General features: G+C 73.4%; 99 protein-coding genes, 1 other RNA gene, 1 pseudogene and 1 riboswitch (2 of these 102 running past the window's edge). Of the genes and pseudogenes, 55 read left to right on the top strand and 46 right to left on the bottom strand.

Features of this window, described 5'->3' with window-relative positions:
• From D7231_RS08515 to D7231_RS08540, 6 genes are all read left to right on the top strand, one after another.
• Positions 1-727, top strand: the 3' portion of a protein-coding gene (locus tag D7231_RS08515; RefSeq protein WP_120754329.1) for an extracellular solute-binding protein. Its footprint begins 575 nt before the window's first position; the window shows 727 of its 1,302 coding nt (coding positions 576-1,302); its start codon lies beyond the left edge, outside the window; it ends in the stop codon at positions 725-727.
• Between the two features lie 6 nt (positions 728-733).
• On the top strand, positions 734-1,675 hold the full coding sequence (locus D7231_RS08520) for a carbohydrate ABC transporter permease (RefSeq protein ID WP_120754330.1): 942 nt from the start codon (positions 734-736) through the stop codon (positions 1,673-1,675).
• Entirely contained in the window at positions 1,672-2,553 is an 882-nt protein-coding gene (locus tag D7231_RS08525) for a sugar ABC transporter permease (RefSeq protein WP_120754331.1), read from the top strand. The genes D7231_RS08520 and D7231_RS08525 overlap by 4 nt, the downstream gene beginning before the upstream one ends.
• Before the next feature lie 86 nt (positions 2,554-2,639).
• Entirely contained in the window at positions 2,640-4,283 is a 1,644-nt protein-coding gene (locus tag D7231_RS08530; protein ID WP_120754332.1) for a glycoside hydrolase family 13 protein, read from the top strand.
• 25 nt (positions 4,284-4,308) lie between these two features.
• A complete protein-coding gene (locus tag D7231_RS08535) occupies positions 4,309-5,361 on the top strand; it encodes a LacI family DNA-binding transcriptional regulator (RefSeq protein WP_277875561.1) in 1,053 nt (350 codons plus the stop codon).
• Positions 5,362-5,397: 36 nt separating this feature from the next.
• Complete coding sequence (locus tag D7231_RS08540) at positions 5,398-6,246, top strand: phosphatase PAP2 family protein (RefSeq protein WP_120754334.1); 849 nt, start codon at positions 5,398-5,400, stop codon at positions 6,244-6,246.
• A 46-nt stretch (positions 6,247-6,292) separates the two neighbouring features.
• Here D7231_RS08540 and D7231_RS08545 read toward each other — a convergent pair whose 3' ends face one another.
• From D7231_RS08545 to gadC, 4 genes are all read right to left on the bottom strand, one after another.
• A complete protein-coding gene (locus D7231_RS08545) occupies positions 6,293-9,373 on the bottom strand; it encodes a bifunctional [glutamine synthetase] adenylyltransferase/[glutamine synthetase]-adenylyl-L-tyrosine phosphorylase (protein WP_120754335.1) in 3,081 nt (1,026 codons plus the stop codon).
• A gap of 53 nt (positions 9,374-9,426) precedes the next feature.
• Positions 9,427-10,788, bottom strand: a complete 1,362-nt coding sequence (gene glnA, locus D7231_RS08550; protein ID WP_120754336.1) for a type I glutamate--ammonia ligase — start codon at positions 10,786-10,788, stop codon at positions 9,427-9,429.
• A gap of 206 nt (positions 10,789-10,994) precedes the next feature.
• On the bottom strand, positions 10,995-11,837 hold the full coding sequence (locus D7231_RS08555) for an alpha/beta fold hydrolase (RefSeq protein WP_120754608.1): 843 nt from the start codon (positions 11,835-11,837) through the stop codon (positions 10,995-10,997).
• 148 nt (positions 11,838-11,985) lie between these two features.
• Positions 11,986-13,449: a glutamate/gamma-aminobutyrate antiporter GadC gene (gadC, locus tag D7231_RS08560; protein WP_120754337.1), complete on the bottom strand. Its 1,464-nt coding sequence runs from the start codon at positions 13,447-13,449 to the stop codon at positions 11,986-11,988.
• Between the two features lie 120 nt (positions 13,450-13,569).
• Here gadC and D7231_RS08565 point away from each other — a divergent pair, with 120 nt between their 5' ends.
• From D7231_RS08565 to D7231_RS08590, 6 genes are all read left to right on the top strand, one after another.
• Positions 13,570-13,998: a DUF6153 family protein gene (locus D7231_RS08565; RefSeq protein ID WP_277875562.1), complete on the top strand. Its 429-nt coding sequence runs from the start codon at positions 13,570-13,572 to the stop codon at positions 13,996-13,998.
• 60 nt (positions 13,999-14,058) lie between these two features.
• Complete coding sequence (locus D7231_RS08570; RefSeq protein WP_120754338.1) at positions 14,059-15,648, top strand: multicopper oxidase family protein; 1,590 nt, start codon at positions 14,059-14,061, stop codon at positions 15,646-15,648.
• 71 nt (positions 15,649-15,719) lie between these two features.
• Positions 15,720-17,474 carry an NAD+ synthase gene (locus tag D7231_RS08575; RefSeq protein ID WP_120754610.1) on the top strand — a complete coding sequence of 585 codons (1,755 nt, stop codon included), beginning with the start codon at positions 15,720-15,722 and terminating at the stop codon, positions 17,472-17,474.
• 165 nt (positions 17,475-17,639) lie between these two features.
• Positions 17,640-18,131 (top strand): hypothetical protein, encoded by a 492-nt coding sequence (locus D7231_RS08580; RefSeq protein WP_241999618.1) that lies wholly within the window; start codon positions 17,640-17,642, stop codon positions 18,129-18,131.
• A gap of 45 nt (positions 18,132-18,176) precedes the next feature.
• The gene (locus D7231_RS08585) at positions 18,177-19,757 is read left to right on the top strand and encodes a S1 family peptidase (RefSeq protein WP_120754339.1); all 1,581 of its coding nucleotides are present in this window, start codon (positions 18,177-18,179) and stop codon (positions 19,755-19,757) included.
• Between the two features lie 67 nt (positions 19,758-19,824).
• Positions 19,825-20,541 (top strand): DsbA family oxidoreductase, encoded by a 717-nt coding sequence (locus D7231_RS08590; RefSeq protein ID WP_120754340.1) that lies wholly within the window; start codon positions 19,825-19,827, stop codon positions 20,539-20,541.
• 29 nt (positions 20,542-20,570) lie between these two features.
• On the opposite strand, the gene D7231_RS08595 is transcribed toward D7231_RS08590, so the two are convergent.
• A complete protein-coding gene (locus D7231_RS08595) occupies positions 20,571-20,789 on the bottom strand; it encodes a DUF2277 domain-containing protein (RefSeq protein WP_106676258.1) in 219 nt (72 codons plus the stop codon).
• Positions 20,790-20,852: 63 nt separating this feature from the next.
• Between D7231_RS08595 and npdG the strand changes: the two genes are divergently transcribed.
• Together npdG and D7231_RS08605 are read left to right on the top strand one after the other, a co-directional pair.
• Positions 20,853-21,566 (top strand): NADPH-dependent F420 reductase, encoded by a 714-nt coding sequence (gene npdG / locus D7231_RS08600; RefSeq protein ID WP_120754341.1) that lies wholly within the window; start codon positions 20,853-20,855, stop codon positions 21,564-21,566.
• Between the two features lie 132 nt (positions 21,567-21,698).
• A complete protein-coding gene (locus D7231_RS08605; protein ID WP_120754342.1) occupies positions 21,699-21,893 on the top strand; it encodes a hypothetical protein in 195 nt (64 codons plus the stop codon).
• 55 nt (positions 21,894-21,948) lie between these two features.
• On the opposite strand, the gene D7231_RS08610 is transcribed toward D7231_RS08605, so the two are convergent.
• A complete protein-coding gene (locus D7231_RS08610) occupies positions 21,949-23,346 on the bottom strand; it encodes a helix-turn-helix domain-containing protein (RefSeq protein WP_120754343.1) in 1,398 nt (465 codons plus the stop codon).
• Between the two features lie 194 nt (positions 23,347-23,540).
• On the opposite strand from D7231_RS08610, the gene D7231_RS08615 reads away from it, so the two are divergent.
• Positions 23,541-24,287, top strand: a complete 747-nt coding sequence (locus D7231_RS08615) for a DUF4232 domain-containing protein (protein WP_120754344.1) — start codon at positions 23,541-23,543, stop codon at positions 24,285-24,287.
• Positions 24,288-24,376: 89 nt separating this feature from the next.
• Entirely contained in the window at positions 24,377-25,588 is a 1,212-nt protein-coding gene (locus tag D7231_RS08620) for a cytochrome P450 (protein ID WP_120754345.1), read from the top strand.
• 108 nt (positions 25,589-25,696) lie between these two features.
• On the opposite strand, the gene D7231_RS08625 is transcribed toward D7231_RS08620, so the two are convergent.
• Entirely contained in the window at positions 25,697-26,500 is an 804-nt protein-coding gene (locus D7231_RS08625) for a site-2 protease family protein (protein WP_120754346.1), read from the bottom strand.
• A gap of 113 nt (positions 26,501-26,613) precedes the next feature.
• Here D7231_RS08625 and D7231_RS08630 point away from each other — a divergent pair, with 113 nt between their 5' ends.
• Positions 26,614-30,237 (top strand): AfsR/SARP family transcriptional regulator, encoded by a 3,624-nt coding sequence (locus tag D7231_RS08630; protein ID WP_120754347.1) that lies wholly within the window; start codon positions 26,614-26,616, stop codon positions 30,235-30,237.
• Positions 30,238-30,267: 30 nt separating this feature from the next.
• Here D7231_RS08630 and D7231_RS08635 read toward each other — a convergent pair whose 3' ends face one another.
• From D7231_RS08635 to panB, 3 genes are all read right to left on the bottom strand, one after another.
• On the bottom strand, positions 30,268-31,092 hold the full coding sequence (locus tag D7231_RS08635) for an ABC transporter permease (RefSeq protein ID WP_120754348.1): 825 nt from the start codon (positions 31,090-31,092) through the stop codon (positions 30,268-30,270).
• Positions 31,089-32,123 carry an ATP-binding cassette domain-containing protein gene (locus D7231_RS08640; RefSeq protein WP_120754349.1) on the bottom strand — a complete coding sequence of 345 codons (1,035 nt, stop codon included), beginning with the start codon at positions 32,121-32,123 and terminating at the stop codon, positions 31,089-31,091. The genes D7231_RS08635 and D7231_RS08640 overlap by 4 nt, the downstream gene beginning before the upstream one ends.
• Positions 32,124-32,426: 303 nt before the next feature.
• Complete coding sequence (gene panB / locus D7231_RS08645; RefSeq protein ID WP_120754350.1) at positions 32,427-33,308, bottom strand: 3-methyl-2-oxobutanoate hydroxymethyltransferase; 882 nt, start codon at positions 33,306-33,308, stop codon at positions 32,427-32,429.
• 203 nt (positions 33,309-33,511) lie between these two features.
• Between panB and D7231_RS08650 the strand changes: the two genes are divergently transcribed.
• From D7231_RS08650 to D7231_RS08685, 8 genes are all read left to right on the top strand, one after another.
• On the top strand, positions 33,512-35,143 hold the full coding sequence (locus D7231_RS08650) for an MFS transporter (RefSeq protein WP_120754351.1): 1,632 nt from the start codon (positions 33,512-33,514) through the stop codon (positions 35,141-35,143).
• Positions 35,140-35,799, top strand: coding sequence for a TetR/AcrR family transcriptional regulator (locus D7231_RS08655; protein WP_120754352.1), 660 nt, complete (start codon positions 35,140-35,142; stop codon positions 35,797-35,799). The genes D7231_RS08650 and D7231_RS08655 overlap by 4 nt, the downstream gene beginning before the upstream one ends.
• A 323-nt stretch (positions 35,800-36,122) precedes the next feature.
• Positions 36,123-37,058: an endonuclease/exonuclease/phosphatase family protein gene (locus D7231_RS08660; RefSeq protein ID WP_422396692.1), complete on the top strand. Its 936-nt coding sequence runs from the start codon at positions 36,123-36,125 to the stop codon at positions 37,056-37,058.
• A 109-nt stretch (positions 37,059-37,167) separates the two neighbouring features.
• Positions 37,168-38,385, top strand: a complete 1,218-nt coding sequence (locus D7231_RS08665; protein WP_120754354.1) for an MFS transporter — start codon at positions 37,168-37,170, stop codon at positions 38,383-38,385.
• 85 nt (positions 38,386-38,470) lie between these two features.
• Positions 38,471-38,821, top strand: coding sequence for a DUF6247 family protein (locus tag D7231_RS08670; RefSeq protein ID WP_120754355.1), 351 nt, complete (start codon positions 38,471-38,473; stop codon positions 38,819-38,821).
• The gene (locus D7231_RS08675; protein WP_241999619.1) at positions 38,818-39,120 is read left to right on the top strand and encodes a hypothetical protein; all 303 of its coding nucleotides are present in this window, start codon (positions 38,818-38,820) and stop codon (positions 39,118-39,120) included. Before D7231_RS08670 ends, D7231_RS08675 begins: the two co-directional genes overlap by 4 nt.
• A gap of 145 nt (positions 39,121-39,265) precedes the next feature.
• Positions 39,266-39,901 carry a ClpP family protease gene (locus D7231_RS08680; protein ID WP_120754356.1) on the top strand — a complete coding sequence of 212 codons (636 nt, stop codon included), beginning with the start codon at positions 39,266-39,268 and terminating at the stop codon, positions 39,899-39,901.
• A 20-nt stretch (positions 39,902-39,921) separates the two neighbouring features.
• On the top strand, positions 39,922-40,527 hold the full coding sequence (locus D7231_RS08685) for a ClpP family protease (protein ID WP_120754357.1): 606 nt from the start codon (positions 39,922-39,924) through the stop codon (positions 40,525-40,527).
• Positions 40,528-40,618: 91 nt separating this feature from the next.
• Here D7231_RS08685 and D7231_RS08690 read toward each other — a convergent pair whose 3' ends face one another.
• The 4 genes from D7231_RS08690 to D7231_RS08705 form a co-directional block, all read right to left on the bottom strand.
• Positions 40,619-41,026: a helix-turn-helix domain-containing protein gene (locus D7231_RS08690; protein ID WP_120754358.1), complete on the bottom strand. Its 408-nt coding sequence runs from the start codon at positions 41,024-41,026 to the stop codon at positions 40,619-40,621.
• Between the two features lie 226 nt (positions 41,027-41,252).
• A complete protein-coding gene (locus tag D7231_RS08695) occupies positions 41,253-41,495 on the bottom strand; it encodes a DUF397 domain-containing protein (protein ID WP_120754359.1) in 243 nt (80 codons plus the stop codon).
• Positions 41,492-42,304, bottom strand: a complete 813-nt coding sequence (locus tag D7231_RS08700; protein WP_324197037.1) for a helix-turn-helix domain-containing protein — start codon at positions 42,302-42,304, stop codon at positions 41,492-41,494. The genes D7231_RS08695 and D7231_RS08700 overlap by 4 nt, the downstream gene beginning before the upstream one ends.
• A gap of 115 nt (positions 42,305-42,419) precedes the next feature.
• Positions 42,420-43,133 (bottom strand): TetR/AcrR family transcriptional regulator, encoded by a 714-nt coding sequence (locus tag D7231_RS08705; RefSeq protein WP_120754361.1) that lies wholly within the window; start codon positions 43,131-43,133, stop codon positions 42,420-42,422.
• Between the two features lie 115 nt (positions 43,134-43,248).
• Between D7231_RS08705 and D7231_RS08710 the strand changes: the two genes are divergently transcribed.
• From D7231_RS08710 to D7231_RS08720, 3 genes are all read left to right on the top strand, one after another.
• Entirely contained in the window at positions 43,249-43,950 is a 702-nt protein-coding gene (locus tag D7231_RS08710; RefSeq protein ID WP_120754362.1) for an NAD(P)-dependent oxidoreductase, read from the top strand.
• A gap of 83 nt (positions 43,951-44,033) precedes the next feature.
• Positions 44,034-44,669, top strand: coding sequence for a hypothetical protein (locus D7231_RS08715; RefSeq protein ID WP_120754363.1), 636 nt, complete (start codon positions 44,034-44,036; stop codon positions 44,667-44,669).
• A gap of 79 nt (positions 44,670-44,748) precedes the next feature.
• On the top strand, positions 44,749-46,074 hold the full coding sequence (locus D7231_RS08720) for an MFS transporter (protein WP_277875563.1): 1,326 nt from the start codon (positions 44,749-44,751) through the stop codon (positions 46,072-46,074).
• Positions 46,075-46,229: 155 nt separating this feature from the next.
• Here the strand turns inward: D7231_RS08720 and D7231_RS08725 are convergent, their stop codons facing one another.
• Positions 46,230-46,469: a hypothetical protein gene (locus tag D7231_RS08725; RefSeq protein WP_120754364.1), complete on the bottom strand. Its 240-nt coding sequence runs from the start codon at positions 46,467-46,469 to the stop codon at positions 46,230-46,232.
• A gap of 68 nt (positions 46,470-46,537) precedes the next feature.
• Here D7231_RS08725 and map point away from each other — a divergent pair, with 68 nt between their 5' ends.
• Both map and D7231_RS08735 read left to right on the top strand, forming a co-directional pair.
• Entirely contained in the window at positions 46,538-47,395 is an 858-nt protein-coding gene (gene map / locus D7231_RS08730; protein ID WP_120754365.1) for a type I methionyl aminopeptidase, read from the top strand.
• Between the two features lie 134 nt (positions 47,396-47,529).
• A complete protein-coding gene (locus tag D7231_RS08735; protein WP_120754366.1) occupies positions 47,530-48,204 on the top strand; it encodes a biliverdin-producing heme oxygenase in 675 nt (224 codons plus the stop codon).
• Positions 48,205-48,214: 10 nt separating this feature from the next.
• On the opposite strand, the gene D7231_RS08740 is transcribed toward D7231_RS08735, so the two are convergent.
• The 4 genes from D7231_RS08740 to D7231_RS08755 all read right to left on the bottom strand — a co-directional run bounded on the left by D7231_RS08740 (position 48,215) and on the right by D7231_RS08755 (position 56,449).
• On the bottom strand, positions 48,215-52,729 hold the full coding sequence (locus tag D7231_RS08740; RefSeq protein ID WP_147449693.1) for a caspase, EACC1-associated type: 4,515 nt from the start codon (positions 52,727-52,729) through the stop codon (positions 48,215-48,217).
• 20 nt (positions 52,730-52,749) lie between these two features.
• On the bottom strand, positions 52,750-53,160 hold the full coding sequence (locus tag D7231_RS08745; RefSeq protein ID WP_120754368.1) for an effector-associated constant component EACC1: 411 nt from the start codon (positions 53,158-53,160) through the stop codon (positions 52,750-52,752).
• 170 nt (positions 53,161-53,330) lie between these two features.
• Positions 53,331-54,938: an HtaA domain-containing protein gene (locus D7231_RS08750; RefSeq protein WP_120754369.1), complete on the bottom strand. Its 1,608-nt coding sequence runs from the start codon at positions 54,936-54,938 to the stop codon at positions 53,331-53,333.
• Between the two features lie 71 nt (positions 54,939-55,009).
• Positions 55,010-56,449, bottom strand: coding sequence for an HtaA domain-containing protein (locus tag D7231_RS08755; protein WP_120754370.1), 1,440 nt, complete (start codon positions 56,447-56,449; stop codon positions 55,010-55,012).
• A gap of 150 nt (positions 56,450-56,599) precedes the next feature.
• Here D7231_RS08755 and D7231_RS08760 point away from each other — a divergent pair, with 150 nt between their 5' ends.
• The 7 genes from D7231_RS08760 (at position 56,600) to D7231_RS08790 (ending at position 64,212) form a co-directional block, all read left to right on the top strand.
• Complete coding sequence (locus tag D7231_RS08760; protein WP_422396693.1) at positions 56,600-57,625, top strand: heme/hemin ABC transporter substrate-binding protein; 1,026 nt, start codon at positions 56,600-56,602, stop codon at positions 57,623-57,625.
• Between the two features lie 10 nt (positions 57,626-57,635).
• Entirely contained in the window at positions 57,636-58,736 is a 1,101-nt protein-coding gene (locus tag D7231_RS08765; protein ID WP_120754614.1) for a FecCD family ABC transporter permease, read from the top strand.
• A 112-nt stretch (positions 58,737-58,848) separates the two neighbouring features.
• Entirely contained in the window at positions 58,849-59,703 is an 855-nt protein-coding gene (locus tag D7231_RS08770) for a heme ABC transporter ATP-binding protein (RefSeq protein ID WP_120754372.1), read from the top strand.
• Between the two features lie 144 nt (positions 59,704-59,847).
• A complete protein-coding gene (gene efeO / locus D7231_RS08775) occupies positions 59,848-60,981 on the top strand; it encodes an iron uptake system protein EfeO (RefSeq protein ID WP_120754373.1) in 1,134 nt (377 codons plus the stop codon).
• Positions 60,982-60,994: 13 nt separating this feature from the next.
• Positions 60,995-62,305: an iron uptake transporter deferrochelatase/peroxidase subunit gene (efeB, locus tag D7231_RS08780; RefSeq protein WP_120754374.1), complete on the top strand. Its 1,311-nt coding sequence runs from the start codon at positions 60,995-60,997 to the stop codon at positions 62,303-62,305.
• A gap of 64 nt (positions 62,306-62,369) precedes the next feature.
• Positions 62,370-63,350: an iron uptake transporter permease EfeU gene (gene efeU / locus D7231_RS08785; RefSeq protein ID WP_120754375.1), complete on the top strand. Its 981-nt coding sequence runs from the start codon at positions 62,370-62,372 to the stop codon at positions 63,348-63,350.
• Positions 63,262-64,212, top strand: coding sequence for an SCO2278 family lipoprotein (locus D7231_RS08790; protein WP_479685688.1), 951 nt, complete (start codon positions 63,262-63,264; stop codon positions 64,210-64,212). The genes efeU and D7231_RS08790 overlap by 89 nt, the downstream gene beginning before the upstream one ends.
• A 79-nt stretch (positions 64,213-64,291) precedes the next feature.
• Here D7231_RS08790 and D7231_RS08795 read toward each other — a convergent pair whose 3' ends face one another.
• Positions 64,292-65,014 (bottom strand): bifunctional DNA primase/polymerase, encoded by a 723-nt coding sequence (locus tag D7231_RS08795; RefSeq protein WP_120754377.1) that lies wholly within the window; start codon positions 65,012-65,014, stop codon positions 64,292-64,294.
• Positions 65,015-65,210: 196 nt separating this feature from the next.
• Positions 65,211-65,822, bottom strand: coding sequence for a TetR/AcrR family transcriptional regulator (locus D7231_RS08800; protein ID WP_120754378.1), 612 nt, complete (start codon positions 65,820-65,822; stop codon positions 65,211-65,213).
• Positions 65,823-65,940: 118 nt separating this feature from the next.
• Here D7231_RS08800 and D7231_RS08805 point away from each other — a divergent pair, with 118 nt between their 5' ends.
• Both D7231_RS08805 and ddaH read left to right on the top strand, forming a co-directional pair.
• Positions 65,941-66,123: a DUF6243 family protein gene (locus D7231_RS08805; RefSeq protein ID WP_120754379.1), complete on the top strand. Its 183-nt coding sequence runs from the start codon at positions 65,941-65,943 to the stop codon at positions 66,121-66,123.
• 114 nt (positions 66,124-66,237) lie between these two features.
• A complete protein-coding gene (ddaH, locus tag D7231_RS08810) occupies positions 66,238-67,068 on the top strand; it encodes a dimethylargininase (RefSeq protein ID WP_338419827.1) in 831 nt (276 codons plus the stop codon).
• Between the two features lie 53 nt (positions 67,069-67,121).
• On the opposite strand, the gene D7231_RS08815 is transcribed toward ddaH, so the two are convergent.
• From D7231_RS08815 to yaaA, 5 genes are all read right to left on the bottom strand, one after another.
• Positions 67,122-68,141: a small ribosomal subunit Rsm22 family protein gene (locus D7231_RS08815; protein WP_120754381.1), complete on the bottom strand. Its 1,020-nt coding sequence runs from the start codon at positions 68,139-68,141 to the stop codon at positions 67,122-67,124.
• A gap of 310 nt (positions 68,142-68,451) precedes the next feature.
• The gene (locus tag D7231_RS08820; RefSeq protein ID WP_120754382.1) at positions 68,452-69,744 is read right to left on the bottom strand and encodes a multidrug effflux MFS transporter; all 1,293 of its coding nucleotides are present in this window, start codon (positions 69,742-69,744) and stop codon (positions 68,452-68,454) included.
• Between the two features lie 106 nt (positions 69,745-69,850).
• Positions 69,851-71,329, bottom strand: coding sequence for an alkaline phosphatase D family protein (locus D7231_RS08825; RefSeq protein ID WP_228775097.1), 1,479 nt, complete (start codon positions 71,327-71,329; stop codon positions 69,851-69,853).
• 50 nt (positions 71,330-71,379) lie between these two features.
• Positions 71,380-72,015: a bifunctional 4-hydroxy-2-oxoglutarate aldolase/2-dehydro-3-deoxy-phosphogluconate aldolase gene (eda, locus tag D7231_RS08830; RefSeq protein WP_277875564.1), complete on the bottom strand. Its 636-nt coding sequence runs from the start codon at positions 72,013-72,015 to the stop codon at positions 71,380-71,382.
• 89 nt (positions 72,016-72,104) lie between these two features.
• On the bottom strand, positions 72,105-72,911 hold the full coding sequence (yaaA, locus tag D7231_RS08835) for a peroxide stress protein YaaA (RefSeq protein ID WP_120754615.1): 807 nt from the start codon (positions 72,909-72,911) through the stop codon (positions 72,105-72,107).
• 546 nt (positions 72,912-73,457) lie between these two features.
• Between yaaA and D7231_RS08840 the strand changes: the two genes are divergently transcribed.
• On the top strand, positions 73,458-74,687 hold the full coding sequence (locus D7231_RS08840) for an IS110 family RNA-guided transposase (RefSeq protein ID WP_120754385.1): 1,230 nt from the start codon (positions 73,458-73,460) through the stop codon (positions 74,685-74,687).
• A gap of 21 nt (positions 74,688-74,708) precedes the next feature.
• On the opposite strand, the gene D7231_RS08845 is transcribed toward D7231_RS08840, so the two are convergent.
• A complete protein-coding gene (locus tag D7231_RS08845) occupies positions 74,709-75,299 on the bottom strand; it encodes a hypothetical protein (protein ID WP_120754386.1) in 591 nt (196 codons plus the stop codon).
• A complete protein-coding gene (locus D7231_RS08850) occupies positions 75,296-76,096 on the bottom strand; it encodes a MerR family transcriptional regulator (protein ID WP_120754387.1) in 801 nt (266 codons plus the stop codon). Before D7231_RS08850 ends, D7231_RS08845 begins: the two co-directional genes overlap by 4 nt.
• Before the next feature lie 141 nt (positions 76,097-76,237).
• On the opposite strand from D7231_RS08850, the gene rnpB reads away from it, so the two are divergent.
• An RNA gene (gene rnpB / locus D7231_RS08855) (RNase P RNA component class A) lies at positions 76,238-76,640 on the top strand.
• A 126-nt stretch (positions 76,641-76,766) separates the two neighbouring features.
• Here the strand turns inward: rnpB and D7231_RS08860 are convergent.
• Both D7231_RS08860 and D7231_RS08865 read right to left on the bottom strand, forming a co-directional pair.
• Positions 76,767-77,372 carry a response regulator transcription factor gene (locus D7231_RS08860; RefSeq protein ID WP_120754388.1) on the bottom strand — a complete coding sequence of 202 codons (606 nt, stop codon included), beginning with the start codon at positions 77,370-77,372 and terminating at the stop codon, positions 76,767-76,769.
• Positions 77,369-78,577 carry a sensor histidine kinase gene (locus tag D7231_RS08865; RefSeq protein ID WP_120754389.1) on the bottom strand — a complete coding sequence of 403 codons (1,209 nt, stop codon included), beginning with the start codon at positions 78,575-78,577 and terminating at the stop codon, positions 77,369-77,371. Before D7231_RS08865 ends, D7231_RS08860 begins: the two co-directional genes overlap by 4 nt.
• Positions 78,578-78,711: 134 nt before the next feature.
• Between D7231_RS08865 and D7231_RS08870 the strand changes: the two genes are divergently transcribed.
• From D7231_RS08870 to D7231_RS08880, 3 genes are all read left to right on the top strand, one after another.
• Complete coding sequence (locus D7231_RS08870; protein WP_120754390.1) at positions 78,712-79,575, top strand: MaoC/PaaZ C-terminal domain-containing protein; 864 nt, start codon at positions 78,712-78,714, stop codon at positions 79,573-79,575.
• Positions 79,576-79,636: 61 nt separating this feature from the next.
• Entirely contained in the window at positions 79,637-80,722 is a 1,086-nt protein-coding gene (locus D7231_RS08875) for a zinc-binding dehydrogenase (protein ID WP_120754391.1), read from the top strand.
• A gap of 29 nt (positions 80,723-80,751) precedes the next feature.
• Positions 80,752-81,693 (top strand): 3-oxoacyl-ACP reductase, encoded by a 942-nt coding sequence (locus tag D7231_RS08880; RefSeq protein ID WP_120754392.1) that lies wholly within the window; start codon positions 80,752-80,754, stop codon positions 81,691-81,693.
• A gap of 110 nt (positions 81,694-81,803) precedes the next feature.
• On the opposite strand, the gene D7231_RS36970 is transcribed toward D7231_RS08880, so the two are convergent.
• Both D7231_RS36970 and D7231_RS38300 read right to left on the bottom strand, forming a co-directional pair.
• The gene (locus tag D7231_RS36970; protein ID WP_194961762.1) at positions 81,804-81,962 is read right to left on the bottom strand and encodes a hypothetical protein; all 159 of its coding nucleotides are present in this window, start codon (positions 81,960-81,962) and stop codon (positions 81,804-81,806) included.
• Between the two features lie 252 nt (positions 81,963-82,214).
• Complete coding sequence (locus D7231_RS38300; RefSeq protein ID WP_338419828.1) at positions 82,215-84,662, bottom strand: hypothetical protein; 2,448 nt, start codon at positions 84,660-84,662, stop codon at positions 82,215-82,217.
• A gap of 247 nt (positions 84,663-84,909) precedes the next feature.
• Here D7231_RS38300 and D7231_RS08900 point away from each other — a divergent pair, with 247 nt between their 5' ends.
• The 4 genes from D7231_RS08900 to D7231_RS08915 are packed head-to-tail and all read left to right on the top strand — an operon-like array spanning position 84,910 to position 88,767.
• Positions 84,910-85,938, top strand: coding sequence for an ABC transporter substrate-binding protein (locus D7231_RS08900; RefSeq protein ID WP_120754394.1), 1,029 nt, complete (start codon positions 84,910-84,912; stop codon positions 85,936-85,938).
• A 55-nt stretch (positions 85,939-85,993) separates the two neighbouring features.
• Entirely contained in the window at positions 85,994-86,833 is an 840-nt protein-coding gene (locus D7231_RS08905) for a Nif3-like dinuclear metal center hexameric protein (RefSeq protein WP_120754395.1), read from the top strand.
• A 15-nt stretch (positions 86,834-86,848) separates the two neighbouring features.
• Positions 86,849-87,592: a zinc ribbon domain-containing protein gene (locus D7231_RS38305; RefSeq protein WP_120754396.1), complete on the top strand. Its 744-nt coding sequence runs from the start codon at positions 86,849-86,851 to the stop codon at positions 87,590-87,592.
• A gap of 5 nt (positions 87,593-87,597) precedes the next feature.
• Positions 87,598-88,767, top strand: a complete 1,170-nt coding sequence (locus D7231_RS08915) for a bifunctional RNase H/acid phosphatase (RefSeq protein ID WP_120754397.1) — start codon at positions 87,598-87,600, stop codon at positions 88,765-88,767.
• A 152-nt stretch (positions 88,768-88,919) separates the two neighbouring features.
• Here the strand turns inward: D7231_RS08915 and D7231_RS37410 are convergent, their stop codons facing one another.
• Together D7231_RS37410 and D7231_RS08925 are read right to left on the bottom strand one after the other, a co-directional pair.
• Entirely contained in the window at positions 88,920-89,360 is a 441-nt protein-coding gene (locus D7231_RS37410; RefSeq protein WP_228775094.1) for a hypothetical protein, read from the bottom strand.
• Between the two features lie 137 nt (positions 89,361-89,497).
• A complete protein-coding gene (locus D7231_RS08925) occupies positions 89,498-90,046 on the bottom strand; it encodes a superoxide dismutase family protein (RefSeq protein WP_120754398.1) in 549 nt (182 codons plus the stop codon).
• A 163-nt stretch (positions 90,047-90,209) separates the two neighbouring features.
• Between D7231_RS08925 and D7231_RS08930 the strand changes: the two genes are divergently transcribed.
• The 4 genes from D7231_RS08930 (at position 90,210) to D7231_RS08945 (ending at position 94,146) form a co-directional block, all read left to right on the top strand.
• Entirely contained in the window at positions 90,210-90,848 is a 639-nt protein-coding gene (locus tag D7231_RS08930; protein WP_120754399.1) for a class I SAM-dependent methyltransferase, read from the top strand.
• A 38-nt stretch (positions 90,849-90,886) separates the two neighbouring features.
• Positions 90,887-91,909, top strand: a complete 1,023-nt coding sequence (locus D7231_RS08935) for an N-acetylmuramoyl-L-alanine amidase (RefSeq protein ID WP_120754400.1) — start codon at positions 90,887-90,889, stop codon at positions 91,907-91,909.
• Positions 91,910-92,115: 206 nt separating this feature from the next.
• The gene (locus tag D7231_RS08940; RefSeq protein WP_120754401.1) at positions 92,116-92,967 is read left to right on the top strand and encodes a DUF5336 domain-containing protein; all 852 of its coding nucleotides are present in this window, start codon (positions 92,116-92,118) and stop codon (positions 92,965-92,967) included.
• A 171-nt stretch (positions 92,968-93,138) separates the two neighbouring features.
• Positions 93,139-94,146: an LLM class F420-dependent oxidoreductase gene (locus tag D7231_RS08945; RefSeq protein WP_120754402.1), complete on the top strand. Its 1,008-nt coding sequence runs from the start codon at positions 93,139-93,141 to the stop codon at positions 94,144-94,146.
• Between the two features lie 52 nt (positions 94,147-94,198).
• On the opposite strand, the gene D7231_RS08950 is transcribed toward D7231_RS08945, so the two are convergent.
• From D7231_RS08950 to D7231_RS08975, 6 genes are all read right to left on the bottom strand, one after another.
• Positions 94,199-95,614, bottom strand: a complete 1,416-nt coding sequence (locus D7231_RS08950; RefSeq protein ID WP_120754403.1) for a M1 family metallopeptidase — start codon at positions 95,612-95,614, stop codon at positions 94,199-94,201.
• Positions 95,615-95,646: 32 nt separating this feature from the next.
• Positions 95,647-96,459, bottom strand: coding sequence for a maleylpyruvate isomerase family mycothiol-dependent enzyme (locus D7231_RS08955; RefSeq protein WP_120754404.1), 813 nt, complete (start codon positions 96,457-96,459; stop codon positions 95,647-95,649).
• A gap of 96 nt (positions 96,460-96,555) precedes the next feature.
• Positions 96,556-97,128, bottom strand: coding sequence for a hypothetical protein (locus D7231_RS08960; protein ID WP_120754405.1), 573 nt, complete (start codon positions 97,126-97,128; stop codon positions 96,556-96,558).
• A 205-nt stretch (positions 97,129-97,333) separates the two neighbouring features.
• On the bottom strand, positions 97,334-98,416 hold the full coding sequence (locus D7231_RS08965) for a prenyltransferase/squalene oxidase repeat-containing protein (protein ID WP_120754406.1): 1,083 nt from the start codon (positions 98,414-98,416) through the stop codon (positions 97,334-97,336).
• On the bottom strand, positions 98,413-99,156 hold the full coding sequence (locus tag D7231_RS08970) for a class I SAM-dependent methyltransferase (protein WP_120754407.1): 744 nt from the start codon (positions 99,154-99,156) through the stop codon (positions 98,413-98,415). Before D7231_RS08970 ends, D7231_RS08965 begins: the two co-directional genes overlap by 4 nt.
• A 442-nt stretch (positions 99,157-99,598) precedes the next feature.
• The gene (locus tag D7231_RS08975; protein WP_391473268.1) at positions 99,599-100,978 is read right to left on the bottom strand and encodes a glycosyltransferase family 4 protein; all 1,380 of its coding nucleotides are present in this window, start codon (positions 100,976-100,978) and stop codon (positions 99,599-99,601) included.
• Between the two features lie 220 nt (positions 100,979-101,198).
• Here D7231_RS08975 and D7231_RS08980 point away from each other — a divergent pair, with 220 nt between their 5' ends.
• Together D7231_RS08980 and D7231_RS37415 are read left to right on the top strand one after the other, a co-directional pair.
• Positions 101,199-101,837 (top strand): TetR family transcriptional regulator, encoded by a 639-nt coding sequence (locus D7231_RS08980; protein ID WP_120754408.1) that lies wholly within the window; start codon positions 101,199-101,201, stop codon positions 101,835-101,837.
• Positions 101,838-102,035: 198 nt separating this feature from the next.
• Positions 102,036-102,722: a response regulator transcription factor gene (locus tag D7231_RS37415; protein WP_422396685.1), complete on the top strand. Its 687-nt coding sequence runs from the start codon at positions 102,036-102,038 to the stop codon at positions 102,720-102,722.
• Positions 102,723-103,037: 315 nt separating this feature from the next.
• Here D7231_RS37415 and D7231_RS08990 read toward each other — a convergent pair.
• The 6 genes and pseudogenes from D7231_RS08990 to D7231_RS09015 all read right to left on the bottom strand — a co-directional run.
• A pseudogene (locus tag D7231_RS08990) lies at positions 103,038-104,801 on the bottom strand (ATP-binding cassette domain-containing protein); the annotation flags it as partial.
• 204 nt (positions 104,802-105,005) lie between these two features.
• Positions 105,006-106,697, bottom strand: a complete 1,692-nt coding sequence (locus D7231_RS08995; protein WP_120754409.1) for an ABC transporter transmembrane domain-containing protein — start codon at positions 106,695-106,697, stop codon at positions 105,006-105,008.
• 118 nt (positions 106,698-106,815) lie between these two features.
• A complete protein-coding gene (locus D7231_RS09000; protein WP_030364498.1) occupies positions 106,816-106,938 on the bottom strand; it encodes a SapB/AmfS family lanthipeptide in 123 nt (40 codons plus the stop codon).
• A gap of 47 nt (positions 106,939-106,985) precedes the next feature.
• Positions 106,986-109,769, bottom strand: coding sequence for a class III lanthionine synthetase LanKC (gene lanKC, locus D7231_RS09005; RefSeq protein ID WP_120754410.1), 2,784 nt, complete (start codon positions 109,767-109,769; stop codon positions 106,986-106,988).
• 124 nt (positions 109,770-109,893) lie between these two features.
• The gene (locus D7231_RS09010) at positions 109,894-110,166 is read right to left on the bottom strand and encodes a ferredoxin (protein ID WP_228775093.1); all 273 of its coding nucleotides are present in this window, start codon (positions 110,164-110,166) and stop codon (positions 109,894-109,896) included.
• 16 nt (positions 110,167-110,182) lie between these two features.
• The gene (locus D7231_RS09015; protein ID WP_120754411.1) at positions 110,183-111,676 is read right to left on the bottom strand and encodes an aldehyde dehydrogenase; all 1,494 of its coding nucleotides are present in this window, start codon (positions 111,674-111,676) and stop codon (positions 110,183-110,185) included.
• A 169-nt stretch (positions 111,677-111,845) separates the two neighbouring features.
• Positions 111,846-112,002, top strand: a riboswitch (cobalamin riboswitch).
• A gap of 183 nt (positions 112,003-112,185) precedes the next feature.
• On the opposite strand from D7231_RS09015, the gene D7231_RS09020 reads away from it, so the two are divergent.
• Positions 112,186-113,420: the 5' portion of an SCO2321 family membrane protein gene (locus D7231_RS09020; protein WP_120754412.1), read on the top strand. Its footprint extends 40 nt past the window's final position; the window shows 1,235 of its 1,275 coding nt (coding positions 1-1,235); it begins with the start codon at positions 112,186-112,188; its stop codon lies beyond the right edge, outside the window.

The raw sequence follows: 113,420 nt of genomic DNA on the forward strand, positions 1-113,420 counted from the left end.
CAAGACGGGCGCCGAGGGCATCGGCCTGAGCCCGGACAGCTACTACTCGCTGCCCTTCCTCTACGGCGAGAACAGCGACATGGTCGACGTCGCCAAGAAGAAGATCACCATCTCCTCGGCCGCGTCCCGCAAGGGCATCGAGACGGCCGTCGACCTGGTGAAGTCCGGCGCCGCGCCCAAGCCGGCCGGCACCGACGGCTACAACGCCCTCAAGACGGACTTCAAGAACGGCAAGCTGTCGATGCTCATCGACGGCCCCTGGGCCACGAAGGAGATCTTCGGCGGCGACGCGTACAAGTCCAAGGACAACCTGGGCATCGCGGCCATTCCGGCCGGTTCCACGGGCACCGCGGGCGCGCCGGTCGGCGGCCACAACCTGGTGGTCTACGCGGGCTCGAAGAACTTCGACGCCTCCTACCTCTTCACGCGCTTCATGACGGAAGCCGCGCAGCAGGAGCAGGCCTCGACGAGCGTGGGCGTGCTGCCGACGCGCAAGTCCGCCTACACCGAGAAGGTGCTGGCCGACCCGGTGCGCAGCGCGTACTACCAGGCGCTGTCGAAGGCCCACGCGCGGCCCGCGATCCCGCAGGGCGGCGACCTGTTCACCGACTGGCTCAAGCACTACACGCAGATCCTCACGCTCAAGGAGGAGCCGAAGGACGGGCTGGACGCCACGGCGAAGGCCTGGCAGTCCGCGCTCCTCAAGGACTACGGCATCGAGGAGTAGGGCCTGATGGCCACAGTCGTCACCACGGTCAGGCGCTCCTTCAGCACCCACTGGTACGCGTGGGCGATGGTGCTGCCCGTCGTCATCGTCCTGGCGGTCCTCGTGGGGTATCCGCTGGGCAAGGGCATCTACCTGTCCTTCACCGACGCCAACGAGGCGAACGTCGCGCGCACGATCGGTGTCAACCACATCGAGGCGACGTACAAGTCCGTCGGCCTGGACAACTACTGGAAGGTGCTGTCCGGGCAGGAGGGGCACTTCTACTCGCGCCTCGGCTGGACGGTCGTGTGGACCGCGTCGTGCGTGTTCCTGCACTACACGATCGGTCTCGGGCTCGCCCTCCTGCTCAACCGGCCGATGCGCTTCCGGGCGCTGTACCGGGTGCTGCTGATCCTGCCGTGGGCGGTGCCGGCCTTCGTCGCCACCTTCTCGTGGCGGCTGATGTTCAACGAGAAGTACGGCGTGCTCAACGCCCTCCTCACCAAGCTCGGCGTGGGCTCCGTGGACTGGCTGGGCGACGCGACGCTGCAAAAGGTGTCGGCGGTCGCGGTCAACGTGTGGCTGGGCGTGCCGTTCATGATGGTGGCAATCCTCGGCGGGCTCCAGTCGATCCCGCGGGAGCTGCACGAGGCCGCGGAGATGGACGGCGCGACGCCCTGGCAGCGCTTCGTGCACGTGACGCTGCCGGGCCTGCGCTCGGTGAGCGGGACGGTGATCCTGCTCGGCGTGATCTGGACGTTCAACATGTTCCAGGTGATCTACCTGCTGATCGGGCAGGGCGCGGGCTCGGAGAGCGAGATCCTGGTGACGTACGCCTACCGGCTGGCGTTCCAGGGGATCCGTGACTACGCGGGCTCGGCCACGTACGGCATCCTCATCCTCTCGCTGCTGCTGGTCTTCGCCGTCTTCTACCGCCGGATGCTCTCCCGACAGGAGGCCGTGCGATGAGCGCAGCCCGGACCGTACGACCCCGCGGGCAGCGCCCGCGCGGGCAGCGTTCGCGCGGGCAGCGTTCGCGCACGGCGTCGGCCGCGCTGCACACGGCGCTGGTCGCCGCGAGCGCGGTGTCCGTCTTCCCCGTCCTGTTCATCGTCTACGTGTCGCTGCGCGGCCGGGACGGCTGGCAGGAGCCCACGCGGTGGACCGGCCTGGACGTCTCGAACTACACCCACATCCTGGGCGAGACGAAGTTCCTGACCTGGTTCGGCAATTCGGTGATCGTGGCGCTGGGCGCGACCGTGCTCGGCGTGCTCATCGCGGCGACGGCCGGCTACGCCGTCTCGCGGATGCGCTTTCCCGGCCACCGGCCGCTGATGTGGACCTTCCTCGTCGTGCAGATGTTCCCGATGGCGGTGCTCATCGTGCCGCTGTACAACATCCTCGGTGAACTGGAACTCCTGGACTCCTACGCCGGGCTGATCGTGACGTACTGCTCGGTCTCCGTCCCGTTCTGCGCCTGGATGCTCAAGGGGTACTTCGACACCATCCCCGCCGAGATCGACGAGGCGGGCCGGGTGGACGGGCTGAGCCCCTTCGGCACGTTCTGGCGGCTCGTGGTGCCGCTCGCCCGGCCGGGCCTGGCGGTGACCGGCTTCTACTCGTTCATCACCGCGTGGGGCGAGGTCGCCTTCGCCAGCCAGTTCATGAGCTCCGAGGAGCACTACACCCTCGCCGTGGGCCTCCAGACGTTCGTCGGCCAGCAGAAGGCGGAGTGGGGTCTGATGACGGCCGCCGCCGTGCTGATCACCGTTCCCGCGGCCGCGGTGTTCTTCCTCGCCCAGCGGCACCTGGTGGCCGGTCTGACCGCGGGCGGCACCAAGGGCTGACCTTGTCCGCCCGCCGTCGTTGACCGTGTTGACCGCTTGCGCACCACCGCTTCCGACTCCGTCACCCGCTATCGAACAGGACGTACATGACCCAGGACCTCGCGCCCTCCGTCCGCCCGGCCGCCGCTTCCCCCTCCGAGCCCGTATCCGGGACCGGGGGATGGTGGCGCAGCGCCGTCATCTACCAGGTGTACGTGCGCTCGTTCGCGGACAGCGACGGTGACGGCATCGGCGACCTGCGGGGGATCCGCGAGCGCCTGCCGTACCTGGCGGAGCTGGGCGTGGACGCGGTGTGGCTCACGCCGTTCTTCGCCTCGCCGCAGGCGGACGGCGGCTACGACGTGGCGGACTACCGGGCCGTGGACCCGCTGTTCGGGGACCTGTCGGACGCGGACGACCTGGTGCGGGAGGCGCACCGGCTGGGCCTGCGGGTGATCGTCGACATCGTGCCGAACCACACCTCCGACCAGCACGCCTGGTTCCGGGCGGCCCTCGCCGGCAGAGAGGGCGGCCCGGAGCGGGAGCGCTACCACTTCCGGCCGGGCCGCGGCGCGGCCGGGGAACTGCCGCCGAACGACTGGGAGTCCGTCTTCGGCGGCCCGGCGTGGACGCGGACGGCGCGCGCGGACGGCACGCCCGGCGAGTGGTACCTGCACCTGTTCGCGCCGGAGCAGCCGGACCTCAACTGGGAGAACCAGGAGGTGCGCGAGGAGTTCGAGTCGGTGCTGCGGTTCTGGCTGGACCTGGGCGTGGACGGGTTCCGCATCGATGTCGCGCACGGCATGGTCAAGGCGGCGGGCCTGCCCGACATCGGGCTGAGCGAGCAGGCGAAGCTCATCGGGGCGCAGGTGCTGCCGTTCTTCGACCAGGACGGGGTGCACGAGATCCACCGCGCCTGGCGCCGGCTGCTGGACTCCTACCCCGGCGAGCGGGTCGGCGTGGCGGAGGCGTGGGCGCCGACCTCGGAGCGGCTCGCGCTGTACGTGCGGCCGGACGAGCTGCACCAGGCGTTCAACTTCCAGTTCCTGACGTGCGACTGGGGCGCGGCCGCGATGCGGACGGTCATCGACGAGTCGCTGGCCGCGACGCGGTCGGTGGGCGCGCCGACGACGTGGGTGCTGTCCAACCACGACGTGGTGCGGCACACCACGCGCTACGGCGGCGGCGAGCGGGGGCTGGCGCGGGCCCGGGCGGCGGCGCTGCTGATGCTGGCCCTGCCGGGTTCGGCGTACGTCTACCAGGGCGAGGAGCTGGGCCTGCCGGAGGTCGTGGACCTGCCGGACGAGGTGCGCCAGGACCCGGCGTTCTTCCGCGGCGACGGGCAGGACGGCACGCGCGACGGCTGCCGGGTGCCGATCCCGTGGTCGGGCGAGGAGGCCCCGTACGGCTTCGGGCCGGGCGGCAGCTGGCTGCCGCAGCCGGAGGGGTGGGCGGAGCTGTCGGTGGCGGCGCAGTCGGGGGACCCGCGCTCGACGCTGGAGCTCTACCGCTCGGCGCTCGCGCTGCGGCACGAGCTGCCGGGCCTGGGCGACGGGGAGATGACGTGGCTGGAGGCGCCCGAGGGGGTGCTCGCGTTCTCCCGGCCGGGCCTGGTGTGCACGCTGAACACGCGGGGCGAGGAGGTGGGGATGCCGGTGCCGGGCCGTCCGGTGCTGGCCACGTCCGCCCTGGAATTCACCGGTGGTACGGTCCGTATCCCCGTCGATTCCTGTGTTTGGTGGGCAGTCTGAAATGCGACCGGTAAGGTCCAGTCCTGTGACCGCACGGCTGGCCGATATCGCAGCCCAAGCGGGTGTCAGCGAAGCAACCGTCAGCCGGGTACTCAACGGGAAGCCGGGGGTCGCCGCCTCCACCCGCGAGTCCGTGCTGGCCGCGCTCGACGTCCTGGGCTACGAGCGCCCCGTGCGGCTGCGGCAGCGCAGCGCGGGCCTGGTGGGGCTCATCACGCCCGGGCTGGACAACCCGATATTCCCGGCCTTCGCCCAGGTGATAGGCCAGGCCCTGACGCGCCAGGGCTACACCCCGGTGCTGGCCACGCAGACGCCCGGTGGCTCTACGGAGGACGAGCTGACGGAGATGCTCGTGGACCGCGGGGTCTCCGGCATCATTTTCGTCTCCGGGCTGCACGCCGACACCTCGGCGGACATGGAGCGCTACGAGCGGCTGCGCGCGCAGGGCGTTCCGTTCGTGCTGATCAACGGTTTTTCGCCGAAAGTACGGGCTCCTTTCGTCTCGCCGGACGACCGGGCGGCGGTCAGGCTGGCCGTCACCCATTTGGCCGCACTGGGGCACCGCAGGATCGGTCTCGCGCTGGGTCCGCGCCGCTACGTTCCGGTGCAGCGGAAGATCGAGGGGTTCCTGCGCAGCATGCGCGAGGAGCTGGGCCTGGCGGAGGCCGAGGCCGGGCAGTTGGTGCAGCACTCGCTGTTCTCGCTGGAGGGCGGGCAGGCCGCGGCCACGGCGCTCATCGAGCGGGGCTGCACGGCCGTGGTGTGCGCGAGCGACATGATGGCGCTGGGCGTCGTCCGGGCAGCCCGTCAGCAGGGTCTGGAAGTGCCGCGGGACGTCTCGGTCGTCGGCTTCGACGACTCGCCGCTCATCGCCTTCACGGACCCGCCGCTGACCACGATCCGGCAGCCGGTGCAGTCGATGGGGCAGGCGGCGGTGCGGGCGCTGCTGGAGGAGATCGGCGGGACTCCGGCGCCCCACAGCGAGTTCGTGTTCCTCCCCGAGCTGGTGGTCCGCGGTTCAACTGCATCGGTGCCGGGTACCCGGCCGAAAGCGGACGAAGACCAGACTTGGGGATGATCTGCGGCAGGCCGGTTTCTGGCAGACTGTTTCCCTATGGGTGAAGCGACGGCAAGGACACTGGAAGGCCGGACGGCCGCCCCGCCACCCAGCGAGGAGCGAGCGGACCGGCCGCCGGCCGAGGGTGCCGCAGCACGGAAGGCGGGCCTGCGAGGGCTCCGCTCTCCGCGCAGGCCCCGGCTGTGGTTCGAGGTGCTGCTGATCGCGGTGAGTTACTGGGTGTATTCCCTGGTGCGCAATGCCGTGCCCGAGCAGCGCGCGGCCGCGCTCCGCAACGCCGACTGGATATGGCGGGCCGAGCACACGCTCCACATCGCCGTGGAGAGCAGCATCAACCACGCCGTGAATTCGGTGACGTGGCTGATCGTGGGGATGAACTACTACTACGCCACCTTGCACTTCGTCCTGACGATCGGGGTGCTGGTGTGGCTCTACCGCTGGCATCCGGGGCGTTATGCCGCCGGCCGGCTGGCCCTCTTCGCCACCACGGGCGTCGCCCTGCTCGGCTATTACCTCTTCCCCCTCGCTCCGCCGCGCCTGATGTCCGGCGAGCACTTCGTCGACACCGTCGTCGTGCACCACACGTGGGGCTCGATGGCCTCCGGCAACCTCGCCGACATGTCGAATCAGTACGCGGCGATGCCGTCCATGCACATCGGGTGGTCGACCTGGTGCGGCGTCATCATCGCGATGGTGGCGCGGCCGGTGTGGGCCAAGGTGCTGGGCCTGCTGTATCCGCTGGCGACGCTGGTGGTCATCGTGGCGACGGCGAACCACTTCTGGCTGGACGCCGTGGGCGGCCTGCTGTGCCTGTCGTTCGGCTTCGCGGTCTCGTTCCTGTGGTTCAGGGCGACGCCGGGGCGGCTGGAACGGCACGTGGCGTAGGGACCGCGGCTCACGCCCTGCGTCCCGCTCCGCATCGCGCCCCGCGTCACGCCCCGTAGAACAGCTCGTCCACCACCGCGCGGGCGCGCCGCGTCGTCCGCCGGTAGTCGTCGAGCATGTCCCCCACGTGGCCCGGCTCGTAGCCGAGATAGCGGCCCACCGCCCCGAGTTCCCGCGGCTCCGTGGGGAAGGTGTCGCCGGACCGGCCGCGGACGAGCATGACCGCGTTGCGCACGCTCGTCGCGAGAACCCACGCGTCGTCCAGTATGGCCGCGGCCTCCGTGCTCAGCAGCCCGGCGGCGCGGGCGGCCGCGAGGGCCTCGCGGGTGCGGGTCGTGCGCAGCCCGGGCTCCGCCCAGGCGTGCCGCAGCTGGAGCAGCTGGACGGTCCACTCCACGTCCGACAGGCCGCCGCGCCCGAGCTTGGTGTGGGTCGTCGGGTCCGCGCCGCGCGGCAGCCGCTCGCCCTCCATGCGGGCCTTGAGCCGCCGGATCTCGCGCACCGCGTCCTCGCCGAGGCCCTCCATGGGATACCGCAGCGGGTCGATGAGGTCGATGAACCGCCTCCCCAGCTCGGCGTCGCCCGCGACCGGGCGGGCGCGCAGCAGCGCCTGGCTCTCCCACACCAGCGACCAGCGCCGGTAGTAGGCGGCGTACGAGGCGAGGCTGCGCACCATGGGCCCGGACTTGCCTTCGGGCCGCAGGTCGGCGTCGATGTGCAGGGGCGGGTCGGTCGTGGGAAGTTGGAGGAGCCTGCGCATCTCCCCGGCGACGGCGGAGGCGGCCTTGGCGGCCTCCTCGTCGGGGACGCCCTCGCGCGGCTCGTGCACGAACAGCACGTCGGCGTCGGAGCCGTAGCCCTGCTCGTGGCCGCCGAAGCGGCCCATGCCGATGACGGCGAAGCGCGTGGGCAGGGTGTCGCCCCACTCGGCGCGCACGGCGGCGCGCAGGGCGCCCGCGACGGCCGCGGCGTTGACCTCGGATACGGCGTCGCCGACGGTGTCGACGCGGACGTGCGGGTCGCGCTCGCCGTTGGACTCTCCCGGGCCGTGCGAGCCGTTGCGGCCGAAGGAGCCGTTGCGGCCGTACGCCCCGATGATGTCGGCGGCGGCGGTGCGGAACAGCTCGCGGCGGCGGACGCCGCGGACGGCGACGATCGCGGCCTCGGCGCCCTCGGAGCGGTTGACGGCGGCCAGGGTCTCCTGTTCGAGGGCCTCCAGGCCGCGCGGGCGCAGGCCCTCGGGGTCGCCGAGCAGGGCGACGGCCTCGGGGGCGCGCAGCAGCAGGTCGGGGGCGAGGCGGCCGGCGGACAGGACGCGGGCGAGGTTCTCGGCGGCGGCGCCCTCGTCGCGCAGCAGGCGCAGGTACCAGGGGGTGCGGCCGAGGGCGTCGGAGACCTTGTGGAAGTTGAGCAGGCCGGCGTCGGGGTCGGCGGAGTCGGCGAACCAGCCGAGCAGGACGGGCAGCAGGGTGCGCTGGATGGCGGCCTTGCGGGTCACGCCCGAGGCGAGCGCCTCCAGGTGGCGCAGGGCGGCGGCGGGGTCGGCGTAGCCCAGGGCCTGGAGGCGGTTTCCGGCCTCCTTGGCGCTGAGCCGGATCTCGCCGGGCTCCAGCTGGGCGACGGCGTCCAGCAGCGGCCGGTAGAAGAGCTTCTCGTGCAGCCGGCGCACTTCGCGCGCGTGCCGCTTCCACTCGCGGCCGAGCCCGTCGACGGGCTCCGTGCCCGGCGGCCATTGCAGGACGCGGGCCAGGGAGCGGCCGAGGCGGCGCTGGTCGGCCTCGGCCTCCGGCATCAGGTGCGTGCGGCGCAGGCGGTGGAGCTGGATGTGGTGCTCCATGGTGCGCAGGAAGCGGTAGGCGGCGTCGAGGGCGGCGGCGTCGGAGCGGCCCACGTAGCCGCCCGCGGCGAGCGCGGTCAGGGCGTCGAGGGTGCCGGAGGCGCGCAGCGTGGCGTCGCCGCGGCCGTGGACGAGCTGGAGCAGCTGGACGGCGAACTCGACGTCGCGCAGCCCGCCCGGGCCGAGCTTGAGCTCGCGGTCGACCTGGCCGGCGGGGATGGAGGCGATGACGCGGCGGCGCATCTGCTGCACGTCGGGCACGAAGTTCTCGCGCTCGGCGGCCTGCCACACCAGCGGGGCGACGGCGTCGGCGTAGGCCCGGCCGAGGCCGAGGTCGCCGGCGACCGGGCGGGCCTTGAGGAGGGCCTGGAACTCCCAGGTCTTGGCCCAGCGCTGGTAGTAGGCGAGGTGGCTGGAGAGGGTGCGCACGAGGGGGCCGTTGCGGCCCTCGGGCCGCAGGTTGGCGTCCACGGGCCAGATGGTGCCCTCGGGGGTGACGTCGGAGCAGACGCGCATCATCCGGGAGGCGAGGCGGGTGGCGGCCTGGAGGGCGGGGCCCTCGGCGGTCCCTTCCTTCGCCTCGGCCACGAAGACGACGTCGACGTCGGAGACGTAATTGAGCTCCTGGCCGCCGCACTTGCCCATGCCGATGACGGCGAGCCGGCAGGCCGCGGCGTCCGCGGGCTGCTCGTCGGCGGCGATGGCGAGGGCGGCGCGCAGGGTGACCGTGGCCAGGTCGGCGAGCTCGGCGGCGGTCTGGGCGACGTCCGTGGTGCCGCACACGTCGCGCGCGGCGATGGTCAGCAGGCAGCGGCGGTAGGCGGCGCGCAGGGCGTCGGCGGCGCCCAGGCCGGCCTCGCGTCCGGCGCGCGCGCCGTCGGCCAGCGCCTTCTCGAACTCCGGGACGCCCGGGTTGAGATCGGCCGCCTCGTACGTGACGAGGGCGTGCCAGTCGCCGGGGTGGCGGGCCAGGTGGTCGCCGAGGGCCTCGGAGGCGCCGAGCACGCCGAGCAGCCGGTCGCGCAGCGGCTTGGCCGTCACGAGCGTGTCCAGCAGGGCCTGCCGGTCGCCGCCGGGCCGGGCGTCCAGCGCCTCGGCGAGCCGGACCAGGCCGTGCAGGGCCAGGTCCGGGTCCGCGGTGGCGCCGAGGGCGTCGAGCAGGACGGGGTCGCCGCGTCTCGCCGCGAGCACCGGGACCTCCAGCCGCCGCTCTGCGGCGGCCGGATCGGTGAAGCCGTACTTCAGCAGCCGGGTGTACGAGCTGCTGCGACGCCCCTCGGGCAGTGTCATCGGCACCCCTCGCTCCGCGCTGCCGGCCGGCTCGCCGCCATGATAGGCACCTGCTAGAGCACGGGCAGCATCTTGCGGAGCTCGAACGCGGTGACCTCCGAACGGTACTCCTCCCACTCCTGCTTCTTGTTGCGCAGGAAGAAGTCGAAGACGTGCTCGCCGAGGGTCTCGGCCACCAGCTCGCTGCGCTCCATCAGCGCGATGGCCTCGCCCAGGTTCTGCGGCAGGGGCTCGATGCCCATGGCGCGGCGCTCGGCGTCGGACAGCGCCCACACGTCGTCGTCGGCGCCGGCCGGGAGCTCGTAGCCCTCTTCGATGCCCTTCAGGCCCGCGGCCAGCAGGACCGCGTAGGTCAGGTAGGGGTTGGCGCCGGAGTCGATGGAGCGGACCTCGACGCGGGCGGAGCCGGTCTTGCCGGGCTTGTACATGGGCACGCGGATGAGCGCGGAGCGGTTGTTGTGGCCCCAGCAGATGTACGAGGGGGCCTCGCCGCCCGCCCCGGCGCTGCGGGCCGAGCCGCCCCAGATGCGCTTGTAGGAGTTGACCCACTGGTTGGTCACGGCCGAGATCTCGGCGGCGTGCTTGAGCAGGCCGGCGATGAAGGACCGGCCGACCTTGGACAGCTGGTACTCGGCGCCGGACTCGTAGAAGGCGTTGCGGTCGCCCTCGAAGAGGGAGAGGTGGGTGTGCATGCCCGAGCCGGGGTACTCGGAGAACGGCTTGGGCATGAACGTGGCCTGCACGCCCTGCTCCAGCGCGACCTGCTTCATCACGAGCCGGAACGTCATGATGTTGTCGGCGGTGGAGAGCGCGTCGGCGTAGCGCAGGTCGATCTCCTGCTGGCCGGGGGCGCCCTCGTGGTGGCTGAACTCGACCGAGATGCCCATGGATTCGAGCATGGTGATGGCCTGGCGGCGGAAGTCCATGCCCACGTTCTGCGGGGTGTGGTCGAAGTAGCCGGAGGAGTCGGCGGGCACCGGGCGGGTGCCGTCCACCGGCTTGTCCTTGAGCAGGAAGAACTCGATCTCGGGGTGGGTGTAGAAGGTGAAGCCGAGGTCGGAGGTCTTGGCGAGGATGCGCTTGAGGACGTAGCGCGGGTCGGCGTAGGAGGGCGAGCCGTCCGGCATGAGGATGTCGCAGAACATCCGGGCGGTGCCGGGGGCCTCCGCGCGCCAGGGCAGGATCTGGAACGTGCCCGGGTCCGGCTTGGCGATCATGTCGGACTCGTAGACCCGCGCGAAGCCCTCGATCGCGGAGCCGTCGAAGCCGATGCCCTCGTCGAAGGCCTGCTCCAGCTCGGCGGGGGCGACGGCCACGGACTTCAGATAGCCGAGCACGTCGGTGAACCACAGCCGCACGAAGCGGATGTCGCGCTCTTCCAGGGTGCGGAGCACGAACTCCTGCTGCTTATCCATAGCTACCCATCCTCGCTGGTCAGGCCGCCCCTTCCCAAGACTCGGGGCACATCTGGGGCGTAGAGCATCCCACCACATGATGTCGGGTGCGTTGCAGACGTGGGTCCGAACGTTCCCTTTCGCGTGCGTGTACGGCTCTCCCCCCATACTGCCTGCTCGGGGGCGGTGCCCGCACCGGCGGGGCAGGGGCTTCCCGCAGGGGTGCCTCAGCGGGCCGCGGGGCCCGTCGCCAGGACCGCCGCCGCGATCGCCTGCGGGCGGTCGTACATCAGGAGGTGGCCCGCCGGGGCCACCGCCTCGAAGCGGCCGTCGAGCCGCTCGGCGAGCGCCCGCTGGCGTTCCAGCCAGCGCCGCTCCAGCCAGGACCCCGTGCCCGGGGAGGCCGCCAGGACGCTCACCGGCACGGGCGGCATGGGCCGGCTCTCGCGCAGGGCGCCGAGCTCCGCGGCCACGTCGCGGTAGCGGGCGTTCTCCATGAGGAGGGCCCGCGCCACCCGCCCCGTGCCGTACGTGCGCCGCACGAGGTCCGCGGGCGCCGGGTCCTGGCGGCTGACGGAGGAGGCGCGGACGGTGAGCCGGCGCAGGGCGGGGCCGAGCGCCCGCGGCAGGCCCGCCGCGGCGAGGACGCGGCCGCGGGCGTGGGCGGCGCTGGTGCGCAGCTCGCGGGCGGGCGCGGGCCGCGGGTCCTCCTCGACGCTGCCGTCGACGAGGACGATGCCGGCCGTGCGCTGCGGGTGCAGCCGGGCGAACGCCTCGGCGTGGAAGCCGGCCAGGGAGTGGCCGACGACCGTCGCGGGTTCGCCCAGCCCGAGGGCGTCGAGGACGCCGGCTATCCGGTCGGCCTCGCCCGCCGCGGTGGGCGGTTCGAGGGGCGGGGCGCTGAAGCCGAGGCCGGGCCGGTCGAAGCGGACGACGGTGCGGTGCGGGGTGAGCAGCGGCACGACGGGCTCCCAGTCGAACCAGCCCATGCCGAGCCCGGCGCTGAGCACGCACACCGGCCCGGAGCCCTCGCGCACCACGTGCAGCGGCACTCCGCCGACGCGGAGCATGCGCCCCGGGGGCCGCTGCGTGCCGGTCTCGGCCGGCGGCCGCACCGTGCCGTTGACGCCGCTGCCGCCGTTGACACCACCGCCGCCGTTCACGCCGCTGCCGCCGTTCGCGCTGATCATGGGCTCCCCCTCGTCGCTCTCCGACAAGCTAACGGACGGGGCTCTCCCGGTGCTCCGGCGCCACCCAGTGCGGCTTGCGGAACTTCAGGAGGGCGAGCGGGGTGAGGAACCCGAGGACGAACAGCCCGCCGCCGACCGTGAGCAGGTAGCGCCAGAGGGGGCCGCCGCCGAACTGCTCGGGCGGGACGAAGCCGATGCACATGGCCGCGAGGGAGGCCGCGAAGCCGGTGCCCGCGACGAGGTGCAGGGCGGGCACCCGGAAGCCCCGCGGCCGGTCCGGCTGAGTGCGCCGCAGGCGGACGGCGGCGGCGAACATCAGCAGATAGACGACGAGGTAGATCTGCGTGGTGATCACGGAGAAGATCCAGTACGCGCTGGAGACGTCCGGGATGAACGCGTAGAGGAGCGCGATGACGGTGGTCAGCGCGCCCTGGGCGACCATGATGTTGCGCTGGACGCCGTTCTTGTTGAGCTTCTGGAGCGCGGGCGGCAGGTAGCCCTCCTGCCGGGCGACCATCAGCAGGCCCTTGGAGGGTCCGGCCAGCCACGCGAGCATGCCGCCGAGCGCGGCGGCGACGAGCAGCACGCCGACGACCTTGGTCAGCCAGCCCACGTGGAAGTGGTCGAAGAAGCCCTGGAAGGCCTGCATCACGCCGGCCGTGAGGCTGAGGTCCTCGCCCGGCATGACCCAGCTGATGGCCAGCGCCGGCAGGATGAAGATCAGCAGGACGAGGCCGGTGGCCGCGAACACCGAGCGCGGGAACTGCTTGCCGGGCTCGCGCAGCGAGGAGACGTGGACGCCGTTCATCTCCATGCCCGCGTACGACAGGAAGTTGCCGACGATCAGCACGAGGCTGGCGAGGCCGGTCCACGGCGGCAGGAGGTGCCCGCTGTCCATGGGCGCGGCGGAGGCGTTGCCCTGGCCGAGGAAGACCAGGCCGAGGACGACGAGGACGACGCCCGGGATCAGGGTGCCGGCGACGAGCCCGATGCTCGACAGGCCGGCCACGGCCTTCGTGCCGCGGGAGGAGATCAGCACGCCGGCCCAGTAGACGACGATGATGACGACGGCGACGTAGAGGCCGTTGTCGGCGAGGCGCGGGTCGATGACGTAGGCGAAGGTGCTCGCCACGTAGGCCAGCAGGCTCGGGTAGTAGGCGATCGTCATCGCGAACTGGCACCACACGGCCAGGAAGCCCAGCGGCTTGGAGAGCCCCTCGCTGACCCAGCGGTAGATGCCGCCGGTCCAGCCGGAGGCCAGCTCGGCCGAGACGAGGGCGGTCGGCAGCAGGAAGACCACGGCCGGGAGGAGGTAGAGGAAGACGGCGGCCAGTCCGTAGAGCGCCATGGAGGGCGCGGGCCGCAGGTTGGCCACGGAGGCCGTGGTCATCATCGCGAGGGTGACCCACGAGATGAGCTGGGGCTGCGGGGTCTTCGGTGGTGCGGGGACGGCGGCGGGACGGTCGTCCCTCACCTGGTCCGTGATGGTCATGGGAGGGGGAGCGTCCTTCAGGCCGTGCGTGGAGCGTGCGTGGAGCGTCAAACGTTTCGCCCCATAATCCCATTTCCGGGGCCGTGGAGCGGGCATACCCCGTAGGGGTAGGGTGCGAGGGTGATCGTCAACGGACAGCAGGGGACGGCGGGCGCGTGGTGCGGCCGGCTGTTGCTGCTCTCCGCCCTGCTGCTGGGCATCGTCACGATGCACACGCTGGGGCATCCGACGGGACATGCGGGTACGGGGCACAAGGCCGGTACGCATGCGGCGGCCGGGATGCACGCGCAGGCGCATTCCGCCCCTCCGACCCCCGGACCCACCGCCGACGACCCCCTCACCGCCCCCGGCATGGATCCCATGTCCGTCTGCCTGGCCGTCCTCGGCGCCGCCTTGCTGGCGCTCGTCCTGCTGCTCGTCACCGCGGCCCTGCGCCGCCCCGCCGCCGCCCTGGCCGCGGCCCGGGCGCGGTTGCTGCGGCCGCTGTGGCCGATCCCGCCGCCTCCGCGGCACAAGTCCCTCGCGCGGCTGTCGGTGCTGCGGGTGTAGGAGCGCGCTTCCGCGCGTCCCCACCCCTTCTTCACCGACCCCTCAGAGGTGCACTCACCCATGCGTACGCACAACCGCACACACACCCGCCGCGCCGTCCTCGGCGCCGGTCTCGCCGCTGCCGGCGGCGGGCTGCTCGCCGCCTGCTCCGACGGCGCGGGCGGCTCCTCGTCCCCGTCGGCCGCGCCCGCCGCCTTCGTCGCGCCGGACGGCGCGGAGGTCGCCGCGGCCGAGGCGAAGCGCGGGAGCGGCCCGGTCCGTAGCGTCCGGCTGACGGCGACCCGCACGCGGATCGACCTGGGCGGCCGTACGGTCGACACCTGGGCGTACGGCGACCGGCTGCCCGGCAAGGAGGTCCGGGTCACCGCGGGCGACACCCTCGCCCTGACCCTCGCCAACCACCTGCCCGAGGCCACGTCCATGCACTGGCACGGGCTCGCGCTCCGCAACGACATGGACGGCGTTCCGGGCGTCACCCAGCGCCCCGTCCCGGCGGGCGCGTCCTTCGACTACCGCTTCGCGGTCACGCACCCCGGCACGTACTGGTTCCACCCCCACTCGGGCGTCCAGCAGGACCGCGGGCTGTACGCGCCTCTGATCGTGGAGGACCCCAAGGAGCCGTTGCAGTACGACAAGGAGTGGGTCGTCGTCCTCGACGACTGGGTCGACGGGGTGGACGGCAGCACGCCGGACGCGGTGCTGGCGGAGCTGTCGAAGGGCATGGGCGGCATGGACCACGGCGGTGGCGGTATGGATCACGGTGGTGGCGGCATGCACCACATGTCGATGACCGCCGCCAAGGCCGCCGGGGAGGGCAAGTCCCCCTCCCGCATGCTGATGGGCGCCACCAGCCCCCTCCTCGGCGGCGACGCGGGCGACGTCGCCTACCCGCACTACCTGGTCAACGGGCGTACCGCGGCCGGTCCCGAGACGTTCACCGCCCGCCCCGGCGACCGCGTCCGGATCCGCTTCATCAACGCGGGCGGGGACACCGCCTTCCGCGTGGCCCTCGGCGACCACAAGATGACGGTCACGCACACGGACGGCTTCCCCGTCGAGCACGCGGAGACGGACGCCCTGCTGCTGGGCATGGGCGAGCGCTACGACGTGCTCGTCGAGGCGAAGGACGGCGTCTTCCCGCTGACGGCGCTGGCCGAGGGCAAGAAGGAGGCCGCGCTGGCGCTGCTGCGAACGGGTGGCGGGTCGGCTCCCGGCGCGTCGGCGCGCCCGCGCGAGCTGGAGGGGAAGCTGCTCACCGCCGACCGGCTCAAGGCGGGCGAGGCCGTACGCCTGCGGGACCGCTCCCCCGACCGGACGGTCACGCTCCGGCTGACCGGGTCGATGGCGAAGTACGACTGGGCGATCAACGGGGAGCGGTACGCGCCGTCGCGGCGGCTGCCCGTGGCGGCGGGTGAGCGGGTGCGGCTCTCGTTCGTCAACGCGACGACGATGTGGCACCCCATGCACCTGCACGGCCACACGTTCGGCCTGGCGGGCGGGGGCGCGCGCAAGGACACGGCGATCGTGCTGCCGGGCAAGCGGCTGGACGTGGACTTCGACGCGGACAACCCGGGCCTGTGGATGCTCCACTGCCACAACGTCTACCACGCGGAGTCGGGGATGATGACGCTGCTCGGCTACCGGAAGTAAGCGCCGCCGTCCCCGTGAGGCGCAACTCGCCGCTCAGAGATCGCGTCAGATAGACGAGTACTGTGGGCGGCGTGCCTCAACTTCGCCTCGCTCTGAACCAGATCGACTCCTGCGTCGGGGATCTCGCCGGGAACGCCGAGTCGATCGTCCACTGGACCCGGCACTCCGCCGGGCAGGGCGCCCACCTCGTGGCGTTCCCCGAGATGGCGCTGACCGGCTACCCGGTCGAGGACCTGGCCCTGCGGCCCTCCTTCGTGGAGGCGTCGCGGGCCGCGCTGGACGCCCTCGCCGCGCGCCTGGCCGCCGAGGGCCTCGGCGAGCTGCCGGTGGTCGTCGGCTACCTGGACCGCAGCGAGGAGGCGCGGCCGCGCCTGGGCCGCCCCGCGGGCGCGCCGCGCAACGCCGCGGCCGTGCTGCACCGCGGCGCGGTCGCGCTGTCCTTCGCCAAGCACCACCTGCCGAACTACGGCGTCTTCGACGAGTTCCGGTACTTCGTGCCCGGCGACACCATGCCGGTGGTCCGGGTGCACGGCGTGGACGTGGCCCTCGCCATCTGCGAGGACCTGTGGCAGGAGGGAGGCCGGGTGCCCGCCGCGCGCTCGGCCGGCGCCGGGCTGCTGCTGTCGGTCAACGCCTCCCCGTACGAGCGGGAGAAGGACGACACCCGCCTGGAGCTGGTGCGCAAGCGCGCCCAGGAGGCCGGCTGCACGACCGCGTACCTGGCCATGACCGGCGGCCAGGACGAGCTGGTCTTCGACGGCGACACGATCGTCGTCGACCGCGACGGGCGGGTGATCGCCCGGGCCCCGCAGTTCGAGGAGGGCTGCGTCCTGCTCGACCTCGACCTGCCGGCCGCCGCCCCCGGGGCGCCGTCCGGGACCGTGGACGACGGCCTGCGCATCGACCATGTCGTCCTCTCCGCGGATCCGCTCCCGGCCTACGAGCCGGAGACGCCGGGCGGCGCGGCACCGCACTTGAGCGACGACGCCGAGGTCTACCAGGCGCTGGTCACGGGCCTGCGCGCGTACGTCGTCAAGAACGGCTTCCGCAGCGTCCTCATCGGCCTGTCCGGCGGCATCGACTCCGCGCTCGTCGCCGCGCTCGCGTGCGACGCGATCGGCGCGGAGAACGTGTACGGCGTGGCCATGCCGTCGCGCTACTCCTCCGCGCACTCGATCGCCGACGCCGAGGAGCTCGCGCGGCGCACCGGGCTGCGGTTGCGCACCGTCCCGATCGCGCCGATGTTCGACGCGTACATGGGGGCGCTGGGCCTGACCGGCCTCGCCGAGGAGAACCTCCAGTCGCGGCTGCGCGGCACGATGCTGATGGCCATCAGCAACCAGGAAGGCCACATCGTCCTCGCGCCGGGCAACAAGTCCGAGCTCGCGTGCGGTTACTCCACGCTCTACGGCGACTCCGTCGGCGCGTACGGGCCGATCAAGGACGTCTACAAGACCTGGATCTTCCGCCTCGCCGAGTGGCGCAACGCGGACGCCGCATCCCGCGGCGAGACCCCGCCCATCCCGGAGAACTCCATCACCAAGCCCCCGAGCGCCGAACTGCGCCCGGGCCAGGTGGACACGGACTCCCTCCCGGACTACGAGGTCCTCGACCGCATCCTGGAGCTGTACGTCGACCGCGACCGCGGCCACGCGGAAATCGTCGCCGAGGGCTTCGACGCGGAGCTGGTCACGCGGATCCTGCGGATGGTCGACACGGCGGAATACAAGCGGCGCCAGTACCCGCCGGGCACGAAGATCTCCGCGAAGGGCTTCGGGAAGGACCGGCGGCTGCCGATCACCAATCGGTGGCGCGAGACGGGGTGAACGGGGGCGGCACGGCCGCCGCGCAGCAGAGCCGGTGGGGACCGCGGATCAGCGGTCCCCACCGGCTTTCTGCTGCTGCGCCGGCTTGGCTATATCCGGACGCTCAAGATCGTACCGAGTGGTAGGTTGCGGATCTGACTTTTTCCGAATCCGGGGGGATTCCACATGTTTTCTCGTGCTTGCAAACTTCTGATCGGTGGGGCCGGCGCGGCGGCCATCGTCCTGGGCGCCGCCACGCCCGGCATCGCGGCGGGCGACGACACCACCCTGCCGTCCGCAGTGGAGACCTTCGAGTACCCGGGGGCCGCGAAGATCCTCAAGGAGCGAGGCATCCGGCTCGACCGGGGCGACGGGCACATCCTGCTGGCCGACTGCAAAGCCTCCAAGGACATCATGATCCTGGCCCGGACGACCACCGACACGAGCGAGGACAGGGGCCGGTACTGCTTCCGGGTCACCGGGAACGGGAAGAAGGGCTACCTCGCCCTGGAGATCCCCAAGGCCTTCATGATCATGACCGGCAAGGACACCACGGTCTGGGCCACCGTTTCAGGGGACGGACGCGGCATGGTCCAGGTGCCCAAGGACGGCGGGGAGGCCATCGGCGAAGGCGCCTTCCGCCCCGACGCCACTGTGCTGGCCCTCACCATCGGCTGACGCCGGCCTCATCATCCACACCGTTTCCAGGGGGAACACCACATCATGACTGCCACACGTCCGCGCGCCGCATGGATGACGGGGGTCCTCGCCTCCGCCGTCACGGCGGGCCTGCTGACCGCCGTTCCGGCTCACGCCGTCGCCGGCGAGCCGGTCGCCGACGGCGAGTACGCCTTCACGGCGAAGCTCGACATCAACGAGGGCTCGCGCAGCTGCTCCGCCACGCTCGTCCAGCAGGAGTGGCTGATCACCGCCGCCAGTTGCTTCGCCGAGGACCCGGCGAAGGGCTTCAAGGTGGCCCCCGGCGCCCCGAAGTGGAAGACGACCGCCACCATCGGCCGTACCGACCTCGCCCGTGAGGACAACGGCACGGTCGTCGACGTCGTCGAGCTCGTCCCGCGCGAGGACCGCGACCTGGTGATGGCCCGGCTGGCGAAGCCGGTCACCGGCGTCAAGCCCGTCAACGGGATCACGACCTACCCCTCGCAGAAGGGCGACACCCTGCGGGCGGCCGGGTACGGCCGGACCAAGGACGAGTGGGTTCCCGACCGCCTGCACGCCGCCCGCTTCACCGTCGACTCGACCGACGCCACCACGCTGCGCGTCACCGGCGAGTCCCCGGATGCCGCCGTGTGCCAGGGCGACACGGGCGGCCCGCTCTTCGACCAGGTCAGCACGTTCCGCGTGCTGGCCGGCGTGCACAGCACCTCCGGCCAGGCGGGCTGCTTCGGCGCGGACGAGTCGGAGAAGCGCCGGACCGCGTCCGAGACCCGTGTGGACGACATCGCGGGCTGGATCAAGGCCGTCGCCGCCCGCACCGTCCTCCCCCGGGTGAACTGGAAGGACGCCGTCCAGGTCGTTCCGGGCCACTTCGTCGCGCACAACGGCAACGAGCGCTCTGACCTGTTCGTCGTCTTCGCCGACGGCTCGGCCAGCCTCTTCGAGGGCTCCGGCCAGGCCGACCCGAAGCTTCCCTTCTGGAAGGAGCACAAGCTCGCGGCCGCGGGGAGCTACTGGAAGGACGCGGAGGCCGTCACCTCCATCGGCGTGGGCTTCAACGACACGGACGGGGTCGCCGTCCGCTGGAAGAGCGGCAAGCTCTCGACCTTCGAGGCGGTCAACGAGTTCGGCTTCGCCCGCGAGAAGACCCTGGTCTACCGCGACAGCTGGAAGAACGCCCGGTCCATCGCGGCCGGCAGCCACACCGACGAGTACCGGCGGGACGACCTGGTCGTCCTGTGGGCCGACGGCTCCACCTCGATGTACCCCGGCACCTCTGACAACGGCATCTCCAAGGAGATCCAGCTGACCCGCGCCGACAAGTCCCGGGAAGGCGCCCAGATCACCTCCGGCCGGTTCACCGGTCAGAAGGTGAACGACCTGGTCGTGCGCCTGAAGAACGGCAAGACGGACCTCTTCCCCGGCTTCGGCGCGAGCGGCTTCCGCGACGGCGTCGCCCTGCGCGGCGAGGGCTCGGCCTGGAAGTACGCCCAGCCGCTGGTGGCGGGCTCCTTCGGCGGCGGCAAGCGGGAGGCCCTCCTGGCGCGCTGGTCCGACGGCAACCTGAGCTACTACGCCGACGTGGACGCCTCCGGCGCCCGCAACGAGGTTCAGCTCGTCGGCTGACGAGCCGCCCCGCTCACGCGTTAGCATTGCTTGATTATTCAAGCAATGCTGATGGAGTGAGTCTGCCGTGAAGGTCGAGATCTACAGCGACATCGCCTGCCCGTGGTGCCACGTAGGCAAGCGCCGCTTCGAGCAGGCGCTGGCCGCGTTCCCCGGTGCGGGCGATGTCGAGGTCGTCTACCGGCCCTTCCAGCTCGACCCGCACGCCCCCGAAGAGCCGCTCCCCCACCGCGAGGTGCTGGCCGCCAAGTACGGGCCGCAGTCCGTCGCCATGGACGACCACATCACGCGGCTGGGGGCGGACGAGGGGCTCACCTTCGACTTCGACACCGTCGTCGAGAACAACTCCCTGCTGGCCCACCGCCTGCTGCGCTTCGTCCTGGAGCGGTACGGGCGGGAGGCCCAGGCCCGCCTCAAGGGCCGGCTCCTGGAGGCCCACTTCGGCGAGGGCCTCGACATCGGCGACCGCGAGCACCTCACGGACGCCGCCGTCACCGTGGGCCTGGACCGCGACCCCGTCGCCGCCTTCCTCGACGGCGGCGACCTGCACGACGAGGTCCTGGACGAGATCGAGGAGGCGCGGCAGCGCGGCGTCACGGCCGTCCCGACGTTCGTCTTCGAGGGGCAGTGGGCGGTGCAGGGCGGCCAGGAACCGGCCACCTTCCTGAAGATCCTCCAGCAGGTCGCGGCGGAGACGGAGGCCGGGGCGGGAGCCGCCGAGGCCGGGACCGAGGCCGGCTCCGGCTCCGGCGAGGCCTGCGCGGACGGCGCCTGCGCGGTCTGAGCCCGGCGCGGTCCGGGCCCGGCCCGGCGCTAGCCCTTCGCCGCGCCCCGCACCTCCAGCCCGTCGAGCAGCCGCTTCGTGGCCGCCGCCACGGCGGTCACGGCCTCCTCGAACACGGCCTGGTTGTGCGCGGCGGGGTGGTGGAACCCGGACACCTTCCGTACGTACTGCAAGGCGGCCGCCCGGATGTCCTCGTCCTCGACGGAGGGCGTCATCGGCGGGCGCAGGGTCTTGATGCTGCGGCACATGAGTCCAGTGTGCCGCCGGCTCCCTCGTCCGTGCGCGAACGGCAGCGTGACAGTATCGCTGTCATGACTACTTCTGATGACGCGCAGACCGTGAAGAAGGCCCCGGCGAAGGACCCTTGGGAGCTGCCCGACGTCTCCGGCCTCGTGGTCGGCGTGCTCGGCGGCACCGGTGACCAGGGCCGCGGCCTCGCCTACCGGCTGGCCAAGGCCGGCCAGCGGGTGATCATCGGCTCGCGCGCGGCCGAGCGGGCGCAGGCGGCCGCCGGCGAGCTGGGCCTCGGCGTCGAGGGCGCCGACAACGCCGAGTGCGCGCGGCGCAGCGACATCGTGATCGTCGCGGTGCCGTGGGACGGCCACGCCAAGACCCTCGAGGGGCTGCGCGAGGAGCTCGCCGGCAAGCTCGTCGTCGACTGCGTCAACCCGCTCGGCTTCGACAAGCAGGGCGCGTACGCCCTCAAGCCGGAGGAGGGCAGCGCCGCCGAGCAGGCCGCCGCCCTGCTGCCGGACTCGCGCGTCACCGCCGCCTTCCACCACCTGTCGGCCGTGCTGCTCCAGGACCCGGAGATCGACGCGATCGACACCGACGTGATGGTGCTGGGCGAGGCGCGCGCCGACACCGACGTCGTGCAGGCCCTGGCGGGCCGCATCCCCGGCATGCGCGGCGTCTTCGCCGGCCGGCTGCGCAACGCGCACCAGGTGGAGTCGCTGGTCGCCAACCTGATCTCGGTGAACCGCCGCTACAAGGCGCACGCCGGGCTGCGCGTCACCGACGTCTGACGGGCGGAGGGCGGGCACCCGGCGGCCCGGGGCGGCCGCCGCGGTGACGGGGCGGGGGGACGCGGGCGCGGCGCCTGAGCGACAATGGCCGGGATCGTGACCGTATGCGCCCCCGGACAGGAGCCGTCCCCCATGCCCCGCCTCGCCCTCTACGCCCTCGCCGTCTGTGTCCTCTCGGTCGCGGCGGCCGTCGTCTCCTTCGCGCGGGGCAGCTGGCTCGGCATCGTCTGGATCCTGCTGCTCGGCGTCTCGTCCAACATCGCCTGGTACTACGTGCGCAAGGCGAAGAACGACAAGGCCGCGGCCGCCGCCGACAAGGCCTCCTGACGGCGGCCCCGGCCCGCCGGCCGCCGTCTTCCGGACCGGCCCGGCCGGCCCGGCTTCAGCCCTCCTGCGGCGCCGGCTCCCAGCGCGGCGAGCCCGGCGGCCACTGGTACGAGGGCCTGCCCGCGGCGCCGCTGGTGCGGAAGGGCCTGCCCTGGTCGTCGATCCGCAGGACCCCGCGCCGGCCGCCGCTGGACCACTGCACCTCCAGGTACCAGGTGACGTCCTGGCGCTGGGCGGCCGCCTTGACGTAGAAGACCTCGGGGTCGGTCTCGCTCACCTTGTACGGGAAGTCGCGCTGCCCGGCCCTGGGCGCGGCGACCGGGCGGGCGGAGTCGAGGTCGACGCCGAAGGAGCGCGTCGCGACGTCGCCGCCGCAGCCGACGCCCGTCCTGTACTCGTTCCAGGCGAGCGGCGGCTTGGTGTCCTGCACCCGGACCTGGAGCCCTTCGAGGACGACGGTCTCCTTGCCGGTGCCCTGCAAGGTGATCTTGATGAACTGCTCGCCGGCCGGGACGGCGCCGAGCTCGGCCACCCAGCCGGGCGCGTCCGGCTCCCCGGGAGGCACCGGGACGGTGCCGGGCGACCGGTCGACCAGGAAGTGCTGCGTGCAGGGGTCTTCGTAGGCGTACGGCCGGACGTGGGCGGTCAGGGGAACGCCGGTGTTCTTGTCCGGGCCCGTTCCGCCGCCGGTCTCCGGCTCCGGGCTGCCGCCGGGGGACGCGGACGCGCCGGGCCTTCCGCTCTCCCCGCCCAGGCTCGGTGAGGGGGACGGCTCGGCGGACGGGCTGCTGCTGCCTTCCGTGCCCGGCTTCCCCGGCTCGGGCGCCCGCCCCTTCGCCGACGGGGCGGCTCCCACGATCCGGCCCTTCCCGTCGTCGCCGGGGCCGGAGCCGCCGCCCTTGCCGTCACCGCCGCCGAGCGTGACGGCGAGCGCCGCGGAGCCCAGGACGGTGACGGCCGCGGCGGCGGCGAGCGCCGCGAGGAGGGTCTTGCGGGACAGCCGCCGACGCTGTGGCGCCGTCGGCTCGTCCGATGGAGCCACAGATGGCGCCACCGGCACCTCGGGCTCCTTCCGCGCCTCGGCGGCGTCCTGCGCTACGGGCTCCCCCGCCGCCGGCTCCACCTTCGCCGCGGAGTCTTTCGCCGCGGAGTCCTCCGCCGCCCCTTCCGCCTTCGCCGCAGGCTCCGCCTGCTGCTTGCGGCCGCGCGTCGCGTCCGCCACGATCCACCGCCGGTGGACCTCCATCAGCTCTTCCGGCGTGGCCTTGCACAGGCGGGCCAGCCGCTCGACCGGCGCGAACTCCGCCGGTACGGCAGTCCCGCTGCAATACCGGTGCAGCGTCGACGTACTGACATGCAGTCGCTTGGCCAGCACGCCGTAACTCAGGCCCGACCGCTCCTTCAGCGCCCGCAGCAGTTCAGCGAGATCGCCCGCCCCCACGTCACTCCCCATCCCAGCCCCCCGTTCCAGGGAACGGCTGTTTTCCCAGGTCAAAGCCTATGCGGGCATTCCCGCGTCCCGAACTCCGCCGTATCGCTGGTCTCCGGGACGCCGTACCGCACAAGCTTTCGCCATCCAAGCACGCCGCTCCCCGCATCCGGTTGAACGGCGCCCCGCCGCACCGCCCGTGAAGAAAGAGACCAGCCATGCGCGCCTCCACCCGCCGAGTCCTCCCCCGCTCCCGCCCGTTCGCCACCGCGGGCCTGACGGCCGTCGCGCTCGCCACGCTCTCGCTCGCGGCGTGCAGCGGAAGCGGGAAGGGCGAGGGCGTACGTCAGGAGGGGGCCGCCTCCTCGCAGCCTTCCCAGCAGGGCCCGGGCGCCCTGCCCTCGGAGTCCTCGGGGTCGTCGGGGTCCCCGCAGGGCGGGCACACGTCCCAGGGCAAGCCGGCCGGGGAGAAGAACGGGGACAAGAACCGGCCGTCCGGCGCCACTCCCCACGGCACGCAGCGGGCCGGCACGACGCACGACCCGTACGCCCCGGAGAACCGCGTGCCCTGCACCGCGTCCAACACCGAGGTCACCGCTGCGCCCGTCCCCCGCCCGCTCAACCACATGCTGCTCACCATCACCAACACGGGTTCGAAGATGTGCGACTTGACGGGCTACCCCGTCGTGAAGTTCGAGGGCGCCCAGTCCGTCCCGCCGGTCATGGAGAACACCAAGCCGCAGGCGGTCACGTCCCTGCCGCCGGGCGGGAAGGGCTACGCAGGCGTGATCCTGTCCGCGGGCGACGGCAGCGGCGGCGAGGGCTACACGGCGCAGAGCCTCGAAATCGGCTTCCAGGGCAGCGACAAGATGGCCGAGGCCGCCCTTCAGGCGAAGGGCGTGCACATCGACAACTCCCTGCGCGTCACGTACTGGGTGACGGACTCCGGGGACGCACTCTCCTGACCACCCTCCTCACCTCACCGTCTTGCATATGGCGCCATAACGGTGCCACCATGACGTCACCGTACGCCACACCGCGACCGGAGGACTCCATGGAACGCGCACTGCCCGCCCAGGCCGAGGCGACGCTGCCGACGGCCCGTCCCACGGGCTGCCCCTTCGACCCGCCCGCCGAGCTGGCCGGGCTGCGCGAGCAGCAGCCGCTGACGCGGATGCGCTACCCGGACGGCCACCTGGGCCGGCTCGCCACCGGCTACGCCACGGTCCGCGCGATCATGGCCGACCCCCGCTTCAGCGCGCGCTACGAGCTCATGCACTACCCGCTCCCCGGAGGGCCCGAGGGCACCCTGCCGTCCGCGCCGGTCGGGGACATGACCGGGATCGACGCCCCCGAGCACACCCGCTACCGCAGGCTGCTCGCCGGGAAGTTCACCGTCCGCCGGATGGACGCGCTCACCGCGCGCCTGGAGGAGATCACCGCGGCGCAGCTGGACGCCATGGAGCGGCGGGGAGGCCCGCTCGACCTGGTCGAGGCGTTCGCGCAGCCCGTGCCCGCACTGATGATCTGCGAGCTCCTGGGGGTGCCGTACGCGGACCGGGAGGTCTTCCAGCGGCACGCGGCGACGCTGATGGACCAGGACCGCTCCGTGGAGGAGATGCACGCGGCGATGACCGGGCTGCACGCGTACATCGAGACGCTGGTGGCCGCCAAGCGCGCCGCGCCCACCGACGATCTGCTCAGCGACCTGACCGCGACCGACCTCACGGATGAGGAGCTCACCGGCCTCGGCGCCTTCCTGCTGGGCGCCGGCCTCGACACCACCGCGAACATGCTCGCGCACGGCACCTTCGCCCTGCTGGGCAACCCGGACCAGCTCGCCGCCCTGCGCGCCGACCCCGGCCTCGCCGACGGCGCCGTCGAGGAGCTGATGCGCTACCTCACCGTCGCCCACACCACCGTGCGGTCGGCGCTGGAGGACGTCGAGGTGAACGGCCTGCTGATCAGGGCGGGCGAAACGGTCACCCTCTCCCTCCAGGCCGCCAACCGCGACCCGGAGCGCTTCCCCGGCCCCGACGCCCTCGACCTGAGCCGCAGGGCGATAGGACAGCTGGGCTTCGGCCACGGCGTCCACCAGTGCCTGGGCCAGCAGCTGGCCCGCGTCGAGATGCGGGTCGCCTTCCCGGCGCTCTTCGCCCGCTTCCCGTCGCTGCGGCTGGCCGTCCCGGCCGAGCAGGTGCCGCTGCGCACCCACTCGAACATCTACGGCGTGCACAGCCTCCCGGTCACGTGGGACGCGGCGTGAAGCGCGGCGTGGCCGCGGCATGAAGCGGCCCCGGGCCCGCACGGGGGGGGCGGGCCCGGGGCTTTCACCTACCGCGGCTCAGAAGGCTCAGGGAGCTCATCGGAAGGCTCAGAAGACGATGCCCGTCAGCGGCGGGATGTCCGGCGTCCCCTGCCAGAAGCGGAACAGCTCCCGGCCCCAGTACGTGTCCCACGGCGTGACGTCGACGGACCGCAGCACCGCGTCGATCATGTCGAAGAACGCGTGGTTGACCTCGGGGATCCACAGGAAGCCGAAGACGGCCAGTATCCCGAACGGGGCGAACGGCTCCACCTGGCGCCGCACCTTGTACGACAGCCACGGCTCGACGACCCCGTAGCCGTCCAGGCCGGGCACGGGCAGGAAGTTGAGGATCGCGGCCGTCACCTGGAGCTGGGCCATGAAGCCGAGGGCGTAGCGGAAGTTGTCCGGCACGCCGTCCATGGCGCCCAGCCAGAAGGGGGCCGTGACGACCACGGCGAACGCGGCGTTCGTCAGCGGGCCCGCGGCCGAGATCAGGCTGTGCTTGAGGCGGCCGCGGATGCGGTGGCGCTCGATGAAGACCGCGCCGCCGGGCAGGCCGATCCCGCCCATGATCACGAAGATGACCGGCAGCACGATGCTCAGCACGGCGTGCGTGTACTTCAGCGGATTCAGCGTCAGGTAGCCCTTGGCGCCGACCGTGAGGTCGCCGCCGTGCAGGGCCGTGCGCGCGTGCGCGTACTCGTGCAGGCACAGCGACACGATCCAGCCCGACACGACGAACAGGAAGACGGCGAAGCCCGGGCTCGCCGAGTAGTCCGTCCACACCGCCCATATGGAGACCGCCATGATGGCGACGAGGGCGAGGAAGACGGGGCTCACGCGCCGTTCGCCGCGGGTCGCTGTCGACATACCTGTGCTCCTGTGAGTGGGGCCGTGACGTACCGGGAGGTACCGGGGTGACGGTACTTGCTCCACCCCTCCTGCCCGTAACCCGGCCGGGCGGGGCGGGAGAGAATGGGCGGGTGCGCTACTGCATCCTCGGCACCACCCAGGCCCACTCCGGCGACGGCCGGGCAGCCGCCCTAGGCGGCGCCCGGCTGCGCGCCCTCCTCGCCGCGCTCGCGCTCCACCCGGGGCGCGTCCGCACCGCCGAGGCGCTGATCGACGCCGTCTGGGAGGACGAGCCGCCCGCCGACGCGCCGGGCGCGCTCCAGGCCCTCGTCGGCCGGCTCCGCCGCGCCATCGGGCACGACGCCGTGGCCTCGGCCGCCGGCGGCTACCGGCTCTGCGCCGGGCCCGAGGACGTCGACCTGCACCGCTTCCTGCGACTGGCCGAGGAGGGGGCCCGGGCCCTGGCCGGCGGCGACCCCGCCAAGGCCGCCGACCTGCTGGACACCGGGCTGGCCCTGTGGCGCGGGCCCGTCCTCGCCGACCTGCCGGGCCGGGCGGCGCCGGCCGTACGGTACGAGGCCCGCCGCCTGGACGCACGGCGCACGCGGCTCGCGGCCGCGGTCGCCCTCGGCGATGCGGAGCAGATACTTCCGGAGCTTGCGGCGCTGTGCGACGAGCATCCGCTGGACGAGCCGCTGCACGCCGTCCGGCTGCGCGCCCTGCGCGCGGCGGGCCGCCCGGCGGAAGCCCTCGCCGCCTACGTCGGCCTCGCCCGCGACCTGGCCGACCGCCTCGGTACGGACCCGGGCCCGGAGCTCCGGGCGCTCCACGCGGAGCTGCTGTCGCCCGAGCCGCTGCCCGCGCCGGGGGCGGCGCCCGGCGCCCCGGGGTCGTACGGCACTCCGTACGGTGCCGGCGCGGGACCGCGCCCGGGGGTCGCCGGCCTTCGCGGCGCCCCGGCTCCGCACGGCGCTTCGCCTGCGGCGGGAGCCCCCTTCACGCCAGGCGCCACAGGCGCGGACGGTGCCTCCGCAGGCGACGGCCTCGCGCCCGCCCCCGGCAGCGGTGCGCTTCCCGTCGCACCCGCCCCGCACGGTGCGGCCTCCCGCGGGCCCGCGCCCCTGTCCGGAGGCGGCCCCGCCTCCCCCGGCGGCACGCCCGCCCACCCCGGCAACCTCCGGGCCCGGCTGACCTCCTTCGTCGGGCGGGAGGACGACATCGCGTCCATCGGCGCCGACCTGCGGGCGCAGCGCCTGGTCACCCTCCTCGGCCCCGGCGGGGCCGGGAAGACGCGGCTGTCGCAGGAGGCCGCCGAGGCCGCCGCCGCGGGCGGGGACGGGGACGGGTGGCCGGACGGGGTGTGGCTCGCCGAGCTCGCGCCCGTCGACGACCCGGCCACCGTGCCCGAGGCCGTGCTGACCGCGCTCGGCGGCCGCGAGACCCTGGTGCGGACCACCGCCGACGGGCTGCGGGCCGCGAGCGACGCCTCCGCGAGCGACCCGCTGGCGCGGCTCGCCGAGCACTGCGCGCAGCGCCGCATGCTGCTCGTCCTCGACAACTGCGAGCACGTGATCGACGCCGCCGCCCGCGTCGCCGAGACGCTCCTCGCGCACTGCCCGGCCGTCACGGTGCTCGCCACCAGCCGCGAGCCGCTGGGCGTGCCCGGCGAGGCGGTGCGGCCCGTGGAGCCGCTGCCCGACACCGTGGCCCTGCGGCTGCTGGCCGACCGCGGCGCCGCGGCCCGCCCGGGCTTCCGCGTCGAGGACGACCCGGAGGCGTGCGCCGAGATCTGCCGCCGGCTGGACGGGCTCCCGCTGGCGATCGAGCTCGCGGCCGCCCGGCTGCGGATGCTCAGCCCGCGCACCCTCGCCGATCGCCTGGACGACCGCTTCCGGCTGCTGACCTCCGGCAGCCGCACCGTGCTGCCGCGCCAGCAGACGCTGCGCGCGGTCGTCGACTGGTCCTGGGACCTGCTGGCCGGCCCGGAGAAGGCCGTCCTGCGCCGCCTGTCCGTCTTCTCCGGTGGCTGCGACCTGGCCGCCGCGGAGGAGGTCTGCTCGGACGGCCCGGACGGCGCCCCGGCGGGGCCGGACGCCGCCCCGGCCCGCGACGTCGCCGCCCTCCTCGGCTCGCTCGTCGACAAGTCGCTGGTGGTCGCCGCGCCCGCGGCCGGTGGCGAGATGCGCTACCGGCTGCTGGAGACCGTCGGGGAGTACGCCACCGAGCGCCTGGACGAGGCGGGCGAGCGCGCCGCCACCGAGCACCGCCACCTCGTGGCGTACCGCGAGCTGGCCCGCACCGCCGACCCGCTCCTGCGCGGCCCCGCCCAGGGCATGTGGCTGGAGCGCCTGGAGCTGGAGCACGACAACCTTCGCACCGCCCTGCGCCGCGCCGTCGCGGCGCGGGACGAGCAGGAGGCGCTGTGCCTGGTGCTGTCCCTGGGCTGGTTCTGGCAGCTGCGGGACCACCGGGCGGACGCCATGCACTGGGTGGAGGTGGTGGGCGCGCTGGGCCCCGACCCCTTCGCCGAGCCGGCGGCCCCGGCCCCGCCGCTGTACGTGTCGTGCATCGAGCAGCCGCCGCCGATGCCGCCCGAACTGCTGATGGAGGCCCGGCGCGGCATCCATCTGATGCGCCTGATCAGCATCAACGACATGGCCGAGATGCGCGTGCCGGAGACGCAGGAGCGGATGCGCGCCATCGTCGCCGCCTACGCCGGCAACCCGCCGCAGGTCTGCCGCGCTCCGGGGTACATCGTCTTCTACGCGACGATCATGACCGGTGACTTCGGGGCGCTGCACCGGACCCTGGACGGCATCGTGGAGCGCTGCCGCGAGCTCGGCTACGACTGGGAGCTCGCGCACGCCCTGCAACTGCGTTCGAAGATAATCAACGACCACCCCAACAGCCTGGACCGGGCCACGGCGGACGCGGAGGAGGGCATCCGGATCTTCCGGCGGCTCGGGGACGCCTGGGGCGTGGCGGAGGGGCTGACGTGTCTGGGCGAGGTGCACGAGCGGCGCGGGCAGTTCGCGCTGGCGGCCGAGGACTACCGGGAGGCCGCCGAGCAGGTGCGCGAGCTGGGCTCGACCGGCCAGCTGCCGGCGCTGCGGGCGCGGCTCGCGGGGGCCCTGGTCGAGGCGGGCGCGGTCGGCGACGACGAGGGCGAGCAGATGCTGCGCGACGCCATCGCCGAGGCGGAGGCGGGCAACACGGACTCCGCGATCTTCGGCCGGCTCCAGCTCGGCATCCGGGTCGCCCGCACCGGCCGGACGGCCGAGGCCCGGGAGATCTTCGAGGAGCTGGTGGACGACTTCGGCATCCGCTCGGTGGTGATGTTCGAGAACCTGATGTCCGGCCAGATGGCCTGGCTGGACACGCTGGAGGGCAAGCCCGCGGACGCCCTGCCGAGGCTGCGGAAGGCGCTGTCGATGGCCCGCGACCCGCTGTCGATGCTGGCCGTGCCGCAGCTGCCCATGACGCACCTGCTGTTCGCCGCCTCCGCCCACGCCGCGCTGGCCGGCGAGCAGCGGCCCGCGCCGGCCCGCGAGGAGCACGCGCTGACGGCCGCGAAGCTGATGGGCGCGGCGGACGCCCTGCGCCCCGGCGAGCTGCCGGAGTCGTCCGTGGAGCGCGAGGTCCGCGACGCCGCGGAGGCGGCGGTGCGGGCCGTGCTCGGCGAGGACCGGGCCTACGAGCGCGCGTACGCCGAGGGCGGCGGCCTCTCCCTGGAGGAGGCCACCGCCCTCGTATGACGCGTCCGACGCCTGCGCTGCCGGCCCGGCTCAGGTCTTCTTCCGGAACTTCGAGACGGCCAGGGGCGCGGTCACGAGCGTGATGGCGACGGCCCAGGCCAGCGTCATCCACACCGAGTGGGCGACGGGCCCGCCGCGCATCAGGTGGCGTGCGGCGTCGGCGAGGTTGGACAGCGGGTTGTACTCGGTGAAGCCCTCCAGCCAGCCGGGCATCTTCGCCGTCGGGGCGAAGATCGAGCTGCCGAACTGGAGCGGCATCAGGACGAGCATCGCGATGCCCTGGACGGCCTGCGGCGTCTTCAGGGACAGGCCCAGCAGGATGAAGACCCACATCAGCGAGGCGCCGAACGCCACGGACAGGACGACCGCGGCCAGCAGGTGCAGCGGGGTGGTCGTGATGGACAGGCCGAGGGCGAAGCCCATGCCCAGCAGGATGGCGGTGGCGATGAGCATCCGGCCGATCTCGACCACGATCTTCGCGATGAGGACGGAGGACCGGGCTATCGGCATGGTGCGGAAGCGGTCCATCACCCCCTTCTTGAAGTCGTCGTTGACGCCGGTGCCGACGGCCATCGCGATGTTCATGCCCTGCATGGCCATCAGGCCGGGCACCAGGTAGTTGAGGTACTCCTTCTCGTGGCCCTTGCCGGCCATCGAGCCGCCGAAGACGTACGTGAAGAGCAGGATGAAGATGATCGGCATGATCACGGCGTCGAACATCGACTCCGGGTCCGCCTTGATCTGGAGCATGTTGCGGCGCGCGAGGGCGCCGATGTGCCGCAGGTTGGCTCGCAGGCCGATGCGGCCCTCGCGGGCGGGCGCCGCCGCGGGCGCGCTGAGCGTAGCCGCGCTCATGCGGCGACCTCCTGGAGTGCGTCGGTGTCGGCGGCGTCCTGCTGCGGGACGGAAGCCTTCTGGCCGGTGACGGCGAGGAAGACCTCGTCGAGGCTCGGCAGGTGGGTGGAGATGCCGGAGATCGCGAAGCCGCGCGAGCCCAGCAGGGCGACGACGGCCGTCAGCTGCTCGTCGCTGATGATCGGGACGTTGACGACGCCCTCGGCCTCGTCGGCGGTGGCGCCGGAGATCCCGTCGAGCTGGGCGTGGGCCAGCGCGCCGACCATGCGGTGCAGCTCGGCGCGGTCCGCCGGGCGGACCTGGAGGGTGCGGCCGCCGACCTTCGCCTTCAGCTCGTCCACCCGGCCGCCCGCGATGACCCGGCCGCGGTCGATGACCGTGAGCTCGCTGGCGAGCTGCTCGGCCTCCTCCATGTACTGCGTGGTGAGGAGGACGGTGGAGCCCTCGGAGACCATCCGCTGGACCTCTTCCCACACCTCGTTGCGCGTACGGGGGTCGAGGCCGGTGGTGGGCTCGTCCAGGTAGAGCACGGCCGGGCGGCCGATCATGGAGGCGGCCAGGTCCAGCCGGCGGCGCATGCCGCCGGAGTACTGCCCGGCGGGCCGCTTGGCGGCCTCGGTGAGGGAGAAGCGCTCCAGCATCTCCTCGCCGCGGCGGCGGGCGTCCTTGCGGGACAGGTCCAGCAGCCGGCCGATCATGTACAGGTTCTCGAAGCCGGACAGCTTCTCGTCCACCGAGGCGTACTGGCCGGTCAGGCCGATCACCCGGCGCAGCTGCCGGGGATGGGCCACCACGTCGTACCCCGCGACGCGGGCGGTGCCCGCGTCGGGCCGGAGCAGGGTGGACAGGCAGCGCACGAGCGTGGTCTTGCCGGCGCCGTTGGGACCGAGAACGCCGAGGACGGTGCCCTCGCGGACGTCCAGGTCGACTCCGTTGAGCGCCTTGGTGGCGCCGAAGTGCTTGACGAGGCCGCGGACTTCGACGGCGTTGCCGCCGCTGCCCGCCCCCCGTGTGGTGTCGTTTCGCGTCATGCCCACCACAGTGCCAGCCGCCACTGACATCGCACCGACAGAGCGCCGACAGGCGCTGTCGGCGATCTTGTCGGCGCGCTGTCGGCGGGCCGGACTGCCGCCGCGCCCCTGCGCCGCAGCGATGCGAGGCGCCTCGCACACCCTCCTCCGCCGCGGCGGCGAGCAACCGGCGCGGCGGATACCGGCGGTGCCGGACCGGCCTGCGAGCCGGGCACGGCACCGCCGGACAGCGTCATGGGGGCTGAGCACCGCTGCGGCGGAAGGGATCATGCGGCCCCGCGCCGTAGCGGCACCGCCCCACGCTTAGTGGAACGCGTGCTCCGGGGCCGGGTACGCGCCGTCGACCACGTCCTCGGCGAAGGCGCGGGCCGCGCCGCCCAGGACCTCGCGCAGCTGGGCGTACTGCTTGACGAAGCGCGGGACGCGCCCCGGCGTCATGCCGGCCATGTCCGTCCACACCAGCACCTGCGCGTCACACTCCGCGCCCGCGCCGATGCCGACGGTCGGGATGTGCAGCGCGCGCGTGACCTCGGCGGCCAGCTCGGCCGGGACGAGCTCCAGGACGACGGAGAACGCGCCCGCGTCCTGCACGGCCTTGGCGTCGCGCAGCAGCTGCTGCGCGGCCTCCTCGCCGCGCCCCTGCACGGGGTAGCCGCCGAAGGCGTTGACGGACTGGGGGGTGAGGCCGATGTGGGCCATCACCGGGATGCCGGCCTCGACCAGCAGCTTGATCTGCTCGGCGGACCGCTCTCCGCCCTCCAGCTTGACCGCGCCCGCGCCGGTCTCCTTGATCAGCCGCGTGGCGCTGCGCAGCGCCTGGACGGGGCCTTCCTGGTACGAGCCGAAGGGCAGGTCGGCGACGATCAGGGCGCGCTTGGTGCCGCGTACGACGGCGGCGGAGAGGACGGCTATCTCGTCCATGGTGACGGGCACGGTGGACTCGTAGCCGAGGTGACAGTTGCCCATGGAGTCGCCGACGAGGAGGACGGGGATGCCGGCCTCGTCGAAGACGGAGGCGGTCATCGCGTCGTAGGCGGTGAGCATGGGCCACTTCTCGCCGCGCGCCTTGGCGGCGGCGATGTCGCGGACGGTGATGCGCCGGGAGCTCGTGCCCCCGTACAGCGCCTTGGGGTCGCGGCTGCTGTCGGGGCTGCCGGGGCCGTTCTGGGCAGGCGTCGTCGTCATGGCGGTGTGCTCCTGTGATGTGTCGTCTCGAGGCGCCCTGACGGCGTCCCCGGATCGTTTCCATGCTGACACGCCGCCCGCGGCCGGGAAAGGGCGGGGAAGGACAACGAGAGCCATGATCCGCACAACTGTTCGCCGGTTCCGGGTAAAGGCTTTTCAATACGAGACGGACCCGTATCGGAAAAAGATCTAAGCTGGTCGGCATGGCAACCGATCCCTCCGGCGCCGCCCCCGCCGCCCCGCCCCGGAGAGTCCCCGAGGCGGTCCACCGCAGACGCTGGGCGATCCTGGCCGTCCTGCTGCTCAGCCTGCTCATCGTGGTGCTGGACAACTCGATCCTGAACGTGGCGATGAAGACGATCGCCACCCCCGCCCCCACGGGCCTCGGCGCCACCCAGAGCGAGCTCGAGTGGGCCATAAACTCCTACACCCTGGTCTTCGCCGGGATCCTGTTCACGGCGGGCGTGCTGGGCGACCGGCTCGGCCGCAAGAAGGTCCTGCTCTTCGGCATGGCCGTCTTCGGCACGGGGTCGGTGCTCTCGGCGTTCGCAGGCTCACCCCACGAGCTGATCGCCTTCCGCGCGGTCATGGGCTTCGGCGGCGCGTTCGTCATGCCCGCCACGCTCGCCATCATCGTGAACGTCTTCGAGCGCGAGGAGCAGCCCAAGGCCATCGGCATCTGGGCGGGCGCCGTCGGCCTGGCCGTCGCGATAGGCCCGATCACGGGCGGCATCCTGCTCGACCACTTCTGGTGGGGATCGGTCTTCCTCGTGAACGTGCCCATCGTGATCACCGCCGTGATCGCGATGTCCCTGCTCGTCCCCGACTCCAAGGACCCCCGGCCCGGCCGCCTGGACCCGCTCGGCGTGGTGTTCTCCGTCGCGGGCCTGGTCCTGCTGGTCTACGGCATCATCAAGGGCGGCCAGCTCGCCGACTTCACCGATCCCGAGGTCTACGGCACGGTCTGCGGCGGCCTGCTCGTCCTCGCCCTGTTCGTCCTGCACGAGCGGCGCTCCCGGCACCCCGCGCTCGACGTGCGCTGGTTCCGCAACCGGGCCTTCTCCGCCGCTGTCTCCGCCATCGCGCTGGTCTTCTTCGCCCTCATGGGCGTCACGTTCCTCACCGTCTTCTACACGCAGAGCGTGCGGGGCTTCACCCCGCTCCAGAGCGGGCTGCTGATGCTGCCGCTCGCGGCCGCCCACATGTTCTTCGCCGTACGCGTCCGCCGCGTGGTCGCGAAGCTCGGCGTGCGCGTCGTCTGCACGGGCGGCATGGTGATGGTCTCCGCGACCATGGCCTGCTTCCTGCTGCTCGACCAGGACACCCCGGTGTGGGTGCTGGAGGTGCTGCTGTTCTTCCAGGGCGCCTCGATGGCGCACATCATGCCGCCCGCCACCGTCTCGATCATGCAGTCACTGCCGCGCGACAAGGCCGGCTCGGGCTCGGCCGTGAACAACACCTTCCGGCAGCTCGGCGGGGCGCTCGGCATCGCCGTGCTCGGCTCCGTGCTGTCCACGACGTACCGCGACGGGATCTCCGCCCGGATCGACGCCCTGCCCGGCCTGAGCGAGGAGGCCCGGCACGCGGCGGGCGAGTCCATCGAGGCCACGCTGAACGCCGCGGCCCGGCTCGGCCCGCAGGGCAAGGCGCTCATCGGCCCCGCCGGCGACGCGTTCGTCCACGCCATGCACGTCACCGTGCTGTGCGCGAGCGCGTCGGCGCTGCTCGGCGCGGTCGTGGTGGCGCTGTTCCTGCCCAAGCGGGGAGCGATGCGCCCGCCGGCGGGCGCCGCGCGGCCGGACGGCCGCAAGGAGCAGGCGGGGGCGGGGGCATGACGAAGACGGCGGGAGCGGCCCCTCCTGCGTCCGCAGCGGCCCCCGCGCCGTCCGCGGCGGCCCCGCCCGGGACCGCCGAGCGGCGCGGGCGGCCCCGTAACGCCGCCCTCGACAGCGCCGTCATCGAGACCGTCCTGCGCCTCATCGAGGAGGGCGTCCCCCTCGGCGAGCTGTCGGTGGAGCGCATCGCGCGCGAGGCCGGCGTCGGCAAGGCCACGGTCTACCGCCGCTGGGCCGGCAAGGAGGCGCTGATGCTCGACGTCATGCGCTCCCTGGAGCACACCGCGCCCGAGCTCGCCGGGGAGTCCGTGCGCGACGACCTCGTCACGCTGCTGGAGACGCTGCGCCGGCGCGGGCTGGCCAAGCGCTCCTCCGCCGTCCTGCGCACCGTCCTCGCGCAGGTCAAGGCCCATCCCGAGCTCTGGCAGGAGTACCACGAGAAGGTCGTCAGGGTCCGCCGCGAGGCCGTCCACGCCGTGCTGCGGCGCGGCATGGCCACCGGCGAGGTCCGCCCCGACCTGGACGTCGAGCTGATGGGCGACCTCGTCGTCAGCCCCATGCTGTCGCGGGCCATGTTCCACGACCGGGCGGAGCTGCCGGAGGACCTTCCCGGGAAGATCGTCGACGCGGTGCTGGAGGGAATCCGCCCGCGCTGACCCCGGCGGGGCGGAGCCGTCGGCTCCGGCAGCGCGGATCTCACGCGGATTATGCCCGTTCTGTCACAGCACGCCCCCGTGGGCCCCCGGACCGGAACCCCGGTCCGCCGGGCCGTCGTCCTCCCCTGCGACACCCCCTCCAGGGGCGTCCGGCAGGAAGCGGAAGCGGCGCATGCCGCACCCACTCGGTGATCACCTATCGTCTGGTGGGCGGGGCCGCAGCGACGGAGAGTTGAGGACGACGGATGGCGCAGGCGTACATGCAGGAGACGGGCCGAGACGGGACCGGTCCGGAGCGGACCGGATCCGGGGCCCGGCGCCTCATGGACCAGTGGCGGGACCGCGGCGTCTGGCGGCGCGGCATCGTCCTCGCCGTCATCGCCGCCCTGCTGGGGCTGCTGATGCTCCTGCACACCCAGCTCCCCAACAAGATCGGCAACCTCGGCAGCCTCACCGAGACGTTCCTGCCCTGGCTCGGCCTCGCCGTGCCGGTCCTGTTCGTCCTCGCGCTCGTGCGCCGCTCGGCGACCGCGCTGGTCGCACTGCTGCTCCCCATCGTCACCTGGGTGAACCTCTTCGGCGGCCTCCTGAGCGACAAGACCGCCAAGGGCGGCAACTTCACGGTCGCCACGCACAACGTGAACGCCGAGAACCCGAACCCCGCCGCGACCGCACGAGCCGTCGCCGCCTCCGGGGCCGACGTGGTGGCCCTGGAAGAGCTCACCAACACCTCGCGCTACGAGAAGGCGCTCGAAGGCACGTACAAGTACCACTCCGTGCAGGGCACCGTCGGCATATGGAGCAAGTACCCGCTGGAGCTGGTCCAGCCCGTCGACATCCAGCTCGGCTGGGTGCGGGCCCTGCGCGCCACCGTCCGCACGCCCCAGGGGCCGGTGGCCGTCTACGTCGCGCACCTGCCGTCGGTGCGCGTGAAGTTCAACGCCGGCTTCACCGCCGGGCAGCGCGACCGCAGCGCGGAGGCGCTCGGCCGGGCCATCGCCCAGGAGCCGGAGAAGCGCGTCGTCCTCCTCGGCGACCTCAACGGCACCATGAACGACCGCTCCCTCGCCCCCGTCACCTCGCAGCTGCGGTCCGCGCAGGGCGCCGCGGGCGACGGCTTCGGCTTCAGCTGGCCGGCGAGCTTCCCGATGGCCCGGATCGACCAGATCATGGTGCGCGGGATGGACCCCGTCTCGGCGTGGACGCTGCCGAAGACGCCGAGCGACCACCTGCCGGTGGCGGCGCGGGTCAAGCTCTGAGCGGGGCGCGGGGCAAGCTCTGAGCGGGGAGGACGGGCGCAGCGGGGCCTGCGGAGCCATCCCGTAGGCTGGAGGGCTTGCCCCGCACCCTCGTTCGAAAGGCCTCCTCATGCCCCTGGCGCTGCTGGCGCTCGCCGTCTCGGCCTTCGGCATAGGGACGACCGAGTTCGTGATGATGGGCCTCCTGCCCAACGTCGCCGGCGACCTGGGGACCTCCGTCCCCACCGCCGGCTACCTCGTCTCCGCCTACGCCCTCGGCGTCGTCTTCGGCGCCCCGCTGCTCACCGCCCTCGGCTCGCGCATCCCCCGCAAGCGGATGCTGATCCTGCTCATGGGCGTCTTCACGATCGGAAACCTCGCCTCGGCGCTCGCCCCCACCTTCGGCACGCTCATCGCGGGCCGGGTCCTGGCCGGGCTGCCGCACGGCGCGTTCTTCGGCGTGGGCTCCGTCGTCGCCGCCCGCCTCGCGGGCGAGGGACGGCAGGCGCGGGCCGTCGCCATGATGTTCCTCGGCCTGACCGTCGCCAACATCGTCGGCGTCCCGGCCGCGACGCTCCTGGGCCAGCACCTGGGGTGGCGCGCGACGTTCCTCGTCGTGGCCGGCATCGGCCTCGCCGCCATGGCCGCCCTCGCCCGGCTGATCCCCGACCTGCCGCACGAGCAGGGCGCGGGCCTGGGCCGCGAGCTGCGCGCGCTCGGCGGCCGCCAGGTGCTGCTCGGCCTGCTGACCACCGTCTTCGGCTTCGCCGGCGTCTTCGCCGTCTACAGCTACCTGTCGGCGATGGCCGTCGAGGTCACCGGCTTCTCGGAGACCTCCGTGACGTTCGTGCTGGCCCTGTTCGGCACCGGCATGACCCTGGGCGTCCTGGCCGCGGGCCCGCTGACCGACCGCGCCCTGCGCCCCACGCTCTACGGGGCCCTCGCCGGGCTCGCGGCGGTCCTGGTCCTCTTCGACTTCACGGTGCACGTGAAGTGGGCCGCGCTCGCGACCGTGGTCCTGATCGGCGCCGCCGGCTCCATGACCAGCACCCCTCTCCAGATGCTGATCATGAACAAGGCCAAGTCCGCCCCCACCCTCGCCGCCGCCTCCAACCACTCCGCGTTCAACCTCGCCAACGCGGGCGGCGCGTGGCTCGGCGGCATCGCCATCGCATCGGGCTGGGGCTGGACGTCCCCCACCCTCGTCGGCGCGGCCCTCGCCGCGGCGGGCCTGCTGTGCGCGGTGGTCTCGGGCGCCCTGGACCGCGACGGCGCGGAGCCGTCGAGGGTGGTCGCGTCGGGCGACGCCGACCGGGAACGGGACACGGCCCAGGAGCGGGTGGGGTAGCGTACGGCCGGAGCGGCGGGGTCCCCGACTCCCGCATCCGCCAGATCCTCAACTCCGCAAGAGACGAAGAGCAGAGGAAGGCCGCATGAGCGCCAGGTCTGCCGCACAGCGCCCCGGCGGGATCCCTCCCATGCCCGAACGCAACCCGAAGGCCCTCCGGGAAGCGATCGCCGCCCACGCCCCGCAGCTCCTCGCCGACTTCGACCGGCACTGGAAGCGGGACATCGCCGACGCCTACGACCTCGCGCGCGTGCCGGCCTTCATGGCCCTCTGGTGGACCGAGTACGCCCTCGCCCGCGACCCCGGGCTGGACGCCCGGGTGACCGACCTCGAAGACCGCGCCGCCGAAGCCGGGGACATCGCCGAAGCCCGCGCACTCCTCGAACAGGCCGCACACCTACGGCGGGAAGCCGGCCACTCGGAGCCCGGTCAGTGAGCGACGACGGGCTCATGGGCCCGCCTTGGCAGATCGACTACGTCGAAGCGGCCCGTGCGTACCGCGACTCGCTCCCCGCAGAGGTGCGGGACAGGTTCCGGGAATCCTTGATCGACATCCTCACCGCCAAGGACCCTTACCGGCCCGGAGAGCACGTTCCGGTCGAGCCTGCCAGGTCCACCCGCTTCCGAGGCCCCCACGTCCTCTTCTTCGACAGCAGCCGGGGGTGGGCCCGGTTCGTCTTCATCCGCCGCACCGCCGACCCGCAGATCGTGGTCGAAGAGCTCTTCTGGCAATGACCGGCAGGCCCGGGCGCACGGGCGTCTGACAGCGCTCTGCCGTCGGCGAATCTGCCGGGGGCAGAGAAGGCTGTCGGGGCGGTGGCGGGGGCCGGAGAGTGGGAGGACAGCGTCCAGCACTCCACTCCCCGGCCCAGGAGGCCCGATGTCATCACGCGTCCTCGAACCCCGCGCCACCGACGGCGACCCGTCCCCCACCCGCTTCGACGACCACCTCGCCTCGCTGCTCCTCACGCAGCGCATCGTCGTCCTCGGCACCGAAGTGAACGAGGTCTCCGCCAACCGCGTCTGCGCGCAGCTGCTCCTCCTCTCCGCCGAGGACCCCCGTACGGACATCGCCCTCTACATCAACAGCCCCGGCGGCTCCGTCACGGCCGGGCTGGCGATCTACGACACGATGCGGCTCATCCCCAACGACGTCTCCACCCTCGCCATGGGATTCGCCGCCAGCATGGGCCAGTTCCTCCTCACCGTGGGCGCACCGGGCAAGCGCTACGCCCTGCCGAACGCGCGCATCATGATGCACCAGCCGTCCGCCGGCATCGGCGGCACCGCCGCCGACATCGCCATCCAGGCGGAAAACCTCGAATTCACGAAGAAGGCCGTCGAGCGCCTCCTCTCCGAGCACACCGGCCAGACCCACGAGACCATCTCCCGCGACAGCGACCGCGACCGGTGGTTCACCGCCCAGCAGGCCCTGGAGTACGGCATGGTCGACCGCGTCGTCACGTCCCTCGACGACGTCCGCCCGGCCGGCACGAAGCGACGCATCGGACTCTGAGGACCTGAGGACCTGACGACATGAGCCAGTACACCATCCCGACCGTGGTCGAGCGCACCCCCAACGGAGAGCGCGCCTACGACGTCTTCAGCCGGCTGCTTTCCGAGCGCATCATCTTCCTGGGCACGGAAATCGACGACGGCGTCGCCAACGTCGTCATCGCCCAGCTCCTCCACCTCGAATCCTCCAGCCCGGAAACCGAGATCGCCCTCTACATCAACTCGCCGGGCGGTTCCTTCACTTCCCTCATGGCGATCTACGACACGATGACGTTCGTCCGCGCCCCCATCTCCACCTTCTGCGTCGGCCAGGCCGCCTCCACCGCGGCCGTGCTCCTCGCCGGGGGCGACCCGGGGCGGCGCTTCGTCCTCGAACACTCGCGGATCCTGCTCGGCCAGCCCGCGAGCCGCGGCCAGCAGGGCACGGTCTCCGACCTCACCCTCCAGGCCAAGGAGATGCTCCGCATCCGCTCAGAGGTGGAGGAAGTCCTCTCCCGGCACACGGGCCACGACGTCGCCTCCCTGCGGGCCGACATGGACCGCGACAAGGTCTTCACGGCGGAGGAGGCGGTGGCGTACGGGCTCGCGGACGAGGTCCTGAGTCGGCGGGTCCTCACGCCCGCCTGAGCTGACGAGGACGGTAGGCGGCCGCGCTACGGGGGTGGGCGGCCGCCGAGTCCGCCGAGTCCGCCGGGGGCGGGGGCGGGATGGCAGTTGGTCAGGCTGCGAGGCGCACTTCGCCCTGGCGGGCGGGCTGTGCGTGGGCGGGTTGCACGCGGGCGGGCTGTACGCGGGTGTACGTGCGGCTGGCCAGGCGGATGAGTTCCTTCTGCACCAGCACGAGGAGTTCGGCCAGGCTCAGACCGAGCGCCGCGGCGGCGGCCGCGAGTACTTCGGACGACGCCTCCTTGCGCCCGCGCTCCACCTCGGAGAGGTACGGCATGGAAATCCGCCCGGCGTCGGCCACGTCCTTAAGCGTCCGCTTCTGCGCCAGCCGCTCGCGCCGCAGCACGTCCCCGAGGACGTCCCGCCAGAGGGGTTCCCGAGCGGGGGGCTGCTCTCCGGCGGGGCGCAGGGGGATCACGTGGGCGGTGGCCGCGGCTGTCTTTGACGCTTGGGTGGTCACCACTTCAGCCTAGAACGACGGCAACGGTCCGGGGGTGTTGGGGCATTCTGCCGCCCGCGAAATCGGGATGGGCTGAGGTCAAGACAGGCTGGCAGCAGGGGAGGGAGGGGACTTGCGGTTCTCGGGTGTCCGACGCCCGGTGGGTTGTCGGCCGCCGGGCGACGGGCACCCGACGTGCCCAAGCCCCCCACCCCTCCCCCCGCTGCCAGCCTGTTCTGACCCGCAGTCAAACCACGGATGCAAAGGCAACGAACTGGGCCCACACGACGTTCGGAACGGCTAGCGCGGGGCCCTGCGGGCGCTTCGAGTCCCGCACGTGGACGGTGCGGGGTGACGGGGCGACCTCAACGCAGTCTCCGGCCGTCGTTCCACTGCGGCTGGACTTACGCCAGGATTCGGCGACCTCGACGCATTCGCCCGCCGCACCACCGCTGTAACTCGACTTGAACCATATGAGTTCGGTGCTCATAGTTCCTCTGCCAACTCCCTGATGAATCGTACGGTTTCCTCGGGGCTGAGGGCATGGCGAGCGATCATTGCATGCCTCTGGATGAGGGCAGCGACCTTCTCCGGGTTCGAGTGAATCGAACTTGTCGTCTGCCCCTCCTCGTAAGCGAAATGCTCGTGCTCGCGCGTCTCCGCCAGTACGAACGCCCCGTCGAGCCCTGGGTGCGACGCGTTGTACGTCACGGTCTGGATGACGACGTTTCGCCGCTCGCCCATCTCCAGCAAGTGCAGGAGCTGCCTCTTGTGCGCCTTGGGGGAGCCGAGCGTATTGCGCAGCGCAGGCTCCCCGATGAGGAACGTGAACGCTTTGGTCTGCGTGGCGAGGATCGATTGCCGATCCAGCCGGGCCTTGACTCGCTCCTCGACCGTCGCGTCGTCCACCGGCGGCCAATGCGTGCAGAAGAGCGTGCGCATGGTCTCCTCCGTCTGGAGCAGACCCGGAATGAGTAGAGGCTGATAGTTGTGAAGGGCGACCGCCTCAGACTCGTGGCGTACGAAGTCCCGGACGTAAGGGGCCATCCGATCGGGCTGTAGGTAGTCCTGAGTCGCGATCAGCTTCCCCCGCGCTCCGCACATCTCGTCCGCTACCCGGAGCAGCTGCGGCGTCGGCTTCCGACGCCCCTGCTCCATCGACTTCACCGTCTCCTCCCCGTACCCCGCCTCGCGGCCCAGTTCCTCGCGCGAGACGCCTGCCTCCATGCGCCACAGCTTGACCTGGTTCCCGCAGAGCCGCCACGCCATCGGCGGCTGAGAGAGCACACTGTCGTTCACGGTTCCCCGCCCTTCCCGTACCTCGTCCGTATCAACGGACGCTACGGCGGGCAAGGCCGGTACAGGCCGGGTTCGAACCCGCATCCCACGTGTGAGTGAACGACCCAGGACGGAGTCAGGCGGTCAGGCCCAAAGACCGGACCAGCTGCGCGAGTTCCTCGCGGAAGAGCTTGTCCGGGTTCAGCATCTGCGTGCGCAGGTGGCCGTAGATCTCCAGGCAGAGCAGGCCGTGCAGGTGTCCCCAGATGCGGAGCGCGAGCGCCACCGCCGCCGGAGGGAGGTCCGGGAAGGCCGGGCGGATCTTGCTGAGGAGGCCGGCGTCGAAGTCGGACCACTGGAAGTCCTCGGAGGCCTCGGAGGCCTCCGAGGCCCGCGGCCAAGCCGCGGCCGCGAGCGCCGTGAGCCCCGTGCAGACGCGTTGCGCGGCATCGGGCGCGGCGCCGCCTTCGGGGGCCTGGTAGCCGGGGACGGGGTCGCCGTAGATGAGGCGGAAGCCGGCGGGGTTGGCGAGGGCCCAGTTGCGGAAGGCGTGCGCCCAGGCCCGGATGCGGCCGGCCGGATCGTCCGCCGCGGTGGCGGCCCACGCGGCGTCGACGGCGTCGGCGAGTCCGGTGTACACGTCGTCGATGAGCGCGGTGACCAGGTCGTCGCGGGTGGCGAAGTAGCCGTAGATGGCGTTGGCGGTCATGCCCATCTCGCGGGCGATGGCCCGCAGGGTGATGGCGTCCGGGCCGCCCGAGGCCATCAGCCGCAGTGCCACGTCCTTGATTTCGGCCGCCGTCTCGGCCCGCAGCCGCTCGCGCCGCCCTCTGGTCCTCGTCTCCGCCACGCCGTCACTCTACAGCGGGCACTGGATTGATTGCCGTATCGAAACTTCACGCCGTATAGTTTCCGCACGGCGTCACCCAGAGGGTCATTCCGACCCATTCCAAAGGGGGATAAACATGCACATCGGAGTCATAGGAGCTACCGGCACCATCGGCAGCCGCGTCGTCACCGAAGCGCTCGGCAGGGGCCATGTCGTCACGGCGTTCAGCCGTGACGCCTCGCGGATCGAGGAGAGCCGCCCGAACGTGACGTGGGCGAGCGTCGACGTCCTCGACGCGGCGAGCATCGCCGCCGTCCTGCCCGGTCTGGACGTGCTGATCAGCGGCTTCCAGCCGGGCAACGCCGCCAAGGACATGGCAGACACCCTCCAGCGCTCCATCGCCGACCCCACCGTCCACACCACCGCCGCCCGGGCGCTGCTCAAGGCCCTGGAGAGCCACCCCAGGACGCGGCTGATCGTGATCGGCGGCGCCGGGAGCCTGGAGGTGGAGCCCGGCGTGGTGCTGGCGGACTCCGGCGAGCACCTGCACCGGACGCTCGACGAGGTCGGGCTGCCCAGGGAGTACGCGGCCGCGGTGCGCGGAGCCCGGGACGGCCTGAACGTCCTGCGGACGTCGAACCGCCTCTGGACCTACTTCAGCCCGGCCGAGGACATCGCCCCGGGCGAGCGCACCGGCCGGTTCCGGATCGGCGGCGACCAGGCGGTGCGGGATGCCGACGGGCGCAGCCGGGTCTCGGCGGAGGACGCCGCGGTCGCTCTGATCGACGAGGTGGAGCTGCCCCGTTTCGTGCAGCGCCGCTTCACGATCGGATACTGATTCCCTCCTACGCGCCCCCCTCATATGGGTGAGAACCCCCGTAACTCCCCCTTCCGCCCCCGCCCTTGCGCGAAGCTCGGCGTATGGACGCCGTACGGGTCGCACTGCTGAGGGAAGTGCTCGCCGGGACCGAGTGGTTGCAGGACACGCGCCGGTTCGCCGGGGCGTTGCGGGCCTCGGTGGCGCGGCGGCACGGGGGGCTGTTGCTGGTGGGGACGGAGGGGTACGAGCCGTGGCATCTGGCGGCGCACCTGGATGACGAGGCGGCGTGGTCGGGGCTGCCGGAGCTGTCGCCGACGCTGGTGCGGCACCGGGTGCCGCCGGGGGTCCCCGCGCACCTGTCCGTCGGCCTGGGCAGGCTGGAGGCGGCGCGGCGGGGCGAGACGCTGCTGGTGGTGACCGCGGACGAGCCCGGGGACGGGCTGCTGGAGCGGGTGCACGACGCCCGGCGGGGCGGGGCGACCGTGCTGTCGCTGGACGGGGCGCCGGCGGAGGCCGGGGCGGAGCTGCGGGCGCTCGCGCACGATCAGCTCGCGGTGCCGCCGCCCGCGCCGTGTTCGACGCGGACGGAGCTGGATCTCGACACCGTGCAGCACCTGGTCAGCGCGGCCGCCGGGGAGAACGGGCTGCCCGCGCCGCGCGGCGGGCGGCGGCGGTTCCGGGACCGGCTGGCGCGGCTCGCCGATCAGCTGGCGGCACCGCCTCCGCCGCGCTGGTAACCCCATAAGGCTCCAAGCGGAAGACCAGCTTCGAAAAAGCGTTTGCTGCCGGTCTTCCGCTTATGGACCATGGTCTTCCGTGACTGCGCAAGACCCCCCTCCCCTTTCTCCTTCTTCCCGGCGGCTCCGTGCCCTGTTGCCCGACCTGACGCCCTGGCACTCCTCCCGCGACTTCCGCCGCATGTGGGTGGCGGGTCTCGTCACCGTCTTCGGTACGTTCCTGACGTTCATCGCCGTACCGCTCCAGCTCAAGGAGCTGACCGGGTCGGCGCTGGCCGTCGGTGCGGTCGGCGTGGTCGAGCTGGTCCCGCTGGTGGTCTTCGGTCTCTACGGCGGCGCGCTCGCCGACGCCGTCGACCGGCGCAAGCTGATCCTGTGGACGGAGGCCGGTCTCGGCGTCCTCTCCGCGCTCCTGCTCCTCAACACCCTCCTGCCGCACCCCATGCTGTGGCCGCTGTACGTGGTAGCGGCGCTGGTCAGCGCGCTGAGCGGGTTGCAGCGGCCGGCGATGCAGGCGATCGTGCCGCGCGTCGTCGCGCACGACCAGCTGCCCGCGGCGATCGCGCTGAACTCGATGCGCTGGCAGGTCGGCGCCATCGCCGGCCCGTCCCTGGCGGGCGTGCTCATCGCGTTCGCGGGCCTGCCGTGGGCGTACGCGCTGGACGTCGTCTCGTACGCGGTCTCCGCCCTGCTGCTCTTCGGGCTCGCTCCCTCCCCGGCCGCGCGCGAAGCCGACAAGCCGTCGTTGCGCGGCATATGGGAGGGCGCGCAGTACGCGTGGAGCCGCAAGGAGCTGCTCGGCACGTACGTGATCGACATGGCGGCGATGCTGTTCGCGTTCCCCACGGCGATCTTCCCGTTCCTCGCCGACGATCTGGGCGCGCCGTGGGCGCTGGGCCTGATGTACGCGGCGGGCGCGGTGGGCTCCCTGGTGGTGAGCCTGACCAGCGGCTGGGCGTCGCGGGTCCACCGGCACGGCCGGATGGTCGTCTACGCGGCGCTGGGCTGGGGCGCGGCGATGGCCGTCGCGGGCTGGCTGGGCAACGTGTGGCTGGTGCTGCTGTTCCTGGCGGTGGCGGGCGGCTGCGACATGGTGAGCGGCCTGTTCCGGTCGGCGATCTGGGACCAGACGATCCCGGACGAGCTGCGGGGCCGGCTGGCCGGGATCGAGATGCTCTCGTACTCGATCGGCCCGCAGCTGGGCCAGGTCCGGGCGGGCGGCATGGCGTCCCTGACGAACGTGCGGGCCTCGGTGTGGGCCGGCGGGCTGGCGTGCGTGGCGTCGGTGGGGCTGCTGGCCGCGTCGCTGCCGAAGCTGATGTCGTACGACCAGCGGACGGACGAGCACGCGGCGCGGATGCGGCGCGTGAAGGCTGCCGCGGACGTAGTGGCCGAGGCCGCTTAGGCACCGCCGGTCACGCCGGTGGGGGCTTAGCGCCGTCGCGGCGGGAGTGAAAGGCGAGGCCTTTCAACCGCACTGCGTTTCTTGCCGCAGGCAAGAGATTCCCGCCGCGACGGCGCGCAACCCCCACCAGGGGGCCCGGCGGTGCCGGACCGGCCTCAGCCCGCCTTCGGGCCCTCGCCGCCGGCGTCCGCGTCATCGTTCCAGCGCGGATCCGTCCGCCATTCCTCGTTCCGCTCGCGCGCCGTCTCCATCGCGTGGGACGCCTCCTCGCGCGTGTCGTACGGGCCCAGCCGGTCCGCGGCGCGGCACTCCGGGCCCTCCTCGACCGTGCCGTGCTTCAGGCAGTAGTACCACTCGCCCGGCTTGCCCTCCGGGCGCTTCTTGAACAGGGCCATCGGGATCTCCCTCACATCCGTTCTCTCGCCCACATGCTCCCCGATGGGCCCTGGCTACACTCGCTGACATGTCTGGCCAGTCGCTTCTCACGCCGGGGACCCTGTCCCCCACCCGCCCCGTCCCCGCCTCCATCGCGCGGCCCGAGTACGTCGGGAAGGCGGCGCCCACCCCGTACTCCGGCCCGGAGGTCCAGGACGCGGAGACGATCGAGCGGATGCGCGTCGCGGGGCGCATCGCCGCGCGGGCGATGGAGGAGGCGGCCAAGCTGATCGCCCCGGGCGTGACGACGGACGAGCTGGACCGCGTCGCGCACGAGTACATGTGCGACCACGGCGCCTACCCCTCCACGCTCGGCTACCGCGGCTTCCCGAAGTCGCTGTGCGCGTCGATCAACGAGGTCATCTGCCACGGCATCCCCGACTCGACCGTCATGCGCGACGGCGACATCGTGAACCTGGACGTCACGGCGTACATCGGCGGCGTCCACGGCGACAACAACGCCACTTACCTGTGCGGTGACGTGGACGAGGAGTCGCGCCTGCTCGTCGAGCGGACGCAGGAGGCGCTGAACCGCGCGATCAAGGCGGTCAAGCCGGGGCGCCGGATCAACATCATCGGCCGGGTCATCGAGTCGTACGCCAAGCGCTTCGGCTACGGCGTCGTCCGTGACTTCACGGGCCACGGCATCAACTCGTCCTTCCACTCCGGCCTGATCGTCCCGCACTACGACAGCCCGCACCACGACACCCTGATCCAGCCCGGCATGACGTTCACGATCGAGCCGATGCTGACGCTCGGGACGTACGAGTACGACATGTGGGAGGACGGGTGGACGGTCGTCACGAAGGACCGGAAGCGGACGGCGCAGTTCGAGCACACGCTGGTGGTGACGGACACGGGCGCGGAGGTCCTCACCCTTCCGTAGGTGCTGCGGGGCGGGCGTCCGGGCGCTAACGTTTTACCGACGGGCCGTCGGGAAGTCATTGACTTAGGTAAGCCTAAGTAGCAGGATGGCTTCTCGTCGCCACGCCCGTCCCCTCGGCCATCCGGAGGTCCGCCTTGGACGTGTCCGCCAGCACCGCCGCCAGCACGCCGTTCTCCGCGCTGATCCGCAATGCCTCGCACGAGCAGCACACGGAGGCGGAGAACTCCACGTTCATGAGCGACATGCTCGGCGGCCGCCTCGGCGTCGACGCCTACCGCCGCTACACCGAGCAGCTCTGGTTCGTCTACCGCGCCCTGGAGTCGGCCTCCGCGGCCCTCGCGGAGGATCCCGTGGCCGGGCCCTTCCTGCTCCCCGCGCTGGCCCGCACCGCGGAGCTGGAGCGCGACCTGGCGCATCTCGGCGGCCCGGACTGGCGCGGCGGCCTCACGCCGCTGCCCGCCACGGCGCGGTACGCGGCCCGGATCGAGGAGTGCGCGCGCGACTGGCCCGCGGGCTACGTCGCCCACCACTACACGCGCTATCTGGGCGACCTCTCCGGCGGCCAGATCATCCGCGGCACCGCCGAGAAGACGTGGGGCTTCGCCCGCAAGGGCGACGGCGTGCGCTTCTACGTCTTCGAGGCCATAGCCAACCCGGCCGCCTTCAAGCGCGAGTACCGCGAGCTGCTGGACGCCCTGCCGGTGGACGACCTGGAGAAGCAGCGCGTGGTGGACGAGTGCAAGCGCGCCTTCGCGCTGAACACGGCGGTTTTCCAGGACCTGGGGCGGGAGTTCCCGCTCAGCGCCTGACGGGAGCGGCCTAGCAGGAGCGCTGGTAGGCCACGTCGGAGAAGAGGTTCTTCCAGTCCTCCTCGGGCACGCTCGCCGGGGAGGTCCGGCACAGGTCCGCGTAGAGCCGGTCGGTGTCGGGGTGCAGGAGGAACGTCAGCGTGCCCGCCTCGTAGCCGCTCTTCCCGGTCGAGATCGCGATGAGGGGCCGCCGGTCCGGGAAGAGGACGACGCGGCTCGCCTCCGGCAGCGCGGCGAAGTAGGGCGTGCGCCAGTCCCCGCCGGGCCCGATGTCCCAGATCCGGTACGGCTTCTTGCCCGTCAGGGCCCGGCCGCGGCCGAAGCCCCTGTCGATGTCGGCTTGGTTCTCGCCCGGCTCCAGGGGCATGGTGCGCGTCTTACGAGGGTTCCGGAAGTCCTTCACGTCCCAGAACTGAAGGGTGTTGTTCCGGTCGACGGCCGCCAGCATGTCACCGCCGATCGTCTGATAGCCGTTCACGCCGAGCGGCAGCGAGCCGCCCCGCCGCGGCCGGTCGGGGTCGGACAGGTCCCATATCGCCCAGGTCCGGCCGGGCATCTCCGTCAGCAGGAGGGGCCGGGTGCCGGGGTTCCCGAAGCCGATCCTCCCGTCGGGCTTCATGCCCGTGACAGCTCCCGCCCGCCGGGGGCGGCCGGGGTCGGAGACGTCCCAGAGCTGCACCTTTCCGTTCTCCTCCGGGGTCTCGACGACCCGGTCGGTCAGGAACCAGATGCTCGACGTGAAGTCCTTCGTGCTGCCCTCGAACACCGACCGCCGGACGGGCGTGCGCGGCTTGCTCACGTCCCACAGCTCGATGCGGTGGTCGAACGTCCGCCCGAGGGCCAGCAGCCGGCCGTCGGGGCTGAAGCCGACGTTCACGTCCGGGGCGGTGAGGGTGATGTCGCCGCCCTGGACCGGGGCGCCGGGCCCGCTCATGTCCCACAGGCGGAAGACGTGCTCGTTGGTGCTCCTCGTCCACTTGTGGGCCAGGAAGAGGGACGTGGCGGGCAGGAAGTTCCGGGCCTCCCAGTCCTGCGGGAGCGTGAACTTCAGCCGCGGCGCCGTCCAGCGGCTGACGTCCCACACCCGGCTCGTCGCCTCCTCCGAGCCTCTCGTCCGCTCCTCCGTGATCATGAGGGTGCCGTCGGGGCTGATGGGGCTGGTCCCCATATCGGCGTAAGGCAGGGAGCCGAGGGCCGCCGGGGCGGGCGGGCGCTGCGGCCACAGCCGTACCGTGCCCTCGTCCCCTCCTGCGGCGAGGTAGGCGCCTCCGGGATCCCAGGCGACGGTCCGGGCGGGCGCGCTCACCGGCAGGGGGTTGCCCTCCGCGAGGGTGTCGAAGAGCGCGGAGTCCTTGTCCCCGACGCTCCGCAGGAACAATGCGCTGGGCGCCGCCTTTCCGGAGCTCTGATCAGCCGCCCCCGCCAGGATGGCGCCGTCCTTGCTGAAGCCGAGGCCGGGCAGGTCGTCGAACTTCCAGTACGGGTAGGTCTTGGCCGGCGCGAGGGACTTCAGCCGCTCGCCTCCCTCCACCGTCCACCCGGACAAGTCACTCTTCCGGCTCGCCCCCGCGAGCAGATCGCGCCGCGGGTGGAACGCGACCCTCGTCGCCGTCCCGGTCGTCGCCGTGTCCTTCAGGGCGGGCCGGGCCGGATCCCGTACGTCCCACAGTCCGACCGCACCCGACCCGCCGGACCCGTCAGCCGCGCCCAGCGTGCCGCTGCTCACGGCCAGCAGCCGGCCGTCCCGGTTGAACGCGACCGACACCACGTCCTGTTCGGCGACCGTCCGGTCGGTGCGCAGCTCCGGCCGGGCGGGGTCGGCGAGGTCCCAGAGCAGGAGCCGGCCCTTCTCCAGGCCCGCCGCCACCGTCCTGCTGTCGGGGCTGAAGGCCAGCGAGGACGCGGCCCCGCCGGGTGCTCCGCGCGCGGCGAGGCGGCGCGGGCTCTGCGGGTCGGTGGTGTCCCACACCGCGAACCCGCCGGGCGTCTGCGCGGCCAGCAAGCGCGTACGGGGGTGGAAGGCGACGGCCGCCGTGGAGCCGAGGTCCAGGGCGGCGGCCTTGCGCGGGGCGGTCGGGCGGCTCACGTCCCACAGTTGCACCCGGCCGCCGCGCTGGCTCGTCACCAGCACCTTGCCGTCCCCGCTGTACGCGATGTGGAGCACGGGCTCGCCCGTCCCCTTGAGGTCCACGGGCACCCGGGACATCTGTGCGGCGTACAGGCTCGACCGGCTCTCGGGGGTCTTCGCCAGGCGGTAGGAGGCGAGGCTCAGCCGGAACGCCGTCAGGGGATCGCGCTCGCGCAGCGCGTCGGCCTTGGCTGCCAGTTGACGGGAGAGCAGCACCGACTCCCGGTCCTCGGCACGGTGCTGCGCGCCCCGCGCCAGGACCGCGAGCGTGGACGCGAGGACCGCGAGGACGACGACGATCGCGAGGCCCGCCCGCTGGGCTGTCTTGCGGCGCCGCTGGGCGCGGCCGCTCGCCGCGAGGAAGTCCTGCTCCACCGGGCGCAGCGGCAGCTGCCGCCCGAGCCCGTCATCGCCGGCCGTCAGGGAGCGGGCCGCCGCCAGGTGCTTGCCCGCGTACAGGCCGCTGGAGGGGCGGCCCGCTTCGGCCCAGGCGTCGGCGGCGTCGTCCAGCCTGCGGCGCACCAGCAGCCCGTCGAGGTCGGCGTTGATCCAGTCGCGGAGCCGGGGCCAGCCGTGGAGCAGGGAGTCGTGGCAGAGCTGGGCCTGGCCGTCGTCGACGACGGCCAGGCGGGCGTCGGCGAGGCGGCCGAGCAGCTCCGCGTGGCTGCCGAGCTCGCCGGTGCGGACCCGGCGCCGTACGGCCTTGCCGTCGCCGTCCACCAGCCGCACCATGCGCAGCAGGAGTTCGCGTAAGGCGCGCCGGCCGTCGGCGTCGAGGGCGTCGTGGATGTGTTCGGCGGTGTTGCCGACGGAGGCGCGGATGCCTCCGGTGGCCTGGTAGCCGGCGAAGGTCAGCCGGTCGCCGTGGCGGCGGGCCCAGGTCTCCTGGAGGGCGTGGGCGAGGAACGGCAGGGCGATGGCCTCGCCGGGGCCGGCGTGCTCGTCCTTCAGCTCCCGCAGCAGGTGACCGGCCAGGCCGTCCTCCAGGCTCAGCCCGGCGTACGCGGCGGGCCGTTCGACGGCCTCGCGCAGTTCGCCGTCGGTCATCGGCGGGACGGTGAACTGCCCGTCCTGCACGAGCCGGGAGAGCCTGGGGTCGCGCAGGCAGTGGCCGTAGTAGTCGGCGCGCAGGCCGAGGACGATGCGGGGGCCGGGGGCGCCCTCCGCGCCGGTGAGGGCCCGGATGAACAGCTCGCGCTCCTCCGCGTCCTCGCAGTGCGTGAAGATCTCTTCGAGCTGGTCGACGACGAGGACGCCCGGCGGGCGTCCGCCGTCCGCCGGGCCGCCGAACCGCCCGGCGCCCAGGTCCCGTTCGACCTCGCCGAACGGGCGGCCCGTGGCGTCGGCCCAGGCCTCGGTGAGCGTGTGGAAGGGGCGGGCGCCGGGCGCGGGCACGAGCAGCACGGGGCCCGGCCCCGTACCGTCCAGGGCGGCGCCGAGCCCGGCCCGCAGGAGCGAGGACTTGCCGACCCCGGAGGGGCCCACGAGGACGACGGGGCCGCCGGGTCCGGCAGCGGTCACGCGGTCGAGCAGGGCCCGGGTGAGCTTCTCGCGGCCGAAGAACAAGTGGCGCTGCTCGGCCTGGAAGGGGCGCATCCCGGGGTACGGGCACGGGCCGTCGGACTGCGGGGGCTCCGGGCCGGGCCCGGCCGCGGGCGCGTAGCGGGGGTTGCGGGCGAGGACGAGGTCGCCGATCCGGCCGACGCTGCCGGAGTGCGGACGGGCGGGCGCGCCCTGGAGGCGGCGGTCGAGGTGGCGGTAGAGGTCGGCGAGCGTGAACCACTTCGGGCCGCCCGCGTCGCCCTCGCGCAGCAGGCGCAGGAGTTCGCCGCTGAACAGCGTGTGCTCCTCGCCCTCGGGGGCGAAGGCCGCGGCGTAGTGCGTGGCGGAGGCCAGGAGGAAGCTGCCGTCGGGGCGGGCCGAGACGTACGGGTCGCGGCGCGGGCCCTGCCGGACGGCCTCCGCGAGCCCGGAGAAGCAGCAGTCCAGGACCACCACGGGGCGGGCGGCGGAGGAGCTCAGCAGGTTCCTGATCTCGGCGTACGGGACGGCGTGGGCGGTGCTGTGCGCCGACGTGCAGGCCGAGGTGGCGAGATACAGCTGCTCGGCCGGGCCGAGGAGTCCGTGGCCGACGAAGCAGAAGAGGACGACGCCGCCTTCCGCGCGGGCGGTGACGGCCTCCATGGCGGCCAGGACGTCCGACGGGCCGGCCGGGTCGGTGATCAGGGTGACGCGGTCGCCGCCGTCGTCCGCCATGCCGCACGCCGAGCGGAGCGCTTCGGCGAGGGCGGTGGCGGAGCGGGCGGCGCTCGGCAGGCCGGCGAGCCGGGCGCCGGCGGGGTGCCGGCCCGTACCGACCACGAGGGCGTGGCAGTCGGGGCCGGTCAGCTCTCTCACGGGCCCCTCGTCCACGGAGGTCAGGACCCGTCCGCCGGGGGCAGTTCGCCTCGCTGGAGGGCCTCGGCCAGGCGCTGGGCCAGCTCGCCGCTGTCCCGGGCGCTCAGATCGCGCACCCTCTCGGAGGCGACGGTGACCTGCGTGCCGTCGGGCAGGGTGATCGTGACGGTCTGGTTGCCGCGGCGGTTCTGCAACCAGGCGACGACCGCGGCCGACAGCGCGACGGTCACCCCGCCGGGGGCGAGCACGAGGGTGAGGATCTCGGACGCCGCGCCCATGGTGCCGGGGGCGGGCTCGGGGGCGGGCTCCTGCCGGATGTGCGCCCGCAACTCCGGGTGGCGTTGCAGCCAGCGGCGGAGGTCGTTCACGCCTCCGCCGGGGCCGGGGCCCGGGCCGGTGCCCGGGCTGCTGACCGTCAGCGTTGCCTTCACTGTGCGCTCACTGCCCCTCTCACGCCTCACGTGACTGCCGAGGGCTGTGACGCTACACCGCAACGCCGTGCCGCAGAAAGGAAGTTCGGTCACGGTTGCCCATCACACACGGCGGCGCCCCCTGCCGGGGCCGGTGAAGGCAGGGGACGCCGGTCTGTGGGCGGCTCGGCTCAGCCCTGCGCGGGCCCGCGGCCGCGGCGGCGCGTGGCGAACACGGCCCCGCCACCGGCCAGCACGAGGGCGCCTGCGGCGCCGAGGAGGGGGCCGGTGGGGGTGCTGGCACCGGTGCTGGCGAGGGGGGTGGTATCACCGGTTCCGGTTCCACCACCGGTGGTTGCGGCTCCGCCGCCGGTGGTGGCGTTGGCGGTGTTGGTGGCGGTGGTGCCGCTACCGGTGCTGCCGGTGGTGCCGGTGCCGCTACCGGTGCCGGAGTCCGAGCCCGTGGGGGCCTGGTCCGTCGGAAGCTTCGCGTTCTTGTCGACGGCGACCCTGACCGTCACCGGGTCGAGGGCTTCACCCGTCTCGTAGTTCCTGAAGACCTTCGCCCCCTCTGCTGTGAGCGTGGCCGGGGTGCCCCAGAGGGAGACAATGCCGTCCTTGGCCTTGAGCGCGTCCGCAGTGAGTTGCAGCTTGGCAAGTGGCATGCCCGTGGTGACGTTCGTCTTTCCGGTCTCCGGGTCCTTGGCGCTGACGTCCGCGCTGAGCGTGCCGTTCTTGCCGGACGTCTGCGCCGTCACCTTGAAGTTGCTGAACTTCAGGTCCATCTGCCCCTTGTGACCCGTGAAGCGCACCGAACCGGCGAACGTGGCGTTGAGGGTGCCCGCCGTGGCGTCGTACGACCCCTTGCCCTGGACGAAACGGAAGTTGTCACCGGACTTCTGAGTGCCGTCCGAGACCTCGGTCCTGCCCTCGGTGGCCGGCTTGGCAAGGTATTCACGGAACTTCTTCTTCACGCCCCAGTCGAGGTTGCCGTCGACGATGGCCGTCCCGGTCTTGTTCTCCGTCTTCGAGCCCTCGCCCGTCTTCGTACCCTCGCCGGACTTGGAACCCTCGCCGGACTTGGCACCTTCGTCCGTCTGCGTGCCCTCGTCCTTCTTCGAGGGCTCTTCGGCGGATTCCTTCACCGAGAGTGTGGCCGGGTCGAGATCCTCGCCCTCGTCGTAGTACGGATTTCCGTCGTAGGTGAAGACCTTCGCGCCCTCCGCCGTGAGCTTCGCCGGTATCTTCGCGTAGGTCTTCGCACCGTCCGCGCCGTCCACGGGCTTGACACCCGACAGGTCGAGCGCGGCGATCGGCACGTCGTCCTGCTTCTTCCCGTCGCCCGCAGTGACGTCCGCGGTGATGCTGCCCTTCTTGCCACCGCTCTTCGCGTCGGTGACGACCTTCAGGTCGGCGAGCGTGATGTCGAGGTCGAAGCCCGCACTGCCATGCCTGGGATGACCGAGGAAGTGCACGCCGCCCTTGAAGGTGGCGGCTATGGACTGCGACGAGGGATCCTGTTTGCCCTCACCTCCGGTGAAGGTGAAGACGCCGTTCTTCTCCGCCTGCTTCGCGCCATCGGCGACCTTGATCTCGCCATGGGCGAGTGGCTTCATGAGGTACTTCCGGAAGGATTCCTTCACGCCCCACTCCAGCGTGCCCTCCTTGAGCACCGTCTTCGGGGCCTCGCCGGTCTTGCCGGGCGCATCCGCCGCGAACGCGGGCACGGCCAGCGCCGAAGCGCCCAGCACGGTCGCCGTGGCGAGCGCGGCAAGCGCCCGGCGGGAGGTGACGGTCATCGTCGGTTGTCTCCTTAGCTAGAGCAAGAGAAGAAAGAGCGCGCCGCAGCCGGCGCGGAGCCGTAACGAGTTCAGCCGGCGGACCGGCGGCGGCGCAGGACGACGAGGGTGGCCGCGGCCACCACGACGACGCCCGCGCCACCCGCCGCTACCGGAAGCACCGGGAAGGACGAGGTGGAAGAGGTATCGGTTGCACTTTTTGTGGCCACCTTACGGCCGGAATCCGCCTTTTGACCCGCCGTCGGGTCGCCCTCGGCCGGCGCCGGCGCCTTGCCCAGGTCCGGCAGCGGCGGAAGCTTCGCCTTCGCGTCCAGAGGGACGGCCAGAGAGACGGGGTCCATCTCCGCGCCCTCCTGGTACATGCCGCCGAACGCCTTCGCACCGTCGGCGGTGAGCTTGGCCGGGGCCTCGGTGACGGCGGCGAGGCCGTCCTTCTCCTTCAGGCCGGACGCGTCGAAGGTGACGAGCGGAACGTTCCGGCGCGGCTCGGCGCCGCCGCTCGCGACATCCGCCGCCAGCGTCCCCTTGCCGTCCTCGGCCCTCACCTTGACCGCACTCAGGGCCAGGTCAAGATGGTTGCCGGTGAAGCGGACCGTGCCGGTGAACGCGGCGTCAAGGGTGTGCGCCGCCTCGTCGTACGCGCCCTTGCCCGCTGGGAAGCGGAAGAGCGCGCCGCCGTCCTGGGCGCCGTCGGCCAGCTTCCAGGAGCCCTGGGCGATGGATCCGGTGACGTATTCGCGGAAGGTGCGGCGCACGCCCCAGTCGACGGCCGCGCCGGTGAACTCGCCCTTGGGGGCGTCCTTTTTCCCGGGGCTGCCCGACGGGCTCGGCGGGGCCGACGACGCGCCCGCCTCGGCCAGCACGTCCGCCGACAGCGCAACCGGGTCCAGCGCCGTACCGGCCGCGTAATAGCCCGCGAAGGCCTTCGCGCCGTCGGCCGTGAGCGTCGCGGGGACGTTGGCGAGGGAGACGGCCGACCCCGCGCCGCGCATGTTCACGCCCTTCAGGTCGAGCGCGGCCAGCGGCACTTGCGAGGCGCGGGTGACCTCGCCCGAGCCCTTCGCCTTGCTGACCATGTCGGCGTAGAGCGTGCCGCTCGCGCCCGTGATGCGGACGGCCGGGCGGCTGATGGTGAGGTCGAGTTCGTACGAGCCGTCGGGCTTCTTGTGGCCCGTGAAGTGCACGCCGCCCGAGAAGCCGGCCTCGAACGCTCCGCTGCCCGCGTCGTAGCTGCCCTTGGCGGAGTGGAAGCGGAACCGGCTGCCGCCGATCGTGGCGGCGCCGCCCTGGAGGTCCGAGCGCCCCTGGGCGATGGGGCCGGTGACGTAGCTCTGGAAGGAGGACTTGATGCCCCAGTCCAGCCGCCCGCCGGAGACCGTCCGTGCCGCACCGTCCGCGTGCGCGACCCCGCTCGGCACCGCCCCGGGCGCCCACCCCGCCAGCACCGCCGCCAGCACCGCCGCCAGCAGGGCGACGACGGGGGCGCGGGCAGGTCCGGACGACGGCAGCATCGAGAGGCCCCTTTCGGGCGGGACAGCAGGCGCCACACCCTGGCGACTTAGGTAAGGCTAACCTAAGCTATGTCCCATCAGGTCGGAAACCCCCGGCCGGAGCGAAAGGCAGACGCAACCGTGCTTCAACGGCAGTCGGCGGGCGCCGCGATACCTACCCCACCCCGCACCGGCATACGCGCCGCACTGCTCACTTGGCTCACTTTGCTCACCCTGGCCCTCACCGGCTGCGGCTCCTCGGGGAGTTCGAGCAGCTCAGGAGCGTCCACGGCAGCGACCAAGGCTCCGGCGGCCGACCGCATCGAGCCACTCGCCGGCGGCGCCCCCAAGGCGCAACTACCCGCCACCGTACGGTCGGCGGACGGCCACGACGTCACCGTCCGCAGCACGGACCGGATCGTTCCGCTCACCGGTGCGCTGTCCGAGATCGTCTTCACCCTCGGCCTCGGCGACCGGGTCGTCGCCCGCGACGTCACCGCCACCTTCGAGCAGGCGGCCAAGTTGCCCGTGGTCACCCGCGCCCACGACGTCTCGGCCGAGAGCGTCCTCTCGCTCAAGCCCACGCTCGTGCTGGCCGAGACCACGACGGGGCCCGCGGAGGCCGTCGAGCAGATCCGCGCCGCCGGGGTCCCCCTCGTCGTCCTCGACCCGGCCCGCAAGCTCGCCGACGTCGGGCCCCGCATCACCAAGGTGGCCGCTTCCCTCGGCGTCCCCGCGGCCGGCGAGGAGCTCAACCGCCGTACGGAGCAGCGGCTGGACAAGGCCGCGGGGGCCGTCCCGCACGGCGGCGGCAAGAAGCCCCGCGTCGCCTTCCTCTACCTGCGCGGCACGGCCTCCGTCTACCTCCTCGGCGGGGCCGGCTCCGGCGCGGACTCGCTCATCGAGGCCGCGGGCGGGGTGGACGCGGGCAAGGAGTCCGGGCTGAAGAAGGACTTCACGCCGCTGACGAGCGAGGCCCTCGCCAAGGCCGCGCCGGACGTCATCCTCGTCATGAGCAAGGGCCTCGCCTCCGTCGGCGGCGTGGACGGCCTGGTGAAGATCCCCGGCGTCGGGCAGACGCCGGCCGGCCTGGACCGCCGCGTCGCCTCCGTGGACGACGGCGTCCTGCTGAACTTCGGCCCGCGCACGGACACGGTCCTCGCCTCCCTCGTCGAGCAGATCCACGGCGGGAAGTGACGTGAGCCTCCTGAAGACCACGGGCCCCTCCCCCGTACCCGCCTCCGCCGAGCCCGGCGGCGAGCCGGCGCCGCCCGGCCGGCGGCGCCGCACCCCCGCCCTCCTCACCGCCGGCCTGGCCGCGGCGCTGCTGGTGGCGTGCCTGCTCTCCGCCGGGCTCGGTGCGTACGAGATCCCGCTCGGCGACGTCCTCGGCTCGCTGCTGCACCGGGCGGGGCTCGGCGGGGCCGAGCTGGACCGGGTCCCCGAGAGCGTGCTGTGGAACGTACGGCTGCCGCGCGTCGCCCTGGCCCTGCTCGTGGGGGCGTCGCTCGGCTGCGCGGGCGCGCTGATGCAGGGCGTGTTCGGCAATCCGCTCGCCGAGCCCGGCGTCATCGGCATCTCGATGGGCTCGGCGGTCGGCGCGGTCGCCGCGATCTCCCTGGGGCTGACCTTCCTCGGCAACTGGACCGTCACCGCCTGCGCGTTCGCCGCCGGGCTCGTGACCGTCCTGCTGGTGTACACGCTCTCGCGCGCGGGCGGCCGTACGGAAGTGGTCACGCTCATCCTCACCGGCATCGCGGTGAACGCGTTCGGCGGCGCGCTCGTCGGGCTCGGCATCTTCCTCGCCGACAACGCCCAGGTCACCCAGATCACGTTCTGGCAGCTCGGTTCGCTCGCGCAGGCGACCTGGCCGAAGGTGCTCGCCGTCCTGCCGTGCGCCCTCGTGGGGCTGGCCGTCGCGCCGCTGTACGGGCGGAAGCTGGACCTCCTCGCGCTCGGCGAGCGGCCCGCGCGCCACCTGGGCGTGGACGTGGAGCGGCTGCGGCTGGTGATGGTCCTGGTGGTGGCGCTGCTGACGGCCGCGGCGGTGGCCGTGGCGGGGGTCATCACGTTCGTGGGCCTGCTGGTGCCGCACCTGCTGCGGATGGCCGCGGGCCCCGGTCACCGGTTCCTGGTGCCGGGCAGTGCGCTGGGCGGGGCGCTGGTCCTCGTCGCGGCGGACCTCGCGGCCCGCACGGCCGCCCAGCCGACGGAGCTGCCGCTGGGCGTCCTGACGGCCCTCTTCGGCAGCCCGTTCTTCTTCTGGCTGCTGCGGAGGACGCGGCGGAAGCAGGGGGGATGGGCATGAGCCGCATGGGTTTCGGCCGGGGGTCCGGCCCGCGGCGGAGCCGCAATCGGATGCAGCGTCCCCCGGGAAAGCACAGCTGGTTGCTGAGAAGGACCCGGCGGAAGCAGGGGGGATGGGCGTGAGGCCCGTACTGTTCCGCCGCCGCACCCGCCGTCTCCCCCTCCCCTCCCCCCTCGGCACCGTTCTCGCCGAGGCGCGCTCCCTCTCCGTACGGCTCGGCGGCCGTACCGTCCTCGACGGCGTCGGTCTGGGCGTCGCCGCGGGCGAAGTCCTCGCGCTCGTCGGCCCCAACGGCGCCGGCAAGTCCACGCTGCTGGCCGCGCTCGCGCACGACCTGCCCGCCGCGTCGGGCGAGGTCCTGATCGACGGCGGGCCCGCCGCCTCCTGGTCGGCCGCCGAACTCGCCCTGCGCCGGGCCGTCCTGCCGCAGTCGGCGGAGCTGTCGTTCCCGTTCCCCGTGGAGGAGGTCGTCCGGATGGGCCGCGCGCCCTGGGCCGGGACGGCCGCCGAGGGCGAGGACGACGAGGCCGTGCGGGAGGCGATGGCCGCCGCGGAGGTGACCGGATTCGCCTCCCGGCCGTTCGCCGCGCTCTCCGGCGGCGAGCGGGCGAGGGTCGCGCTGGCGCGCGTCCTCGCGCAGCGCACCCCGCTCCTGCTGCTCGACGAGCCGACCGCCGCGCTGGACCTGCGCCACCAGGAACTGGTGCTGCGGATCTGCCGCGAGCGGGCGGCGGACGGGGCGGCCGTCGTGGTCGTCCTGCACGACCTCGGCCTCGCCGCCGCCTACGCGGACCGGGTGGCGGTCCTGCACGGGGGGCGGGTCGCGGCTGAGGGCCCGCCGGCCCGCGTACTGGAAGCGGAGTTGCTCACTCGTGTCTATTTGCAGCCGGTGGAGGTAATTGATCATCCGCGCACCGGTGAACCATTGGTGATCCCGTGGCGCGCTGGACGAAATTTTGCCTCGTGAGAGCAGAATCACGCACCCTTCCGGGAACAGGGTAGGCAAGCCTCAGATAAGTTAGGGCGGCCTTATTCGGACAGCCGCTTTTCGGCCATGCCGTTTATGGCGCGAACGTCCTTTCCGTCCTCTCCGAGCACGCCTGGAGCCCCTATGCGCGCCTTCCGCTCCTCCGCCATAGCCGCCGTCGCCGCGGCCGCGGCCCTGACCGCCGTGTCCGGCTGTGCCGAGAAGTCGGACAGCAAGGACGCGGACGCGATCAAGGTCACCGCCTCCGACGACAAGTGCGAGGTCTCCAAGACCTCGTTCCCCGCCGGGCACGTAAAGATCAACATCGAGAACGCCGGCTCGAAGATCACCGAGGTCTACGTCTACGCCGCGGGCGACCGGATCGTGACGGAGCGGGAGAACATAGGCCCGAAGACCAAGACCGAGATCACCGCGACGATCAAGAAGTCGGGCGACTACGAAATCGCCTGCAAGCCCGGCATGAAGGGCGATGGCATCCGCCAGAAGATCACGGTGACAGGCGGCGGCAAGGCGGAGAAGGCGAACCCGGAGCTGGACAAGGCGGTCGCCGAGTACCGCAAGTACGTCCAGGAGCAGGCCGACGAGACGATCCCGGCGGCGCAGAAGTTCGCCGACGCGGTCAAGGCCGGCGACGTCGACGGGGCGAAGAAGCTCTACGCGGTCTCCCGCATCGGCTGGGAGCGCACCGAGCCGGTCGCGGAGTCCTTCGGTGACATCGACCCGAAGGTCGACGTCCGCGAGGACGGCCTGGAGAAGGACCAGAAGTGGACCGGCTGGCACAAGCTGGAGAAGTCGCTCTGGGACGAGAAGAAGATCGACGAGGACGACAAGAAGCTGGCCGACCAGCTGATGACGGACCTCAAGGACTGGCAGAAGCGCGTCGGCACCGCCGAGATCACCCCGACCAGCATGGCCAACGGCGCCAAGGAGCTGCTCGACGAGGTGTACCGGAACAAGATCACCGGTGAGGAGGAGCGCTACAGCCACACCGACCTGGTCGACTTCGAGGGCAACGTCGCCGGCGCCGAGAAGGCGTACGGGCTGCTGAAGCCGGTCGCCTCGAAGAGCGACGCGGCGCTGGTCAGCGAGCTGGACAAGCAGTTCGCCACGGTGAAGAAGGCACTCGACGACTACCGCGAGGGCGACGGCTTCAAGTCGTACGACGGTGTGGGCAAGGACGACCGCAAGAAGCTCTCGGACGTCGTCAACGCCCTCTCCGAGCCGCTGTCCAAGCTCGCCGCCGCCGTCGCGAAGTAACGGGGGACCTCCGATGACGGACAAGACCGACACCACCAGCACCACCGCCACCACGGACTCCCCCGAGGCCGTGCAGGCCCCCGCCTCCGCCAAGCCCTCCCGCCGCTCCGTCCTCGGCTGGGGCGGCGCCGGCCTCGCGCTCGGCGCCGCGGCCGCGGGCGGCACCGCCACCGCGCTGCGCCTCGGCGAGGACGCCGCCCCGGCCGCCTCGGCCGGCGACGCGGTGCCCTTCCTCGGCGAGCACCAGGCCGGCATCGCCACCCCGGTCCAGGACCGGCTGCACTTCGCCGCCTTCGACGTGACGACGACCGACCGCGCCGCCCTGGTGAAGATGCTCCAGGAGTGGACGGCCGCCGCCGCGCGGATGACCGCGGGCCACGAGGTGGGCGAGGGCGCCGTCCAGGACAACGACGAGCTGCCGCCGGACGACACCGGCGAGGCCCTCGGCCTCAAGCCGTCCCGGCTGACCCTCACCTTCGGCGTCGGCCCCGGCCTGTTCGAGAAGGACGGCAAGGACCGCTTCGGCCTCAAGGGCCGCCGCCCCAAGGCCCTGATCGACCTGCCGGCCTTCCCCGGCGACAACCTCGACGCGGCCCGCAGCGGCGGCGACCTGTGCGTCCAGGCCTGCGCCGACGACCCGCAGGTCGCGGTGCACGCGATCCGCAACCTGGCCCGCATCGGCATGGGCAAGGTCGCCATCCGCTGGTCGCAGCTCGGCTTCGGCAAGACGTCCTCGACGACGCCGGACGCCCAGACGCCGCGCAACATGATGGGCTTCAAGGACGGCACCCGGAACATCGCCGGCACCGAGACCGACCGCCTCGGCAAGCACGTCTGGGTCGGCGAGAAGGACGGCCCGGACTGGATGGTCGGCGGCTCCTACCTGGTCGCGCGCCGCATCCGGATGCACATCGAGACCTGGGACCGCACCTCGCTCGCCGAGCAGGAGGACGTCTTCGGCCGCGACAAAGCCGAGGGCGCGCCCGTCGGCAAGCAGCGCGAGCACGACGAGCCGCTGCTGAAGGCCATGAAGCCCGACGCGCACGTGCGCCTCGCCCACCCCGACAGCAACAACGGGGTGACGATCCTGCGCCGCGGCTACTCCTTCACGGACGGCACCGACGGGCTGGGCCGGCTGGACGCCGGGCTGTTCTTCATCGCGTACCAGAAGGACGTCCGCGACGGCTTCGTGCCGCTCCAGACGAACCTCGCGCGCAACGACGCCCTCAACGAGTACATCCAGCACGTGGGTTCGGCGATCTTCGCCGTGCCGCCGGGCGTCCGCGACAAGGGCGACTGGTGGGGCAAGGCGCTGTTCGCGTGACCCGTACGTCCCTCTGTCCGTCCTTCCGTTCTTCCTGACTGTCCTTCCTGAGAGGAGATGCCGCGTGTTCGGCAACTACCTGATCGGCCTGCGCGAGGGCCTGGAGGCCAGCCTGGTCGTGTGCATCCTCGTCGCCTACCTCGTCAAGACGGAGCGCCGCGACGCCCTGCGCCCGGTGTGGGCCGGCATCGCCGTGGCCGTCCTGCTGAGCATGGGCTTCGGCGCGCTGCTCCAGTACGGCTCGCAGACCATGACCTTCGAGGCCCAGGAGATGCTCGGCGGCTCGCTGTCGGTCATCGCCGTCGGCCTGGTGACGTGGATGGTCTTCTGGATGCGGCGCACCGCGCGGCACCTGAAGAAGGAGCTGCACGGCAAGCTGGACGCCGCGCTCGCGATGGGCACGACCGCGCTGGTCGTCACCGCCTTCCTGGCCGTGGGCCGGGAGGGCCTGGAGACCGCGCTGTTCATCTGGACGGCCGTGCAGGCCACCGACGACGGCGTCCGGCCGCTGGTCGGCGCGCTGCTCGGGCTGCTGACCGCCGTCGTGCTGGGCTGGCTGTTCTACCGCGGCGCACTGAAGATCAACCTGGCGAAGTTCTTCACGTGGACCGGCGCCATGCTGATCGTGGTCGCGGCGGGCGTGCTCGCCTACGGCTTCCACGACCTCCAGGAGGCCGGCGTCCTGCCGGGCCTGGGCAGCAAGGCCTTCGACATCAGCGAGCAGATCCCGGTCGACAGCTGGTACGGCACGCTGCTCAAGGGCGTCTTCAACTTCCAGCCGGACCCGACCTGGCTGCAGGTGGCGGTGTGGGCGCTGTATCTGGTCCCCACCCTCCTGGTGTTCTTCGCCCCGGGTAGGGTGGCGCCGAACCGAGCAGCCACCAAGGAGTCGAAGCCCGATGAGACGACGGCGGGCCGGCAGACCGCGCACGACGCGAACGGCGGTGCGGACGGCCGTGACGGCGGCAGCTCTGCTGCTGACGGCGACCGGGTGCATGACGGTGCACGGCGAACGGGAGATCGTCCCGTCGGTGGACAAGGCTGAGGCCGCCAAGGTCCTCAAGTCCTTCACCGACGGCTACAACGAGGGTTACCGCAAGCTCGACCCGGGCGTCATCGCCCGGGTCGAGACCGGTGCCCTGGCCGAGATAGGCAAGTCCGACGTGGCGGCGCAGAGCGCGCAGACGCCCGGCGGCAACCCGAAGTACCCCTCCCTGGTCCTGGACGACGCCCGGTTCACCGTCCCGAAGCAGGCCGGCTGGCCGAAGTTCTTCCTCGCCGACACACGCAGCAACCGCGACGGCAACCGCTGGCTCGTGGTCTTCACGCGGTACGGCGTGAAGGAGCCGTGGAAGGCCGCCTACCTGTCGCTCGTGAACCCGGGCAAGGTCCCGAAGTTCGTGACGGACAAGGACGGTTACGCGGAGGCCGTCCCGGCGGCCAAGGGCAAGGACCACGGCCTGACGGCCGACCCCGCCGGGGTGAGCGCCGCCTACACCGGCTTCCTGCGCACCGGCGAGGGCAAGTCCTTCGCGCCCGGGCCGCGGACGACGGGGCTGCGCGAAGAGCGCGACAAGGTGCGCCGCACGGCCACGTTCTGGACGGAGTTCATCGACACCCCCGAGCAGGCCCCCGCCTTCCCCGCCCCGGCGCTGCGCACCGAGGACGGCGGAGCGCTGGTGTTCTTCACCGCGCACCACCGGGAGAAGCGGACCATGGCCGAGGGGCTGCGGCCCGCGGTCACCGACCCGCGGACCAAAGCGCTGCTGAAGGGCGACCTCAAGCGCTCGGTGACGTACACGCGGGTCTCGGAGGCGGCGGTCCAGGTGCCGCCGCGCGGGGCGGACGGCGGGCAGATCGTCTTCCTCAACCGGATCGACACGATGACGGCGGCGCAGGGGGAATAGCGGCGGTCCGGGCGGCGGCGCGGCGGCTGACGGGGCGTGCGGTCGGGAGACTCAGCGGCCGATGGGGCGTGCGGAAGGCTCAACGGCCGATGGGCCAGGCCGCCTCGTGGTCGGGACGGCCCCCCGCGTACTGGGCGCAGGCGTCCGTGAGGGTCTCCAGGAGCGTCAGCGGATCCGGCAGGGGCCGCTCGGGGCCCTGGAGCCAGGCGACGCCGGCGTCGTCCGGCAGGCGTGAGGGCGGCAGCAGCACGTAGCTGCCGCGGCAGTGCCAGCGCAGGCCCGGATGCTCGTCCATCGTCTCGGGATGGCAGTCGAGCTCGCAGGGCCACCACTCGTCCTCGTCGTCCGGGGTGCCGCGGGTGGCGGTGAAGAAGAGCATGCGGTCGGGGGCGACGGTGGCCACGGGGCCCGTCTCGACGCCGGCCTTCTCCAGCCGCTCCAGGGCCTGCCGGCCGGCCTCCGCGGGCACGTCGAGGACGTCGTGGGCGATGCCGGTGGCGGTGACGAAGTTGGCTTCCGGCTGGCTGCGCAGCCACGCCGTGACCTTCTCGGCGTCGGTGGTGGCCAGCGTCTGCCAGGCGAAGGAGACCGGGTGGCGGCCCGGGGTGGGACAGCCGATGCGCTCGCAGGAACAGCCGTACCCGGACGGGTGGGCGGCCGGGGCCAGCGGGAAGCCTGCGGCCGCCGCGGCCAGGAGCAGTTCCTCGCGGGCGGCGCTGTCCGCCGCCCCCGTGCCCGTACCGCCGCCCGCTCCGCTCCTGGGGCGGCGCAGCCACTGGGAGAACCTGCTCTTGCGTTCCATCTATCCCCTCACTTCGACCGCGGTCTGCGGTCAATGCTGCCACCATCCTGCGCCTGGTGTGACCGTCGGACGGATCCAGGGGGTGTGAGACCGGCCGCTCGCGCGGGCGGGGCCGCCCGCCTCCGCGCCGCCGCGGGCGCCTCCCCCGGACGAGTGACGGGCCGAGTGACGGGCCGGGCGGCGGGCCGGCCGGCGGCTAGGGGTGCCGCGGGGCCATGCCGCGCAGGGCCAGGTCGACGACGGTGTCGGCGTAGGCGTGGGTGAGCGGCAGGGTACGGGTCTGCCAGCGGTGGAAGAGCGGGCCGACCAGCAGTTCCAGGGCGATGCGGAGGTCGGCGTCCGGGTCGACCTGACCGGCTTCCTGGGCGGCGCGCAGGCGCCGGACGTACGCCTGGAGCTGGGGTTCGAGGACCTTCTCGGTGAGGGCGCGGCCGAGCTCCGGGTCGTTGGCGGTCTCGGCGGTCAGGGCGCGGGTGGGGGCGTCGAGGCGCTGGTCGTTGAGGTCGTCGACGGTGGCCCGCAGCACGGTCTTCAGGTCGGCGGTGATGTCGCCGGTGTCGGGGAGCTCGATGGAGGCGGGGTCGAGGCCCTCGGGGACGCAGGCCTCGAAGAGGACGGCGGCCTTGGAGGGCCACCAGCGGTAGATGGTCTGCTTGCCGACGCCGGCGCGGGCGGCGATGGCCTCGATGGTGAGCTTCGCGAAGCCGGTCTCGCCGACGAGTTCCAGGGCGGCGTCGAGGATCGCGCGGCGGGAGCGCTCGCTGCGGCGCGAGGCGTCGGGGGCCTTGGGGGCCGGGGCGTCGGTCATGGCGGCAATCCTAGCGACGCATCCGACGAGACGTATCGTCTTGACAAGACGTCACGTCTCGTTGGATGCTTCGAGGGAAGCGAGACGGAGCGTCTCGCTCGAATGAAGGGAGAACCCCATGAGCAGGAGCGGATCGGGCGGCATGCTCGGCGTCGGCGGCACCCGCAGCAACCTCTCCCGCAACGCCCTGCGCGGCGGCAGCCGGGCCGGGCGCGCGGGGGGCGGCGACGACGCGGCGGCCCGGAAGCGGGAACTGCTGCGGAAGTTGCGGGAAGGGCGAAGCGGAACCACCGGCGCGTGAGTGAGCCAGCGGTAAACCACCCGTACGGTTCATGCGCCAAAGCCCTTGCAGCGTGGACGATTTGGGCACGCACGACGATCCGTACGTGCCCAACACCACCGTGAGGAGCACTCCTTGCGTAGTACAGCCCCACGCGCGGCCACTCCGCGGCGCTATCTGATGTGCCCCCCTGCCCACTTCAGGGTCACCTACTCCATCAACCCCTGGATGGATCCGGACAAGCCGGTCGACATCCCCCTCGCGCTCGCGCAGTGGGAGGACCTCAGGGACCGCTATCTGGCCCTCGGGCACACCGTCGAGGAGCTGGAGCCCCGACGCGGGCTGCCCGACATGGTCTTCGCGGCCAACGGCGCGACCGTCGTGGACGGACGGGTGCTCGGCGCGCGCTTCGCCCACCCCGAGCGAGCCGAGGAGGCCGCGGTCCACGCGGCCTGGTTCCGCTCACAGGGCTACGCCGACGTGCTCGAACCCGAGCACATCAACGAGGGCGAGGGCGACTTCGCCGTCACCGCCTCCTGGCTGCTCGCCGGGCGCGGCTTCCGCAGCAGCCCGCTCTCCCACCCCGAGGCGCAGGAGTTCTTCGGCCGGCCGGTGATCGGCCTCGACCTCGTCGACCCCCGCTACTACCACCTCGACACCGCGCTGTGCGTCCTCGACGACACGACCGACGGCGAGATCATGTACTACCCCGGCGCGTTCTCGGCGGGCAGCCGGGAAGTGCTGAGACGGCTGTTCCCCGACGCCCTCGTCGCGAGCGAGGAGGACGCGGCGGCGCTGGGCCTCAACGCGGTCAGCGACGGCCGGCACGTGCTGCTGCCGCAGGCGGCGGTCGGCCTCTTCGAACCACTGCGGGCGCGAGGGTACGAACCGATCGGCATGGACCTCGGCGAGCTCCTGAAGGGCGGCGGCAGCGTGAAGTGCTGCACGCAGGAGCTACGCGGCTAGCGCCGTAGTCCGCGCCCCGTAAGGGGCGCGGGGCAGCCCGCGGAGCTCTCAGCTCACACCCCGGCCGGAGGCCACTCGTCGCCCCAATCGGCGTCGCGAGCCGCCTTGTACGCGTCGCCGTGCCGCTTCGTGACCGTCTCACGGGTCAGGCCGTCCTCGGCCGTGCAGAGTTCGAGGAGGACCTGGCCCTTGCGGATCTGCGGCTTGCGCACGATGCGGGCGGGCGCGCCCGCGGAGGCCTCCGGCAGGGAACCCCGCACGGCCGCCACGTACGCGAACTTCTCGTCCTCGTACGCCAGCGAGCCGCCCTTGACCTGCCGGTGCAGCGAGGAGCGGCTCACGCGGGCCGAGAAGTGGCACCAGTCCTTGCCCGGCTCTATGGGGCACGCCCCGCTGTGCGGGCAGGGCGCGACGACGCGGAAGCCGTCGGCGACCAGCCGGTCGCGCGCCTCGATGATCCGCAGGTAGCCGTCCGGGGTGCCCGGCTCGACGATCACGACGGCCTGTGCGGCGCGGGCGGCCTCGGCGACGACCGCGGCGCGGCCGGCGTCGGTCAGCTCCTTCAGGACGTACGAGACGGTGACGAGGTCCGTGCCGTCGGGCACGCGCAGGCCGTCGCCGATGATCCCGCGCTCCCAGCGGGCCGCGCGCAGGGCCGGGTCGGAGGCCGTCCCGGCGAGTTCGGCGCCGAGGGCGAGGGCGGGGGCGGCCCAGTCCAGGACGGTCGTCCGACGGTCCTCGCCTTCCCAGGCGGACGCCACGGCCCACGTCGCCGCGCCCGTGCCGCCGCCCACGTCGACGTGCGAGGCGGGGACGAAGGACGGCAGCCGGTCGCGGAAGGCCTCCAGCGCGGAGCGGACGGCCTCGAACGTCGCCGGCATGCGGTAGGCGGCGTACGCGGCCACGTCGGAGCGGTCGCGCAGCACGGGGGCGTCGGTGGGGGTCAGCCCCCGGTAGCTGGCGATCAGCCGCTCGACGGCCTGCGCGGCCTGGCGGGGCGGCAGGCCGTCGAGGAGACCGGCGAGCGCGGAGCGCAGTTCCTCACCGGACCGGGGGAAATGGGGGGCGTGCATTTGATGGAGTCTATGCGGGCAACCGGGGGGCGGCCTGCGGCCCACGAGGTCGTGGCGAAACGACGACTTCGGCACCGCCGGACCGCGCCGTCGGAGTGACTCGCCGCGGCGGCGGAAGAACGTGCCGGGCCGCGCCTCCGCGACGGATCGTTGAGGCAGCCGCCTCGGAAGATTCTTCCGCCGCCGCGGCGAACAGCCACGACGTGCGTGAGCGGCGGTGCCGGACCGGGGGCGGTGAGGCCCGGCGCGACCACGCGCGACGGTCAGGCCGCGGGATGCGCCCGGCACGGGCCCCCGCCCCGCCGGGAGGCTACCGTCGCTGCCAAGGGCGGCAAAGACCCAGGAAGCACGCCGCCGAGGCGAGTGCGCACACCAGCTGGACCGTCGCCATCGGCACCGCCGTGCCCTCGCCCGCGATGCCCACGAGCGGGGAGGCCAGCGCGCCCAGCAGGAACGTGGACGTGCCGAGCAGGGCGGACGCGGAGCCCGCGGCGTCGCGGGAGCGCATCAGGGCCTGGGCGTTGGTGTTGGGCATCGCGAGGCCCATCGCGGACATCAGGACGAACAGCCCGGCCGCGATCGGCGCGAGGCCGGCCTTGCCGAAGGCGCCGGAGGCCATCAGCAGCAGGGCCACGGCGGCCAGGGCGATCACCGTGAGGCCCACGGCGAGGGCCTTGTCGAGGCTCACCCGGCCGACGAGCAGCTTGCCGTTGATCTGGCCGACCAGCACGAGGCCGACGGAGTTGAGGCCGAAGAGGAGGCTGAAGGTCTGCGGGGAGGCCCCGTAGATGTCCTGGATGACGAACGGCGACGCCGAGATGTAGGCGAAGAGCGCGGCGAAGGCGAAGCCGCCCGCGAGCATGTAGCCGGTGAAGACGCGGTCCGCGAGCAGGGCGCCCATGGCGCGCAGGGCCGCGCCGAGGCCGCCGGCCTGGCGCTTCTCGGGCGGCAGCGTCTCGTGCAGGAAGCGCCACACAGCGAGGGTGAGCAGCACGCCGACCGCGGTGAGGACGACGAAGACGCCGCGCCAGTCGGTCAGGCGCAGGATCTGGCCGCCGATGAGGGGTGCGACGACGGGGGCCACGCCGGAGATCAGCATGAGGGTGGAGAAGAAGCGGGCCATGGCCACGCCGTCGTAGAGGTCGCGCACGACGGCCCGGGCGATGACGATGCCGGCGGCGCCGGCGAGGCCCTGGACGAGGCGGCAGCCGATCAGCAGGCCGGCGGTGGGGGCGAGGGCGCAGGCGGCGGTGGCCAGGACGTAGACGACCATGCCGGCGAGGAGGGGGCGGCGGCGCCCCCACTTGTCGCTCATGGGGCCGACGACGAGCTGCCCGAGCGCCATGCCCATGAGGCAGGCGGTGAGGGTGAGCTGGACGGTGGCGGCGGGGCTGTGGAGCGCGCCGGTGACCTCCGGGAGGGCCGGGAGGTACATGTCCATGGAGAGCGGTGGCAGCGCGGTCAGGCCGCCGAGGACGAGGGTGACGATCAGGCCGGTGGCACGGGCCCCGGATATGCCGGGGCCCGCGGCGTCCCGTTCGGCGGTTCGGGCGGGCTGCTGCTTCTGCTGCTGCTCGGCCGTGTCCTGGCCGGGATCCGTCATGCGTGGCGCTCCATGGTCGTCGTTCGTTCAACCATGGTGTCATGACCGCGGCCAATACTTGGGGCTTACATGTTATTCAGGGGGCTGGTGTGACGGGACGCACGCGTCACGCCTCGTGGAGCCCCGGGGCACCCGCCTCCGAGACGAACGACGCGGCCGTCGCGATGGGCGCGCCCGGCGTCGTGACCTTGGTGACCGTACGGAAGTCGCCCCGCACCCGCTGCGGGTCGAGCGTCACCACCACGTAGCCGCGCCGCCCGTCGTAGTACTTCAGGTGCGGGTTGGCGGCGAGCGTCGTCTCCCAGTCCGAGGGCCGCTCCTCGCCGTCGAAGCCGCTGGAGACGGAGGTGCCGAGGAGCTCGACGCCGAGCGTGGCCGAGCCGGGGTCGTCGAAGTCGGCCTTCACGTCGTACGCGAAGTGGACGTGGTCGTCGCCGGTGAGGATCACCAGGTTCCGGACGCCGGCCTGTTCGACGCCGGCCAGGACGCGGTCGCGGGAGGCCGCGTAGCCGTCCCAGGTGTCCATGCTGACGCGGGCGTCGTCGTCCGGCGTCTCCTTGTGCTGGGAGAAGGCCACCTGCTGGGCGACGACGTTCCAGGTGGCGGTGGAGGCGCGGAAGCCGTCGAGGAGCCAGCGCTCCTGGGCGTCGCCGGTCATCGTGCGGGCCGGGTCCCGCGTCTCGGGCCCGGGGGTGTGCCAGCCGTCCCCGTAGGCCTGGTCGGAGCGGTACTGGCGGGTGTCGAGGATGTCCAGCTGCGCGAGCCGCCCGTAGGAGAAGCGGCGGTAGAGCCGCATGTCCGGCCCGGTGGGCCGCTGCGGTCTTCGCAGCGGCATGTTCTCCCAGTAGGCGCGGTAGGCGGCGGCGCGGCGGGCGCGGAACTGGTCGACGGGGTCGTTGTCCTGCGAGATGTCGCCCGCGTAGTTGTTCGCGACCTCGTGGTCGTCCCAGGTGACATACCAGGGGTGGGCGGCGTGCGCGGCCTGGAGCTCGGGGTCGGACTTGTAGAGGGCGTAGCGCTGGCGGTAGTCCTCCAGGTTGAGCGTCCAGTGGTCGTAGAAGGACGGGAGCGGGTTCGTCAGCCGGCGGGCGCCGCCCTGGGCGTTTATGGCGTTCTCGTAGATGTAGTCGCCGACGAAGAACACGGCGTCGAGGTCCTCGCGGGCGAGGTGGCCGAGGGCCGTGTAGTAGCCCTCGTCGAACTGCTGGCAGGAGAGCAGGCCGAAGCGGGCGGTGGCGACGTCGGCGTCGGCCCGGGGCGCGGTGCGGGTGCGGCCCACGGGGCTGATCCAGCGGCCCGCGCGGAAGCGGTACCAGTACGCGCGCTCGGGTGCGAGGCCGGACAGCTCCAGGTGGACGGTGTGGCCGTCGGAGGCGGGGGCCGCGGCGGTGCCGCTCTGCACGACGCGGCGGAAGGTGTCGTCCTCGGAGAGCTCCCACTGGACGGCGATGCTGCCGTCGGCGGGCAGCCCGTTGCCCGGCTCGTACGGGGCGGGGGCGAGCCGGGTCCACAGCACTACGGAGTCCGGCAGGGGGTCGCCGGACGCCACCCCGAGGGTGAACGGACTTTCGGAGAGGGGGGTCATGTGGTGCAGAGTGCGCGCGGGTGGGGCGGCTGTGAAGGGGGCGGACACCATCAGGAACGAGCCGGTCCGCGGCCCAGCTCCGCCGCGGCCCGGGCCAGTTCCGTCACGCGGGCCCAGTCGCGGCGCGCGAGGGCGTCGCGCGGGAGCATCCACGAGCCGCCCACGCAGCCGACGTTCGGCAGGGAGAGGTACGCGGGGGCCGTGGCCGGGCCGATGCCGCCCGTGGGGCAGAAGCGGGCCTCGGGGAGCGGTGCGGCCAGGGAGGCCAGGTACGGGGCGCCGCCCGCGGCTTGCGCGGGGAAGAACTTCATCTCGCGCACCCCGCGCTCCAGCAGGGCCATGACCTCCGACACCGTCGAGACGCCCGGCAGGAACGGCACCCCCGCCTCCCGCAGCGCCGCGAGCAGCGGGTCCGTCCAGCCGGGGCTCACCAGGAAGCGGGCCCCGGCCCGTACGGCCCCGGCGGCCTGCGCCGGGGAGCGGACGGTGCCCGCGCCCACGGCCGCCTCCGGGACCTCCGCGGCGACGGCCCGTATCGCGTCCAGGGCCACGTCCGTCCGCAGCGTCACCTCGATCGCCGGGAGGCCGCCCGCGACGAGGGCGCGGGCGAGGGGCACGGCGTCGGCCGCGTCGGAGAGGACGGCGACGGGGAGGACGGGGGCGAGGCCGAGGACGGAGGCGGTCACGCGGCCATCCTGTTCCGCCGGGATGACTGACGCAACGGACGTTGCGCTATGCGCAACAGGGCGCGGCAGCCCGCCCTTTCAGAGCTCTGTCAGAGCTCCGTCACCACCACGTCGAGCGCCCACGGCCGCCCGCCCTTCGCCGGGGCGCTCCCCTCCACCGCGTACCCGAGGTCGCGCAGGGCCTCCGCCAGCTCGGCGGGGCCGCCGGGCTCCGCGCCCGCCGTCAGCAGGTCCCGGACCATCCGCCCCTTGGTGGCCTTGTTGAAGTGGCTGACGACGGACCGCTTCTCGACGCCGTCCACGACCTTCGACTGCAACACCCGGACCGTCGCCGTCCGCTCCGCGAGCTCGCCCTTGGGCTTCCACGCGGAGGCGTACGCGGCCGACCTGAGGTCGAGCACCATCCCGTCGCCCGCCTCCTGCGGCAGGTGCGCGTCCATGATCCCGCGCCAGTACGTGCCCAGGGCGCCCAGGCCGGGCAGCTTCACGCCCATCGAGCAGCGGTAGGAGGGGATCGGGTCGCCGGTCCGGACCGCGCCCCACAGCCCCGAGAAGACCAGCAGGGACCGCGCCGCCCGCTCCCGCGCCGCGGCGTCCAGCGTGGCCAGGCCCAGCGCGTCGTACAGCACGCCCGTGTAGATCTCGCCCGCCGGGCGGGTGCCCGCGGTCCGCAGCGCCGCGTTCTTGGCGATCTCGCCCCGCAGCCCCGGGGACAGGCCGAGCACGTCCGCGGCCTTGTCCTCGTCGCCCGCGCACAGCTCCACGAGCTCCGTCAGCACGGCCTCGCGCGCCCCGGTCAGCCCCGGCAGCGACAGCGCACCGACCTCCAGTGCGGCCCCGGCGCCGGTTCCGACGGCGGCGGCCTTCCCCTCGGACGGCGGCAACAGCACGAGCACGGTGTCTTCTCCCATCGGTACGGATCCGGGCGCGGGGCGGGGCGGTCCCGGCGGCGCCCCGACGAGCCTAATTCCTTGTGAGCGATCGCGGGGGCCACGGGTAGGGCCCACGGGATTGTTCGAGCGGTGAGGGCCGTGACGCCTCCGTCGAGCCGGGTCCGCGAGGCCTTGCGTTAGACCGTGCGGGCGGCCCTCACCCACGTCGTGGTGGCGGTCGCGCGGGCGCCGGCGGGAAGGCCTTTGGCTCACCGGGCACCAGATGCCTCAGCCAAGAGCGGCGCTCTCCGGCGCCTTCGCGGCCGCCACCACCTGTCTGTGTGCTCACTCGTTGATCTTCGTGGTGCGAGCCCGCCACGCGGTGACCTCTTGTTCCGCCCGAGCCGCCTGAGCTCCCGCTAAGACCGAGGCCCGTGCGGTGCGCTGGTGCCACGAACGGCTGGTGAGGTGGCGGACCGGCCCTGACGCCGAGTCCTGGAATTAGGTCGCCGCGTGGCCCGCATGCGCTCGTGACCAGCGCAAATAGCCCATGCTCAGGGGAGGAGCATCTTGATCTACTGCGGTATCGACTGGGCCGAGAAGACCCACGACGTGGCTCTGGTCGACGACTCGGGGCAGCTGCTGGCCAAGCGGCACATCACCGACGACGCGGCCGGCTACCAGATCCTCAAGGACCTCCTGACCGAGTACGGCGACACGGAGGAGAACCCGATCCCGGTCGCGATCGAGACGTCCCGCGGCCTGCTGGTCGCGGTGCTGCGGACGGGCAAGCGGCAGGTCTTCGCGATCAACCCGATGGCTGCCGCCCGCTACCGCGACCGGCACAGCGTCAGCCGGAAGAAGTCCGACCTGGGCGACGCCCTGGTCCTGGCGAACATCCTCCGCACGGACATGCACGCCCACCGGCCGCTGCCGAACGACAGCGACCGGGCCCGGGCCATCACCGTGCTGGCCCGGGCTCAGCAGGACGTCGTCTGGAACCGGCAGCAGATCGCCAACCAGCTCCGCTCCCTTCTTCGCGAGTACTACCCGGCCGCTCTCGCCGCCTTCAGCGTCTGGCAGAACGGCCTGTGTCGGCCGGAGGCCCGAGAGCTCCTCAAGACGGCCCCGACGCCGTCCCGGGCGGCGCGTCTGACACGCGCCCAGCTGGCCGCCGCACTCAAGCGGGCCGGCCGTCAGCGTGGCATCGAAGCCGAAACCGAGCGGCTGCGGGAGGCCTTCCGTGCTGAATGGGCCCACCAGCCGCCCCTGGTCGAAGAGGCTCTCGGACAGCAGATGCTGGCCCTCCTGGTCCAGCTCAACGCGGCCTGCACAGCCGCGGACGACCTCGCCGAGGCGGTGGAAGAGGCTTTCCCTCAGCACCCGGACGCTGACATCCTCCTCAGCTTCCCCGGCCTCGGCGTCCAGCTCGGCGCCCGGGTGCTCGCCGAGATCGGAGACGACCGCACCCGCTTCGCTGACGCCCGCGGGTTGAAGGCATACGCCGGCTCCTCACCCGTCACCAGAGCCTCGGGGAAGAAGTCGAGCATCACCCGACGCTGGGTGAAGAACGACCGCCTCAACCACGCTGGCTACCTTTGGGCCTTCGCCTCCCTGCGGGCCTCGCCGGGAGCCATGGCCCACTACCGGCGTCGCCGGGACGACCACGGAGACTGGCACGCAGCCGCCCAGCGCAACCTCTTCAACCGCATGCTCGGCCAGCTCTTCCACTGCCTCAAGCAACGAGTGCTGTTCGATGAAGCAACGGCCTTCCCCACCGCGCTGGCGGCCGCAGCTTGACGCCTTCACATCGTGAGGTGTCTAACGCCGCACCTCGGTAGCCATGAGCCCCCGTATCGCCTCGACGGCGGCATGCGGCTCGTCGGCGTGGAAACGGACCGTGCGGATCTCCCGGGGGCGCCGGAACAGGCGGGCGGCGGTGACGGGAGCGGTGAGCTCGACGGTGACGGAGGTCTGGGAGGCGATGGGCACGTCGAGGATGCCGGGGACGTCGTTGCCGGGAAAGCGCAGGTCACGGCGGACGGTGCCGATGAGCGCCACCGGAATACGCAGGTCCAGGCCGGCACCCTGGCGGATCCGCAGCCCCTCCGGGCCGGCCGTGTGCGGGCGGACGACGCTGCCGGCGTGGAAGCCGAGGACGAGCAGCACGGTGTAGGCGTCGAGGGCCAGGACCACCTCGTGGATGCCCGGGTAGGGGGCGGTGAAGAAGGACATCCCCACCGTTTCCACGAGGCACACGAAGGCGAAGGCGTACATCGTGGACGCCTGGGCGCGGGCGTACGGCAGCGCCCGGACGCCGTCGCCGACGCCGTCGCGACGCCGGGTGAGCCACAGCGCGAGCCCGGCCCAGACGCGGGCCTCGTGCACGGCGAGCGCTCGGGCGAGCTTCATCCGGCCGGCTCCTCTCCCGTGACGGTGCGGATCGCCAGGCGCAGGGCGGCGGCCTGGGCGGGGGCGAAGTCGGCGAAGAAGGCGGCGAGGAAGGGATCGCCGTCACCGGTGCGGCCGGTCGCGCCCGCGGCGAGGCCGGGCGGGATGACCGCGGCGAGCGCCCGCGCGGCCGCCTCCACGCGGGGATCGCCGGGTGCCACGGGCTCCGTGATCGCGGCGAGGGCGTCGAGCAGGGCGTAGGCCTCGTACACCCGGTGGACGTCGCCGGGGCCGCGGAAGGCCGAGCGCAGCTGCTCCAGCAGGCGCTCCCGCTCCCCCGGCCCGGCCACGGTCTCCAGGAAGGCCAGCATCTCGCGGTCCTTCGCGGCCATGGCGGGCTCGGGGCCGGGGAGGCCGCGGGCGGCGTGCGCCATCTCGCCGAAGAGGTCGGCGAGCCCGGCGGAGACCGGGCCCTCGGCGGGCAGCCCGCCGGTCCCGGCGCGGCGCAGCAGGTCGGCGAGGCGGGCGCGGCGGGCCCGGACGGCCTCCTCCTGCCGGGCCAGGTCGGCGTCCAGCTCGGTGAGGACGTCGCGCAGCTCGCGCCCGGCGTCGTCGGCCAGGACATCCCGCACCTCGTCCAGGCCGAGGCCCAGCTCGGTGAGGCGGCGGATGCGGGTGAGCGCGACGGCGTCGCGGAGCCCGTAGACGCGGTAACCGTTGGCCAGCCGGCCGGGCTCGGGCAGCAGGCCCAGGTGGTGGTAGTGCCGTACGGTCCGGGTGCTGACCCCGGCCAGCGCGGCGAGCTCTCCGATTCTCATGTGATCACCGTCATGAGACCAGTAGAGACGTTGACGCTGCGGCAAGGTCAAGGACCGGGACGGGACCGGGGCCGGGGCCGGGCCGATGGCCTGGCGGCGATCGTGGCAGCGCCCGCCAGGTAGCATGGTCGGCACGGCGGACGAGCCGGCCGGGCGGCCGCGTGGGATCTTCGGATCCCCCGAGGAACGTCCGGGCTCCACACGGCAGGGTGGTGGGTAACGCCCACCCGGGGTGACCCGCGGGACAGTGCCACAGAAAACAGACCGCCGGGGGCCGCAAGGCTTCCGGTAAGGGTGAAACGGTGGTGTAAGAGACCACCAGCGCCTGAGGTGACTCAGGCGGCTAGGTAAACCCCACCCGGAGCAAGGTCAAGAGGGGCCGCTTCACGGCGGCCCTGCGCGGACGATCGAGGGCTGCCCGCCCGAGTCCGCGGGTAGACCGCACGAGCCTGCCGGCAACGGCAGGCCTAGATGGATGGCCGCCTCCCCGAGGGCCGCAAGGCCCCCGGGAGACAGAACCCGGCGTATAAGGCCGACTCGTCCGCCGGCCCTCTGAAGCGAGGCCTCTGATCCGCATCCATGCAGATCAGAGGCCTTTCGTTTGGTGTGGCGCACCGCTGGTGTGGCGCACCGCTGGTGTGGCGCACCGCTGGTGTGGCGCACCGCGCCGCTACAGCCACCCGTTCTGCCGGGCCGCTCGGACCGCTTCCATGCGGTTGCGGGTCTGGGTTTTGCCGATGGCTGCGGAGAGGTAGTTGCGGACCGTGGCCGGGGAGAGGTGGACCTTGGAGGCGATGTCCGCGACCGTCGCGCCGTCGACCGCCGCCGCGAGGACGTCGCGTTCGCGCTGGGTCAGGGGGTTGGGGCCGGCGCTCAGGGCGGCGGCGGCCAGCGCCGGGTCGATGACGCGTTCGCCGGCGAGGACGCGGCGGATCGCGGCGGCCAGGTCCTCGACCGGCCCGTCCTTGACGAGGAAGCCCGCCGCGCCGGCCTCCATCGCGCGGCGCAGGTAGCCGGGCCGGCCGAAGGTGGTGAGTATGAGGACCTGGCAGTGCGGCATGCGGGCGCGCAGGTCCGCGGCGGCGTCGAGGCCGCTGCGGCCGGGCAGTTCGATGTCGAGGAGCGCGACGTCCGGCCGCGTCTCCAGGGCCTTGGGGACGATCTCGTCGCCGTCGCCGACCTGGGCGACGATCTCGATGTCCTCTTCCAGCCCGAGCAGCAGCGCGAGCGCGCCGCGCATCATTCCCTGGTCCTCGGCGAGGAGCAGCTTGATCATGAGTGGTGGTCCTCCTCGGACTCCGAGTCCACGGGCAGTTCGGCCACGAGCCGGAAGCCCTTGCGCCCGTCCGGGCCTGCGGTCAGGTGGCCGCCCGCGGCGGCCAGCCGCTCGGTCAGGCCCTTCAGGCCGTTCCCCGGCGAGGCGGGGGCCGCTTCCGAGCCTACGCCGCCGCCGTTGTCGGTGATCTCCAGGCGTACCTGGTCGGTCTCGCCGCGCACCTCGACCGTGCAGCGGCCGGCGCCGCTGTGCCGGACGACGTTCGTGACGCCCTCCCGTACGACCCAGCCCAGCAGGGCCGCGGTCTGCGGCGGCAGCGGGGGCCCGGACTGGCGGATGTCCGGCGTGATGCCGGAGGCCTCCAAGAGGGAGCGGGCGCGGTCGAGTTCGGTGGTGAGGGTGGACTCGCGGTAGCCGGTGACGGCCTCGCGGATCTCGGTGAGTGCCTGCCGGCCCACCGCCTCGATGTCGGCCGCCTGCCCGATCGCCGCGTCGAGGTCGCGCGGGGCGAGCCGGCGCACGGCCTCCGCCTTGACGACGATGACGGACATGGTGTGCCCGAGCAGGTCGTGCAGGTCGCGCGAGAACCGCAGCCGTTCGCGCTCCACGGCGCTGCGGGCCAGTTCCTCGCGGGTGGCGCGCAGTTGGGCCACGGCCTCGAAGAGGCTGAGCATCGCGGCGGTGACGAAGCCGGAGAGCAGGGTTCCGTATCCGACGATCAGGGAGTCCGACGGCCCCCCGCGCAGGCTCGCGATCACCCCGGCCGAGCCGGCGAGGGCGAAGATGACGACGGCCAGGGGGCGCCCGCTCTCGGACAGCCCGCGCCGCAGCACGATGCCGGAGGCCAGCGACAGCAGCGGGAAGCACAGCAGCCACTCGCCGCCGTAGCCGATGGTCAGCGCGTACGTGACGACGGCCATTCCGGCGAGCCAGCGGACCGGGACGCGGGTCCCCCGGTACCGCTGGTCCAGGCCGGTGAAGACCGCGAGGGCGTACAGCACGGCGAAGGCCAGCACGCCCGCCCCGCCGAGCCAGGGCAGGGGCACCTCGCCCCGGAACAGTTCCTGGACGTCTCCGGTGAGCATGAAGAGCCAGGGCAGGAAGGCGAACTTCCCCGGGGGCTTGTGCCGCTCGATCTCGGCCTCGCGGCCGCCCTTGCGCTCGCTCTTGCGGCCGGCCCGGCGCCAGGACTTGCTGTCTGTCATGGCTCGAACTCTAGAGAACACCGCCCTGAGCTGGGCAGATGCAAGTGTGGGCGGCCACCCGTGACATTTGTCCCGGGCCCGGCTATACATGGGGTCCATCGGATCGGCTAGAACGCGTTCTAGGAAGGTTCCCGATGCCCATCGACGCACGCCAGGCCGTCGCCGCCGCACCCCGCCGCTCCTCCCTGACCTGGGACCACAAAGACGTCCTGCTCTACCACCTCGGCATCGGCGCCGGCACGCCCGCCACCGACCCGGACGAGCTCCGCTACACCCTCGAGAGCCGGCTGCACGTCCTGCCGAGCTTCGCCACCGTCGCCGGCGGCGGCAGCGCCCAGTCCGGCGCCCTCGCCGCGCCCGGCATCGACATCGACCTCGCCGCCGTGCTCCACGGCGGGCAGTCCGTCGAGGTCCACCGGCCCCTGCCCGCCTGCGGCTCCGTCTCCCACACCTCCCGCGTCACCGCCGTCCACGACAAGGGCAAGGCCGCCGTCATCGTGCTGCGCGCGGAGGCCGCCGACGCCCGCGGGCCGCTGTGGACGAGCGAGAGCGAGATCTTCGTCAAGGGTGAGGGCGGCTTCGGCGGCGAACGCGGCAGCTCCACGCGCCTGGAGCCGCCCGCCCGCACCCCCGATCACACCGTGGAGCGCGCCCTCCGGGAGGACCAGGCCCTGCTCTACCGCCTCAACGGCGACTGGAACCCCCTGCACGCCGACCCCGAGTTCGCGAAGCGCGCGGGCTTCGACCGGCCGATCCTGCACGGCCTGTGCTCGTACGGCATCGCCCTCAAGGCCGTCGTCGACACCGTGCTCGACGGGAACGTCACCCGCGTCCGCGCCTACCGCACCCGCTTCGCCGGCGTCGCCTACCCCGGCGAGACGCTGCGCGTACGGATGTGGCGCGAGACCCCGGCGCCCGACCGGATCCAGGTGACCGTGACCGCGGTGGAGCGCGACGACGCACCCGTGCTGGCGGACACCGTCGTCACCCACAGGTAACCCCCAGCCATTCGAACACCGAGCACTGAGCACGTACGCCCTCACGCCAGAGGAGTCCGTCATGCGCGCAGCGGTACAGCACGAGACAGGACGGCCCGAGCTCGACGTCCGCGACGACGTCGAAGCGGTGGGCTTCGGCCCCGGCAAGGTCCGGCTGCGCATGCGGGCCACCGGGCTCTGCCACTCCGACCTCTCCGCCATGAACGGGGTGCTGCCCCAGCTCGTCCCCTTCGTCCCCGGCCACGAGGGCGCCGGAGACGTCATCGACGTCGGCGACGGCGTCACGGGGCTGCGGCCCGGCGACCGCGTCATGGTCTGCTGGCTGCCGCCCTGCGGCGGCTGTCCCGCCTGCAAGCGCGGCCAGACCCAGCTGTGCCTGGCCGGCTTCATGGCGGCCGGCACCCCCAACTTCCGCCTGGGCAACGGCACCGGCTCCGACCTCTTCGGCTTCGCCGGCACCGGCACCTTCGCCGAGGAGGCCGTCGTGGCCGCGGGCTGCGCCGTCCCCATCCCGGACGACCTGCCCTACGACATCGCCGCCCTCATCGGCTGCGGCGTCACCACCGGCCTGGGCGCCGCCCTCAACACCGCCGACGTCGCCGCCGGTTCCTCCGTCGCCGTCATCGGCTGCGGCGGCGTCGGGATCTGCGCGGTCCAGGGCGCGCGGGCCGCGGGCGCCGCGCAGATCGTCGCCGTCGACCCGGTCGCCTCCCGGCGCGAGGCCGCGCTGCGCTTCGGCGCCACCGAGGCCGTACCGCCCGAAGGGCTCGGCGACGCCCGCGCCCGCGTCACCGGCGGCGAGGGCTTCGACTACGCCTTCGAGGTCGTCGGCACCTCCGCCACCGCCCGCGCCGCCTACGACGCCACACGGCGCGGCGGCACGCTCTGCGTGGTCGGGGCGGGCGCCATGGACGACCTCTTCCAAGTCAACATGTTCGAGCTGTTCTTCGACGAGAAGCGGATCCTGCCCTCCCTCTACGGCGGCGGCGACGTCCGGCGCTCCTACGAGAGGGCCATCAGCCTCTGGCGGGCCGGCCGCATCGACCTCGCGGGCCTCATCACGCACCGGGTCCCGCTGTCCGGCGTCAACGACGCGCTCGCCCAGATGCGGACGGGCGAGGCGCTGCGCACGTGCATAGAGATCTGAGCCCCGAGACCGGGAGGAGCGGCGAGCCCATGGTGTCCCTGCACGGCAGGACCGCGATCGTCACCGGCGCGGGGCGCGGCCTCGGCCGCGCCGAGGCCCTCGAACTGGCCCGCCTCGGCGCCCACGTCGTCGTCAACGACTACGGGCAGCCCGGCCCGGACGGCTCCGGCGCGGCGTCCGCCGGGCCCGCCGAGGCCGTCGCCGCCGAGATCCGGGCGGCCGGCGGGCAGGCCACCGCGCACGCCGGCGACGTCGCCGACTTCGGCCACGCCCGCGACCTCGTACGGCTCGCCGTCGACGCCGGCGGCGGCTCGCTCGACATCCTCGTCAACAACGCGGGCATCCTGCGCGACCGCATGGTCTTCTCCATGAGCGAGGACGAGTGGGACGCCGTGATCCGCGTCCACCTCAAGGGCCACTTCACCACCCTGCGGTTCGCGGCCGCGCACTGGCGGGAGCGGGCGAAGGCGTCCGGGCGGCCGGTGTACGGACGGGTCGTCAACACCTCCTCCGAGGCCTTCCTCATCGGCTCGCCCGGACAGCCCAACTACGCTGCGGCCAAGGGCGGCATCGTCGGCCTCACCACGTCGACGGCGGAGGCCCTGCGCAAGTACGGGGTGACGGCGAACGCCATCTGCCCGCGGGCCCGCACCCGGATGACGGAGCAGGTCTTCGCCGGCGTCGGCACCCCGGAGGCCGGCGGGCCCGACCCGCTGGACCCCGGGCACGTCGCGCCGCTCGTCGGCTATCTCGCGGCGCCGGCCGCGGCGGGGGTGACCGGGCAGGTGTTCGTCGTGCACGGCGGGATGGTCGCCGTGATGGAGCGGCCGCGGGTCGCGGCGCGGTTCGGCACGGCGAAGGACGTCTTCACCGCCGAGGAGCTGGACGGCCTCCTCACCCCGCACTTCGCCGGCCGCCCGCCGGGCGAGACGTTCGCGGCGCCGGAGGTGTGGCGGCTGGGCCCCGGCTGACAGCCGGCTGACAGGGTGCCGGGCCCCGGAAACGCCTCGGGCGCCGGGGGTCTCCGCTGAGCGGGACCACCCGGCGCCCGAGGACTGACCGGAGCCGAGGACGGCTGAGGTCAGTGGCCTTCCGGCGTACGGCGGTGCTTGCCGTGGGCGGGTGCGCTGTCGTCGTCGGGGGAAGCCGGGCCGCGGTGCCTGCCGGAGCCGGTGGCTGCGGCCTGGGCGGACGCCTCGAAGGGGCGCGCCTCGGTCGTGTCGGTTCGGGCGTCGGGCATGGGGAAAAGTCACTCCGTCGGATGGGGATGCGTGCTGTGCGCGTGGGGGCTGCCACGGCAGTGGCGCACGGTGTCGACGGACGCCGACACGCCCTCCGCGCACGGCCGTTCGGCTCACGACGGTGTTCCGCCCGGTACAGCCACGCAACCCCCGCCCGGATTCTAACGGGACCTTGATCGCCGGGGCCACCCGGCCGGGCGGCGAGTCGGCTCCCTCTCGGAGTGCTTACGGGGCGCCTCGCGGCGCGCCGCTCAGGTCCGTGGCTCCCGTCCCAGCGGGGCCTGCTGCAAGGGCACCGGCCTGGACGCGGCCGCCGACCACGCGCCCGGCATGGCCGCTCCGGGGAGACCGGAGAGGCCCGAGGGGCACGTGGGGTCGACGGCGGTCCAGACCGAGGCCGGCGACTCGGCGCGCTCGACGGGCGCCAGGACATCGAGCGGGGGCATGGACACGGGCCCCTGGGGCGCGCCGGGTGACAGCCCCTCATGCGGCCGCTCCAGCAACGGGACGCCCTGCGGCGGGGTGTCGTGCGGCGCGGCGGGGGGCGGCGGCATATCCACCCGGGACACGTCCCGCATCGGCGGAAGCTGCGGCTCAGGACACGGCGCGGGGCACGGCGCGGAGGTCACCGGCCGGGGCACTTCCCGGAGCAGCGGCATCGGCTGCGGAGGCGCGGGTTGCGGCGGCGCGGCGGCGACCGGCTCGGGCCGGGGCGTCTGCGGCGGCAGGGGCTGCGGAGCTTCACGCAGCAACGGCGCCTGAGGCACCCCGGAAGACGCCTGCTCCGGGCGGGGCAGCTGCGCTGACACGGACCGGGGGGCCTCACCCGGCAACGGCGGCTGCGGCAGCGGGCCGGCGCTCGCCTCGGGCCGGGACAACGGGGGCGGCACAGGCCGCGGGGCCTCATGCAGCAACGGCGGCTGCGACGACGCGGCGGTGCTCGCCGCCTCACGCCGGGGCAACGGGGGCGGCACAGGCTGCGGGGCCTCACGCAGCAGCGGCGCTTGCGGCGCCCCGGGAGGCGCCTGACCCGCCCCGGAGGGACCCGGCTGCGGGGCCTTGTGCAGCAGCGGCGGCTGAGCCTGCGACGTCTGCTGCGGTGCGGCGGGGGGCGCCTGATCCGGCGTCGGCCGCGGCACCCGGGGCTCCGTGCGGGGCGGCATCAGCGGCTGTTCCTGGCCGAGGCCGGGCCGGGGCACCTCGTGCAGGAGCGGCTGCGCCTCCGGCGCGGGCCGGGACACCTGGGGCGCCGTATGCGCAACGCCCTGGAGCAGCGGCTGCTGCACCCCGCCGGAAGGCGCCGGCTCCGGCCGCCGCACTCCCTGCAACAGCGGTTGCTGCGGGCCGTCCGAGGACGCCTGCTCCCCCACCCGCGGCACCCCCTGCAACAACGGCCGCTGCACCTCGCCGGAAGGCGCCGGCTCCGCCGCTCGCGGAGGTCCTTGCAGCAGCGGCTGCTGCGCGGGCCGCCCGTCGGAGGGCGCCTGATCCGGCGTCGGCCGCGGCACTCCTTGCAGCAGCGTCGCCGGCGCGGAAGGCGCCCCGGGCGCCGCCGCCGGCTCCGGACGCGGCACCCCCGGCGCCGCCGCACCCGCCGCGCCGCCCGTCGCTGCGGGCCCCGCCCCGGCCGGGGCCCCGCCACGCCCGCCGGTATCCCGTGTCTCCCCCCGCTCCGCCTCCGGCAGCCGCAGGCGGGCCAGGCCGCAGCGCACGTAGGGGGTCACGAACGGCAGCCGCAGTTCGCCGCCGCTGGTCCACAGGCCCGCGCCGACGAGCCAGCCGGCGGGCGCCGGGAACTGCTGGAGCTGTTTGCCCGCGGGGCGCCAGACGCCCACCCAGCTGCCGGTCGCGCCCTCGACCCGGAAGGCGACCGCGCACCCTTCGGGGGTGAGCTCCTGCCCGGGCTGGGCGGCGAAGGGGGTGAGCACGGCGCCCGCGGGGCGCAGGCACTCGGGGAAGCGGACGGGCCGGGCGGAGCCGAGCACGCCCCAGCCGAGCCGGTCCTGCCCGGGGGCGTCCGACCGTACGAGGAGGAGGCCGCTGTACGGGTCGGCGAGGAGCAGCCGGTCGTTGCTGTCCTCGGTGATCTGGAGGAGCGGGCTGGTCTCGCCGCCGCGCTCCAGGTCCACCACGACGGTCTTGGTGCGGCCGTCCAGCTCGCGGTCGAGGGCGAGCAGCCGGCCCGTACGGTCGAGCCAGGCGCCGCCCGTGCAGCAGCCGGGCACGTCGACGACCCGCTCGGGGCCGAAGGCGCCGCCGTGCAGCCGCCACAGCGCGGTCGCGCGCTCGGCGTGGACGAGCCCGTAGACGGAGGAGCCGCCCGGCGCGGGCGGCAGCAGGGACAGCCGGTCGCATTCGACGGCGCCGACCGGCAGCTCCCCGGTGCCGGGGCCGGTGGGGTAGAGCAGCGAGAGCGTGTGCCGCTCGGCGACCCGGCGGCGGATGAGGACCCGCCCGTCGGCGAGCGGCTGCACCTCGCTGTCGGGCTCCTCGGGCTGGCTGCCGGGCAGCGGCACGGCGTACGGCTCGGGGCCGTCGAGGGTCCAGCGCTCGGGGAACCAGCCGCCCGTGGCGCCGTCGAGGGCCAGCCGGGCGGCGTACGAGCCGTTCGCCGTGACCGTGAACGCCGGGCGCCGCAGGTCCTTCGAGCCACTCCGCGGGGTGCTCTGCGGGGTGCTCTGGGGGGCACAGACCGTCATGAGAAACGTCACCTCCGGCACAGAACGTAGTTATCGCACTTCCTGCCGAACAATGAGAGTCGGCCCGCTTCACGCGTAAGGGTGGCTGTTGTCCGATTCGCCTGAGGGGTACGAGGAGGGTGTGCTTCGCCCCTTCCGGGGCGTCACGTAAGGTAAGGCGAGCCTAAGTAGTCGCGGGGGGTGGCTGAACGGGCCCCCTTGACCACCGCCGGCCTGGTCGGCCGGCCGGACCCCCTGGAGTCACGTGATGTCCCTTCGCCGCCGCGGCACCGCCGCAGTCGCCCTGTCCGCAGCCGCCGCACTGTCCCTCGCGGCCTGCGGCTCCTCGGACGGCGGGGACGGCAAGGACAACGGCAGCGGCTCGAAGGCCGTCTCGGAGAGCGGCAAGGACTTCGGCAAGGCCGGCGAGCAGACGGCGAAGATGGGCACGGACGCCGCGCCCGGGCAGTTCCCGCGGACGATCAAGCACGCCCTCGGCACGACCGAGCTCAAGGAGCGCCCGAAGCGCGTCGTCGTCCTCGACGTCGGCGAGCTCGACAACGTGGTCTCGCTCGGCATCCAGCCGGTCGGCTGGGCCCCCAGCGAGGGCAGCCAGGAGCTCCCCGGCTACCTGAAGAAGGACGCCGGCGAGCCGAAGAACGTCGGCACGATCAACAACCTCAACCTCGAAGCCATCAACGAGCTCCACCCGGACCTGATCCTCGGCAGCAAGCTGCGCGCGGAGAAGAACTACAAGGACCTCGCCAAGATCGCCCCGACCGTCTTCTCCGTCCGCCCCGGCTTCACGTGGAAGGAGAACTACCTCCTCAACGCGGCCGCGCTGGACAAGACCGCCGAGGCGAAGAAGAACCTCGACGCGTACGAGGCGAAGGCGAAGAAGCTCGGCGCGGACCTCGGCGAGAAGAAGCCCACCGTCTCGATGGTCCGCTACCTGCCGCAGTTCACGCGCCTGTACGCCGGCCAGTCGTTCATCGGCACGATCCTCAAGGACGTGGGCCTGCCCCGCCCGAAGAACCAGCAGGCCGACAAGCTCGCCGTGGAGGTCAGCCCCGAGCAGATCGACCAGGCCGACGCCGACTGGATCTTCACCGGCGTCTACGGCGCCCCGGACAAGACCAAGCGCGACACCGTCCAGGACAACCCGCTGTGGAAGAACCTGCGGGCGGTCAAGGAGGGCCACGCCAAGGACGTCGAGGACGAGACCTGGTACCTGGGCCTGGGCGTCACCGCCGCGAACAAGGTCCTCGACGACCTGCGCGGCTTCCTCGGGAAGTAGCCCCCGGGATCGGGCGGAGCCCGCGCGGGCACGGCGGACAGGTAGCCTTTCCTCCGTGCCCGCACTGTCTGAAGTCATCGCCGCCCTCGACGCCCTCTGGCCACCGGAGCAGGCCGAGCAGTGGGACGCCGTCGGCACGGTCTGCGGCGACCCCGCGGCCCCGGTCGGCCGGGTGCTGTTCGCGGTCGACCCCGTCCAGGAGGTCGTCGACGAGGCCGTGGCGCTCGGCGCCGACCTGCTGGTCACCCACCACCCGCTCTACCTGCGCGGGACCACGACCGTCGCGGCCTCGACCTTCAAGGGCCGCGCCGTGCACACCCTGATCAAGCACGACATCGCCCTGCACGTCGCGCACACCAACGCCGACCGCGCCGACCCCGGCGTCTCCGACGCCCTCGCCGGCGCGCTCGACCTGCGCGTCACCGGCCCCCTCGTGCCCGACCCGGCCGACCCGGCGGGCCGCCGCGGCCTCGGCCGAGTCTGCGAGCTCGACCCGCCCATGACCCTGGCCGCGTTCGCCGAGCGCGCCGCGAAGCGGCTGCCCGCCACGGCGCAGGGCATCCGGGTCGCCGGCGACCCCGAGCGCACCATCCGCACCGTCGCCGTGTGCGGCGGTTCCGGCGACTCCCTCTTCGACGAGGTGCGGGCCGCCGGCGTCGACGCCTACGTCACCGCCGACCTGCGCCACCACCCCGCGTCCGAGGCCCAGCAGCAGAGCCCGCTGGCGCTCGTCGACGCGGCCCACTGGGCCACCGAATGGCCCTGGGCGGAGCAGGCCGCCGCCCAGCTGGACGAGATCTCCGACCGGCACGGCTGGGGCCTGCGCACGCACGTCTCGAAGCACGTCACCGACCCCTGGACCGCCCACGCGGCGTCCGCCACGCACGATCACTAACACAGGAGCCCCCAACTGAACGCCGCGCCCGCAGACCAGATCCGCCTCCTCGACCTCCAGGCGCTGGACACCCGCCTCGGTCAGCTCGCCCACAAGCGCCGGAGCCTGCCCGAGCACGCCGAGATCGCCTCCCTCGAGGCCGACCTCACCCAGCACCGCGACCTCCTCGTCGCCGCGCAGACCGAGGAGAGCGACACCGCCCGCGAGCAGACCAAGGCCGAGCAGGACGTCGACCAGGTCCGCCAGCGCGCCGCCCGTGACCAGCAGCGCCTGGACACCGGCGTCGGCATGTCCGCGAAGGACCTGGAGAACCTCCAGCGCGAGATCGCCTCGCTGGCCAAGCGCCAGGGCGACCTGGAGGACGTCGTCCTGGAGGTCATGGAGCGCCGCGAGTCCGCGCAGGAGCGCGTCACCGAGCTGACCGGCCGCGTCAGCTCCGTCCAGGCCAAGGTCGACGACGCCGTCGCGCGCCGCGACGCCGCCGTCGCCGAGATCGACGCCGAGGACGCCTCGGTCACCAAGGAGCGCGAGATCGTCGCCGCCTCCGTCCCGGCCGACCTGCTGAAGCTCTACGACCGGCTGCGGGAGAAGCAGGGCGGCATCGGCGCGGCGCGCCTGAACCAGCGCCGCTGCGAGGGCTGCCGCCTGGAGCTCGACATCACCGAGCTCAACGAGGTCCGCGCCGCCGCGCCGGACCAGGTCGTCCGCTGCGAGAACTGCAGCCGCATCCTGGTCCGCACCACCGAGTCGGGTCTGTAGGACCGATGGCTCCTCGCTTCATCGTCGAGGCGGACGGCGGTTCCCGGGGCAACCCGGGCCCCGCCGGCTACGGCGCCGTCGTCCTGGACGCGGTGACCGGCGAGGCGCTCGCCGAGGCCGCCGAGTACATCGGCACGGCCACGAACAACGTGGCCGAGTACCGGGGCCTCATCGCCGGCCTGGAGGCCGCCAAGGCCCTCGACCCGTCGGCCGAGGTCCAGGTCCGGATGGACTCCAAGCTCGTCGTGGAGCAGATGTCGGGCCGCTGGAAGATCAAGCACCCGGACATGCGGCCGCTGGCCGCCCGGGCGCGGGCCGTCTTCGCCCCGGGGCAGGTCGCGTACGCGTGGATCCCGCGCGAGGAGAACAAGCACGCCGACCGGCTCGCGAACGAGGCGATGGACGCGGGCAAGGCGGGCCGGCAGTGGGAGCCGGGCGCGTCCGCGGCCGCGCTCGCCGCGCGGACGCCCTCGCGGTCGGCGGAGCCCGTGGCCGAGCCGCTGGAGGAGCCCAAGGCCGCGCCCGTCGGCTGGGCCGCCCCCGCCGACCTCGGGACGCCGACCACGTTCGTCCTGATGCGGCACGGTGAGACGGCCCTCACTCCGCAGAAGCGATTCTCCGGCAGCGGTGGCAGCGATCCGGAGCTCTCGCCCGTCGGCCTTCAGCAGGCCGAGCGGGCGGGCGCCGCGCTCGCCGCCCGCGGCACCATCCAGGCCGTCGTCTCCTCGCCGATGCGGCGCTGCCGGGAGACGGCCGGGGCCGTGGCCGCGCGCCTGGGCCTGGAGGTCCGCGTCGAAGACGGCCTGCGCGAGGCCGACTTCGGCGCCTGGGAGGGCCTGACGTTCGCGGAGGTCCGCGAGCGCTGGCCCGACGACCTCGACGCCTGGCTCGCCTCCTCCAAGGCCGCCCCGACCGGCGGCGGCGAGAGCTTCGCCGCGGTCGCCCGGCGGACGGCGCTCACGCGCGACAAGCTCCTGGCCCGCTATGCGGGCCGTACGGTCCTGCTGGTCACGCACGTGACGCCGGTCAAGACCCTGGTACGACTCGCCCTGGGCGCCCCGCCGGAGTCCCTGTTCCGCATGGAGCTCTCAGCGGCCTCGGTCTCGGCCGTCGCCTACTACGCGGACGGCAACGCGTCACTGCGCCTGCTGAACGACACGTCGCACCTGCGGTAAGTCGGCACCGCCGGTCAGGCTCGCAGTGGTTCCTCGCCGCGGCGGCGGAGGAAAATCCCCGCCGCGGCCCCGCGCCCCTTTAAGGGGCGCGGGGAACTGCGCGACCAGCCACAGACGGCCCGCAGCCGAACGACCGCGCATCAGCTCCCCGCTCACTCCGCCGCCCGCAAGGCCATCGCTTCTTCCAACGCGGCGACCGCCGCGACCCGTTGCCGCTCCCGTTCCTCAATGTCCTGCGGACTCTCACCCGTCGCGGCGACCCGCGGGCAGCGCGGGCACTGCCACCGGTCCGGCGCACCCGCCGGCGGCGGAGTCATGGCCACCTTGCAATGAGGGCAGTTCACGGTCACTCCTTCGACATGGCCGCACGACGCGCAGACCCACACGGGCCCCTCCGCGTCCTGCTGGCGCCACGCAGTCCGCAGGCACTGCGCGCATCCGGTCGTGACGATCCCGGCCCGGCTCATGACAGGCGGCTCCGGGGTGGTGTCCGCGTACTCGATGATCCGTGCCCTGACCCGGTCGTCCGTGGTGTTGGCCATCCGGAGCAGGTGTGCGACGCGCGAGCGTGCTTCGTCAACGAAATCGTTCATGGCGGCAGCAGGCTACGACGCGTGAAGCCGCGCCCGCCGCCGGCAGCGCACACGATCACCCTTGCGAGTGCCCCGCCCTTTCGTTCGAACCCATGCGAAGGGACGTTCTCACGCGAAGGACACCCTCACTCGCACGGTCACTTGAAGGGCACGTTCACGCACGCCAGCCGCGCGCCCGCCATGCCCGCCCGGCCCGGGGCCGTCTCGGTGGCGTGCTCGTGGATGACGACGGAGCGGGCCTCGCCGGAGCGGAAGCGCCAGCCGACCGAGGCGGACGACTGGCCGTCGCCCTGCCGGTCGGTGGTGAAGTCCAGCCAGACCTCGTTGCGGGGATTGGCGTACTCGGGGTCCGTGGAGGGCTGCTCCGGGTCCTTGACGTGCTGGTAGTGCGCGCCCGCGTCTTCGGGGCGGGTGCCGCACGGGTTCATATGGACGTGGGCGCCGAACGTCCGGCCCGGCTGGATGCCGCGCAGCCGCAGGTGGATGCGGGTGCCGTCCTGGCTGGTGCGCTCGGTGACGGTGACGCGGGCGCCCGCCGGGACCGCGGCCTCGTCGAACGTCACGGCGCGCAGCACGTCGCCCGAGGGGGCGGCGAAGACGGCGCTGACGTCGGCTCCCCCGTGGGCGCCGCCCATGGGAGACAGCACGGCCATCGAAGCAGCGAGCAGCGATACGGCGAAGGACATCTTCCGCCCCTTTCGGCAGCTTTGGCAGTCGGCGCTGTGGCAGCGGCTTCCTGCGTCCCCCGCTCGTGCTTCCCACGGTATCGGCCCCTCACGCACCGCGCGCGGCGGCGCGTAAGGACAATGGGCCGACCACCGCGTACCGGTACCCCAGGAGGAACCGCACATGCCGCCCAAGCCCGAGATAGTCGCCGCCTTCGAGGCGGCCAAGGGGTTCATGCCGCTCGACGAGGGGCTCGCCCTGCACGCCGCCGCCGAGGAGGCCGCGGCGCTGGGGCTGCCGCTGCTCGAAGTCGGCACGTACTGCGGCCGGTCGACGATCCTGCTGGCCGCCGCCGCCCGGGAGGCGGGGGTCACGGCCGTCACGGTGGACCACCACCGGGGCAGCGAGGAGCAGCAGCCGGGCTGGGAGTACCACGACGCGTCGCTCGTCGACGAGGCCGTGGGGCGGATGGACACGCTGCCGGCCTTCCGGCGCACGCTGCACCGGGCGGGGCTGGAGGAGCACGTGCTGGCGCTGGTGGGGCGGTCGCCGCTGGCGGCCTCGCTCTGGGGGCGGCCGCTGGGGCTGGTGTTCATCGACGGCGGGCACACCGACGAGCACGCGACGGCCGACTACGAGGGCTGGGTCCCGCACCTCGCGCCGGGCGGGCTGCTGGTCATCCACGACGTGTTCCCGGACCCGGCGGACGGCGGGCAGGCTCCGTACCGCGTGTACCGCAGGGCGCTTGCGTCCGGGGAGTTCACCGAAGTGTCGGTGACGCGGTCGCTGCGGGTGCTGCGGCGCGGACCGGTTGCGGCGTAGGCCCCCTCGGGGGCGGGGCGGCGGCGTAGCATCGCCGGGTGTCCAAAGGCAGCTTTCCCCGCTTCCCCCGCTCTCCGCGCGCCGGCCGCCCGGCCCGCCGGCCGGCGCGCTTCCGCACGCCCGTCGTCGTCACGGTGGCGGCCCTGATCCCGGCCGGGGTCGCGGGCTGGCTGCTGTGGGACGCGGAGGCGGACGGCGGGAAGAAGGCTCCGGTGGCCGCCGCGTCGTCGGCGTCATCGGCTTCCTCGGCGGCGCCCGGCCGCTCCCCCGCGTCGCAGGCCCCGTCCCAGCTGTCCTCGCCGGAGGGCAAGGCGCCTTCGGCGAGCGGGTCGCCGGGCGCGCCGGACCCCTCGCCCGCCGCCGCGGACGACGGGCCGCTGCCCGACGGGCCCCTCAAGGGCAAGGTGGTCGTGGTCGACCCCGGGCACAACATCCGCAACAGCGAGCACACCGCCGAGATCGACCGCTCCGTCGACATCGGCACGGGCCGCAAGGAGTGCGACACGACGGGGACGTCCACGGACGACGGCTACGCGGAGGCCTCGTTCAGCCTCGACGTCGCGCACCGGCTGCGCACGATCCTGCGGTCGCAGGGCGCCAAGGTGGTGTTCACGCACGACGGTGAGCGCCCGTACGGCCCGTGCGTGGACGAGCGGGCGGCGATCGGGAACCGGGCGCACGCCGACGCCGCCGTCTCGGTGCACGCCGACGGCTCGGCCGTCGGCAACCGCGGCTTCCACGTGATCCTGCCGGCCGCCGTCAAGGGCGGCCGCGCGGACACCTCGCCGATCGTCGGCCCGTCGAAGGAGCTCGGCGTGCGGATCGCGGGCCACTTCGTGCGCGTCACCCGCAGCGCCGCGTCCAACTACATCGGCGGCGGTACGGGCCTGGACACCCGCGGCGACCTCGGCGGCCTCAACCTCTCGACCGTGCCGAAGGTGTTCATCGAGTGCGGCAACATGCGGGACCCGCAGGACGCGGCCCTGCTGACGGACGGAGCCTGGCGGCAGAAGGCGGCGCAGGGGATCGCCGACGGCATCACGGACTTCCTGGACGGGTAGGGACGGGTCGGCTGCAAGCGGCCGCCGGGGTCGTTGTTACGGCCGTCGGCGCAGACCACAGGCTTGTCACGAGGCAGATACGAAGAAGACGCCCCGACCGTGCAGGCGATAGGTTCACCCGTACGATGGGGGGCCACCCCCGCGCCCCGCATCCTCGCGTGCCGGCGACAGCGACGTTAATGATCACACTGACAAAGGACTAGAGAGTGAACATCCGCTCCCTCACTCGAGGCGACGGCGTGGTGATCGGAGCAGCGGTGTTGCTGTTCATCGCCTCGTTCCTCAGCTTCTACTCGTACGACTGCGCGTCGACGATCTGCCCCACGGAGCCGAACGGCTGGAAGGCCGGACTCTTCCCCGTCCTGCCGTCGATCTTCCTCGCCGGTCTCATCGCCGCCGGTCTCGTCGTCGCCGCGCGCTTCCAGCCCGAGGGCCGCAAGCTCGTGGGCCTCGGGCTCGACCAGTGGGGCACCGCGTTCGCCGTGTTCGCCGCGTGGTCCTCGCTGTGGACGATCGTCGGCGGTGCCCAGGGCGTGTCCCCGGGCGTCGGCCAGATCCTGGGCCTCATCGCCAACCTGGTGCTGGCCGCCGTGGCCGTGCTCACCCCGCGCACCCCGGCCCTGAAGGCCCCGCTGGTGAGCGCCGCCGGCCCGCAGGCCCCGTCCCCGTACGGCGCGGGCCCCAACCCGGGCTACGGCTACCCGGGCCCGGGCGGCGCCCAGCCCGGTGCCGCAGGTCCGTACGGTGCCCAGGCGCAGCAGCCCTTCGGCGCGCAGCCGGGCCAGCCGGGTCAGCCGGACGCGAGCCTCGGCGGTGCCGCGGCCGCTCCCGCCGCCGGCCAGCCCGCGTCCCCGGCCGGGGACTTCGCCCCGTTCTGGTTCGCGGTGCCGGTGCCGCGCCCGCTGTACGGCGAGGACGGTTCGCCGGCGCAGATCGCCGAGCTCGCGCCCGGCACGTGGTACCTCGCGGTGGAGCAGCGCGGCCAGGCCCTGGTCGCGCAGACGCAGGACGGCCGCCGCGGCCTGCTCCAGGACACGACGGGCATCCAGCGCGGCTGACGCGCACGGTGCACGGACGGCGGCCCGCCGGGGACTTCCCCGGCGGGCCGCCGCGTTGTGGGGGGGGCTTCTCGTCCGAAGGCCGCTCAGGCCCCTTGCCCCGGGGGCGGTGCGGGCCTACATTCAGTGGATCTGACGCACCGTCAGCCACCAACCCGCCGGGAGGGTGCCGTGCGGCTCGGACTCGCGCTCGGCTACTGGGGACGCGGCCCCGGCGCCGGCCACCTCGACCTGGCCCGGGAGGCCGAGCGGCTCGGCTACCACTCGGTGTGGACCGCCGAGGCCTGGGGCTCCGACGCCTTCACCCCCCTCACCTGGATCGCCGCGCACACCACCCGCATCCGGCTCGGCACCGCCGTCGCCCAGATGGCGGCCCGCAGCCCCACGGCCACCGCGATGCACGCCCTCACCCTCGACCACCTCTCCGGCGGCCGGCTGCTGCTCGGCCTGGGGCTGTCGGGCCCTCAGGTCGTCGAGGGCTGGTACGGACGCCCCTTCCCGGACCGCCCGCTGACCGCGACGCGCGAGTACGTGGACGTGGTCCGCCAGGTGCTGCGCCGCCGGGCCCCGGTGACGCTGGAGGGCCGCCACCACGCCCTCCCCTACCGCGGCCCCGGCGCGACCGGCCTCGGCAGGCCGCTGCGCCCCATCACCCATCCCCTGCGCCCGGACCTGCCCGTCCTGCTCGGCGCCGAGGGCCCCCGCAACGTCGCCCAGACCGCGCGCATCGCCGACGGCTGGCTGCCCCTGTACTGGTCGCCGCTGCGCACGGACCTGCACGCGGCGGCCCTCGCCGCCGCGCCGCCGGGCTTCCTGGTGGCGCCGCTGGTCCGGGCCCACGTGTGCGCCGACATCGCGGAGGGGCTGCTTCCGGTGAAGGCGATGCTCGGCTTCTACATCGGCGGCATGGGGCACGCGCGCCGCAACTTCCACGCCGACCTCATGGCGCGCATGGGGTACGAGGAGGAGGCGGGGCGAGTGCGGGAGTTGTTCGTGGAGGGGCGGCGCGAGGAGGCCGTCGCGGCGGTGCCGGACGCCTTCGCCGACGAGATCTCGCTCGTGGGGCCGCGCGGGCGGATCGCGGAGCGGCTGGAGCTGTGGCGGGCGGGGCCGGTGACGGACCTGCTGGTGACGGCACCGGACCCGAAGACGCTGCGGGTGCTGGCGGACCTGGTGTGACCGCGGGCCCGGCGCGGCCACGGGCCGGCGGCCGCGGCGGGCGGTACAGCCGTCACGGCCGGTCCGGCCGCCCCTGCCCGTGGAGCCAGGGGCCGAACACGCCGCCGAGGTTCTTCCCGGTGCGCTGCTGCCAGAACCGCTCGAACTCGGCGGTGTCGGCGTTGCCGTACTGGTGCTCGCTCACCCAGGCCCGGGTCGTGGCGAAGAACGCCTCGTCGCCGACGACCTGCCGCAGCTTGTGCAGCACCATCGCGCCGCGGCCGTAGACGGGCGGGTCGGAGACCGTGGCCGGGGCGGGGTCGGCGGGCGGGAAGGCCCAGATGCCGTCGCTCAGCGGGTCCTTGCCGGAGTAGTAGTCGTCGAAGACGCGCTGGACGGAGCGGCCGCCGTGCTTCTCCTCCCACATCCACTCCGCGTACGCGGCGAAGCTTTCGTTGAGCCACATGTCGCGCCAGGTGCGCGGGGTCACGGAGTTGCCGAACCACTGGTGGACGACTTCGTGCACGACGGTCACGTCGTCCGGGGCGGAGTCGAAGTAGGGCTTGGTCTGGGTCTCCAGGGCGTAGTCGACGTACTGGTTGTGGTCGACGACCGCGCCGGCGGAGGAGAACGGGTACGGGCCGAAGAGGTCGCTCGCCCAGGCGATGGCCTCGGGCAGGAGCTTCTCCAGGCGGGGCCCGGCCGCGGCCTCCTTGGGGTGGGTGGCGATGTAGAGGGGCAGGTCGCCGGCGCGGGCGGTGGTGACCTTGAACGGGGAGACGGCCACGCTGGCCAGGTAGCTCGCCATGGGCTCGGCGCTGTGCCAGGCGAACACTGCCCGGTTCCCCTTGGTCTCCTGGTGCTGGAGCTCGCCGTTGGCGACGGCGGTGTAGCCCTTGGGGACGGTCACCTCGATGTCGTAGGCGGCCTTGTCGGAGGGGTGGTGGTTGCCGGGGAACCAGGCCATCGAGCCGGTGGGCTGGCCGAGGCCGACCGCGCCGTCGTCGGTCTCGATCCAGCCCTCCAGGGCGCTGCCGTCCTCGTCGGTGATGTCCTTGGGCGTGCCGTCGTAGACGACGACCGTCTCGAAGTCGTGGCCCTTGTCCAGCATCTTGCGGGGCGTGACCGTCAGCTCGGTGCCCTTCCTGGCCGTACGGGCCGGGTGGCCGTCGACGCGGGCGCTGCGGACCTTCAGCCCCTTGAGGTCGAGGTTGAAGGAGCCGAGGTCCTGCGTCGCGCGGGCGGTGATGACGGCCGTGCCCTTGAGGTGGTTGCCCTCCGGGGTGTAGTCGAGGGTGAGGCCGTAGTGCCGGACGTCGTAGCCGCCGTTGCCCAGGCGGGGGAAGAGCGGGTCCCCCGCGCCGGGAGCGCCGGCCTTGGGCGTCGCCGCGTCACCGGAGCCGCAGGCCGCCACGAGCACGAGGGCGGCGGGCAGCACGGCGGCCCGGGCGAGCCTGCTGGTCACGGAGGATCTGGGCACAACGGTCATACGATGATGCTCTCATCCGACCGCGGGGCGGCTTAGAAGGCGACTCGCTCCAGCCAGAAGTCGAGCAGCTCGCGGTCGCCGATGACCTCGACCCGGTCGGTGTCGGCGGGCAGGCGCCGGTAGAGGACGCTCAGCACGTCGGTCATCGGCCCGCGGACGGCCACGGCGGCCTTCTCGTGGGCCCGGCGCCAGGCGACGCCCTCGCCGGTGAGGTCGATGAACCACTCCGCGTCGAGCTCCGCCGGGGTGTCGGTCGCGTGCAGGTGGAGGGTGCGGCCGGGGCCCGGCAGCTCCTTCAGGCGCGGCTTGAAGGCGACGGCCGCGGGCAGGGAGAGGATCCCCAGCCACTCGTCGACGCAGTCGGCCGCTATTTCGGGGTCCGCCGTGAAGGGCAGGCCGAGGGCGCCCAGGGCGTCGGCGCGGTGCATGAGGGTCTCGTGCGCCATGCGGCGGGCCCAGAACGCGGACCGCGGCTGCTCGGAGAACGTCCACACAGGGCTGTCGGGCCCCGCCTCGCGCAGGACCGCCGCCAGCGCCTCGGCGCCCTCGGTGAGCCAGGCGGTCAGGCCCGCCAGGTCGTCCGCGGCGGGGTCGCCCGGGCCGGGCGTGGGGACCGGCTGCGCCATGGTGGACGGGGGCACGAACTCGGTGACCTTCTCGCGCACGAGCCCGGTGGCCATCCGCTGGGCCTGCCCCACGTGCATCAGGAGATGCCCGAGCGTCCACTCCGGGCAGGTGGGCACGGTGACCGACACGTCGGTGCCCTCACCCAGGGCCGCGCACAGCAGACCGGTCTGGGCGAGGATCTCGGAACAGTAGCGCTCGTGACTCAGCATCGTCGTCATGGCTTCACTGTAGAACCGCTCACTGACAACGGCCCGGGACAACGGCCCGGACAGGAGCGGAAGTTCATATTCCGGCCCACGTTTCCGGGTTGCGATTCAGCCCTTTTGAATCTCCGAGTACGAGGGGACCTTGTCGGTGACCGGCGCCCCGGCGTCCTTGCCCGCGTTCTTGACGCTGTTGATGACCCCGTCGAACGCGCCCGCGTCCCCGTCCGTGGCCTCGCCCTTGCGGAACTTGCTCGTCAGCCCCTTGAGCGACTCGACGCCCGCGCTCAGCGGGGCCACCGCCTTCGAGAGCGTGGGGTCGCCCTTGGCGTTGTTCAGCGCCGCCTTGAACCGGTTGTAGGCGAAGGTGCCCGCGAGCCCCGCCTTGACCAGGGCGACGGTCCGCCCGTCGGCCCCCTTCTTGAAGGCGCCGGCCCGGTACGGCTTGATGATCCACTGGTACGAGGCGCCCGCGGCGAGGCCGGCGTTGGCGACGAAGCGGGTCTTGGCGAACTTCTGCCGCTCGACGGAGCTGGTGGGGCTCGCGCCGCCGCCTTCCGCGGAGCCCTTCTTGTCGCCGCCGCAGCCCGTACCGGTCAGCAGCAGAGCGCAGACGAGGGGCAGGGCGACGGCGGCGGCACGGCGGGTCGCGGGGCGACCTCCTGGACGGGTGGCGGGTCCCATGCCGCCAGAGTGCCGGGGAGCCGTGCGGCCCGCCACAGGGAGGGACCCGTTCGGGGGCCTTCCCGGCCGCATAGCGACAGCGCGGCAGGTCCGGCATGCGGGCCCGGCACAAAAAAGCCCGCCGCGACGGCGATCGGCCCCCGCGGCGAGGGTCCGGCGGAATCCACAGCCACCTGACCCCGGCACGCGTCCCTCGCCGGAGGCGCTACGCGCAGCAGTCCTGCTCCAGGCCGGCCGGGAGCCGTTCCCCGCCGAACACCGCGGTCGTCGCCTCGTCGCCGCCGAGCGCGGCCGCGGCGAGGAGCAGCGAGCCCGCCGTCCACGTGGTGCGCTCCTCGGGCCAGACGGCGTCGTCGTCGTACACGTAGCCCGTCCAGTACATGCCGTCCTCGGCGCGCAGGTGCTGGATCCACTGGAGGATCTGCACAGCGCGGTCGGACTCGCCCATGACCCACAGGGCGAGGGCGAGCTCGCAGCTCTCGCCGCCGGTCACCCAGGGGTTGGGCAGCACGCAGCGCACGCCCAGGCCGGGGACGACGAAGCGCTCCCAGCCCTCTTCTATGCGCTCCTTGGCGGCCACGCCGGTGACGGCGCCGCCGAGGACGGGGTAGTACCAGTCCATCGAGTAGCGGCTCTTGTCGAGGAACCGCTCGGGGTGCCGGCGTATCGCGTGCGCGAGCAGCCCCGTGGCCAGCTCCCAGTCGGGCTGGGGCTCCTCGCGGTGCTCGGCGATGGCCAGGGCGCAGCGCAGGGCCTGGTGGACGGAGGAGGAGCCGGTCAGGAGCGCGTCGGTGACGGGGGTGCCGTCCTCCTCGCGCTTCCAGCCGATCTGGCCGCCGGGCTGCTGGAGCCGCAGGACGAACTCGACGGCGGCGTAGACGGTCGGCCACATGCTGTCGAGGAAGGCGTCGTCGCCGGTGGCGAGGTAGTGGTGCCAGACGCCGACGGCGACGTAGGCGACGAAGTTGCTCTCGCGGCCGCGGTCGGTGGGCTCGTCTGCGGCGCCGTCGGCGTAGGCGGCGTACCAGGAGCCGTCGGGGTTCTGGTGGCGGGCGAGCCAGCGGTAGGCGGCCTCGGCGCGGCCGTGCTCGCCGGCGGCGTCGAGGGCCATGGCGGCTTCGACGTGGTCCCAGGGGTCGAGGTGGTGGCCGCGGAACCAGGGGATGGCGCCGTCCGCGCGCTGGGCGGCGGCGATGCCGGCGACGGTGCCGGTGACCTGTTCCGCCGTCAGGACGCCGGGCAGGACGAGGCGTTCGGTGCGGCCGGAGCCGCGGCTGAAGGTGGTCACGCGGTGTCTCCGTCGCAGGCGGAAGGCAGGTGCGGCTTGGTCGCGTAGGCGACGAAGCTCTTGCCGATGATCGGGTTGAGTGCCTGCTCGGCGAGGCGGGTGGCCAGGGGCTTCTTCATGATGTCCCAGACCAGGAGCTTGTGGTAGGCGCGGACGGGCAGCGCCTTGTCGTTGTTGACGCCGAAGGCGCACTTGAGCCACCAGTAGGGGCTGTGCAGGCCGTGGGCGTGGTGCGTGCCGTACGGGCGGAGGCCGGCCTCGCGCATCCTGTCGAGGAGCTCGTCGCCGCGGTAGATGCGGATGTGGCCGCCCTCGACCTCGTGGTAGGCGTCGGAGAGGGCCCAGCAGATCTTCTCGGGGCCGTAGCGGGGCACGGTGACGGCGATGCGGCCGCCGGGCTTGAGCACGCGGACCATCTCGGCGAGCACGCCCTTGTCGTCGGGGATGTGCTCCATGACCTCGGAGATGATGACGACGTCGAAGCTGTCGTCGGGGAAGGGCAGCGCCAGGGCGTCGCCCTCCATGGCGGTGGCGGTGGCCCCTTCGGGGGCCTCACCCGCCTCCTTCATGGCGGCGAACCACTTGGCGACCTCGCGTATCTCCTCGCCGTTGCGGTCCAGCGCGACGACGCGCGCCCCGCGCCGGTAGCACTCGAATGCGTGCCGTCCCGCGCCGCACCCCAGATCGAGGACGCGGTCGCCTGCGGCGAGCGGGAAGCGGGAGAAATCGACGGTCAGCACGGGTATTTGCCTTCGGCCGGCGGGACGGGGTGGATTGCGGGGGCGTACGGATGACTGCGGGCCGGGCACCGCCGGGCTGCGCCGTGGTGGTTGCGCGCCGCGGCGGCGGGTCGTGGATGCCGGCGCCGCGCCGGGCCTGCGGACTTGCGGTGACCGCGGCACCTTCCCTCCGCCGCAACGGCGAGCAAGCCCCGCGGCGTGGCCCGGCGGTGCCGGAGTGCGCCGCGGGGGCTGAGCACCGCCGCGGCGGGAAGTTCAGGCCGGCAGCACGGCCCGCCGGGTCCGCGGCTGCCGCCTTCCGGCGCAACGGCGGGCAAGCCGCAGGACGGAGTCCGGCGGTGCCGGACGGCGCTCGTGCGGCACCGCGGGGGCGCGAGGTCGTGGCCGGGCGCCGCCGCGGCAGGCCGCGCCTGCCCGCGGCCTGGTGCCGTGCCGGGCCGCACTACGCGTGCCGTCCCGCGCGCCGCGCGGGCGCTTCCGCGCCCGCGCGGGCTATGGACTCGCGGTAGTGGCGGGCCGTGCCGACGGCGGCCTCGTGCCAGGTGAAGCGGGTGAGGACGCGTTCGCGGCCCGCGGCGCCCAGGCGGCGGCGGAGGTCGGGGTCGTCCAGGAGCCGCCCCAGGGCGGAGGCGAGGGCTCCGGGGTCGCCGGGCGGGACGGCGAGGCAGGTCTCGCCGTCGGGGCCGGCGACCTCGGGGATGGCGCCCCCGGTCGTCGCGGCGAGCGGCGTCCCCGTGGCCATGGCCTCCGCGGCCGGCAGCGAGAAGCCCTCGTACAGCGACGGCACGCACGCGACCTGCGCCGACCGTACGAGGCCGACGAGTTCGGCGTCGCTGATGCCCTTGACGAACTCGACGGCGCCGCCGAGGCCGCAGCGCCGGATGGCCGTGGCCACGGGCCCGTCCTCGGCGCGCTTGCCGACGACGACGAGGTGGGCGTCCGGGTGCCGGCGGCGCACGACCGCCAGGGCCTCGATCAGGTGCACCAGGCCCTTGAGGGGCACGTCCGCGCTGGACGTGGTGACGATCCGCCCCGGCACCTCGGGCACGGACGGGTCCGGCGAGAAGAGGTCGGTGTCGGCCCCGATCGGCACGACGTGCACCCGCTCGGCCCGTACGCCGAGGTGGTCGACGATCTCCTGGCGGGAGGAGCCGGAGACGGTCAGCACGGACGGCAGCCGCCGGGCGACACGTTTCTGCATGCGCGTGAACCCGTACCAGCGCCGTACGGACGCCCGCCGCTTCCAGTCGGCGGCCGCGGCGAGGTCGAGCTGCCGGTCGACGGTGATGGGGTGGTGGATCGTGGTGACCAGCGGAGCGCCGATCGCGGCGGGGCCGCCCAGCAGCCCGTAGCCGAGCGTCTGGTTGTCGTGGACGACGTCGAACCGCCCGCGCTGCGCGGCGAGGTGGCGGCGGGCGCGCAGGCTGAAGGTGAGCGGCTCGGGGAAGCCGCCCGTCCACATGGTGGAGACCTCCAGCGCATCGATCCAGTCGCGGTACTCGTCGCGGCCGGGCGTGCGGAAGGGGTCCGGCTGGCGGTAGAGGTCGAGGCTCGGGAGCTCGGTGAGGGTCACGCCCTCGTCGAGGACGGGGTACGGCTGGGAGCCGATGACCTCGACGCTGTGCCCGAGGCGGGCGAGCTCGCGGGAGAGGTGACGGACGTACACGCCCTGGCCGCCGCAGAACGGATTGCCCTTGTAGGTGAGCATCGCGATGCGCAGAGGGCGGTCGTGGTCGCCCGCCTCGCGAAGGGCGTCCCGGCGTGCGTCCCGCCCGTGCTCTCCGTGCTCTGCGAGAGCTGCCTCAGTGGCCTCAGCGGTCACTCCCCCGGCCTCCTTCTGGCTGCTGTTCCGGCCGGAGCGTAACCGGTCGCGCTAATCTAGAACAAGTTTCAGACTGGGTCGTCCAGAAGCCTCGAATCTACCGGCCGTAAGGGCGGTCGCCAGGACCGGAACGGGTGATTCGCGCCACGGCCCGGCCCCTGCCATGCTGTGCCGTCCGGGCCGACAGACACCCTGGATGGATTGTCACGGAATGGGACACATGACGACGGAACCCAAGTCGCCGACCGCGCGGGCCGTGCCCGCCGGGCCCAGCCTCCCCCTGACCGAGCGTCAGGCGGCCCGCCGCCGCCGGATCCTCCAGGCCACCGCGGAGCTCGCGAGCCGCGGCGGCTTCGACGCGGTGCAGATGCGGGAGGTCGCCGAGGCGGCCGGCGTCGCGCTCGGCACGCTCTACCGCTACTTCCCCTCCAAGGTCCACCTGCTCGTCGCCACCATGCAGGACCAGTTGCAGCGCCTGCACGGCACGCTGCGCAAGCGCCCGCCGACGGACACCGACCCGGCCGCGCGCGTGGCCCAGACCCTGATGCGGGCGTTCCGCGCGATGCAGCGCGAACCGCACCTGGCCGACGCGATGGTGCGCGCCCTCACCTTCGCCGACCGCTCGGTGAGCGCCGAGGTCGACACCGTCTCCCGGCTCACCACGGCGATCATCCTGGACGCGATGGGGCCGGCCGGGCCGCCCACCCCCGAGCAGCTCTCCGCCATCCGCGTCATCGAGCACACCTGGCACTCGGCGCTCATCACCTGGCTCTCGGGGCGCGCGTCCATCGCGCAGGTGCGGATCGACATCGAGACCGTCTGCCGGCTCATCCGGCTCACTACCCCACAACAAGCCTGACGCGCTACCCCCGGCACCCGATTCATGGGAGGCGCGTTCGAGTGAACTTGGGGCGCACGTGGCGTGATTCATGCGCCCTTGCGCCCCCTCCATGTCCCGTATACGCGCCCGTTGCGGTGGCACACGCCGGTATGAATGAGCGTCGTGACCGGCGCAGCGCTCGCTGCGCCGGGGAGCGGTAAGCGGAAGGCGGGGACCGTGATCCGGGTACTTCTGGTACATGACACCTATCTGCTGCGCACAGCGCTGGCGTTCCTGATCGGCAGGGAGCCGGATCTGGAGGTCTCGTCGGCCTCGTGGCAGCGCGCGGCGGACCTGTCGCGCTCGCTACGGCCGCACGTGTGCGTGGTGGACATGGACAGCCCGGAGGCCGGCGGTCCACGGGGGCTGCGGGAGCTCTCCGGGCACGGGTACGGGCATGGTGACGGTTCCGGGCTCGGTGCCGGCGCCGGTGACGGTCCCGGGCACGGCTCCGGTGACGTACGGGGCGAGGGGGCGGGCGGGGCGGCCTTGCTCGCCCTGGCCAGCGCGGGACGGCCGGGGCCCCTGCGCCGGGCGTACGAGGAGAAGGCCCTGGGATACCTGAGCAAAAACGCTTCACCGGACCGGCTCGTCGAGGGGATACGGCATGTGGCGAAGGGCGAGCGGTTCATCGACGAGGCGCTCGGCTTCGGCTTCCTGGAGGCCGCGGAGATCCCCTTGACGAGACGAGAGCTGAGCGTGCTGTCACTCGCGGCGGAAGGGGCGTCCGTCGGGGAGATCGCCCGCAGCCTGCACCTGTCGAACGGGACCGTGCGCAATTACATGGCCGCCATCACCCGCAAGACCGGGGCGCGGAACCGGGTCGATGCGATCCGCATCTCGCGGGGGGCGGGGTGGGTGTGAGCCGGGCGGCTCGCCGCCGGCCCCGCCCTCGCCGCCGATCTCACCCTCGCCCCCGCCCATGAGGTCCCGGTAGAGCGGGGAGCGCGCGAGCAGTTCGTGGTGGTCGCCGCAGGCCGTGTCCGCCCCGTCCATCACCAGGACGCGGCCCGCGCGGCGGGCCGAGGCGGCGCGGTGCGCGATGACGACGAGGGTGCCGCCCGGGCGGCGGGCGAAGGCCCGTTCGGCGCGGGCCTCCGCGGCGGGGTCGAGGTGGCAGGTCGCCTCGTCCAGGACGGCGAGGGGGGCGGGCGACAGGTAGGCGCGGGCGAGCGCGATCTGCTGCCGCTCGCCCGCGGACAGCTCCGCGGGGGCGAGGGGCGCCGCGAAGCCGCCCAGGCGGCGGACGAGTTCCGTCATGCCGAGCGCCTCCGCGGCGGCGTGCAGCTCCTCCTCCGGGACGGGGGCGGCGCGCAGGTAGCCGAGGTTGGCGGCGAGCGTTCCCGAGAACACGTACGCCTCCTGCGGGATCAGCACCCGCCCGGCGGCCGCCGCCTCCGTGTCCGCCCGCTCCCCGCCCACGACGACCTCCCCGCGGCCGGGCCGCAGCAGGCCCGCGACCAGCCCGGCCAGCGTCGACTTCCCTACGCCGCTGGGGCCGACGACGGCCAGGTGCGCGCCGGGGGGCAGGGTCAGGTCCAGGTCGCGGACGACGGGGTCGGCGTGGGGTCCGTAGGCGAAGGTGACGTGGTGGAGGCGGAGGGCGGGGGCGGGGGCCCCTGCCGGGGCGGGCGGTGCGGGCGGTGCGGGCGGTTGCTGTGCCGCGGGACCGCCCGGCGCCGTGAGCCTGCGCGCCACCACGGCGAGGCGCGAGCCGCTCGTGCCGAGGCCGTGCACGAGGTTTTGCAGCGCGGGCATCAGCGACTGCGTCAGGTAGGCCAGCGCGCCGACGAGGGCGCCCGCCGTGACGCCGTGGTCCAGCAGCCAGGGCGCCGCGGCCAGCAGGAGGACGAGGGGCAGCTGCCCGGCCACGGCCAGGGCCACGACGCGGGCGACGGACCAGCGAGCCAGCGCGCGGGACGCCTCCAGCGCGGCGTCGGTGAGCGCGCCCGCCTCCGCGCGGACGCGGGGCTCGGCGCCGGCCGCCGTGACGTCGCGCAGGCCCGCGAAGACCTCGCCGAGCTCGGCGGCGAGGGCCTCGTCCGCCGCCAGGTACGCCTCTTGGCGGCGGGCGAGCGGGCGCAGCGTCGCCAGGAACAGGGCGAGGCCCAGGACGAGGGGCGGCGCGACGACCGCCAGCAGCGGGGGCGCCAGCAGGAAGAGGCCCGTCAGGGCGCCGGCCGCGGTGAAGACGAACGACCGCGCGACCATGACGAGGCCGGCGAAGGCGTCCCGGGCGATCTCCGTCTGGTGCGTGAGCCGGGAGACGGCCGCGGGGTCGCCGCGCCGCAGGGCGCGGTCCACGACCGTGGTGACCAGGCGGTCGCGGAACGGCTCCACGAGGCCGGCGACGCCGCCGTACGTCTTGCCCGTGCCGTACGCGCCGACGACCACGGCGGCCGCGGCCGCGCCGAGCCAGGCGAGCCCGGTGCGGGGCGCTCCCGCGAGGAACCCGGCGTCCAGCGCCTCGGCCAACGCGTACCCCATGGCAAACGTGTGCCCCGCCTCCACCACGGACCACGCGAGCAGCCACGCGACGACCCGCCACCGCCCGACGAGATACCGCACCCCCCGCCGCCCCAGCCCGACTTCAACGGCTACCACGGCGGCCTCCTGCGTTGCCGGCACGGCCGGATGCCGCCGCGACGGCGGAACGGAGCGGCCGACCCTCCCGGCCGATGGCCGAAGCGAGACCGGCACCGCCGGGATCCACCGCGGTGGTTGCGCGCCGCGGCGGCGGAATAGAGAGGCGCGGCCTCTCCCCGCTCCTTGCCGCCAGGCAGGGCCGCTCCCGGCCGATGGCCGAGGCCCGTTCGGCACCGCCGGAAACCCCCGCGGTGGCTGCGCGCCGCCGCGGCGGAACGGAGGGGCGCAGCCCCTCCACGCTCCTTGCCGACAGGCAAATCCCCCCGCCGCAACGGCGCGCAACCACCAACCACACATCCGGCGGTGCCACACAGCCCCGGCCCAGGGCCGGTTCGGCACCGCCGCATGCCACCGCGGTGGCTGCTCACCGTCGCGGCGGTACGGAGAGGCGCGGCCTCTCCGTACCCCCCACCGCCAGGCGAAACATCCCGCCGCGGCGCGCAACCACCGCCCACCAGCCCGGTGGTGCCAGTCGTCGGTTCCCCTTCCGGCCGGAGGCAGCTACGCATTGAAGACTGCCCGGTACGCCGGGTTCTGCCAGAGGGTGGTGTGGGGGGACACGGCCGCGGCGCGGCCCTCGTGGAGCCAGAGGACTTGGTCCGCCGTGGCCGCCGTGGCCGGGCGGTGGGCCACGATCACTCGGGTGACCGCCCCGGACGCGTGCAGCGCTGACGCGACGCGCCGCTCCGTCGCTGTGTCGAGGCTCGACGTCGCGTCGTCGAGGATCAGGACGCGCCCGGCGTGGGCGAAGGCGCGGGCGAGCCCGAGGCGCTGGGTTTCGCCGCCCGAGAGGGGCGCGTCCGCGCACGCCGTGTCGTAGCCGCGCGGGAGGCGCCGTACGAAGTCGTGCGCGCATGCCGCCCGGGCCGCGCCCTCCAGCGCCTCGCGCCCCGGAGCGGACGCCCCGAACCCGATCGTGCCGCCGATCGTGCCGCCCAGCAGCGCCGGCCGGGCGAAGGCGTAGCCGACGGCGCGGCGCAGGTCGTCGCGGCGGATCGCGGGGAGCGGGACGCCGTCGAGGAGGACGGACCCGGCGTCGGGGTCCGTGAGCCGCCCCGCCACCTCCGCCAGGACCGACTTCCCGCTGCCCGACAGCCCCACGACGGCCAGCGACGTCCCTCCGGGGACCGTCACGCTGACCTCGTGCAGGACGGTCCGCCCGCCCCGTACGACGCTCACGCCCCGCAGTTCCAGCGTGCCGGGCCCGGCCGGCAGGGGGCGCTGCCCGTAGGGGACTTGCGGCACCGCGAGGACGTCCGCGACGCGGCCCGCCGCGGCGCGTGCCCGGGCCGCGGCGTTGAGGTGTCCGACGAGCATGCCGACGCCGGTGGCGAGCACGGCGTAGCGGGAGGCTGCGAGGAGGTCGCCGACGGTCAGGTGGCCCTGGGACAGCCGCAGTCCGGCGACGGCGAGGACGGCGATCTGGAGCAGCGGTACGAGCGTGCCGGCCTGGGCCGTGGAGCGGCCCTGGACGCGCCACATGCGCCGGCCCTGCCGGGAGAGCCGGGGCAGCGGTTCGAGGATGCGGGCGCGCTCCCGGTCCGCGGTGCCGGCGGCGGCGATCGTACGAGCGCCGCCGAGAGCCTCGACGAGGCGGGCGGCGATGTCGCCCTGGAGCTGCTGGTAGCGGGCGACGCTGTCCGTGGAGGCGCGGGTGAAGGCGCGCAGGAGGGCGGCGAGGAGGGGCGCTCCGGCGAGGAAGGCGACGGCGAGCCAGGGGTCGATGAGCCCGAGGGCGACGATGCCGCCGACGGGGCCGGCGACGGAGGCGGCGGCGTGGGCGAGCGTCGCGGGCGCGGTGCCGGTGTCGGCGGCGTTGCCGACGGCCCGGGTGACGAGGTCGCCGGGCGGGAAGCGGCCGGCGGCCCGCGGCCCGGCGGCCAGGACGTGGCCGAGGAGGCGGTGGCGCAGCCGGGCGGTGGCGCGGGCGGCGGTCGTGCCGGTGAGGACTTCGCCGGCGGCGTCGAGCGCGGCGGGCCCGGCGACGAGGAGGGCGCACAGGGCGGTCCACCGGCCGGCGTCGGGGCCGCGGCGGGCGAGGAGCAGGTCGAGGGTGTGGCCGAGGGCGAGGGGCAGCAGGAGGGCCGCGCCGGTCGAGGCGACCGCGATGAGCGCGAGCGCGGCGGCGCGGCCGGCGCTGTGCCGGGCGGTGCCGAGCAGGAGCCGGTCCCCGGCGGTACGGGCATGTGCCATGGCGGGGTCGGCCTCCTCTCCGTACCATCCGTGGGTGCAGGACCCGGGCGGGCCCCTTGTCGCAGAAGGGGCCCGCCCGGTGCCGGATCGGCTGGCATCCGGTCTGTCAGCGGCGGATCTACAGACAGATCAGAACGCTGGCGGTGCTGACGCAGGAGAGCAGGCTGACCGTGCTCTGGCCGCCGCCACCGTGGCCGGTGTTCGCCTCGGACTCCATGTTCTGCAGGTCGAGAAGCGCCATGGTCGTTTCCTTTCGTGGTGGTCCCGTGGGGACGGGGTTTCTTCTTGCTACGGCTCCACAACGGCATGGAGCCGGCTTCGGGGCCCCTGGAGGGGCGGGAGGAACGGCAGTTGCGCGGCCCGGCCGCCGTCGCCGAGGGCGGCGGCGAGGGCCAGCAGGCAGCCTGCGGTCCCGGTGGCGAGGTCCATGGACAGCCGCATCATCTGGCTGCCGGGGAAGGCGAGTTCGCCCTGGTAGGACATGGCGTACCAGGACATGCCGCGGACTTGGGCGGCGAGGTGCTCCGGCCCGGCGCCCGGCGCGGCGGTGCGCGCGAGGTGGAGGACCATCCCGGCCCGGCCCTGGAACAGCCCGGGCTGGGCGTAGAAGCGGGAGCGGGCCGCGGTGAGGATGCCGTCGCGGGCCTCGGTGAAGTACGGGTCGGGGTCGGGGTGGTGGGCGAGGAAGTCGTCCAGGACCATGCCGATGCCGGCGCTGCCGTCCCCGAGGTAGGGCATGGTGCGCCAGCCCTCGTCGACTTCGAGCGTGCCGTTGTCCGTACGGGTGCAGCGGGCGAGGTCGGCGCGCAGGGCCTGCTCGGCGAGGCCGAGGAGGGCGGGGGCGCCGGTGCGCTCGTACAGCCGCAGGAAGAGCAGGGCGGGGCCGGTGGCGCCGCGCAGGAGGCCGGCGCGGCGGCGCGGGCCGTCCCCGTCCGGGCCGCCGGATCCGGCAGCTTCGGCGGCTTCGGCGGCGAGCCGGTCCGCGAGGAGCTGGGCGGCCTCGACGGCCTGGTCGTGGAGCCCGCGCTCGCCCGTGGTGCGGGCGAGGTGGTCGAGGGCGAGACCGAGACCGGCCAGGCCCCCGCGCAGGTCGGAGGTGAGCCGCTGCCACTGCTCGCCGAGGAGGATGCCGGCCAGGTCGAGGGCGCGCTGCGGGTGGCCGAGGCGGTCGAGGGTGCAGGCGACGCCGGCGAGGCCGTCGTAGAGGCCGAGCGGGGTGCCGGACGGCACGGGGGCGGTGTGCCGCAGGAGCCACTCCTCGCCCTCCTCGTAGCGCTCGGCGCCGGCTTCGGCGAGGGCGTGCAGGACTCCGGCGGCGCCGTGGGCGAGGCCGAGGCCGCCGCCTTCGGAGAACGTGGCGATGTCGCCGGGGAACAGGCGGTCGTCGCGGCCTGGCGTGGCGGAGGCGAGGATGGCGCGGATCATCGAGGCGCGGGCGCCGGGCCAGTCCGCGGCGGGGTCGAGGAGCGCCTGCGGCGCGGCGGCGCGGCCGGCGCCGGGACCGATGGTGCGGTGCCGCGGCGGCGCGGCGGCGGGCTCCTGCCGTACGGCTCCCGTAGCGGAGCCCTCCCGTACGGCTTCCGCCGGAGGCGCTCCCTCCCAGGACGCCCCCTCCCGCGTGATCTCCGCGACCGCCTCGTCCAGGAACTCCCGCGGCACCGGGAACTGCCCGGCGATCACCTCCGCCAGGTGTGCCGCCTTGGCCCGGTCGATCACGAACAGCGTGGTGATCGGCAGGAACAGGGCGAGGCGCAGGCAGGCCAGGGCGTACTTGTCCACGTCCGTGCCGCGGCGGTCCGGCGGGGCGAAGAAGCCGGGGTGGGCGACGACCTGCCGGCCGTGCTCGGAGGCGGGCGCCGCGGCCTCGAAGTCGATGAGGACGACGGAGCGTTCGTCCGGCGCGACCATGATGTTGAACATGTGGAGGTCGTTGAAGACGATGCCGCGCGAGTGGACCTTCGCAACGGCTTCCTCGACGGCCCGGAAGACGCGCAGCGCCCATGCCGTGTAGCCGGCGGTGGCGGTGGGCGAGGGGTCCGCGGCCAGCAGCGGGTGGCGGTGGGCGAAGAAGGAGTTGAGGGGTTTGCCCTCGATGAAGTCCATGACGAGGAAGCGGTGGTCGCCGACGGTGAGCCAGTCCCGCGGCTCGGGGGCGACGCCGAGGCCGGAGAGCCGCTCCAGGGCGTCCTTCTCGCGCTCCAGGCGGGCCACGGCGTCGGCCCCGTCGGCGGCGAGCCCGGCGTGCGGGCGGCCTTCCTTGAGGACGACCTTGCGGCCGTCGCGCGTGTCGGTGCCGGCGTAGACGCCGCCGCCGTTGGAGAAGTGCAGGGCCTTCTCGATGCGGTAGGGCAGGTCGGCGACGGTGGTGGCGTTGCGCGCGGCGAGGTGCGGTGCGAGGAAGCCGGGCAGCGTCACCCACTCCGGCACCTGGAAGGCCGGGTTCCGGGAGTCGGGGACGAGGCGGCCCTCGCCGTCCTCCACGGCGGGCACGAGGCTGCCGCGCCCGTCGATGCAGAAGCGGCGGGCGAACGCGCCGTAGCGGACGTAGAGCGGGCCTTCGTCCCAGCGCAGGTCGGTGAGGATGTACGGGCCGGGCCGGCCGCCGAGGATCCCGTGCAGGCCGGTCAGGGTGGCGTGCAGCTGCTCCTCGCCGTCCGGGTAGACGGTGACGAACTTGCCGCTGTGGCCGCGCTCCGCGTACTTGTTGTTGCGCAGGTGCAGCAGGTGCGGGCCGGGCACGAACTTGAACGGGATGCCGCGGGCGGTGCAGTAGTCCCAGACGTCGGCGGCGGTCTTCTCCGCGGTGTCGGCGGTCGCCGAGACGTGGATCTTCCAGCCCTGGAGGGGCTGCCCGGGGCGCGGGCCGCCGCCCTCCCCGGCGGGGAATCCGCCCACAGGGAAAACATGGAGCCACTCCCCGTGGCGGGACGTGCCCCAGCCGGCGGGGGCGGCGCGGCGCGCGGTCTCGTACAGGCCGCGCTCCTCGCCGCCCGCCCCCGGGACGGACAGGCGGTCCGGGGTCTCGTAGAAGTGCCTGTCGGCCAGGCAGTAGACCTCGTACCGCGCGTCCATCGCTTCCCCCCTCGGCTGCGTTGCCTAGAGATTTCCACGCCGTGAGGGGCCCGGCCAGTCACATCTGTCATCAAGCACTTGTGCGGAACGCATGAGTAACAACGTCCGTGCGTACGAAGGGGTTTCACTCGTCCGGAGGAAACACCGGCTCCCCTGTATCCGGCCGGCTGATCGTGATCGCCTCCACGGGGCAGGTCTCCGCGGCCGCGAGCACCGCTTCGGAGGGATCCGTCTCCTCCGCGAGGGGCCGGGAGCGGCGGCCCGCGTCGAGCGCGAACGCCCCGGGCGCGCTCCCCGCGCACATCCCCGAGCCCACGCACAGCCCCCGGTCTACCCGCACGCGCCAGCGTTCGGCGGCCGCCCCATCAGCCGTCCCGCGGGCCATCCCGTCAGCCATCCCCTCAGCCGCCCCGTCAGCCATCCCCCGGCCCCTGACCCGCCGGCCCCTGATCCGCCGGCAAGTGGATCGTCTTGTGCTCCAGGTACTCGGCGAAGCCCTCCGGGCCGAACTCCCGCCCCAGGCCGGAGTTCTTGTAGCCGCCGAAGGGGCCGAACATGTCGAGGCCGAAGGTGTTGACGGAGTACGTGCCGGTGCGGACCCTGCGCGCGATGCCGATGCCGCGTTCGGCGTCGCGGGTCCAGACGCTGCCGGAGAGCCCGTAGTCGGAGTCGTCGGCGATGCGCACGGCCTCCTCCTCGGTGTCGTAGGGCAGCAGGCAGATGACGGGGCCGAAGATCTCCTCGCGGGCGATGCGCATGTCGTTGGAGACGTCGCCGAAGAGGGTGGGCTCGACGTACCAGCCCTTGTCGCGGCCCGCCGGGCGGCCGCCGCCGGCCAGCACCTTGGCGCCCTCGCGCTGCCCGAGCGCGATGTACTCCAGGGACCGGCGGCGTTGCCGTTCGGCGACGAGCGGGCCGACCTCGGTGGCGGGGTCGAGGGGGTCGCCGACGACGAGGGCGGAGGCGGCGGCCGCGAAGCGCTCGGCCAGCTCGGCGTAGTGGGCGCGGGGGGCGAGGATGCGGGTCTGGGCGACGCACGCCTGGCCGTTGTTCATCCAGGCCGTGGGGACGATGCCGGCGACGGCCGCCTCCAGGTCGGCGTCCGGCAGGACGATCGCCGCGGACTTGCCGCCGAGCTCCAGCGTGACGCGGGTGAGGTGGCGCGCGGCGACCTCCATGACGCGCTTGCCCGCCGCGACGGAGCCGGTGAACGCGACCTTGTCGACGCCGGGGTGCCCGACGAGGTACTCGCTGACCTCCCGCCCGGCGGGCAGGATCGACAGGACGCCCTCCGGCAGGCCCGCCTCCGTGACGATCTCCGCCAGGAGGTACGCGTCCAGGGGCGTCTCCGGCGAGGGCTTGAGCACCACCGAGCAGCCCGTCAGCAGCGCGGGGGCGAGCTTGGCGGCCGTCACGAGCTGCGGGACGTTCCACGGCACGACGGCCGCGACGACGCCGACGGGCTCGCGCCGCACCAGCAGCGGCCCGAGGGCGCCGGCCCGCCGCTCCTCGTACGGCAGGTCGCGGGCGACGGCGATGGCGCAGTCCCACACCATCATCGCGCCGAGGGCCTGGGCGAGGACGCTCCAGGAGTACGGGGAGCCGTTCTGGGCGGAGACGACCCGGGCGATCTCCTCGTGCCGGGCGGCGATGCCGTCCTTGATGCGGGTGACGACCTCGATGCGCTCGGCGAGGGGCCGGTCGGCCCAGACGCCGGAGTCGAAGGCCGTGCGGGCCGCGGCGACGGCCCGGTCGACGTCCTCGCGCGAGGCGTGCGGGACGCGGCCGATGACCTCCTCGGTGTGCGGCGAGACGACGTCGATGACGGCGCGGCCGACCGGGTCGGCCATGGCGCCGCCGATGAAGAGCTGTCCGTGTTCGACCGGTCCGTTCCCGTACTGGTTCATGATCCGGATGCCTCCCGCGGGTCTGCGGAGCCCTGCGCGCCGTAACCGAAAAACTGACGCAGCATCAGAGACTCGGCATCAGACACTTAGCAGCCCGCCCGGCGGCGGGCAACAGGCCGCCGGGCCGCCGGCCCTCCCCACCGGGCCGCCGATCTTCTCCGCCGGACCGTTGATCTTCGGACCGACCGGTTAAAGTGTCCGTGACAACTTCATCCCGCCTCGGAACGGGGGAAGCCGGTGCAAATCCGGCGCTGACCCGCAACCGTGACTGCGGCCCGCCGCCCGGCGGCCGCACGAGCCGGACCACCCGGTCCAGGCGGCAGGCTTCCGGAACCGGTCGTACCGCCTCGGCGGTGCCGCCCGGTCCACCGGCACCGCCGAGGTATGCGGAGCCGAGCCCGGTGCCACCGCGCGCGCCCGCGCGGGGAGGCGGCCGTGCGCGGCCGCGGACCCCGTCGGCCGGCCCCGCCCCCGCCCCCGCAGTGACACCCACCGAGAGGCTCGACCCCATGGCCCCCTCCCTCGCCGTCCACGCGCGCCGCGGCGCCGCGGCCCTGGCCACCGCCGCCGTCCTGGGCGCGGCCGCGGCCCCCGCCGCCTTCGCCGACGGTTCACCGTCCCCGGCGCCGGGGCTCTACGGCACGGCCGACCCCAAGTTCGACGGTGTCTTCCGGCAGTCCCTGGCCTTCATGGCGCAGAACGCCATGGACGTCACCCCGGCCAAGCCGGCGGTCGACTGGCTCGCGGGCCAGCAGTGCGAGGACGGCGGCTTCCCCGGCTACCGGGCGGACCCGGCCAAGGCGTGCGACCCGAAGAAGGACGAGTTCACGGACGCCACCGCCGCGGCCGTGCAGGGCCTCGCGGCCGCCGGCGGGCGCGCGGACGCGGTCAAGAAGGGCCTGGACTGGCTCAAGGCACACCAGAACGACGACGGCGGCTGGGGCTACCAGGCCGGCAGCCCCAGCGACGCCAACTCCACCTCCATCGCGCTCGGCGCGTTCGCGGCGGCCGGGCAGGACCCGGCCAAGGACGCCGTCAAGAACGGCAAGAACCCCGTGGAGACGCTGCTGACCTTCCAGCTCGGCTGCGACGCGAAGGAGGGCGAGCGCGGCGCGTTCGCGTACCTGAAGGACGACAAGGGGCTGCGCGCCGACAACCTGGCCAGCGCCGCCGCCGCGCTCGCCACCCTCGGCAAGGGCTTCCTCTTCGAGCCCCCGAAGAAGGACGCCGACCAGCCCGTCAAGGCGCTGGAGTGCTCCGGTGACGACGAGAGGGCCAAGCCGAAGGACGCCGCCGCGGCCGCCGGGGCCGTGGACGGCTACCTCGTGGCCACCATGGACAAGAACGGCGGCTACCTGCTGCCGTCCATGCCCGGCGCCCCCGCCAAGCCCGACCAGGGCAACACGGCCGACGCCGCCCTCGCCCTCGCCGCGGGCGGCCACCGCGCCGCCGCCGAGAAGCCCCTGAAGTGGCTCCGGTCCAAGGAGAGCGGCACCGCAGAGTGGGCCAAGGGCCAGCCCGGCCGGCTCGCCAAGCTGATCCTCGCCACGCGCGCCGCCGGCGGCGACCCGCGCGACTTCGCGGGCGCGAACCTGGTGGACCAGCTGAACGCCACCGGCCCGGCCCCGGAGAAGCGCGCGACGGGCGGCATGGGCAAGGAGGACGAGGAGAAGAAGGACGACTCCGTCACGATCAACCTGTGGTGGATCATCGGCGTCGGCCTGGCCTTCGGCGCCGGCATCGG

Origin of the sequence: Streptomyces klenkii, from assembly GCF_003626645.1 — a bacterium.
In the GTDB taxonomy this organism is placed as follows: domain Bacteria; phylum Actinomycetota; class Actinomycetes; order Streptomycetales; family Streptomycetaceae; genus Streptomyces; species Streptomyces klenkii.

Coding starts and splice junctions, on each gene's coding strand:
- D7231_RS08815 (WP_120754381.1), bottom strand. CDS start 68,141: ATGCACGCCCCCCATTTCCCCCGGTCCGGTGAGGAACTGCGCTCCGCG.
- D7231_RS08570 (WP_120754338.1), top strand. CDS start 14,059: ATGCGTACGCACAACCGCACACACACCCGCCGCGCCGTCCTCGGCGCC.
- D7231_RS08750 (WP_120754369.1), bottom strand. CDS start 54,938: ATGACCGTCACCTCCCGCCGGGCGCTTGCCGCGCTCGCCACGGCGACC.
- panB (WP_120754350.1), bottom strand. CDS start 33,308: ATGACGACGACGCCTGCCCAGAACGGCCCCGGCAGCCCCGACAGCAGC.
- D7231_RS08865 (WP_120754389.1), bottom strand. CDS start 78,577: ATGACAGACAGCAAGTCCTGGCGCCGGGCCGGCCGCAAGAGCGAGCGC.
- D7231_RS08545 (WP_120754335.1), bottom strand. CDS start 9,373: ATGACACTGCCCGAGGGGCGTCGCAGCAGCTCGTACACCCGGCTGCTG.
- efeB (WP_120754374.1), top strand. CDS start 60,995: ATGACGGACAAGACCGACACCACCAGCACCACCGCCACCACGGACTCC.
- map (WP_120754365.1), top strand. CDS start 46,538: ATGTCTGGCCAGTCGCTTCTCACGCCGGGGACCCTGTCCCCCACCCGC.
- D7231_RS08680 (WP_120754356.1), top strand. CDS start 39,266: ATGTCATCACGCGTCCTCGAACCCCGCGCCACCGACGGCGACCCGTCC.
- D7231_RS08770 (WP_120754372.1), top strand. CDS start 58,849: ATGGGCGTGAGGCCCGTACTGTTCCGCCGCCGCACCCGCCGTCTCCCC.
- D7231_RS08820 (WP_120754382.1), bottom strand. CDS start 69,744: ATGACGGATCCCGGCCAGGACACGGCCGAGCAGCAGCAGAAGCAGCAG.
- npdG (WP_120754341.1), top strand. CDS start 20,853: ATGACTACTTCTGATGACGCGCAGACCGTGAAGAAGGCCCCGGCGAAG.
- D7231_RS36970 (WP_194961762.1), bottom strand. CDS start 81,962: ATGCCCGACGCCCGAACCGACACGACCGAGGCGCGCCCCTTCGAGGCG.
- D7231_RS08880 (WP_120754392.1), top strand. CDS start 80,752: ATGGTGTCCCTGCACGGCAGGACCGCGATCGTCACCGGCGCGGGGCGC.
- D7231_RS08640 (WP_120754349.1), bottom strand. CDS start 32,123: ATGACGCGAAACGACACCACACGGGGGGCGGGCAGCGGCGGCAACGCC.
- D7231_RS08915 (WP_120754397.1), top strand. CDS start 87,598: ATGGCTCCTCGCTTCATCGTCGAGGCGGACGGCGGTTCCCGGGGCAAC.
- D7231_RS08805 (WP_120754379.1), top strand. CDS start 65,941: ATGAGCAGGAGCGGATCGGGCGGCATGCTCGGCGTCGGCGGCACCCGC.
- D7231_RS08930 (WP_120754399.1), top strand. CDS start 90,210: ATGCCGCCCAAGCCCGAGATAGTCGCCGCCTTCGAGGCGGCCAAGGGG.
- D7231_RS08595 (WP_106676258.1), bottom strand. CDS start 20,789: ATGTGCCGCAGCATCAAGACCCTGCGCCCGCCGATGACGCCCTCCGTC.
- D7231_RS08625 (WP_120754346.1), bottom strand. CDS start 26,500: ATGTCGACAGCGACCCGCGGCGAACGGCGCGTGAGCCCCGTCTTCCTC.
- D7231_RS09015 (WP_120754411.1), bottom strand. CDS start 111,676: ATGAACCAGTACGGGAACGGACCGGTCGAACACGGACAGCTCTTCATC.
- D7231_RS08800 (WP_120754378.1), bottom strand. CDS start 65,822: ATGACCGACGCCCCGGCCCCCAAGGCCCCCGACGCCTCGCGCCGCAGC.
- D7231_RS08585 (WP_120754339.1), top strand. CDS start 18,177: ATGACTGCCACACGTCCGCGCGCCGCATGGATGACGGGGGTCCTCGCC.
- D7231_RS08955 (WP_120754404.1), bottom strand. CDS start 96,459: ATGACGACGATGCTGAGTCACGAGCGCTACTGTTCCGAGATCCTCGCC.
- D7231_RS08715 (WP_120754363.1), top strand. CDS start 44,034: ATGGACGCCGTACGGGTCGCACTGCTGAGGGAAGTGCTCGCCGGGACC.
- D7231_RS08520 (WP_120754330.1), top strand. CDS start 734: ATGGCCACAGTCGTCACCACGGTCAGGCGCTCCTTCAGCACCCACTGG.
- D7231_RS08605 (WP_120754342.1), top strand. CDS start 21,699: ATGCCCCGCCTCGCCCTCTACGCCCTCGCCGTCTGTGTCCTCTCGGTC.
- D7231_RS09000 (WP_030364498.1), bottom strand. CDS start 106,938: ATGGCGCTTCTCGACCTGCAGAACATGGAGTCCGAGGCGAACACCGGC.
- D7231_RS08755 (WP_120754370.1), bottom strand. CDS start 56,449: ATGCTGCCGTCGTCCGGACCTGCCCGCGCCCCCGTCGTCGCCCTGCTG.
- D7231_RS08725 (WP_120754364.1), bottom strand. CDS start 46,469: ATGGCCCTGTTCAAGAAGCGCCCGGAGGGCAAGCCGGGCGAGTGGTAC.
- lanKC (WP_120754410.1), bottom strand. CDS start 109,769: ATGGACGCGCGGTACGAGGTCTACTGCCTGGCCGACAGGCACTTCTAC.
- D7231_RS08795 (WP_120754377.1), bottom strand. CDS start 65,014: ATGGAACGCAAGAGCAGGTTCTCCCAGTGGCTGCGCCGCCCCAGGAGC.
- D7231_RS08530 (WP_120754332.1), top strand. CDS start 2,640: ATGACCCAGGACCTCGCGCCCTCCGTCCGCCCGGCCGCCGCTTCCCCC.
- D7231_RS08710 (WP_120754362.1), top strand. CDS start 43,249: ATGCACATCGGAGTCATAGGAGCTACCGGCACCATCGGCAGCCGCGTC.
- D7231_RS08995 (WP_120754409.1), bottom strand. CDS start 106,697: ATGGCACATGCCCGTACCGCCGGGGACCGGCTCCTGCTCGGCACCGCC.
- D7231_RS08685 (WP_120754357.1), top strand. CDS start 39,922: ATGAGCCAGTACACCATCCCGACCGTGGTCGAGCGCACCCCCAACGGA.
- D7231_RS08665 (WP_120754354.1), top strand. CDS start 37,168: ATGCCCCTGGCGCTGCTGGCGCTCGCCGTCTCGGCCTTCGGCATAGGG.
- D7231_RS08695 (WP_120754359.1), bottom strand. CDS start 41,495: ATGAGCACCGAACTCATATGGTTCAAGTCGAGTTACAGCGGTGGTGCG.
- glnA (WP_120754336.1), bottom strand. CDS start 10,788: ATGGATAAGCAGCAGGAGTTCGTGCTCCGCACCCTGGAAGAGCGCGAC.
- D7231_RS08825 (WP_228775097.1), bottom strand. CDS start 71,329: ATGACCCCCCTCTCCGAAAGTCCGTTCACCCTCGGGGTGGCGTCCGGC.
- D7231_RS08845 (WP_120754386.1), bottom strand. CDS start 75,299: ATGAAGCTCGCCCGAGCGCTCGCCGTGCACGAGGCCCGCGTCTGGGCC.
- D7231_RS08850 (WP_120754387.1), bottom strand. CDS start 76,096: ATGAGAATCGGAGAGCTCGCCGCGCTGGCCGGGGTCAGCACCCGGACC.
- D7231_RS08875 (WP_120754391.1), top strand. CDS start 79,637: ATGCGCGCAGCGGTACAGCACGAGACAGGACGGCCCGAGCTCGACGTC.
- D7231_RS08540 (WP_120754334.1), top strand. CDS start 5,398: ATGGGTGAAGCGACGGCAAGGACACTGGAAGGCCGGACGGCCGCCCCG.
- D7231_RS08620 (WP_120754345.1), top strand. CDS start 24,377: ATGGAACGCGCACTGCCCGCCCAGGCCGAGGCGACGCTGCCGACGGCC.
- D7231_RS08860 (WP_120754388.1), bottom strand. CDS start 77,372: ATGATCAAGCTGCTCCTCGCCGAGGACCAGGGAATGATGCGCGGCGCG.
- D7231_RS08525 (WP_120754331.1), top strand. CDS start 1,672: ATGAGCGCAGCCCGGACCGTACGACCCCGCGGGCAGCGCCCGCGCGGG.
- D7231_RS08660 (WP_422396692.1), top strand. CDS start 36,123: ATGGACCAGTGGCGGGACCGCGGCGTCTGGCGGCGCGGCATCGTCCTC.
- D7231_RS37410 (WP_228775094.1), bottom strand. CDS start 89,360: ATGAACGATTTCGTTGACGAAGCACGCTCGCGCGTCGCACACCTGCTC.
- D7231_RS08980 (WP_120754408.1), top strand. CDS start 101,199: ATGACGACGGAACCCAAGTCGCCGACCGCGCGGGCCGTGCCCGCCGGG.
- D7231_RS08960 (WP_120754405.1), bottom strand. CDS start 97,128: ATGGGACCCGCCACCCGTCCAGGAGGTCGCCCCGCGACCCGCCGTGCC.
- D7231_RS08870 (WP_120754390.1), top strand. CDS start 78,712: ATGCCCATCGACGCACGCCAGGCCGTCGCCGCCGCACCCCGCCGCTCC.
- D7231_RS08610 (WP_120754343.1), bottom strand. CDS start 23,346: ATGGGGAGTGACGTGGGGGCGGGCGATCTCGCTGAACTGCTGCGGGCG.
- D7231_RS08580 (WP_241999618.1), top strand. CDS start 17,640: ATGTTTTCTCGTGCTTGCAAACTTCTGATCGGTGGGGCCGGCGCGGCG.
- D7231_RS09010 (WP_228775093.1), bottom strand. CDS start 110,166: ATGGCTGACGGGATGGCCCGCGGGACGGCTGATGGGGCGGCCGCCGAA.
- D7231_RS08650 (WP_120754351.1), top strand. CDS start 33,512: ATGGCAACCGATCCCTCCGGCGCCGCCCCCGCCGCCCCGCCCCGGAGA.
- D7231_RS08635 (WP_120754348.1), bottom strand. CDS start 31,092: ATGAGCGCGGCTACGCTCAGCGCGCCCGCGGCGGCGCCCGCCCGCGAG.
- D7231_RS08555 (WP_120754608.1), bottom strand. CDS start 11,837: ATGCTCCGCGTCGGCGGAGTGCCGCTGCACGTGGTGCGCGAGGGCTCC.
- D7231_RS08615 (WP_120754344.1), top strand. CDS start 23,541: ATGCGCGCCTCCACCCGCCGAGTCCTCCCCCGCTCCCGCCCGTTCGCC.
- D7231_RS38300 (WP_338419828.1), bottom strand. CDS start 84,662: ATGACGGTCTGTGCCCCCCAGAGCACCCCGCAGAGCACCCCGCGGAGT.
- D7231_RS08670 (WP_120754355.1), top strand. CDS start 38,471: ATGAGCGCCAGGTCTGCCGCACAGCGCCCCGGCGGGATCCCTCCCATG.
- gadC (WP_120754337.1), bottom strand. CDS start 13,449: ATGACCATCACGGACCAGGTGAGGGACGACCGTCCCGCCGCCGTCCCC.
- D7231_RS08900 (WP_120754394.1), top strand. CDS start 84,910: ATGTCCCTTCGCCGCCGCGGCACCGCCGCAGTCGCCCTGTCCGCAGCC.
- D7231_RS08925 (WP_120754398.1), bottom strand. CDS start 90,046: ATGTCCTTCGCCGTATCGCTGCTCGCTGCTTCGATGGCCGTGCTGTCT.
- D7231_RS08655 (WP_120754352.1), top strand. CDS start 35,140: ATGACGAAGACGGCGGGAGCGGCCCCTCCTGCGTCCGCAGCGGCCCCC.
- efeO (WP_120754373.1), top strand. CDS start 59,848: ATGCGCGCCTTCCGCTCCTCCGCCATAGCCGCCGTCGCCGCGGCCGCG.
- D7231_RS08950 (WP_120754403.1), bottom strand. CDS start 95,614: ATGACCGTTGTGCCCAGATCCTCCGTGACCAGCAGGCTCGCCCGGGCC.